Genomic DNA, 115,343 nt, shown 5'->3' on the forward strand with positions numbered 1-115,343 from the left:
CCGCCGTGGGCGCAGGCCCCGCCGCGGGCGCAAGCGCAGCCGCAGGCCCCGCCGCGGGCGCTCCCGCCGACGCAGCGGACGCTGAAATGCCGCGTCCGCTGCCGCATGCCAGCAGCTTCCCGCCCGGACAGGATCGGCCGGCGCCTCTGCAGCATATGCCTGCTGCGCTGGCCCATACCGAGGCCGCAGAACTGCAGGAGAGCATCAAAGGCCTGCTGCTTCAGCTTTCGACTGCTGACGAGCTGCCGTTATCCTTTCGGGACGCTGCACAGCAAGTGCTGCAGCATCTGACAGGCCAGCAGCTGCTGTTAAATACAGACCGGACCGCTCCGTTTGCACAGATCACCATGTTTATTCCCCTTCATGGACCGGATGGTGAGCAGACCGCCTCGGTTCAAATACAGTCCAAAAGAGGCCGCAAAGGTGAACTCGATCATACGAACTGCCGGCTGTGGTTTGATCTGGATATGAAGACTCTGGGTCATACCGTCATTGACGTACAGGTAGTAGACCGAATTGTCAGCATCCAAATGAAAAATGATCAGCCCTGGGCACAGGAGTTGTTTGCATCTCAAAGACAGACTCTTGCTGGAGCTGTGGAAGGTATCGGCTATCAGCTGCTGAGCATAAAAACGACCCCTTTTCCCGAACCTGAAGCAGAGCCTATCTCTTATGATGGGAATTCGGCTTTGGACTACATACCGGATGCCTACAAAGGGGTGGATTTGAAAATATGAGCGACCTCTCCAATGAATCTAAAGAGCCGACTAAAGCAATGAAAAAAGCAGTGGCTTTGAAATACAGCCCCGGAGAAAGTGAGGCACCGATCGTAACTGCCAAAGGCCAAGGCAGGCTGGCTGAAACAATTCTGGAGCGGGCTAAGGCAAATGGGGTCCCTGTACAGGAGGATGCGGCACTGGTAGAGGTGCTGTCGAAGCTGGATTTGGATCAGCAGATCCCGCCTGAGTTATATCAGCTGGTGGCAGAAGTGCTTACTTACGTGTACCAGACTGAGAATCGCGCAAAAAAAGGGGAGAATCAGCTATGAATCGGGAAACAGGCCGCAGGAAAATAACCAAGCAGCAAAAAGGGGCGGCCGCCGAAGAAGCAGCTGTTCGCTTTTTAATGTTAAAAGGATTACAGATTCTGGACCGCAACTGGCGGTGCCGTTTCGGTGAGCTGGATATTGTGGCATTGGACCGAGATCAACTTGTTTTTGTTGAAGTGAGGAGCCGCAGCGCGACAGGGTTCTTCGGGACACCGGGAGAATCCGTAGATTTTCGTAAAATTCAACAGGTGCGCGGTACAGCCCGTCAGTATATTCATATGAATCATTATGACCACATGCAGATCCGCTTTGATGTGGTGGCCGTCATATTATCCGCTGAGTTAGAGGAAGAGTCACTTGATCATATTCCTAATGCATTTTAGAGATCCCAACATTTAAAGACTGAAATAAAGAACTAGAATATTGATAGCATCACAGGCATCCTTGTTTATAAAAAGCGAGCGCACCGGTTAGTTAACGGCGCGCTCGCTTTTTTTGGCTTTAATCATCCATAATTTCATCTTGATAAACCTGTTTGGCATCCAGCTGGCGATACTGAATTCCTTCCGCGATATGATCGGCATTGATGTTAGATGATCCCTCGAGATCTGCAATCGTCCTCGATATTTTCAAAATTCGGTCATACGCTCTCATGCTGAGGCCAAGGGATTCTAATGCAGCATGCAGCAGTTTGCCTGCCGATTCATCCAGATGTGCAAACCGCCTGAGTGTGCTTCCATGCAATTCGCTGTTCCAGCTGATCGGAAACTGATGATATCGCTTCAGCTGAATGGCTCGTGCACGGAGCACTTCTTCACGCATCTCGGCAGATGAGAGAGGCTGAGAAGTGCCGGGACGTTCACGAGGTCTGGGAACATCGACTTGAATGTCAATCCGGTCCAGAAGCGGGCCGGAGATTTTGGAACGGTAGCCTGCAATTCTGGGGAGGCTGCAGGTGCAGCGATGCAGTGGAGTGTCTGCCCCGTAATATCCGCAAGGACAAGGATTCATGGAACAGGCCAGCATAAAGCGGGATGGATACGTAAAGACAGCCCGGGCCCGGCTGATGGTAACTTCATGATCTTCCAGCGGTTGACGAAGCACTTCCAGCACATGGCGTGAGAATTCCGGGAGCTCGTCCAGAAACAGAATGCCGCGATGGGCGAGGCTGACTTCTCCCGGTTTGGGAATGCTGCCTCCGCCGATGAGACCGCCCTGCGAAATGGTGTGATGTGGTGAACGAAAAGGGCGTTTACGAAGCAGTCCGTCCTCTTGTTTGAGTTTTCCGGCTGCGCTGAAAATTTTGGTCGTCTCCAGAGACTCCTTCTCGCTGAGATCCGGCATGATCGAAGGCAGGCGTTTGATCAGCATGGTTTTTCCGGTACCTGGAGGTCCGATTAACAGAATATTGTGCATGCCGGCAGCAGCAATTGTCAAAGCTCGTTTGATGTGCAGCTGCCCGTACACATCACTGTAATCTTCATCCGAAGCATAAGATCCGCTGTGAGACAGATCGCGACCTTTTGGAGCTGGAGTAAATCTAAGCTTCTCCAAGTTAACGGCTGCTGCTTCTTGTTGTCCCTGTGAGCTTTTCGATTTTTCTCCTGACCCGGCCGGGTATTCTGTCAATTCATTCAGATGACAAAGTCCGTAAATCTGCAGACCTTGAATCAGCGCGGCTTCCGGTGCATTGGCTAAAGGAAGCAGCAGTCCATCATAACCTTCCCGTTTGGCCCGCTCTGCGATGGACAGTGTACCGGTAACCGGGCGCAGACTTCCGTCCAGAGCCAGCTCACCCAGGATCAGGAGACGATCCTGGGATGGGAGTGTCAGCTGACTGCTGGTGATCAGAATGCCTAATGCTACAGCCAGATCGAAGGCTGAGCCTTCTTTTCGCAAGTCTGCCGGGGCCAGATTAATCGTGATGCGCTGAAGAGGGTAGGTATAACCACAATTTTTAATCGCAGCTCGAACGCGTTCTACCGATTCCCGGATCGAGGAGTCAGGTAATCCGATAATGGAGGTTTGGGGCAGACCATTGGCCAAATCAACTTCCACTTGAATCATTACACCATCAATGCCATACAGGCAGGCGCTGTGCAATTTTCCATACATAAATAAAAAGCACCTCTCTTCAAATTACTCGAAAAGGGTGCTTCCTCATTTTCGCGAATCGTATAGTCCGTATTGTAGAAGCTTGTCCGGCATCTGTCAATCGCAATCCTTTTCCCAAGTCTGCAAAAGTAGAGAAATCCTTTAGCAGCAAGGGATTTAAGCAATAAATATACCTTATTTCAGATCATTAACACTTCTTCTGAATCGTAGCAGCAGAGGATTACGGGAAGGAATGTGAATGGTCATTTATGGAATGGTCAAGTAGAATCAATTCCGTAAGCGGCAATCGGATCGATACAGTTGACCGCTTTATCATTAAAGAAATGAAGGGGACGATGACATGAGCATTTGGAATCGAAAGCTGGGAAAGGCAGCGCTTGCTGCTTTACTGACAGGATCATTATTAAGCGGATGCGCAAAAGACGGCGCTGGTGAGGGAGGTTCTGAAAGCGTTGACTTGGGGACAAAAGAAGTCACATTAGAAATGATGACCTTCTCCCATACGAACTGGCCTTATAAAGAAAACTGGCCAATCTATAAATTCCTTAAAGAAGAAACAGGCGTATCCTTCAAGGTGCAGCCGGTGATGAGTGATTATACAACCACGATGAACCTGGCTATATCTTCAGGGGAAATGCCGGATTTAATGATGGTTAACAGCTTGAATGCCGCCAATACCCATGGCAGCAGCGGTGCATTCGTCGACTTTTTCGAGCATTTGGATAAAATGCCAAACTACAAAAAATTTCTGGACGATCATTCCGATGTAAAGGGCGCGATTCTCTCTCCTGAAGGCAAGAACTACTTTCTGCCTCTGTATGGACTTGAACAGCAGTCCAGACGATCCTGGCTTTACCGTGATGACATCTTTAAAAAGCATGATCTGACGCCTCCAACAACCTATGATGAGCTGTACACTACTGCGAAAAAGCTGAAGGAATTATATCCGGACAGCTTCCCGATTGCTGTCTTCAACGGTTTAAGCCCATTGATTAATATGTCACCGGGATTTAACACGCACAGCAGTTATTATTTTGATTATGACACAGAGGAATGGCGTTACGGTCCGACAGAGGACAACTACAAAGTAATGGTCGAATATATGAATAAATTTTATACAGAGGGGTTAGTTGCACCGGATTTTATGGCCCATAAACGGAAGCAGTTTAACGATTTGCTTCTTCAGAATAAAGCGTTTATTGCCAGTGACTATATCGGGATTATGGATGAGCTTCCGCTTGTTCTGGGTGACAATGCCTCGGAGTTCAGCCTTGATTATATGGTTCCGCCAGTAGGGACACCGGATGGCAAGTCTCAGAATGTGTTCGCCGGTTTGCAGGGTGATGGTTTCGCAGTAGCATCGACTACCAAGGACCAGGAGACACTTCTTAAATATCTTGATTTCCTGTACTCCCCTGAAGGGATTGAGCTTGCAACGTGGGGGAAAGAAGGGGAAACCTTTACAACCGAGAACGGGGAGCGCAAGTTCAATGCTGAATATAAAGAGTTCGGAGATTTGAGAACAAAGACAGGGATTGCCACCATTGGTGCGCATACGGTATTGGATATGACAGCATTTGAATCGATGTATTCTCCGAAAATGCAGGAGGCGATGAAAATCGCACCAGATCATGAAACCAAAGCGCAGCCACGGCTGGCCTTCACCAATGAAGAAAATGAAGTTCTCGGCATGGTAGGAGAAACCGTTAAAAAATATCACGAAGAGCAGATCGCCAAGTTTATTTTGGGCCAGAAAAAAATGGATGAATGGGATGCTTACGTTAAAGAAGTAAATAAACTTGGTGTCCAGCAGGTGCTGGATGTCTATAAAGCCGCTTATGAGCGTAACCAATCCTTCCTGAACGAAGGGAAATAAGTAAATAGTAAGAGTGTACAGGGTTCTCTTTACAGACAGGCTCTGCGATTCTCAGCGGAGTCCGTCTGTAATAAGAGGATGATCGTAATGAACTCATTCCAGCATCTAAGGAGGATACGTTGTTGCAGGCACCTAAAGAAATGAGTTTTATGGGAAGAGTAAAGCGAGACAGGTATCTTCTGATCCTGCTGCTGCCGTGTGCGTTGTATTATTTGATTTTTAAGTATGTTCCTATATTTGGTATTTCCATTGCTTTCATGGACTACAATTTGTTCAAAGGAATTACGGAAAGTGATTGGGTGGGATTTAAGTACTTTAACATGTTTTTTAATACGCCAGACTTCTGGCCAGTCCTTCGAAATACATTCCTGCTTGGATTATATAAACTGATATTTGGTTTTCCCGCGCCGATTATACTCGCTCTGCTCATAAATGAAGTGAGTAAATCTTTTCTGAAACGGTTTGTCCAGACGGTGAGCTACCTCCCGCATTTTATTTCCAATGTCGTCGTAGCCGGGATTGCGGTCATGTTTTTGTCTCCTACAGGAGGATTGATTAACCAAATGATCAGTGCAGTGGGACTTGACAAGATCAATTTTCTAGTCGAATCCTCTTGGTTCAGAACGATATATATCAGCTCAGACATTTGGCAGCATATCGGCTGGGGAACGATTATATTCCTGGCTGCTCTGACAGCCATTGATCCGCAGCTGTACGAAGCGGCACGGATGGATGGAGCTAACCGCTGGAAGCAGACGCTGAATATCACACTTCCAGGGATCGCACCGGCCATCGTCATTATTCTGATCCTCGATATCGGAAAAATACTGGAGATCGGGTTCGAGAAAGTATACCTTCTTGCAACACCGGCGACCTATGAGACAGCAGATATTATATCGACTTATGTCTATCGGGTCGGTTTGACTCAGGGCAATTACAGCTATGCTACGGCGATTGATCTGTTTACCGGTATTATCAGCTTTATCTTTATTATTGGAGCAAATTACATCAGCCGCCGTGTCAGCGGAAGCAGTATTTGGTAGAGGAGGAACAACATGAAATCGAAATGGAAGTGGAGCTGGTTCGACGTCTTAAATGCCTTCCTGCTGTCAGGCGTAGTTTTTGCTTGCTTGTACCCGTTTGTCTATATGATGGCGGTTTCTCTCAGTGATTCCGCTGCGATTGCCTCAGGTGAGGTATGGTTATGGCCAAAGGGATTTAACCTGGACATGTATCAATATGTGTTTGAGGATGGAAGAGTATTGACAGGGTATAAAAACACGTTAATTTATGTGATTCTCGGAACAGCAATTTCTTTATTAGTTACCGCCTTAGGAGCATATTCATTATCTAAAACCAAGATGGTCATGTGCAAACCCATTCTGCTTCTGATTGTTTTTACGATGTTTTTTGGTGGAGGCATGATTCCTACCTTTCTGGTTGTCAAGGAACTCGGACTGGTCAACACAGTCTGGGGTATGGTATTGCCTGGCGCTGTGAGCACCTGGAACCTGTTGATTATGCGCACCTTTTTCCTGGGACTGCCTCAGGAGCTGGAAGAGTCCGGTAAAATAGACGGACTGTCGGAGATCGGCATATTTTTCAGGATTGTGCTTCCGTTGTCCAAGCCGGTTTTTGCAACCATCGGGTTATACTACGCAGTCGGTATGTGGAATAACTTCATGGGGCCGCTGTTATACTTGCGGGATGCCGATTTGCAGCCGCTGCAAGTCATTCTCAGAAATATCGTACTGTCCGGTCAATTTACAGGAACCGACGGTCCGATCGTCGGAGATATTGTTATTGTAGAAGATGGATTGAAATTTGCGACCATTATGGTGTCTACGTTACCGATCCTTTGTGTGTATCCATTTATCCAGAAATACTTTGTTAAGGGAGCACTGATCGGCTCCGTAAAAGGATAAGCGCACCGGCCGCTCACCAAGCAGTTATCGGACCCAGTGGGTTTTCCGGTAATCACCTGGTGTTTGGCCGGTTATTTTTTTGAACATGCGGATAAAAGAAGTGACATTGCGGTAAGCGATGTGCTGTCCTACTTCTTGGATCGGCATATTTGTCGTTTTCAGAAGCTCTTTCGCCTTTGCGATTCGAATGCCATTCAGCTGGTCGCTGAAGTTGCTGCCTGTTTTCTCTTTGATATATCCCGAAAGGTACGTAGGCGACATGTTCAGTTTTGATGCAAGCTGCTCCAGCGAGATATCCTCCGTATAATGAGATTCCAAATAGTGTATGACATACTGAATAATATCGTAATGCTCTTCCCTCTTCAGAGAGATCGCCCTTGTGGCATGAGCGACTTCATCCAGAAGAATCTCCCGATATTGCTCAGGCGTGACACAGTATGCGAGCTTTTCCTTATAATCCGGCAGCACATCGTCACTGATCTTCAAAAGGTCTAAAGTCTTTCTCATCCGACCCGATACCGATGCCGCAAAATGACTCAACTGCTCCGCAGTGGCCTGCTGGCGGTGCATTCTTGCCAGTGCGCGTTCGAGAAGCTGCTGGCTGCTGCTCTCGTTCCCTGCCTGAACATTAACGAAAAATTCATGCTCCTGCTCTGGAGAGAATCCTGTTATATCTGCCTGGGGCTCGATCTCCCAAATGATCTGGGTTTCCTCCAAAGGCATGGCCTGGCGCAGAAGAGAGATGGCTTCAGCATAGGCCTGATCGAATTCTGAAGTATCCTGAAAAACGGATGAAACGCCAATATTCACAAGGTATGTACGATGATCATGGTCGAAAATCGTCTTGAGACGGTGCAGACACTCCTGCAGGTGCTTCGATTTTTCCTGGGTATACACAATGGATATGATTTGACTGCCTTCCATTTGCAGGGTATGAGACAAAGGAAAAGCCTGATTCACCTGAAGGGTAATCACATCCTTGATCTTTCCTGTCGCTTTCGTCATCAAGGCATGCAGCGGAGCAGAAGAAAGATGTCTGCAGCGCAGCTGATAGACAATGACCATAAAGGCTCCTTCGCCAACCCAAAGCTCTTTTGAAGCATCGGTATCAATTTCAATGTTTTTAAATTTGGCCAGGTAGTTGTAGCTGGTGAGCAGCGGTTTTGTATTGTCCATCCATTCCTTGATCGAATTGCGTTCATGCTGCAGTCCATGAAGATGATTTGAAATTGCAGTAAATTCAGAAATGGTGCCTTGATACAAATCCATCTTCTCCTGCCCGAGTCCAGTAATCATTTTTCTTAAAGGACGGTTGATATTGCGGGAGAAGAACCATGAAGCCAAGGTTCCGATGAACAGTGTTGAAGCAAACAGCACCACAGCGATCCAGTTCATGCGGCTGATGCTCTGATTGAGCTGATTATGCGGAATGACAGAAATGTAGGTCAGGCCGGAATGTGCCCCTTTTTCAAAAAAATAGTAGGTTCCGTTCTCCATCATCCATTCACTTTTGCCATCCCATTCCGGCAATGGATGAGGCTCTGTGTCTGGAGCAGATTGGAAGAGTGTGGTCCCTTCTTGATTCACCAGCAGAAAGTTGGAACCAGCCATCCCTTTATAAGACTCATACCAGCTGTTCAGATTTACAAAGGCAATGATTTTCCATGGACTGTTTTGTGTATTCGTCAAGATCGGCAGCAGCTGCAGCTCATTGTTTTGTGTACTGACGGAAAAGGAGCTGGCGGGCAGAAAATGCATAAATCCGGGGCTGCTGTCTTCACTTTTCCAGAACTCATAGGGGTATGAGCTGCTTTTATAATAATGGTCAAACATCCGGTCATCGTTAACAATGCCGTCCCGCTCAATGAGGAATGAATGCTTGGGGTAGTAAACCATGACATTGTTCAAATGATAATAGGGCTGGGTAACCTGTGTACGGATTTGATCCATAACGATATCCACCTGCAGATAATCAATGCCTCTTTTTCCTCCGCCATCTGCCTGTCTGCTGATATTGGCCACAAACTCATCATGCTGTAGATTGAGGAACAGATTCTTCCAGGTGGTATACTGCTTTTCAAAATTGTCGACTGTATTTCCGATCAGGTTCAGGTTATATTTGACGATCTCGTTATTTACATTTCGGGAATAATAGGTCATGGACCATAAATTATAGGAAGATAGCAGAGTGATCACAATGAGAAAATAGATCAGCATTTTGTAAAACAGGGAATGGAGCGAAAAAAAAGATTTCAACCAATTCATCAGGATCCTCCTTCTGAAGGCGCTTACGCTAATCTTAACGCAAATCTTCATATGCCAGATTAAATTCCGAAAATATCCACATCCATCTTCCCAAACCCCATGCTATTTTACAAGCAAAAATACAAATTGAACTTGATCAAATAGAAGATGGGTTAACATAATTTCCCAAGCATTCTCTTGAAGGAATCATACTCATATCAAAATACTGTGGATGACCTATCATATTTTTAAGGTAAGCGTTTTAAAAACGTGATACAATAGCTTGGGTTTATATACAGGTGAGAATGGCCTTTTTCCAGTCAGTTTGATAGGAGGATTCCAGAATGAATATCCATGAATATCAAGGAAAACAAGTACTGAAGCAATATGGAGTGATTGTTCCGAACGGCAAGGTGGCCTTTACGGTGGAAGAAGCTGTGGAAGCAGCTCAATCGCTGGGCAGTCCTGTAACGGTTGTCAAGGCTCAAATCCATGCAGGTGGACGCGGTAAAGCAGGCGGTGTTAAAGTCGCCAAAGGACTGGATGAAGTACGGGCTTATGCTGAAGAAATTTTAGGCAAAGTGCTTGTTACACATCAGACAGGACCAGAAGGCAAGGAAGTTAAGCGTTTGCTTATCGAAGAAGGCTGTGACATCCGCAAGGAATATTATGTCGGCGTTGTTGTTGACAGAACCACCGGCCGTGTTGTCATGATGGCTTCCGAAGAAGGCGGAACGGAAATCGAAGAAGTTGCTGCTGCAACGCCTGAGAAAATCTTCAAAGAAGTTATTGATCCTGCGGTAGGCATGCAAATGTTCCAGGCTCGTAAACTGGCCTATGCCATCAACATACCAAAAGAACTGGTGAATAAAGCATCCCAATTTATGATTGCGCTTTATACAGCTTTTGTGGAAAAGGATTGCTCGATCGCCGAGATTAATCCGCTTGTCGTTACCGGAGACGGAAACGTAATGGCATTGGATGCGAAGCTGAACTTTGATTCCAACGCACTATTCCGCCACAAGGATATCCAGGAGCTTCGTGATCTGGATGAAGAAGACGAGAAGGAAATCGAAGCGTCCAAGTACGATCTGAGTTACATAGCACTGGACGGAAACATCGGCTGCATGGTTAATGGAGCTGGACTTGCGATGGCTACCATGGATATTATCAAATACTATGGCGGCGACCCGGCCAACTTCCTTGATGTAGGGGGCGGTGCAACGACAGAAAAGGTTACCGAAGCGTTTAAAATCATTCTGTCTGACCCGCAGGTAAAAGGGATCTTCGTCAACATCTTCGGCGGCATTATGCGTTGTGACGTTATTGCCAGCGGTGTTGTGGAAGCCGCAAGACAGCTGGGCCTTACGCGTCCGCTCGTAGTTCGTCTTGAGGGTACGAATGTAGATCTGGGTAAGAAAATCTTGGCGGAGTCCGGATTGAACATTGTTCCGGCCGATTCCATGGCTGACGGAGCACAGAAAATCGTTTCTCTCGTTCAGTAATATTCATTCCTTCAGGAGCATGGCACGAAGGATCCCGTGATCCCGCCGTGCGGTTGCTTTCATTTTCAAAAAACAGTTAGGGGATGTGAATCAATCGTGAGTATTTTGGTCGATAAGCATACAAAAGTGATCACCCAGGGGATCACTGGCAAAACCGCTCTTTTCCATGCAAAAGGTGCGTTGGATTATGGAACGCAGATGGTCGGAGGAACTTCTCCCGGCAAGGGCGGAACACAGGTTGAAATAGCGCTGGAAAACGGTGAAAACGTAACGCTTCCGGTATTTAATACTGTTGAAGAAGCAAAAGCCGCAACTGGTGCTACTGCTAGTGTTATTTATGTACCACCGGCTTTTGCAGCCGATTCTATTCTTGAAGCGATCGATGCCGAAATGGAACTGGTTATTTGTATTACAGAAGGCATACCAGTTCTCGATATGGTGAAGGTAGCTCGTTATATGGAAGGCAAAAAAACGACGCTGATCGGTCCGAACTGCCCTGGTGTTATTACGCCGGGTGAATGTAAGATCGGTATCATGCCGGGATATATTCATATGCCTGGCCATGTGGGTGTGGTGTCTCGAAGCGGTACCCTTACTTATGAAGCGGTACATCAGCTGACAGCGCGCGGCATAGGTCAATCCTCTGCAGTAGGAATCGGCGGTGACCCGGTAAAAGGTTCTGAATTCATCGACATTCTGAAGCTTTTCAATGAAGATCCGCAGACTCACGCGGTCATCATGATCGGGGAGATTGGCGGAACTGCAGAAGAAGAAGCAGCCGAGTGGATCAAAGAAAACATGACCAAACCGGTTGTGGGCTTTATCGGTGGTGCAACTGCGCCTCCAGGAAAACGTATGGGTCACGCCGGAGCGATTATTTCAGGCGGAAAAGGAACGGCGAGTGAGAAAATTTCCGTACTGGAAGCATGCGGTATTAAAGTATCGCCAACGCCTTCGGAGATGGGATCTACACTTGTTAGTGTCTTGGAGGAAAAAGGGATTTTGAATCTCTGCACAACACACTAATATATCTTTACCTCATAGTTAGATAAACAGGTAAGCAACCTTTTATTTCCTTGCAGGAAATAAAAGGTTGCTTTTTGTGTTTTTAATCAATTCATGATTAAGGAGAGGGTAACGTGGACTACAGCAGCATTCAAGCGATTTTGATCGCATTGCATGAGACGGAGGGAATTGGCTGGAAGACACTGGATAAGATTTATCAACACGGTTTAAGCCCAGAGATGGTAACTTATCGCGATAAGGAATGGAAGGAAATCGGTCTTTCTGTCGAAATAGCTCAGAAGCTCTCTTGTGAGTTGGCGGAGTCTGTCGACAAGGTATGCCGAAAGCTGTCAGTATGGAAAGATGGCAGGATGGGAGTGATCACTATTTTTGATGCAGGTTATCCTGACATGTTAAAGTCTTCTCCCCAGGCTCCGTGGGTATTATATACGTTTGGAGATCAAGAACTTCTGGATACACCGAGCATCGCTATGGTGGGAACCCGGGTACCGACGGCATATGGCCGGAAAGTGGCCTCACTCTTAACAGAAGATCTCATTGGATTAGGAATATGTGTTGTCAGCGGGATGGCACGGGGAATCGACAGTGTTATTCATGAGACGGCCTTACGCTGCAAGGGACATACGATTGCTGTGCTCGGCGCGGGAATTGATGTCATCTATCCGCCGGAAAACCGCTCATTATATGAAGAAATTTCCCGCGAGGGCCTCATTGTATCTGAATATCCGCCAGGCACAAAAGCTCATCCCGGATTTTTTCCGCAGCGCAACCGAATCATTGCCGGTCTCACTTGGGGAACTCTAGTGGTCGAAGCCGATGCTCGAAGCGGTTCACTCATCACGGCCGATGCAGCACTTGAAGCCGGAAGAGATGTTTACGCAGTTCCCGGACCGATCACCTCTCCCAAGAGCAGAGGCACATTGGATCTGATCAAACAAGGAGCCAAACTTGTTACGGCTGGTAAGGATATTGCCGAAGAGTATGGATGGCAGGTTAAATGCCACCATAGAGATGAAGAAGTTCATCCTGATGGTGTAGGTGCAGGGAGTGGGAAGGATAACCTCGGGTTGACAAATGATGAAAGCGAGCTTTACCATATGTTGCAGCAGGGACCGCGTACCCTGGATGAGTTGTTGGGAGAGTCTAGATGGAATTTTGGACTTTTGCATTCAGTTCTGTTATCTTTAATCATAAAAAAACAGATAACCCAACTACCCGGCGCTATATATAAGATTATATAAAATAGGAAAGTTATTTTTGGAGGAGGATGAACCTGTGGCGGATTCACTCGTCATCGTAGAATCGCCGGCTAAGGCGAAAACGATTGGCAAATATCTCGGCAGCAAATACATCGTAAAGGCCTCAATGGGCCATGTTCGTGATCTGCCGAAAAGCCAAATCGGAGTTGAGGTCGAAAACGATTTCAATCCGAAATATATTACGATCCGCGGAAAAGGTTCTGTTCTTAAAGAACTTAAAGATGCCAGCAAGAAAGTGAAAAAAGTGTATCTCGCAGCTGACCCCGATCGTGAGGGAGAAGCGATTGCCTGGCACTTGGCGCATGCGCTCGATCTGGATGAAACGCAAAGTCTGAGGGTCGTATTTAATGAAATTACGAAAACAGCCGTTAAGGATGCTTTTAAAACGCCGCGCAAAATTAATATGGATCTAGTAAATGCGCAGCAGGCACGTCGTATTTTAGATCGCCTGGTAGGATATAAAATCAGTCCGCTGCTGTGGAAAAAAGTGAAAAAAGGTCTTTCGGCCGGCCGTGTACAGTCTGTTGCGGTCAAGATCATTCTGGACCGTGAGAACGAAATCAGTGCTTTTGTACCGGAAGAATATTGGACGATTACAGCAAAGCTTGCCATTAAAGGCAGTGCATTTGATGCGAAATTTCATAAGCTAGATGGCAATAAAAAAGAGCTTGGCAGCGAGCAGGATGTGAATGAGATCCTCTCTGTGATTCAGGGCAGGGCTTTTGAAGTTGCTGAAGTGAAAGAAAGAGAACGGCAGCGTCACCCGTCTCCGCCTTTCACAACGTCTTCACTGCAGCAGGAAGCTGCCAGGAAACTGGGATTCCGTGCCGCAAAGACCATGTCAGTTGCACAGCAGCTGTATGAAGGGGTGGAACTTGGGAAGGAAGGTACTGTAGGTTTGATCACCTATATGCGTACAGATTCCAATCGTGTCTCGGAAACGGCCCAAGGTGAAGCCAAGGAATTTATAGCAGAGAAATATGGCGATGATTTCGTTCCAGAAAGCCCGCGTCAGTACTCTAAAAAGTCCGCGAACGCGCAGGACGCTCATGAAGCGATCAGACCAACTTCGATTCTTCGTGATCCGGATAGTGTGAAGTCATATATGAGCCGTGATCAGATTCGTTTGTACAAGCTGATCTGGGAACGTTTTGTTGCCAGTCAAATGGCCTCTGCTGTTCTGGATACCATGTCAGTTGACATTAGCGCAGGGCCGGCCACTTTCCGTGCCACAGGATCCAAGGTGCGTTTCCCTGGTTTTATGAAAGTGTATGTGGAAGGCAACGACGACGGCACAACCGAAGAGGAAAAGTTTCTTCCTGAACTCAAATCCGGAGATCAACCGGATACCGAGGGGATCGAGCCGAAGCAGCATTTTACGCAGCCGCCTCCTCGTTACAGTGAAGCCAGGTTAGTACGGACACTGGAAGAGCTCGGAATCGGAAGACCAAGTACGTATGCACCGACACTGGAGACGATTCAGAAGCGGGGCTACGTAGCTATTGAAGAGAAAAAGTTTATGCCAACAGAATTAGGAGAACTGGTCATCGAACAGATGGAGCAGTTTTTCCCGGAAATTCTGAATGTGGAATTCACAGCTAATATGGAAGGGAATTTGGACCATGTCGAAGAAGGATCCGAGGACTGGGTCAAGGTTCTCGCAGAGTTTTATCAATCCTTTGAGAAGCGTCTTACCTTTGCTGAAGAAGAAATGAAGGAAATTGAGATTGAAGATGAGGTTTCAGATGAAATATGTGAGAAATGCGGAAAGCATCTCGTATACAAGCTGGGCCGATTCGGAAAATTTCTTGCCTGCTCAGGCTTTCCAGAGTGCCGGAACACTAAACCGATTATTAAAGATATCGGTGTTACATGTCCTACCTGTAAAGAAGGTCATGTTGTCGAACGAAGAAGCAAAAAAGGCCGTATTTTTTATGGCTGTGACAAGTATCCGGAATGTGATTACGTTTCATGGGATAAACCGTCGACCAAGCCTTGCCCAAGCTGCGGCAGCTTGATGACCGAGAAGAAAAGCAAGCAGGGAATCAAATTGCAGTGTACTGCTTGCGACCATACAGAAATGGTAGAAGAGCCGGAAGACGGTTCGGATTTGTAAGGAAAACAGGGGGTTAATGTAAGTGAATGATACACAGAGAGTAACAGTAATTGGAGCAGGACTTGCTGGAAGTGAGGCTGCATGGCAGCTGGCAAGCCGCGGTATTCCGGTTACCTTGTATGAAATGCGGCCTGTTGTTAAGACGCCGGCTCATCACACAAATCAGTTTGCTGAACTCGTGTGCAGCAACTCGCTCCGTGCGAATGGTATGACTAATGCAGTTGGTGTCTTAAAAGAAGAGATGCGAATGCTAAATTCCCTGGTCATTGGTTCGGCCGACCGGAATGCAGTTCCGGCTGGCGGAGCGCTCGCGGTAGACAGAGATGGTTTTTCAGGTGAAATTACGGAAACTCTTCATCAGCATCCTCTGGTTCAGGTTGTAAACGAAGAAATTCAGCATATACCTGATGAAGGGATCGTTGTGATCGCAACAGGTCCGCTTACATCACCTGCGCTGTCGGAACAAATCCGAAAACTGATGGGTGAAGACTATTTTTACTTTTATGATGCAGCAGCACCGATCATTGAAAAAGATTCCATTGATATGAGCAAGGTCTATCTCGCATCGCGATACGATAAGGGTGAAGCTGCATATTTAAACTGTCCCATGACAGAAGAAGAGTTCAATGCATTTTACGATGCTTTAATCAGTGCTGAAGTTGCCGAACTGAAGGAATTCGAAAAAGAAATTTATTTCGAAGGCTGTATGCCTATTGAAGTAATGATGAAACGCGGCAAGCAAACCGCATTGTTCGGACCGATGAAACCAGTCGGACTTGTGAACCCGCATACCGGCAAACTGCCATACGCAGTTGTTCAGCTTCGTCAGGACAACGCAGCAGGCACACTTTACAATTTGGTAGGCTTCCAGACACATCTAAAGTGGGGAGAGCAGAAGCGTGTGTTCTCCATGATTCCGGGTCTTGAGAACGCTGAGATAGTACGATATGGTGTTATGCATCGCAATACGTTCGTCAATTCACCAAAGCTGCTGGAACCTACTTATCAGGTTAAAGGTCGGCCTGGACTGTACCTGGCAGGGCAGATGACGGGTGTGGAAGGATATGTAGAATCCGCGGCTTCCGGCTTGATTGCAGGGATTAATGCTGCTAGAGCTGCAACGGGGCAGGAAGGCATAGTATTTCCAGAGGAAGCTGCCATAGGGAGTATGTCCCACTATATAACCAATGCGGACCCTAAACATTTTCAGCCGATGAATGCCAACTTTGGTCTGCTGCCAGCCCTCCCCAACCGAATTCGCAACAAAAAAGAGAAGAATGAGGCGCTCGCTAACCGAGCACTTGAGAAGCTGGGCGAATTCATTCACACACATGAGCTTCGTAATTATTAATAATTAGAACTAGATAGACTGAATATAAAATTAACATGTTAACGTAGAGTGAGAATCAATCTGGAGAAGCGAAGTGGACCTGTGTATAAATTATAAACTTCATTCTATATGGATCAAAAAGAAATCTAATACAATTCGTATGAGGAGGTTTGCCATTATGGAGATGACTTTTCACGCGACGACGATCTGTGCCGTCCGGCATCAAGGTAAAGCTGCTATTGCAGGTGATGGACAGGTTACGTTCGGGCAAAACGTCGTGATGAAGCAAACCGCCAAAAAAGTACGGCGCCTATACCGGGGACAAGTTGTCGCCGGTTTTGCCGGTTCTGTGGCGGATGCAATCACATTATTCGAGAAATTTGAAGGTAAACTGGAAGAGCATCATGGCAATCTGCAGCGAGCAGCTGTTGAACTCGCAAAAGATTGGCGTCAGGACCGTATATTACGTAAGCTTGAAGCCTTGATGATCGTTATGGATAAAACCGGTATGCTTCTGATCTCCGGCGGCGGAGAGATTATAGAACCCGATGATGATGTGCTGGCGATCGGCTCAGGGGGCAATTTTGCTCTGTCAGCCGGCCGGGCGCTGAAGCGTCATGCAGGTCACCTTGACGCGTCTGAAATCGCAAGGGAAGCCCTTCAGATCGCTTCTGAGGTCTGTGTATATACGAACAGTAATATTATTGTAGAGGAACTTTCTTAGGACGGAGGAATGAGATGAAGAACGAGTCGATGACCCCAAGGCAAATTGTAGCCGAACTTGATAAGTATATTGTTGGACAGAAAGAGGCTAAGAAGTCAGTAGCCGTAGCTTTACGCAACCGCTATCGGCGAAGTCTTCTCAGCGAAGAAGACCGGGATGAAATCGTACCGAAAAATATTCTCATGATGGGGCCTACAGGTGTCGGGAAAACCGAGATTGCCCGGCGTCTGGCAAAGCTCGTTCGTGCACCTTTTGTCAAAATAGAAGCCACCAAATTTACTGAAGTCGGTTACGTGGGCCGTGATGTTGAATCCATGGTGCGGGATTTGGTGGAAACAGCGATCCGAATGGTCAAGCTGGAACGGACCGAAGAGGTAAAAGACAAAGCGGAAGAAATGGCCAATGAGCGTATTGTTCAGATTCTGGCGCCTTCTAAGAAGGGGCAGAAGAATCAGCGCAATCCGTTTGAAATGCTGTTTGGCGGAAGCAATGGACAAAATCAAGAAGCACAAGAAGAGACGCCTGAGAATGACAGCTCTGTCAATGAAAAGCGCCGGCAGGTTCGGTTTAATCTTTTATCCGGCAAGCTCGAGGACGATCTGATTGAAATTGATGTGGAAGACAGTGCGCCTAACATGTTTGATATGTTTGCCGGGCAAGGCAACGATCAGATGGGTATGAATATGCAGGAAATGTTCGGAAACTTGATGCCAAAACGCACCAAGAAGCGTAAACTGACGGTCAAGGAAGCGCGCAAGGTGCTTATCCAGGAAGAAGCAGCCAAGCTGATCGATATGGATGAGGTTACTCAGGAATCCGTGCGCAGGGCTGAGCAGTCCGGCATTATTTTTATCGATGAAATTGACAAGGTAGCAAGCCAAGGCAGGGGTTCAGGCCCAGACGTGTCCAGGGAAGGCGTCCAGCGAGATATACTTCCAATCGTCGAAGGATCCACGATTATGACCAAATATGGTCCTGTTAAAACAGACTATATTCTGTTTATTGCCGCCGGGGCATTCCATATTGCCAAACCTTCTGATTTGATCCCGGAGCTGCAGGGGCGTTTCCCGATTCGAGTGGAATTGAAAAGTTTGTCCTTAGACGATTTTGTGTCGATTTTGACAGAGCCCAAGAATGCACTTACAAAACAATACGTTCACCTGCTGCAAACCGAAGATATCGAGGTGGAGTTTTCTCCGGAAGCCATCCGGGAGATCGCACAAATCGCCGCTTCTGTGAATCAGAATACTGAGAATATAGGTGCGAGAAGACTTCATACGATACTGGAGAAGCTTTTGGAGGATCTTTCTTTCGAGGCGCCTGAACTAACCCTGGACCGCATGGTAATTACCCCGCAGTATGTCCGGGAGAAGCTGGGTGAAATTGCTCAGGATCGGGACTTAAGCCAGTATATATTATAGATTAAAAATGAAATGAGTTAGAAATTAATTTTCATAATCCTGAAAAAACATGGGACCATGTTACCGAGCGAGTTAGGTCCTAGATCGTGCTGTCATTTAGGAACACAATCAACAAATGGATAATAACGACAATAATTTCCCACAGTTTCTCACATTAAATAGAATATTTTAGGTGAATTACGTGTAAAAATGAATCCTAAGCCCTTCTTTTTGGTAAAAGATAGGGCTTTTTTCTTATTGTAAAAAGTACCAATCTCTAAGAAACTTAGTTTATGTGACAGCATGTTGTCTTTTTCTACTTAAGTCCCATGATAGTGCATATGAATTATTTTTATTTTGTCGAAAAAGAGGATTTAGTCGAAAAGTGTGGAAATGGTTGGACAGCGATTTAGAGAGAAAGGGTGGGTCTGGTGAACTTATTAGGCGGCAGCAGCTTTCAGTACCTGCAAGCAGGTTTGGATGCGGCAAATGCTCGTAATGTGGTGATTTCGAATAATATCGCCAATGTGGATACCCCTCATTACAAGAGGTCGGAGGTAGCTTTCGAGAGTATGTTGAAAACGGAAATGAACAGCTTGAAGATGACAATTTCCGGCAAACGAACAGATCCAAGGCATTTTGTGATTGGTCCAACACAAGGAATTCCTCAATCTTCTTTGCAGACCGACCATTCAAGCGCTATGAACAATAACGGCAATAATGTTGATATCGATCGCGAGATGTCGTTGTTAGCTGAAAATCAGCTTCGATATAATTCATACATTCAGGCAGTGAATGAACATATTCGTTTGATGCGTTCCGCAGTGGAAGGGAGATAATGTTACATGAACTTAACAGGGAGTTTTAATGTCAGTGCTTCAGCACTGACTGCACAACGGTTCAGAATGGATGTTATATCTTCTAATATTGCTAACGCCGAAACAACAAGAGCAAAAGTAGAGAACGGTGTGTCGGTACCTTATCGCCGCAAGATGGTCGTGATGGAGCCGATGCAGGACAGTTTCCAGAAAATGCTTCAATCCCAAATGGAAAACAAGGGAAGTGGCAGTGCTGGTCAAGGCGTCAAGGTTAGTGCGATTCGGGAAGATAAATCACCTTTGAAGCCAGTTTATAATCCTGGGCATCCTGACGCGAATGCAGAAGGATATGTATTTATGCCCAATGTGGATATAACAAAAGAAATGGTGGATTTGATCTCGGCCAGCCGGTCCTACGAAGCAAATGTCACAGCATTAAATGCTTCCAAAGCCATGGTCATGAAAGCATTGGAGATTGGCAGATAATGAAGGTCTTACATATAGACTGAACAGGAGGAAACATTTTTGATCCAGAATACCTTGTTAACCACCGGCTCCCTTCAGATGCAGCCTCAAATAACGGCAAAGCCGGCTGCAACACCTTCCGATTCGATGCGTCAATTCGGTTCTTACCTTGAGGAAGCTATCCAATCCGTAGCATCCCAGGAGAAAAATGCTCACATGATGAGTAACAAACTGTTGACAGGTGAAGTCAGTGTAGATCAAACAATGATCTCCGCCCAACAGGCTTTGCTGAGCGTACAGCTCACCACACAGGTCCGAAACAAAGTAGTTGAGGCCTACCAAGAGATCATGCGTACGCAAATGTAATCTTTCCAGCAAAGACTGTGATGGGGTGACAATGTGAATGAAAGAATCGCCCAGTACACGGAGAAGGCATCCGGGTATTGGAATCAATTTAGCAGCAAGCAGAAAATTATGCTTGTTTCAACAATACTTTTTGTGATCATAGCGATCGTCGTTATGACGATGCAGTTTTCAAAAACGGAATATGAAGTAGCTTTCCGAGAGCTGGATTCCAGTGATGCAGCCGGAATTATCAGCCATCTGGAATCACAAAACATTCCATACTGGCTTGGTCCGGATGGGACAAGCATCTCAGTTCCCGGCAAAGACGTCACCAGGGTGCAAATTGATGTCGGTTCACAGGGGATGGTGCAGAACGGCACAATCGGCCTGGAAACATTTGAACAAAACTCATCAGCCATCGGAATGACAGATAATGAGTTCGAGGTAAAGTATGTAAATGCCTTGAACGGCGAAGTTGAACGTATGCTCGAAAAAATGAGCGGCGTACATGATGCAACAGTGCTGTTGAATCTGCCAAAGGAAAGCCTCTTTGCTTCTCAGGCTGACCGTGAAAAGGCTAGCGCATCTGTTGTCCTGAAGTTCAAACCGGGATACCGACCGAATCAGGAAATGGTAGACAGCTATTATAATCTTGTGAAAACCTCGGTGCCGAATCTCCCTGTTGAGAACATCACGATTACGAATGATGAAGTAGAGCTGCTGGCTACGGCTAAAGGCGGTCAAGGTGGTTTGATCGGCAAGGTTGAAGAAAACTTTGCACTGCAAAACCAGTTTGAAAGCAATGTGAGAAAAAATGTACAGCAGTTTCTTTCCCAATACATGGGTCCTAATAAAGTAAACGTACTTGTCACGTCAAAATTAAATTTCGATCAAGTCCAGAGCAAAGAAAATATTGTAACTCCTGTCGATGAAGAAGAAATGAAAGGGATTGAAATCAGCGTACAGGAAATACAAAAAAATTACTCAGGAACAAGTAGTCCTACAGGCGGAGTTGCAGGAACGGGAGAGGAAGAAATTTCAGGATATCCCAGTGATTCTTCTAATGGCGAGTCTAACTCGGAGGAAAGCTCAAGCACTATTAACTACGAAGTTAACCGCATAACCCGCGATGTTATCTCCAGTCCTTACTCTGTAAAAGACTTAACCATAAATGTATCTGTTGAACCACCAAATGGTCAGGAAAATTTGGATGAAGCCACACGAGGAGCCATTGAAAACATCCTCATCAATACGGTTAGAGCTTCTCTGTCGGATTCAGGTGTCACTTATACAGACGCTGATCTAAGTAAAAAAGTTTCGGTCGTTTCCCAGTTCATGGACTCCGGCCTAGACGAAGAAAATACACCGCTCCTATCTAACCCAATGATGTGGGGGATCGGTCTTGCAGCACTTGCTCTTATTGCTGGGGGAATATTCTTTATAGCCCGCAGACGCAGACAGCAGGAAGAGGAAGAAGAAAATATCAGTCTGCCTCCGATAACTGAGTTCCCTTCCATTAATCTGGAGAGTGTGACGAACGAGAGCCAGGTTCGCAAACAACTGGAGACACTGGCAAAGAAAAAACCGGATGAATTCGTTAATTTACTTCGTACGTGGCTTACTGAGGAATAGGAGTGGAAGCATTGGCGAGAGGGACGAACCAAATGTTAACCGGAAGGCAGAAAGCCGCGATATTATTAATTACTCTTGGACCCGAGGTATCAGCACAAATCTTCAAGCATTTGAGGGACGAGGAGATAGAGCAGCTGACCCTTGAGATCGCTAATGTCCGCAAGGTCGACGGCGGCGAGAAAGAAATTATTATGTCCGAGTTCCATCAAATATGTCTGGCGCAGGAATATATTTCTCAGGGCGGTATTACCTATGCTAAAGAAATTTTAGAAAAGGCATTGGGACAGCAAAAAGCTTTGGAAGTGATCAACAGGCTGACAGCTACACTGCAAGTACGACCGTTTGATTTTGCCAGAAAAGCAGATCCAAGCCAGATACTGAATTTTATTCAGAATGAAAATGCCCAAACCATTGCGCTGGTACTCTCATACCTGCAATTCGAGCAGGCAGCCAGTATCCTTTCTTCTCTTCCCCAAGAGAAGCAGGCTGAGGTTGCACGCAGAGTTGCCGTAATGGACAGTACTTCCCCTGAAGTCATTTCCCAGGTGGAACGAGTCCTTGAACAAAAGCTTTCCTCAACGGTGACGCAAGATTATACAAGTGCCGGCGGCATTGAATCGATTGTTCAAATCTTGAATGGCGTTGACCGGGGGACTGAACGTACCATTCTGGATGCTCTGGAAATCCAGGATCCGGAATTGGCAGAAGAGATCAAAAAGCGGATGTTTGTGTTCGAAGACATTGTCAATGTGGACAACCGGTCAATCCAGCGTATTATCCGGGATATCGAAAATGCGGATCTTCAGCTTGCTCTCAAGGTGGCGAGCGAAGAAGTGCGTGATGTCATTTTCCGCAATATGTCGAAACGGATGGCTGAAACCTTTAAGGAAGAAATGGAGTTTATGGGTCCTGTACGGCTTCGTGATGTGGAAGAGGCACAGACTCGTATTGTAAGTACGATCCGCAGACTTGAAGAGGCTGGCGAAATTATCATAGCCCGCGGCGGAGGAGATGACATTATTGTCTAATTTGATCAAACCTTCTCAATATATGCCTTTGGATGTGCTGAAAGAACTTGATCTTGCCCAAAGATACCGATTTCCGGAAACAGAAGAAGACCAAGAGCAAGCTCCCCAACCCGTGCAGCCTGAAGTGCATTATACATTGGAATCCGCCGAGCAGTTGAAGCAGGAAATACTCAGAGATGCCAAAGAATTTGCGGAACGACAAATTCGTGAAGCATCCGAGGCGGCGGAGAAGATCATGTCAGACGCGCGTGCCGAAATTTCTTCCTGGTGGGACGAAAGACGGAGTCAGGATGAGGATATCGCTGAAGCCTCCAAGGCCGAAGGTTACCGGGCAGGTTATGAGGAAGGTGCCGATAAGGCCAGGGTGGAAATGCAGGAACTTCTGGATTCAGCCACTCAGGATGCCCAGAAACTGTTGAGTCAGGCTTATGAAGCTAAGGAAGAGCTGATTCAAGAAGCGGAACCATTTCTGGTTGACCTCAGCTGTGCAATAGCTGAGAAAATTATTGAACGGCAGCTGACGATTGAGCCGGAATATGTACTTGATCTCATCACTAAATATCTGGCTCGCAAAAAGGAAAAAGGCATCATCTCGCTTTGTGTCGCACCAACACACTTCGCATTTGTGCATGCGGCCAGGGAAGAGCTTGCATTAAACGTGGACTCTCAGGCCGAACTGCAGATTTTACCGGATTCGACGGTTACGGACCGAGGCTGTGTAATTCGTTCTTCATTAGGAAGTGTAGATGCACGAATTGATACTCAACTCTCTGAGATTAAAAAAGAATTGATCCGTATCTCTATGGATGGAGAAGAACGGAGAAATCCAGATGAATAGATTTAACAGTACTCGATATAAAGATCATTTGCAGCATATTGATCCCGTGCGTATTAACGGCAAAGTGACCCAAGTCATCGGATTGATGGTGGAATCTGAGGGGCCCGATGCCAGCATCGGTGATGTATGTTACATCTATCCAACGAAGAAGGCCAAACCACTTCAAGCGGAAGTTGTAGGTTTTCGGGATAACAAAGTTCTGCTGATGCCGCTGGGTGAGCTGCACTCCATTGGACCTGGATGTGATGTAGTTGGAACCGGCAAGCCGCTGAGTATTCAGGTGGGCTCGGAACTGCTCGGCAAAGTGCTCGATGGTTTGGGACAGCCGCTGGACGGTTCCGTTTTGCCCTCCAGAATGGCTTTCAGTTCTACCAACAGCATCCCCCAAAATCCTTTAAATCGACCACGTGTTAAGGAACCGATCAGTATCGGTGTACGAGCGATCGACGGTTTGCTCACTGTTGGCAAAGGGCAGCGGGTCGGTATTTTTGCCGGGTCAGGAGTCGGGAAGAGTACTTTGATGGGGATGATCGCCCGCAACACGGCAGCCGATGTGAATGTTATTGCATTAGTAGGAGAACGGGGCAGAGAAGTCCTGGACTTTATTGAACGGGATTTGGGACCTGAAGGTCTGAAAAGATCAGTGGTGATTGTAGCGACCTCCGACCAGCCAGCCCTGATTCGCATCAAAGGAGCATTGATCGCAACAACGGTGGCTGAATATTTTCGGGACCGTGGATTAAATGTCATGCTGATGATGGACTCTGTCACCCGCTACGCCATGGCCCAGCGCGAAGTTGGACTTGCTGTAGGCGAACCACCGGCTATGAGAGGATATACGCCCTCAGTGTTTGCAAGTCTTCCCAAGCTGCTGGAACGTGCAGGGACCGGACCTGCGGGGTCCATTACAGCATTCTATACAGTCCTTGTGGATGGCGATGATATGAACGAACCCATTGCTGATGCGGTGCGAGGCATTTTGGATGGTCATATTGTGCTTAACCGAAGTATAGCAAACAAGGGTCATTTTCCTGCCATTGATGTGCTGGCCAGCATAAGCCGGGTGATGAAGGATATTGCTGACGAAGATCAGATTGAGGCTTCAGAGAATATGAAAAGACTCATGGCTGTTTACAAAAATTCAGAGGATCTTATCAATATTGGTGCTTATCAGAAGGGCTCGAATCCGGAGATTGACGAAGCCATGGAGTTCATAGGACAGATTTGGGATTTCACAAAACAGAAGGTCAACGAAAAAGTAACACTCGGTGAAGTGCAGGAACGATTGATTGCTGAATTTTCAAGGAGATGACGAAGGTAAATGAAATTTAATTACGCTTTCCAGAAAATTGTCGATCTCAAAGGCAATGAAAAAGCACAAGCCGAATGGATGCTGTCAGCGGCACTTGGAGAACTTCAATCCGAAGAAAAGAGTCTCCACGAGCTGCTCTTCAAACGTGAAGAGATAGGCAGCGCACTCCAGCGGGCAGCACAGCAGTCTGCACCCATTTCTGAAATCCGAAGCCTGCAGTCTTATGTGGAATATCTGGATGTCTGCATCACGAAGAAAGAAAACGATATTCAAAGTGCACACCGAAATGTTCATCATAAGCAGGAACGGCTGCAGGAGACGATGCTTGACGAAAAAGTCTGGCTGAAAGCAAAAGAGAAAAGCAGTGAGAAGTTCCGGCAAGAAAGTCTCCTACGGGAACAAAACGAGCTGGATGAGATGGCGACCGTCCGTTACGCAGTCCAAGCCCGCTAAACCTGAAGTTCCGGGGTAATCCCCGTGCCCGCAGAGGAGGAAACGTATTATGGCTCGAAAAGATATGCCGCTGGATCAGGAAGAATCAAGCGGAGGGATTGAAAAGGTTATGCTTTTTCTAATTCCTATTATATTTACAATCGTTCTGGTAGGGGTGCTCCTAACCTTGTTCAATATCAATTTCCGCAGCGGAGTTATGGAGTTTGCCAATAAAATCCCGATCGTGAAGGATTGGGTGCCTGACCCGGTTTTGACAGCGGAAGAGAAAAAGGAGAAGGAAGAGAAGGAGAAAGAAAATAACTCCGAAGCAGCTATTGAGAAACTGCAGCAGCAGCTTTCTGAACAAGAAAAAGCCCTGAATGAATTGACTGAGCAAAAAGAAGCACAGGAAAACAAAGCTGCTGAGCTGCAGGCCCAGCTGGATGAAATGCAGAATCAGGCAGCGGCGGGCGAGGTAACGGAAGCGGATCTGTACCTTAAACAGATAACTGATCTGGCTAAAATGTATGCTTCCATGAACCCTAGTAAAGCAGCTCCGATCATTGAAAGCCTGACTAATGAAGAAATGGTTTTGATATTGGGGGAAATGAAGAGCAGCCCGCGTGCGGCCATTCTGGAAAAAATGAATCCTCAAAAGGCGGCAGATGCAACCATGCTGCTTAAGGATGCCAAGCCTGCACAAGACAAAGCAATTGCAGCCCTTCAATCCCGCTTGAAGAGGGAAGAAGAAAGTGCAGTGGAAACATCAAGTCAAAATCTTGATAAAAATGAGCTGGGTCAGACGTTCTCCCGAATGACGCCAAAGAACGCATCGAATCTGCTCATTCAAACCTACAAAATCACACCGGAGAAGGCAATCACCATTCTCGATTCTGTAGATGATACAACACGTGCCAGAATCCTGGATGAAATGTCAAAGGTTGAACCTGAAATGACGGCCAGAGTGTTAAATCGACTCATGGGTGCACGCTAGGATTACGTTCCCCGGAAATCTTCCTGGGAAGGAGGTGAAATTATCAATGTCAATGATCTTTCAAAATCTTAAAGCATCCATAGCAAGTGCTTCACCAGCGGGGGGGAAATTGTCTCAGAATGCAGCAGCAGCTCAAGGTGAGGGGGTGTTTGGAGAGGCCTTGGTGTATCAAATGTCTCTCGCAGGTGACAAAATACCATCTCCTTTGACCGGTCTGACTGCGCTTCCTGGCATATCCTTGAACTCGTTGATCTTCGAAGGGAAAGGCATTGAAGAGGGGAGTCAGAAAACAGAAGCCGCTGCCGGATTTCTCGGAGAACCAAAGGCAGTGACTGAGCCGGAATCAGAGTTGAAGCCAGATGGAGATGAGGACACAGTGTCAGCACTGCTGATGCTCTTAGATCAAATGCCTCAACTGGAGCGCATTCTTGAGGTGGATCCGTCACTTCTGGAGAAGCTTCAGCAATGGCTGTCTCAAGCCCAGTCCTTGCTGACGAAGCCGCCGGTCTTAGAACAAACTTTGGAAGCAGCGGAAGAATCAGCAGGTTCTTCAGTGGATGATGCAGCACAGCAGCCGCTGCCCCCTCTGGCTCTGCATAAAGAAACGATTCGTTTTGCGGTGCAGGATGCCCTGGTTCAGATGACAGGCCTTGCTAAAGATCTGCAGGGTGCTGGAGTGCTGAAGCAGCAGCTTCATACTCTGACTCAATCTTTAGAGGTCATGACTGGATTAGCGGATGACGGACCGGCAGCGCGTGTAACGTCTGAACCCGGAAAGGCTCAGGTTTTGTCAGGTGCAGTGTTTAACCAGTCGATGAAGCAGGAGCTCCAGGGAAGTCAATCTGCTATGAAACCAACGGCTGAAGTTTCGACACAGCAAACATCAAGAATACCTGCTACTTCAGCGGTTGTATCTCAAGTAACAGAGGCCCATTCCAATGATGAAGCCGCTGCAGTAAAAGGCAGTGTGCCGGAAGAAGAAACGACGTTAACGGCTGGACAGCTTGCCCTGCGGACTGCTGGAAGTGCACCGGTTAAAGCTGCTGCCGAAGCCGTGCCCGTGGGTCAATTTGCCCGTGAAATGACGCAATTTACGGTCGGGAAACTGGAATTCATCAAGCATCAAGGTTTTTCGGAAGCCAGGATTTCTCTTTATCCTGAACATCTGGGACAGGTAGATATCAAAATCAGTATGCAGAACGGACAGATTGTGGCTCAGTTTATGACACATAATGCAGAAGCCCGTGAATTGCTGGAACAGCAGATGACTCAGCTAAGATCAGCACTCCAAGGACAAGGACTTCAGGTTGAGAAGCTGGAGGTCACACAGAACAGTCAATCCCCTTCTTCCGCGTTCAATCCTCAGGATGGAAAGCAATCAGGATCTGGACAGCAGCAGCCGGGCAAACGTTCAAGAGAAAAAGATACCGCTTCGGATGATGCTGTGATATCCGCTGAATTGTCTGAAGAATGGAAAGAATGGAATGCCGAAATAAAAGGTGTTGAATCCATGGATTCGCAAGGAAGCTTCACTGCTAAAGCCTAAAACATGGAGGTGATTCAAAAATGGCTTCAAATTACGTGACCAATACGGCCTGGCCCAATTATTCGCCTTCGAACATCAAAAAGGCAGGCTCGTCGGACGGACAGGTACTTGGCAAAGACCAGTTTCTCAGTATTTTGATTACCCAGCTTCGGTACCAGGATCCGATGCAGCCTATGCAGGACAAAGAGTTTATCGCTCAGATGGCTCAGTTCACCTCTCTGGAGCAGCTGATGAATATTTCAACTCAGCTGACAGAAATGCGGCAGTCTCTCGGAGCGGCATCCAGTCTGATTGGTCAAAAAGTCAGCTGGATTCAATCTGATAGCAGTGGAAATTCTTCTGTGAAATCTGGTGTAGTGGACTCGATCCTGATTCGAGAGGGAATGCATTATGCCAGGATCGGCGCAGCTGAAGTTGCCCTGGATCAAATTGTCCAGATTGAGAAAGTTCCGGATCCAGTTTCCGAACCAGGCCTTAATGATGGAAGCGAGGGATTGCAGCTCACTGACCAGAAAGTGAATGAACCGCTGTCAGAACAGAACGAAGTCGATAATACTTCGGGTACAGACAGCGAAGGGTCAGAGATATGAGTGATCGTCTAACCATAGGTCAGCTCTACCCGGGAAGTATTCATCCTGCATCACTGAAGAAAGATCGGGCTGGATCTTCTGGGAGCACCGATGTTCCGACAGGCAAGTTCAAAGAAATGCTGGATTATAATCTGCTCAAATTCAGCAATCACGCAGCGAAGCGTTTAGAGCAGCGGGGGATTGAGCTTCACCGTGATCAGCTAGTAAAAATTAATTCAGCCGTTGACCAGGCTGCAGCAAAAGGAAGCAAAGAATCGTTGATTCTGCTTAAAGATATGGCACTCATCGTAAATATTCAGAACCGGACGGTCGTCACGGCAATGGATGGTAAAACAATGAAGGACAATGTGTTCACCCAAATCGACAGCGCAGTAATTATTTCATAAGAATGAAGCGGCTGGCCCGTAAGGAAGCCGATGACCGCTGATCGACAGAAGCGGTTCACTAAGGAGGATAATAATTATGTTGAGATCCATGTATTCGGGCGTTTCCGGTATGAGAGGCTTTCAGACCAAACTGGACGTGATTGGTAATAACATTGCTAATGTCAATACGGTTGGATTCAAAGCAGGACGCGTAATGTTCAAAGATATTTTGAGCCAAACGGTATCGGGCGTTACAGCACCGGTAGAGGGTGAGCAAGGCGGTGTAAACGCAAAACAGGTTGGCTTGGGATCGACTATTGGATCCATTGACACGGTTCACACGCCGGGAAGTGCTCAGACGACCTACAAACCGACAGATCTTCGCATCGATGGTGACGGATTTTTTATGGTCAAGATGACAGAAGATCAGGAAGTTCCTTTTCTGACTCGTGCAGGTGATTTCCATGTTGACGGCAACCGGCAGCTCGTTACTTCTGATGGCATGTTCGTTTGTGATGTTGGCGGTGCACCTATCGTTATTCCTGCAGAAGCAACAGGATTCTCCATCGGGCTTGACGGTTCTATCTTGATTCAAGGCGGAGACGGAGACGTCGTTCAAATCGGGATCGCAAAAGTCGTTAATCCGGAAGGTCTGGAAAAAATCGGCGGAAACCTGTACCGTGTGACTCCGAATGCTCTGGGTGCTGATGTTGAACTTGAAGGACTGGCAGCCAATGATGCTGAAGCTGGCACAGGAGCGATTGTAGCCGGGCAGCTGGAAATGTCAAACGTAGATCTTACCGCTGAATTTACAGAGATGATTGTTGCTCAGCGTGGATTCCAGGCGAATTCCCGTATCATTACAACTTCTGATGAGGTGCTTCAGGAAGTCGTGAATCTGAAACGTTAACGTTAAAGAGTGACTTGGGGGGGCAGGTCCCCCCTCTCATAGAAGGAGGCTTTCCATGATCCCGGTTACAAGATTAAACGGTTCACAGATGTGGCTGAATGCTCTTCTGATCGAAATGGTTGAAGAGACGCCGGACACCTATATAACTTTGACTACCGGCAAAAGATTGATCGTACTGGAAAAGGCAGCGGATGTTGTTCAATCTATCCGTTCTTACCATCACGAGGTAGGTATACATCAAGCAACTATTAAAGTGCAGCAGCAGACGGAGGAACCTTCATGAAAAAGATGCTTCCCTGGCTCATAACGATTTTGTTATCGATCACGATGATCGTAGTGGCCGTTTTTCTGCTCTCCGACAAACTGCTGGGCAGTGATGATAAGAATGTGGTTTCAGCGAAGCAAGAGGAGCCCGTTAAGTCCGCAGATGAAATTGTCGAAGTGACTTCAGAAATATTAGATATCACGACCAATATGTCTGATCCTGAATACATTGTGAAAATCAGCTTTGCCTTTCAGCTGAACGACAAGAAGGCTAAAGAAGATTTTGACAAGATCAAAGAAATAAAGATTAAACCGATTATTATCAAGACCCTTATGGATACAAAGCCGGACAGCCTGAAAGATTCCAAAGGTGTTGAACAGCTATCCAATCAGCTTATGGAGCAAATCAATAAAAGTATCAACCATGGAACTGTGACACAGGTGGGTGTCACGAACAAATTGGTTACCGGCATCTAAACCAATGTATAGGCTGCAGGATAAGGGGGTGAGATAATTGGTAGATGTATTATCGCAAAATGAGATTGATGCGCTCCTGGCTGCTCTCTCCTCTGGGGAAATGGATGCGGATGAATTGAAAAAGGAAGACACGCAGAAAAAAGTCCGGTCCTACGATTTCAAAAGAGCTGTACGTTTTTCTAAAGATCATATTCGGAGCCTTACGCGGATTCATGAGAATTTTGCAAGATACCTGACAACCTATTTCTCAGCACAGCTAAGAACTTTCGTTCAAATAAGTGTCGTTCAGGTAGAGCAGCTGCCTTATGATGAATTCATTCGTTCGATTCCGAAGATGACCGTATTGAATATTTTTGAAGCGGAGCCGCTGGTGGGGCGAATGGTGCTGGAAGTTCATCCGAATATTGCGTATGCGATGCTGGATCGTCTCTTAGGAGGTACGGGAAGCACGCCATCCAAAATCGTCTCCATGACTGAAATTGAAACCATTATTATGGAGCGTATATTTAGCAGGGCATTTGAAAGCCTTCAGGAAGCGTGGAAAACGGTCATGGATATTTCTCCTAGACTGGAAGCGCTGGAAACCAATCCACAGTTTATGCAGATCGTTTCTCCGAATGAAACAATTGCTCTGATTTCGTTAAGCACCAAAATCGGAGATACCACGGGAATGATCAACCTCTGTATTCCTCATGTGGTTCTGGAGCCGATCATGTCGAAGCTATCTGTTCATCAATGGTTCACTTCAGAGAAAAAGGCTAGAGACCCGGAAGAAATGGATGCACTGAAAGCACGAGTCAGCAAAGCTAAGCTGCCGATTATCGCTGAACTGGGTGAGTCCCAGATCACCATTTCTGAATTTCTGGGATTAAGTACGGGCGATGTCATCACACTTAATAAACCCGTCCACGACGGCCTTTCCATTAAAGTGGGGGACAAGCTGAAGTTTGTCGGCAGTCCAGGGACGTTAAAGGACCGGATCGCAGTGCAGATCGATGAAATCGTCAGTGAAGGAGATGAAGATATTGACGAGTAAAGATTATTTATCTCAAGAAGAGATTGACGCCCTGCTTCAACAGTCCGGTATGGCGTCATCCTCCTCATCCTCGTCCCCGCAAAGTGTGGATGACGTATTAACTCCGCTGGAGCAGGATGCGCTTGGTGAGATTGGAAATATAACATTTGGCAGTGCGGCTACAGCACTTTCCACGCTTCTTGGTAAAAAAGTGGATATTACAACACCTCAGGTGTCCATCATCAGCAGGGAGCAGTTTGAGGAAGAGTTCCCGAAACCCCATGTAGCGGTTCACGTTACGTATGTAGATGGTTTTGAAGGAATTAATTCACTTGTGATCAAAACGCGTGATGCACAAATCATTGCAGATCTCATGCTTGGGGGTGAGGGGGCACCTAAGGATGAAGAGTTAAATGAAATCCACATTAGTGCGGTTCAAGAAGCAATGAATCAAATGATGGGCTCTTCAGCGACAAGTATGTCTACTATATTCAATCGTTTTGTCAATATATCTCCTCCAGGCATTGATATTCTGAATATGTCAAGCGGAGATGGGATCAGCAAGCTTCCTGAAGATGAAATCATGATTAAAATCTCATTTCGCCTGATTATTGGGGATTTGATTGATTCATCCATCATGCAGCTGCTGCCCATTGAGTTTGCCAAGGATATGGTTCACACCTTGATTAATGGGACTGAAGAGGAACCCGCTCCGGCAGTTGAAGCTCCACAAGCATCCACTCCTCCGGCACAGCAGCCTGTTTCCCAGCCGCAGACACCTCCAGCGCAGCCCCAGATGCCGCCACAAGGGTCTCCAGCGGACACGGGTTATGGTTATCAAGGAGGAGTGACGGGTGGGGAGATGCCTGGTCAGATGCCTTACGGGCAGCCGCAAATGCCATATCCACAAGGGCCGCAGCACTACGGCGGAATGCCAAATCGGAATGTGAATGTACAACCTGTGCAGTTTGCAAACTTGCAAAATGCTCCATACAACCAGGTAGATGAAAACAATCTGAACTTACTGATGGACATTCCTCTTAAAGTCACCGTAGAATTAGGTAGGACCCAGAAGCAAATTAAGGATATCCTGGAAATGTCCCAAGGCTCGATTATTGAATTGGACAAGCTTGCCGGCGAGCCAGTAGACATCCTGGTGAATCATAAGCTGATCGCCAAGGGCGAGGTTGTCGTGATCGATGAGAACTTTGGCGTTCGGGTAACGGATATCGTAAGTCAATGGGACCGAATACAAAAATTACAATAGCACACATTTAGGGAGGATTTTTAATTAATGGCTAACCGAATTCTGATTGTTGACGACGCTGCATTTATGAGAATGATGATCCGTGATATTTTGACCAAGAACGGATTTGAGGTTGTAGGAGAGGCGCAGGACGGCGCACAGGCGATCGAGAAATTCAAGGAACTTCGTCCGGATTTGATCACGATGGATATTACAATGCCTGAAATGGATGGTATTGCTGCACTGAAAGAGATCAAGAAAAGCGATCCGAATGCAAAAGTAATTATGTGTTCCGCTATGGGCCAGCAGGCCATGGTTATCGATGCGATCCAAGCTGGTGCTAAAGATTTTATCGTAAAACCGTTCCAGTCTGACCGTGTTATTGAAGCGATCAATAAGACTCTTGGCGTGTAAGGCAGTATAAGACATGCTTGCAGCATCCGAAGTAACCCGGCCGGATACATCAGGCTTTTATTTACAGTTGTTTTATGTGTTTGTTGTTCTGGCGATCATCGTTTCTGTCATTATTTTGTTAATTCGTTTTCTGGGCCGGAAGAATCAGAGCTGGATGCGAGGCCGTTCCATCCGCACATTGGGCGCCTTGGGTGTGGGACCGAACAAATCGGTCCAGCTCATTGAAGTAGGAGACAATATCTATCTGATCGGAGTCGGTGAAGATCTCTCACTGCTGGACAAAATCACCGACCCCGATGAGGTGATTCGATTGAAAGCAGCCATACAACAAGAGCAGAATCCGACGGGGACGCTGCCGCCGTTTATCAGTAATCTTACGGCTAAATTTCGCAAGAATCAGCCCCCGGAGGATATTGAACTTGAAGATACTTCTTCTTTCCATGAAGTATTTGAATCCAAGCTGCGCAGCGTACCGAACCGAAAACAAAAGGTAGAAGAATTGCTGCGGGAGGATCAAAAGGATTCATGACTAAAAGACTAGCTTTGTTGATTACACTGATCTTGCTGGCCGGAGCGGCTTGGACCTCACCGATCTCGGCAGATCCTATACCGAACATTGACATTCAGATCGGGAATAACGGGGAGGAACCGGGGACGAGTGCAATATCCCTGATTCTGCTGATTACTATTCTTAGTGTGGCGCCTGCCATTCTTGTTCTGATGACAAGCTTTACCCGGATCGTCATCGTCCTCGGTTTCGTCAGAACATCACTGGGGACTCAGATGACACCGCCCAACCAGGTGTTGATTGGATTGGCATTATTCTTGACCCTGTTCGTAATGGCTCCCACACTCTCGACAATGAATGAGGAGGCACTCCAGCCCTATCTTCAAGGCGAAATTACGCAGAGTGAGGCGCTGGAAAAAGCACAGGATCCAATCAAGCAGTTTATGTTTTCACATACCCGGGAAAAAGATCTGCTGCTGTTTATGAAATATACGGGCCAAGAGAAGCCTGAAACCTTTGAGGATATACCGCTTACCGTTCTGGTGCCGGCATTTGCGATCAGCGAACTGAAGACCGGATTTCAGATGGGATTTATGATTTTCATCCCGTTTCTCGTTATTGATATTGTCGTAGCAAGTGTGTTGATGGCCATGGGAATGATGATGCTTCCGCCGGTCATGATCTCGCTGCCGTTCAAAATATTGCTGTTTGTACTGGTTGACGGGTGGTACTTGGTCGTGAAGTCCTTGTTGATGAGCTTCAACCCTTAGCGACAGGAATATAATCAGGAGGACTGCTCGTGAGTGCAGAGTTTATAATCGGTTTGGCCGGTCAGGCTGTATATATTGTTCTGAAGGTTAGTGCTCCCATGCTGGTCTTGGCTTTGGCAGCTGGTTTGGCAATCAGTATTTTCCAAGCGACTACTCAGATTCAGGAGCAGACCTTGGCTTTTGTTCCAAAAATCATTGTTGTCTTGCTGGCACTTCTGCTGTTTGGTCCCTGGATATTGACCACACTGGTCGACTTTACATTTGGGATACTGGACAATCTCTACAAATATATCGGATAGGCTGAATGTCCATGGAATGGTTGGAGCAAAGTGTTCCTGTCTTTATGCTTATGTTTTGTCGAATTACATCATTTTTTGTGGTAGCGCCCATCTATTCATCAAGGACGGTGCCGCTGACGTATAAGGTCGGTTTGTCTTTTATTATTACGCTTTTGGTTTATCTAACTTTCGGTCTAACAACAGCAATCAATGACAATATGTTTTACATTCTCCTGGTCGTACAGGAAGTATTAATTGGCTTGCTTTTGGGATTTACGGCTTATCTGATGCTGGCTGCAGTGCAAACGGCCGGTGCATTGATTGATATACAGATCGGCTTCGCCATGGCCAATGTGATTGACCCATTTTCAGGTGTCTCATCTCCTTTGATCGGCAACTTTAAATACATGGCTGCCCTGCTAGTCTTTTTAAGCATGAACGGTCACCATTACCTGCTGGATGCCATCATGTACAGCTATGAATGGGTACCGGTAACGGGGAATGTGTTCACTAGATTTGAAGATGGCAGCACATCCGACTTTTTAATTACAACGTTTGCGTATTCGTTTGTTCTGGCTCTGCAGATGGCAGCCCCTATCGTGGTAGCTTTGTTCTTAACCGATATCGGTTTAGGATTTCTTGCCAGAACCGCTCCGCAGTTTAACGTGTTTGTCATCGGGATTATTATGAAGATTCTGGTTGGTCTAGCGATGCTGATTCTATTGATGCCTGGACTGGTGACGCTGTTTGATCATCTGTTTGACAAGCTGTTCAGGGCACTGCAGGAACTGCTGGGAGTACTGGGTCAAAGACCAGCGTAACGTACATGGGGAGTGAGAACTTGCGATTAAGGTATGGCATTGATCTGCAGATGTTTGCTGGGGAGAAGACAGAGAAGGCAACGCCTAAGAAACGTCAGGAAACCCGTAAAAAAGGGCAGGTTGCCAAGAGTATGGAAATTTCCGGGGCATCCATCCTGCTTGCCGCATTTCTTTGCCTGATCTTTTTCGGCAGCTACATCCGGGATCACCTGGTCCGGCTGTTCACCGATGTGTTTATCAACAGGCTCAGCATGGATGTTACATCAGATAATGTGGTTATGCTGCTTGGAGAATACGGAATTCAAATCCTTATATTAATCGCACCGCTCTTTATCAGCGTGTTTGTAATTGCAGTCGTGGTCAATTATATGCAGGTCGGTTTCCTCTTATCCGGCGAGTCCTTGAAGATGAAGTTCAGCAAGCTGGATCCCATTAAAGGTTTTAAAAATATCTTTTCGCTGCGTTCTCTTGTGGAGTTCTCGAAATCGATACTCAAGCTGAGCATTATTGGTTATCTCGTTTATACCTCTTTGTGGGGTGCGCGGGAAGGTCTTTCCAGGCTGGCTGCCACAAGTCCGGACACGATCTTGCATTTTACAGCAGATGTAACGCTCTGGCTGGGCATTAAAATCGGTGTTGGACTGTTGATATTAGCTGTATTCGACTATATATATCAAAAGTATGATTATGAGAAAAACATTCGGATGTCCAAACAGGATATCAAAGATGAATATAAAAAAATGGAAGGCGATCCTTTGATTAAAGGGAAAATCAGGGAGCGTCAGCGCCGGATGGCTATGCAGCGGATGATGCAGGAAGTGCCAAAGGCGGATGTCATTATTACGAATCCGACGCATTTTGCGGTGGCGATCAAATATGACAGTTCTTCAATGGAAGCTCCTCAAGTACTGGCTAAGGGCCAAGACTATATGGCACTGAAAATCAAGGAGATCGCCAAGAAAAACGGCGTGATGACCATGGAAAATAAACCGCTTGCCCGTGCTTTGTTCCAGCGTACGGAAATTGGTGACGCTATTCCCGGTGACATGTTTCAAGCTGTTGCCGAGGTACTGGCTTATGTATACAAACTAAAAGGCAAGGCGAATTAATGTAGGGATCGGAGGCCGACTGCAGTGAAAATGAAAGATTTATCGGTTTTAGCGGGTGTCATTGGAATCGTCCTTATGATGATACTTCCGATCCCGGCCTGGCTTTTGGATGTGCTGCTTGTTATCAACATCTCGCTGGCACTGATCATTTTGCTGGTTGCCATGAATACGAAGGAAGCGCTGGAATTTTCCATCTTTCCATCACTGCTTCTGATTACAACTCTTTTCCGTTTGTCACTTAACGTTTCAACAACGAAATTGATATTGTCAGAGGGAGAAGCCGGCGATGTTGTCGCGACCTTCGGCAGCTGGATTGCCGGCGGACAGATTGCGATCGGATTTGTCGTATTCCTTATTCTGGTGGTAGTTCAATTTATCGTTATCACGAAGGGTTCAGAAAGGGTTGCTGAGGTAGCTGCCCGCTTCACCCTGGATGCGATGCCAGGTAAACAGATGAGTATTGATGCGGATCTGAATGCTGGGATGATTAATGAAACCCAGGCAAGGGAGCGCCGCCAAAAAGTGGAGCGCGAAGCGGATTTCTACGGAGCGATGGACGGTGCCAGCAAATTTGTAAAAGGGGATGCCATCGCCTCGATCATTATTCTGCTGATCAACCTGATCGGCGGTTTTATCATCGGGATGTCCATTCACGGTATGAGCTTTGGCGAAGCGATGAGCACCTTCTCCATTCTGACCATCGGTGACGGCCTGGTCAGCCAGATCCCAGCGCTGCTGATTTCTACCGCTGCCGGACTGATTGTGACGCGCGCTGCTTCTGACGGTAACCTTTCAGACGACCTGTCGAGTCAACTATTATCGTACCCTAAGCTCCTCTATATTGTTGCTGCTACGGTTACGATGCTGGGCCTCCTGACGCCGATTCATGTTATGACCACATTCCCGATAGCCATTGCGTTGTTCATTGCCGCGAGGAAGATGCAGAGCAGCCTGGATCGGAAGCAGGTGGAGGTCGAGCAGCTGGAAGAAGAACAGCAGATTGAAGAAGTGCGGAGTCCGGAAAGTGTCATTAATTTACTGCAGGTCGATCCCATCGAATTTGAGTTTGGCTACGGATTGATTCCACTGGCAGATACTCAGCAGGGCGGAGATTTACTGGACCGGATTATCATGATTCGCAGACAATGTGCCCTTGAAATGGGGCTGGTCGTACCGGTGATTCGGATCCGCGATAATATTCAGCTGAAACCTAATGAATACGTAATTAAGATCAAAGGGAACACAGTTGGCGGAGGCGAGCTCCTTCTTAATCACTATCTTGCCATGAGTCCGGGGTATGAAGATGATCTTATTACTGGTATTGAAACGACAGAACCGGCATTCGGCCTTCCGGCGCTGTGGATTGATGAGGCGGCCAAAGAACGTGCCGAGCTCGCCGGTTATACTGTTGTAGATCCTCCATCCGTTGTAGCTACCCACCTGACGGAGCTGATTAAACGTCATGCGCACGAATTAATCGGACGTCAGGAAACGAAGGCGCTTATCGATAATATCCGTGAGAGTTACCCGGTTCTGGTCGATGACCTGATTCCATCTATTCTCTCCGTTGGAGATGTTCAAAAAGTGCTCGCCAAGCTGTTGAAGGAAAAGATATCCATTCGCGATCTCGTTACTATTTTTGAAACGCTGGCAGACTCAGGACAATATTCTAAAGATCCTGATGTTCTTACGGAATATGTAAGACAATCCCTGTCGCGACAAATTACACAGCAATATGTTCAGGAAGGCGAAGCAATGCGGGTAATTACGGTAGGGCCAGCGCTGGAAAAGAAAATTGCAGAAAGTGTGCAGCAGACGGAACAGGGAAGTTATATTGCGATGGATCCGGTTTCAACTCAAAGTATTTTCCAAAAGCTGAGCGAGCAGGTGAACCGCCTGATCCAGATGGGACAGCAGCCGGTACTTCTCACCTCGCCGGCCATTCGGATGTATTTGCGGCAGGTTATCGAACGGAGCATGCAGGATATTCCGGTATTGTCCTATAGTGAGCTTGAGCCGAATGTTGAAATTCAGAGTGTCGGGGTGGTGAACTTATGAGAGTGAGAAGGTATGTCGTAGATACGATGCCGGAGGCAATGCTGAGTATCCGTAAGGATTTGGGGGGCGAGGCGGTGATCCTCAGCTCCAAGGAGATCAAGGTAGGCGGATTTCTCGGGATGTTTGCGACTCGAAAGATTGAAGTGATTGCCGCTATCGAAAAAGAAGATGCCCCTAAGCCAAAGCCTGAAGGATCGATAAAGCAGCCTCAGCCCCAAGTTCCGCGTAATGCGCTTTCGAAGGCATATAAAAAGTCAGAGGCTCCTTCAAAGCCAACTCAGGCAGATCAAGCTGGTGAAAGCTTTGCTCAAGATTTTATAGCAGCGGCGGCTGCCGAACCAAATCCAATACAAGCCGAACGCTTAGACTTAACCCAGACCGATGAAAAGAGACTCGCATCAGAACAGCATCTGCTTCATGAGATTCGGGAAGTCAAGGATTGGATCGCCAAACTATCTCGTCAGAGCAGCGCTCAGGAGGATTGGCCGGAGGGCGTCATTACGATCCGTGACCACCTAAATGCACAAGGGCTGTCATCATCGCTTGTGGAGACGTGGATTCAGGAAGTTTTACAGGAGTGGAAAGCTTCCGGAGGAAGTATGTCAGAGCAAGCGTTGAATGACTCATTCTTGCGGCAGGCCGAGCGTTTCCTGGAAGGGAGGTTTGGCGGGGGGATTCGGCAAGATACTCGGATGGTTTATATTGCTGGTCCTACCGGTGTAGGAAAAACCACAACGATTGCCAAACTGGCGGCTGAGCAGCTTTTTAAATATCAGCGTAAAGTCGGCTTCATTACTTCTGATACGTACAGAATATCAGCTGTTGAACAGCTTAAAACGTATGCTTCCATACTGAATGTACCTATAGAAGTGGTTCAATCACCAGGCGATATGCAGAGAGCAATGCAGCGCCTGGAATCATGCGATTTAATTCTAATGGACACAGCGGGCAGAAATTATCGTAATGAGATGTTCGTATCTGAACTGCAAAGCCTGCTGCCTGGAAGTCCGAATAGTGAGACATATCTGGTGCTCAGCTTGACGTCCAAAAGCAGTGATATGTTAGAAATCACAGGTCATTTCAGCAAATTCGTGCTGGATAAGGTGATTTTTACGAAATTGGACGAGACCGGAAGCTGTGGTGCATTGTTCAATCTTCTAGCCGAACATTCATTACAGCTGTCTTACATGACCAACGGGCAGAACGTCCCGGACGATCTGCTTATGCCGGATATGGCGATGCTGACATCTCTGCTTTTCGGGAGAGATTTACATGAATGATCAGGCAGAAACATTAAGACAATTGGTCTCTACACACCATCACACTTCAAATCCGGCTGTGGAAAGAACTGCACAGATCATTACCATTTGCAGCGGAAAGGGTGGTGTCGGAAAATCGAATTTCACACTGAACTTTGCGCTTTCGCTGCAATCGCTGGGTAAAAAAGTGATCATCTTTGATGCAGATATTGGAATGGCGAATATTGACGTGTTAATGGGCGTTTCATCCAGATATAACCTTTATCACCTGCTGCGGCGAGAAAAGCGACTGGATGAAGTGATCCATCGCGGGCCTGAAGGTCTTCCTTACATTGCTGGAGGTTCGGGTATTTCTGATATGTTTTCCCTTACAGAGGGAGATTTGAATTATTTCGTTTCTCAAATGGAAACGATGGCACAGGAAATGGATTACATCATTTTCGATACAGGAGCCGGATTGTCCAAGGAGAACCTGAAATTTATCACTTCAGCTGATCAGTGTCTGGTTGTCACTACTCCGGAACCCACCTCCATTACAGATGCATACGCTTTGATCAAGGTCGTTCACGGGTCGCATCCCGAGGTTCCGTTCTCCCTTGTGATCAACAGGGCTTCAGATGAAATTGAGGCCAGGGAAACCTCAGACAAGATCATATTAACCGCCAGACGTTTTCTCGAACTTGATATCCGGATGTTGGGTTATGTGCGTGAGGATCAGGCTGTCGTAAAGTCGGTAAAGAGGCAGTATCCTTTTTTACTGGGCTTTCCGCGAAGTCATGCGGCTCACGATATTCAGCGGCTTGCAGCGTTATATGCGGCTGTGACGGTATCCGGAGAACATTCGGTTCGAAACGGAATAAAAGGATTTATGCAGCGTTGGCTTAAACGTAAATAGCCGTTCCTGATGGAACGAAAAGCAGAGGTGTAGACATCTATGAAGCCTTTTCGTGTGCTGGTGGTTGACGATTCCAAATTTATGAGAAAAATCATATCGGATCTGATCGAGAAGGATTCCCGGTTTATGGTGGCAGGAACAGCCCGGAATGGCAGGGAGGCTTTAGAACAGGTAAAAAGTCTTGAGCCGGATCTGATTACGATGGATGTTGAAATGCCGGAAATGAACGGATTGGAAGCCTTACAGAGTATTATGCAGGATCAACCGACACCAGTGATTATGCTTTCCGGCATCAATGAGCAGGGGATGAAGGAAACCATCATTGCCTTGGAATATGGAGCGTTTGATTTTATACGCAAACCTTCCATCACCAATGCACAGGATATCGATTCTGTCGGAAGGGAGCTGATTAAGCAGCTCAGCGCTGCAATACAAGCCAAGGAACGGCGTGCTCTTTGGGAGGAAGAAGAACAACGGAAACAGTTAGAGCGACTCATACCCGATCCTTCTTTCACGTCAAGGAGAGAAAGAACCGAACTCAGCAAACCAGCTGCAAATTTGATGGATTACAAATCCGAATCTCTCACACAACGACCAGTTCCCAGTCAGGCATCAAAGCTTGAAACTGACAAGAGTTTATCTAAGGAAAGCCGGGACTCAATCACATTACCGAAGCCGTCAGGCGGAAAGCAGAAGAGGCACACACACAGGAGTGACGGCCCGCAAATTTCAGAGACAAAATCTCTAAACGGGATGACTACTAAGTCAACTGTGATGAGTCAACTGGTGGCTGTCGGGTGCTCAACGGGAGGACCACGTGCATTACGGACGCTGCTGGAGAATCTCCCGGAAAATTTTCCTGCACCCGTGGTGATTGTACAGCATATGCCTCCAAATTTCACCAAATCACTTGCTGCACGCCTAAATTCATTCAGTCAACTGGAAGTGATGGAAGCTGCACACGGCATGGTACTGCGAAAGGGATGCGCCTACATTGCCCCTGGGGGACGTCATATTTCTCTAGACCGGTCTCAAAACGGAGATATTGTCATTCTGGTTACACAGGAAGAGCCTCGGAATGGTCATCGTCCTTCAGTCGAAGTACTGTTCGAATCGCTTCTTCCTTTTGAACATATAAAGCGTCATCTCATATTGATGACCGGCATGGGCAGCGATGGGGCTAGAGCTATGAAAAAGCTCTATGACGCAGGTGTAACTTCCACATTCGCAGAAAGTGAAGAAACTTGTGTTGTGTACGGCATGCCGCGTTCAGCCGTTGAGCTTGGTTGTGTAAGCTATATACTTCCGCTCCAGGAGATTTCAGCCAAGCTCGTTCAGTCTGTAATTAATGAAAAGTGAACTCATGAAGGAGGTGTCTCGCAATGGACATGAATCAGTACCTAAGCATGTTTATTGATGAGTCCAATGATCATCTGCAGTCATTAAATGAAAACATGCTTCAACTGGAAAGCAGCCCGGATGATCTGGGAATTGTGCAGGTCATTTTCCGCTCTGCCCATACTTTAAAAGGTATGGCGGCTACGATGGGATTCGAGGATTTGGCTTCCCTCACCCATCAGATGGAGAATGTACTGGATCTCGTTAGAAACGAAAAGCTCACCATGCAGGATTATATATTTGACACTCTGTTTAAAAGCCTGGATGCACTTGAATCCATGGTGCAGGATATTGTTCAGGGCGGGGAAGGCAAAGCAGATGTCTCGTCCATTGTAGCTTCATTGCAAGCTATTGAGCGTGGTGAAGGAGCAGCTGCGGCTTCATCAGGCAGTACTCCTGTGCAGGAGACTTCCACTCCTGCGGCTGAAGGCATTGAACTGGATGAATTTCAATTCTCGGTGCTGAACCAATCGATCGCGGAAGGACATCAGGTAGTATACATACAGGTCAGACTCCGAGATGACTGCCAGCTTAAAGCCGTTCGCGCTTACATGGTATTTGAACTGCTGGAGAGAGCCGGCGAAATCGTCAAGACCTTCCCGGATGTTCAGGAAATCGAACAGGGCGAGTTTGAACAAGGGTTTTCACTCTATTTCATTACTCAAAAAGATGCCGGGGATCTTCAAAGCCAAATTCTTAACATTTCTGAAGTCGATACGGCGCAGGTCATCACATTGGATCATGAATCACTGGAGCAAATGGCGATGCGCAGCACAGCAGCAGCAGAAACAGCGGCTGGACTGGCGGCAGCCCCTGAATCGCCTGCTGTGTCTTTGCAGCCAGTGAAAGCCAGCGAATCTGTCACACCGGCTCCAAAACCTCAGGCCAAAGCTTCAGGAACCCCTGCTCCATCACGTACCATTCGTGTGGATATTGAGCGTTTGGATGTATTGATGAATCTTTTTAGTGAACTTCTCATTGATCGCTCCCGTCTAGAGCAGCTGGCGCATGACGCCAAGAATCAAGAGCTTACCGATACCGTAGAGCATATGAGCCGGGTCAGCAGTGACCTGCAGAACATTGTGCTGAAGCTGCGGATGGTACCGGTAGATACTGTGTTTAACCGTTTCCCGAGAATGGTAAGAGATCTGGCAAAGTCGCTGGATAAGAAAATTGACCTGGTCATTACAGGTGCAGAAACTGAATTGGACCGTACAGTCATTGATGAAATCGGCGATCCGCTTGTTCACCTGCTGCGAAACTCTGTGGATCATGGCATTGAGCCTACTGCTGACCGAATTGCAGCTGGCAAGGACGAGACTGGTACAGTAAATCTCCGTGCATTTCATAGCGGCAATCACGTATTCATTGAGATCGAGGATGACGGACGGGGTATTATTCGTGAAAATATTATCCGCAGTGCCATCAGTAAAGGTGTGGTTACAGAAGACCAGGCTGCAGCAATGTCAGATTCCGAAGCGCATCAGCTGTTGTTTGCACCGGGATTCAGTACGGCTGAAAAAATATCCGATGTGTCCGGCCGTGGTGTCGGGCTGGATGTGGTGAAATCCAAAATTAATGCACTGGGCGGCAACGTAACCATTTATTCTACGCCAGGTAAAGGTACGAACTTTTCTGTACAGCTTCCGCTGACACTATCTATCATTGCCGCTATGCTGATCAAAATGGGCTCAGAGAAGTTCGCGATTCCATTAAGTTCGATCGTTGAGACAGGCATTGTGAAGCAGGGTCAAATCCGTACCGTGCATGGCATACGAATGATTCCATTTCGAGATTCCCATATTCCAATCATTTCGCTCAGTAAAGTGTTTAATATTTCGGATTTTGATGAGACAGAAGAAATCGAAACCGAGATTGTGGTTATTCGCAAAGGGGAGCGACTGGCAGCTCTCGCCATTGATGATTTCATCGGACAAAGTGAAATTGTGCTGAAAAGCTTGGGCAAATATCTGCCAGCAGTTCAGGGAGTCTCGGGAGCCACAATTCTTGGTGATGGACAAGTTGCACTTATACTGGATCCGAATGCTTTCATTAAATAAGAATCAATCTGTGACGGCGGTAATCAAGGTTATCACTTAGGGAGGGTTTCACATGGGAGAAGAAATTAAGGTAATCGTATTTAAGCTAGGCACGGAGGAGTATGGAATCGAGGTCGAGAAAGTTCAGACGATTGAACGGTTGATGCCTATTACTCGTGTTCCCAAAACATACGCTTTTGTAAAAGGTGTTATCAATCTTCGTGGTGTAGTTATCCCGGTTATTGACCTTAGAGGCCGCTTTAACCTGCCTGAGGTAGAGCCTACAGAGCAGACCCGGATTATTATTGTAGCCGTCAATGAGATGCAGGTCGGCTTTATCGTAGATTCAGCCAGTGATGTGGTTGATTTGAACAGCGACAGCATTGATTTGCCGCCTGAAGTGGTTGGGGGAATAAAGGCTAAATATCTTCGCGGTGTAGCTAAGCTTAGCGAAGATCGCCTGCTTGTTATGCTGAACCTTGCGGAGGTTTTGAATAAAAGCGAGATTGTCCAGCTTGAAGGGCTGGAGGAGTAGCTGTGGAACTTTTTAAACACGGTAAAGATTTTAAAATGGATGTTCTCAAGGAGGTCGGGAATATCGGTGCAGGTAACGCAGCCACCGCACTTTCCCAGCTTCTGAATAAACCGATCGATATGGCCGTGCCTCAAGTACAGCTGATTCCGTTTGAGCAGATCGCTGAAAACGTCGGTGGTCCCGAGAAGATCGTTCTTGCCGTATTTCTAAGGGTAGAAGGAGAGGCGCCGGGTAATTTATTTTTCATTATGACACCGGAGGCTGGAAAGAAACTTCTGCATACACTCGCAGGCATTGAAGTATCTCAGGATGGCGTATTCACCGAAATGGAACAGTCAGCCATCAGCGAAATTGGCAACATTTTGGCAGGTTCCTATTTGTCCTCTCTGGCAGATTTCACCAAGCTGTCGATGATGCCGACTGTACCTGGACTGGCGATGGATATGGCTGGCGCAGTGCTGAGCTACGGCCTGCTGCAGTTCGGAGAAATGGGGGATGATGCCCTGCTGATCAACACTACCTTTCTTGAGGGCGAATATGAGGTTGAGGGACAGTTTTTCCTGATTCCGGATCCTGAAACCTTCGCTCAAATTTTTGAAGCGCTGGGAGTGCCTTTGGAGCATGATTGAAGAGAAGAGCATTGTCAAAGTCGCCATGGCAGATTTAAATGTATGTGACTCACAGGGGATATTAAGAACAACTGGTCTGGGCTCTTGTGTGGGTCTGACTTTATATGATCCGCTGCTCAAAATTGGCGGAATGGCTCATGTTATGCTTCCGTCTTCATCTATAGCACGTGAAGGTCAGCTCAATCTCGCCAAATATGCGGACACGGCTCTGCCTGTGCTGTACAACAAACTGCTCACTCTCGGTGCATCTCCAGGCCGGCTAGTGGCAAAAATGGCAGGCGGTGCCCAAATGTTTGCTTTCTCCGGGGCGGGCGACAGTATGCGGATCGGTCCTCGAAATGTTGATTCCTGTAAAGAGGGCCTGGAACAGATGCATATTCCGCTGATTGGTGAAGATACCGGAGGAAATTATGGAAGAACTGTGGAATTAGACTGCTCAACGGGTAAATTTACCATAAGAAGTGTACAAAGAGATATAAAGGAATTGTAGCCATGAATGGGAAAATTAAATACTACTTGCTAGCAGGGGCTGCCGGTTTTGTGTTTACGTACCTGTTCAGCAGTGCCAACAATGTCTGGTCAACCGCGTTATATCGTGCCGGTATCGCTTTTGTCGTGTGGTTTCTGCTGGCATTGATTCTGGAAAGAGTGATTTCGGTAGTGTTCAGTCCGGTCAGCCCGAAAAACGATAATAAGCAGCAGGATCCGCGGGGTTCACAACTTGATCTGGCAACCCCTGCGGAAGATGACGAAGAGCTAATGCGCATCATGAAAAATGAACCGGCTGACAAGGCAGAAGAGGATGGGTTCACACCACTCTCTCCGCCAAAGCTGGTTACGACTAAAAATCCTGAAGAACTGGCCAAGGCCGTTCGTCACCTGACGGAAAAATAAGGAGGGTGAAGGCAATTGGACACACAAAAAGCTTCGACATTAAACTATGCTGATTTGTGGTCAGCATGGAAGGAAGACGGTGATCTTGAAGCTAAAAAAAAGCTGATCGAGAATCACCTGCACATCGTTGACTATGTTTCTGGACGTTTGGCTATTGGCTTACCCCGAAACGTTTCCAAAGGGGATTTAGCAAGCAATGGCGTGATGGGCCTGATTGACGCCATCGATAAATTTGATTATAAACGGGGCCTTCAATTTGAAACCTATGCCTCTTGGCGGGTAAGGGGAGCTATTCTTGATTCTCTCCGGCAGGGGGATTGGGTGCCTCGCTCGGTACGAGAAAAAGCAAAAAAAATAGAATCGGCCTACCAGCAGCTGGAACAGAAGTATTTGCGGAATGTCAGCGATACAGAAATGAGCCAATTCCTTCAGGTTTCTGAAAAAGAATTCAGACACATGCTGCAGGAAGTTGCGGTGATGACATTGAACTCCCTCGAAGATCCAATCCGAGAGGAAGAGTCGGAAACGCGGATGACACTTTTAGTCGATGAGAAGGCAAAAAATCCAGATTATAAAGTCCATGAGTTTTATCTGAAGGAAGCATTGGTCAAGGGAATCGGCAAGCTGACCGAAAAGGAGAAGACAGTGGTGTCACTGTTGTATTTTGAGGATCTGTCTCTCAGTGAAATTGCCGAAGTGATGTCCCTGTCCCCATCACGAATATCACAGCTTCACTCGAAGGCGATTCTGCGTTTGAGAGGAGCTTTAGAAAAGGATAAAGAGCTTTTGATGCAAAATGATTGATGCTTGCCATGGAGAGAGGGGGTCTTGAAATGTCTGTAGATTTTGCATTGGATAATTACTTTCAGATCACGATGTCAGATGATAAAGCCGTAGCTTATATTCAGCTTGTGAATTGGGAAGAAGGTTTCTCCTGCAATGCAGCAGCATTAGAGCAGTTTTTGGCAGACCAGCAGATACGATACGGGGTCCAGAAGGATGTCGTCGATCGGATTGTAACCCATACAGCGGAATATCAGCAGAGCAGAACGCCGATTGCCTACGCCACTCCACCAGTTCATGGGGAGAACGGAACCGTGGTTCTGGTGATGGATATGGCAAAAGCAGAAGACCATCGGCCGAAGGAAGTTGGTGACGGCAAGGTTGACCATAAGGAAATTACACAGCTTAGCAATGTAAAAAAAGGACAGCTGATTGCTTCTAAAATTCCTCCAAAGCCGGGAATTCCGGGAACAACGGTAACTGGAGAAGAAATCGCTTTCAAGCTTGGGAAAGAAGCACGTTTCAAAGTTGGCAAGAACGTTGTAGTTAGTCCGGACCAAAGTGCGATGTATGCCGCTATCGATGGACTTCTGACCAAAACGGAAAAAGGAAAAATCAATGTGTTTCCCGTATATGAAATCCATGGGGACGTAGATTACAGTGTCGGAAATATTGATTTTGTAGGTACTGTTGTGATCCGGGGGAATGTGCTGTCAGGTTTCAAGGTGAAGGCTGCAGGTGATATTCGGGTAACCGGATTCGTTGAAGGCGCTGAACTGGAGGCGGATGGTTCAATCGATATTTCCGGTGGTATCATCGGATATCACAAAGGCTGTATTAAAGCAGGCCAGCATGTGAAAAGCGCTTTTGTCCAAGATGGAAATGTGATATCGGGGGGAGATGTCACCGTATCACAGAGTATTATGCATTCCAATGTTAGAGCCGCTCAAAATGTTATATGCACTGGAGCCAAAGGATTGATTGTCGGAGGTGTTGTTCAAGCGGGCGAGAAAGTATCGACGCGGACAATCGGCAACAGTATGTCGACAGCGACGATAATTGAAGTTGGTGTGCTGCCTGAGCTTCGAAATGAACTCACAGACTTGAGAGGAAGGCTAAAACAGCAGCTGGATCAAATCGGCAAGACAGAAAAAGCACTGCATCTGCTCAATCAACTGGCCGCTGCCGGACAGCTCACACCTGAAAAGCTGGCTATGCGGATTAAATTGAATGCTACACATAAATCCAGTTTGTCTGATCAATCTCAAACGAAAGAACGTATCCTAGAAATCGAGCATATGCTTGAGGATACAGGCAAAGCCAGAGTTGAAGTAGCCCAAACCATTTATGGAGGCTCTAAAATTGTTATCGGCCGCTTTACGCGTTTTGTGAAGGATCCGGCACAACGGGTAACTTTTTATTACACAGAGGGCGACATCACGATGATCCCTCTGTTATAAGAACTTTTGGTTTTATAAGGCGGTTACTCATGACAAAGATGAGGTGATGCAGCTTGAGTTTGAAATCCGTAGAATTGCAGATTGCCGTACACCGTACTAATGAAGCAGGAAGGATGCAGCAGGAATACCATCAGCGTCCTTCCCAGGATCAAGCTTTTTTGTCTGCTGAAGAAAACAAACAGAGCCGTGAAGCTTCTCAAAGAAGCGCAGAAGTGGATGAAACTGCAGAGTCTGCTGTGCGGGATGACGGAAGCAGCCGTTCACACCACCAGCTGGAGCAGGAGAAAAACCGTACTGGAGAACAGGAAACCTCACAGCCTGCAGATCATCCCTATAAAGGTCATCATCTCGATATATCGCTGTAAGACATTTTTTCTACTGTAAAGGAGTTAACAGATTTGGGTTCTTGGATTTATGTTGCGTTAATGGGTGTTGCAGCGCTGCTCTATGCGTGGATGCTGCCTAGGAATCAAGAGACACTGAAGTCATCAGAGCAGCTCGTCAAGGAAGTGGAAATAACCCTGGAGCAGTACATTGGCGAGATTCAATTGGAGAATGAACAGCTTGTGGAGCTGGTAGCCAAGATGAAACAAGAATTTATGGATAAACAAGCGGTTCACCACCATGAACTGCGTGAGTATCAAGAACGGCTCTTGAAGCTGGAGCAGCAGCTGGGCAATACAGAATCCCGCTTATCAGCTGCTGAAACAGATATCAATGATGCCCAGATGAAGCTGGCTGCAGTTCTCACACCGGATATAACTGAACAAGCTGAGCGCTTACCGACGATCAAAGACCGGTATGGTCCCTTGTTTGAAATGCATCAGGAGGGAAAATCCATCGACATGATTGCCAAGTCGACCGGGATGCAGAGGGGCGAGGTGCAGCTGATCATTCAGCTGGCCAAGCAGGAGGAGTCCATATGATCAAAAACCGAATCTTTTGGAATGGTCTCGGCTTGGGTCTCATACTGGGAGCCGTACTGCTTCAGTTTATGATCTTGGGAGAACGCGGCATACAGCCTCAGGAGCCGGCAGCAGAAGAATGGAGCAGGGAAGAGCTTGAGCGGGCTGCAGAAACTCTTAATCTTCAGGTTAACGAGGTTTCGGAGGAGCTGCTGACAGAGGAGCAGTGGGCAGAGAAACAGGAGTCGTCGCAGCAGGCTGAAGAGCCGCAGACACCGGACAAGCCCAAGGCACCGGAAGCCGGCACGGCACCAAAAGCCAGCACGGCACCGAAAGCGACGGTACCTCCAAAGAACAGCGAGGCGGCAGTTCCTAAAGCTCCCACTCAACCTAAAGAAGCCAATATTCAATACAATATTCGTAATGGAAGCCATCTGAAAGACGTTGCTGCAGGTTTAAAGGAAGCCGGAGTCATTGATGATGAACAGGCATTCATTGCCGCTGCCACAAAGAAGAAAATCAACCTGTCAATCCAGCAGGGCATGTTCACCTTTAAACAGGGAGAGAGCTTTGACTCGATTATATCGAAAATCTCGAATAAAGCAGGCCAGTGAACGTCCATGCAGCCATCAACTGCCGGGCGTTTTTATTTTAGGCAATATAAATAAATTGCATCATTATCATGGATATGATATATTAATTGACGGTGTTAAAAACACACGCTGAGGAATCTCGTTAAGGGTGCTTTCAAAAGAAAGTTTTAACGGGAGATGAACTTAGCGGAGGGCACACAAAAAAACCAAACTTAGGAGGTGTGTGAAGATGGCAGTTATCTCCATGAAACAGCTCTTGGAAGCTGGGGTACACTTCGGTCACCAGACTCGTCGTTGGAACCCGAAAATGGACAGATATATCTTCACTGAAAGAAACGGAATTTACATCATCGACCTGCAAAAAACGGTCAAGAAAGTGGAAGAAGCTTTTAACTTTGTAAAAGGCCTTTCCGCTGACAATGGAACGATCCTGTTCGTAGGTACAAAAAAACAGGCTCAAGATTCTGTGAAAGAAGAAGCAGAACGCTGCGGAATGTACTACATTAACCAGCGTTGGTTGGGCGGAACCCTGACAAACTTCGAAACCATTCAAAAGCGTATTAACCGTCTGAAAGAACTTGAAAGATGGGAAGAAGACGGTACATTTGAAGTACTGCCTAAGAAAGAAGTAATCCTTCTCCGCAAAGAGAAAGATCGTCTTGAAAAATTCCTGGGCGGAATCAAGAACATGAAGGGCCTGCCTAGCGCACTGTTCATCATCGATCCTCGTAAAGAGCGTATCGCTGTTGCAGAAGCGCGCAAACTGGGTATCCCAATCGTAGGTATCGTTGATACCAACTGTGATCCTGACGAAATCGACTATGTAATTCCGGGCAATGACGACGCGATTCGTGCCGTTAAGCTGCTGACTGGTAAAATGGCCGATGCTGTTGTGGAAGCACATCAAGGTGAAGAAGGAACTGCCTAATTAAGGCGCGCGTATATAGAATGAATTAAATGAAAAGGGTGGTTGGCAGGTGGATAACCTCTCACTGCCCTTTTTTTAAGGTGTAATAGGTTCACATATACTTAACGACTTACAATTGAAAGTCAATTTAACCACTGGAGGGATTTCTAATGGCAGTATCAGCTAGTGCGGTAAAAGAACTTCGTGAAAGAACTGGAGCAGGTATGCTCGATTGCAAAAAAGCGCTTGACGAAACAAATGGCGACATCGACAAAGCGATTGCTTTGCTTCGTGAGAAAGGTTTGTCTGCAGCAGCAAGCAAGGCAGGCCGTGTTGCAACGGAAGGTGTAGTGGAATCTTACATTCACGGCGGTGGCCGTATTGGTGTTCTGGTTGAAATCAACTGCGAAACCGACTTTGTAGGCAAAACAGACCAGTTCAAAGAGTTTGCTCGTGACATCGCTATGCACATTGCAGCGGCAAATCCGAAATATGTGCGTCGTGAAGAAGTTTCAACAGAAGAGCTTGAGAAAGAAAAAGAAATTTTGAAAGCTCAGGCACTGAACGAAGGCAAGCCTGAAAAAATCGTTGAGAAAATGGTTGAAGGCCGCATCAACAAGTACTATGAAGAGTACTGTCTCATGGAGCAATACTTCGTTAAGGATCCAGACAAAACGATCAGCACACTGTTGAACGAAAAAATCAGCACAATCGGTGAGAACATTTCTATCCGTCGTTTTGTACGTTTCGAACTGGGTGAAGGTCTGGAAAAGAAACAAGATAATTTCGTAGAAGAAGTTATGGCTCAGGTGAATAAATAAGCTGCAAATAGCTGACATAGAATAAAAGAGGCGGAACACTTTGTGTTCCTTCTTTTATAAAGTGGATCTGAGACTGCCTCTTACAAGGGAGCTGTCTTTAAGTGGAGGGTATACATTTGGAACAGCCTGTATTTAAACGTGTTGTATTGAAAGTCAGCGGAGAATCCCTGTCAGGCCAAAACGGTTACGGTATTGATGCCGAAACGATTGTTTCGATTGCTGAGCAGGTTCGCGACGTGATAGAGCTTGGCGTGGAAGTGGCCATAGTATGTGGTGGAGGAAATATTTGGAGAGGCATTGCAGGCAGTGCGAACGGAATCGACCGGGCCACCGCAGATTATATGGGCATGCTTGCAACGGTGATGAACTCATTGGCTCTGCAGGATGCGCTGGAGCAGATTGGTGTTCCAACCCGAGTTCAGACGTCCATCTCCATGCAGCAAATTGCTGAGCCTTATATCCGCCGCAGAGCGATCCGCCATCTGGAAAAAGGACGTGTCGTCATTTTTGCAGCAGGTACAGGTAATCCTTATTTCTCAACCGATACCACCGCTGCGTTAAGAGCGGCTGAGATCGAAGCTGAAGTCATTCTGATGGCGAAGAACAAGGTTGACGGCGTTTATTCTGCTGATCCGTTCAAAGATAGCACAGCTGAGAAATATGAGCAGCTTACGTACCTTGAAGTTCTGAACAAAAACCTGGGAGTCATGGACTCTACCGCCTCATCCCTGTGCATGGATAACAATATCCCATTGATTGTATTCGCAATCACGGAGCAAGGGAATATCAAGCGTGTTGTTTTGGGAGAAAAAATAGGAACCATCGTAAAAGGGAGTGTAGATTAATGCCGCAAACGGTCAAGAAGAGTGCTGAAGAACGTATGGAAAAAGCAATTCTTTCTTTGAAACGAGACCTCGCTACCCTGCGTGCCGGAAGAGCCAGTACCGCCCTTCTGGATCGGATTCAGGTGGAGTATTACGGAGCGCCGACGCCTGTCAGTCAGCTTGCCAACATTACAACTCCAGACCCGAGAACGCTGATGATTCAGCCTTGGGACAAAACTTCTCTTGGAGATATCGAGAAGGCAATTATGAAATCGGATCTTGGTCTTACACCAGCTAATGATGGTAACCAAATCCGCTTGTCGATTCCTCCACTGACAGAAGAGCGGAGAGCCGAGCTCGTGAAAATGACGAAGAAATTCGGTGAAGAAGCGAAAGTGGCCATCCGCAATATTCGCCGGGATGCGAACGATGACATCAAGAAAATGGAGAAAACGGACATTTCCGAGGACGAGTCCCGGAGACATCAGGACGATATCCAAAAGACGACGGATAAGTTTATCGCAGAAGTCGACAAAGTGCTCGTTGCCAAAGAAAAAGAGATTATGGAAGTATAGAGACATTTGGCCCCTCCGTCAGCGGTGGGGTTTTGGTCTCTTTCAAGCAGAGTGATGCTGGAGGAAATAGAATGATCAAACGAGTTCGTTCGTGGTTAAATCGTGAGGACAGTCAGCCTGTGCGCGAGCTCTCATCGGATAACATTCCTGAGCATGTCGCCATCATCATGGATGGCAATGGACGATGGGCCAAGAGACGCGGGCTTCCGCGAATACTGGGACATCAAAACGGGATGAAAGCGGTAAAGAGAGCAGCAATTGCAGCAGATGATTTAGGGATCAAGATATTAACAATGTATGCTTTTTCAACGGAAAACTGGAAACGTCCCAAAGATGAGGTCGATTTCCTGATGAAGCTTCCGCAAGAGTTTTTAGCCATTGAATTGGAAGAGCTTATCGAGAAAAATGTACGGGTTACCATGATGGGCCATCCGGAAGATCTTCCACCCCATACGCTGGAAGCGATGAAAGAGGCAGTAGCGAGAACGGCGAACAATGACGGGCTTGTTTTGAATTTTGCGTTGAATTATGGCAGCCGCAAAGAACTTACTCAATGTTTACAACGTATGGGGCAGGATATAAGCCAAGGGACACTTTCTCCAGAGGATATTACAGAGGAATATATCGGATCCAGACTGCTTTCCGGCAATCTCCCGGATCCGGATCTGCTGATCCGTACCAGCGGCGAGCTGCGTCTCAGCAATTTTATGCTGTGGCAGCTGGCATACAGTGAACTGTGGTTCACAGATATACTTTGGCCTGAATTTTCAAGAGAGCATTTGATAGAGGCTGTTGCAGAATATCAACACAGAACACGCCGATATGGCGGTTTGACCTAGTTATGGAGGTTGCAGTTTTATGAAACAGCGGTTGATTACCGGGATAATTGCGGGTGTGCTTTTTCTCGGACTATGCTTTGCTGGCGGTCTCTGGTATCATCTTTTGATTTTTGCCATGTCCCTGATCGGGTTTTATGAGTTTGCAAAGATGGTTAAGATATCTCCCTTTGGAGGAACGGCAATTCTTGGCTACCTGGGAGTAGCGTGGTTTGTTTTTCCTTGGAATCTTTCGGGGATAGCGATTCAGTTTACGTTTATTCAAGTGATATGGACGCTGTTGTTTCTCTTTCTGGTTGTTACCGTAATGAGTAAAAATAAAACCAACATTCAGCAGGTGTCTCTGCTGTTTCTGGGTACCGTCTATATCGGTGCAGGATTTGCTTACATTGCAGAATCTCGCAGCACGCCGGATGGACACGGCCTGTTTTGGACATTTCTTTTGTTTGCCAGCATTTGGGCCAGTGATGCGGGGGCATACTTTGTTGGTAAGAAGCTGGGGAAGATCAAGCTTTGGCCTGCAATCAGTCCTAACAAAACCGTTGAAGGGGCTCTCGGTGGTGTTGTAATTGCCGTGCTCGTATCAATCCTGTTCTCTCTTTTTTCAGACGGGATACTTCCGTTGGGAAATGCGGTGCTAATCGGGCTGGTCAGCGCGGTAATCGGACAACTGGGCGACTTGATTCAATCAGCGTATAAACGCGTGTACGGCATTAAGGATTCGGGGAGTATTCTCCCAGGCCATGGCGGGATTCTGGATCGGTGTGACAGCTGGATCATTGTATTTCCGTTCGTTCATATTTGGGGGCTGCTGCCTTATTGAAGAAAGGAACATGTTAAACGATGAAGAAAATCAGCGTACTCGGATCCACGGGTTCTATCGGGACTCAAACGCTGGACGTGATCTCCAGTCATCCGGAACAGTTTCAGATCGAAGGACTTGCGGCAGGTAGTAATTCAGAGCTGCTGATCCAGCAGGTACATACATTTAAACCGAAAATCGTGTCTGTTGGAACGAAGGAATTGGCTGAGCGTATCGCTCATGAAATGCCGGCGGGTACGAAGCTGTATTATGGCGATGAAGGCTTGATTGAGGCTGGTGCCGGCAGCGATGCCGAAATGGTTGTCACGGCGGTTGTAGGGAGTATGGGTCTGCCTTCAACGTTAGCTGCGATTGACGCCGGAAAAACGATCGGTCTGGCCAACAAGGAAACCTTGGTGACTGCCGGTCACCTCGTAACTGCCCTGGCTAAAGATAAAGGGGTACGTCTTCTACCCATTGACAGCGAACACTCTGCAATATTTCAATGTCTAAACGGAGAGCGTATGGATGATGTGGATATCATCACCTTGACCGCTTCAGGAGGATCTTTCCGTGATTTGGGACGAGATCAGTTAAAGGATGTCACTGTGGAAAATGCCTTGAAGCATCCGAACTGGTCCATGGGAGCCAAGATTACCATTGATTCAGCGACCATGGTCAATAAAGGATTAGAAGTCATTGAAGCCCATTGGCTGTTCGGCCTGCCATATGAACGTATTCACGTTCTTCTTCATCCTGAAAGTATTATTCACTCCTTTGTTCAGTTCAAGGATTCGAGCATTATTGCACAGCTGGGGAATCCGGATATGAGAGTGCCGATTCAATATGCGCTGACATACCCGGAACGCTGGAATGCCTCCTCACCCAAACTTTCTTTGGCTGAAGCAGGCAGACTGAATTTCAGGGAGATGGATTATGATCGTTTTCCTTGTTTAAGGCTTGCCTTTGAATGTGGTAAAATAGGAGGTACGGCACCTACGGTTTATAATGCGGCCAATGAGATTGCAGTCGCACGTTTTTTGAACCGCGAAATTTCATTTCTGGATATTGAACGGATCATTGAGGAAGCGCTGAATTCTCATAACCCGGTCTCAAATCCGCCACTGGAAATGATTCAGGAAAGTGATCTGCTGACACGTGAGATGGCAGGACGTCTGTAGGGTTTTACATGCGGCTGTTGTATTTTCCCCTGAAAAAGCTGACTTCATTGATTCTCTTGCGGCTAATCGGAGAATAATGATAATCTAGTGGGACTAACTGCGTTCTCAGATGAAAAAGGGGGATGTCAATATTGGAGATGGTGCAGGTCGTATTTTTGACGGTGCTGATGTTTTTCGTCATCGTCACGGTACATGAATGGGGTCATTATTACTTCGCCAAGCGCGCGGGTATTCTGGTTCGCGAATTTGCGATCGGTTTCGGTCCGAAACTGTTCTCGTATAAACGTAATGAAACTCAATTTACACTTCGTCTGCTGCCGTTCGGCGGATATGCCCGGATGGCCGGTGAGGATCCTGAGCTCGTTGAAATCCAGGCAGGTCAGACGATTGCCGTCAGGCTGGACAAGAACAATCAGGTGAAGCGGATTTATCTGGACCAGCTGGATAACCGGAAGCAGGTCATACGCGGTGAAGTTCAGTTCATCGACCTGGAAGAACGCCTTTCGCTCCGTCTGGATGTTGATGGAGAGTTTCAACAGTACGAGGTTCATCCTCAGGCTGTGCTGGTTGTGAAAGGAACAGAGACTCAGATCGCACCCAAAAACCGTCAGTTTGGCAGCAAGACGGTAGGACAGCGGGCATTAGCCATCTTTGCAGGTCCGCTTATGAATTTTATTTTGGCGTTTGTGCTGTTTGCTCTGCACCTTCAGATGGCTGGCATCCCAGTCGAGAATCCTACCTACGTGCAGATCGGTGAGGTTACCAAGGGTATGCCGGCAGATGAGGCAGATCTTCGTGAAGGCGACATCGTCGAAACGATTAATGGTACAGCCATCGGGGCTGATTACAGGAAGATGATTGAACTGATCGCTGTATCCAAGGATACGCCTATGGACTGGACGGTACGCCGCGGTGAGGAGACCTTTAATGTGACGCTGACTCCTCGTGCGATGGAAGGCCAGGAGGGTGGCAAGGTCGGAATTGTGCCAGAACTGCCAAGCCGTTCCGCTGGAATCGGTGAGACCATCACTGGAGCTGGAACTGCGATGGTGGACACGACAGGAATCATATTCCAAGGGTTCCGGCAGCTGATTCAGCAGTTTAATATGGACGATATTGGCGGTCCTGTACGTACCTTCGAGGTGACGGGTCAGATCGCCAAGCAGGGCATTGAACAGCTGACCTATTGGGCTGCGATTCTTAGTCTTTATCTCGGCATATTCAACCTTCTTCCGGTGCCTGCACTGGATGGAAGCAGACTCATCTTCCTCGGGGTTGAGGCGCTGCGCGGAAAACCGATCGACCCGAACCGGGAAGGTATGGTCCATTTCATCGGATTTGCGATGCTGTTTCTGCTGATGATCGCTGTAACCTATAATGATATACTGCGTTTAATTAACGGTTAACTGCTGCGGCTTGATGCGCAAGCCGCATTAGGCCGCACTTTTTTGTCTATTATTTGAGGATTCATATGGGAGGACAAGTATTCTTATGTCTAAGGATAAACAATTCGTGACTGAAATCACGCCACAGGAAGAAGATTTCTCTCGCTGGTATATTGATGTCATTAAAAAGGCTGATCTGATGGATTATTCGCCGGTACGGGGCTGTATTGTCTTTAAACCGGACGGGTATGAGATTTGGGAGCACATCAAGGATGAGCTGGATCGCCGCTTTAAAGAGACCGGACACCGCAACGCCTATTTTCCTATTTTTATACCGGAAAGCTTTTTCCAGAAAGAGAAAGAACATGTAGAGGGCTTTAACCCTGAACTGCCGTGGGTAACGGAAGCAGGAGGGGAGAAACTGGAGGAAAGACTGGCGATTCGTCCTACTTCTGAAACTATGATCGGTCATATGTATTCCAAATGGATACAGTCATACCGTGACCTGCCAGTGCTCATTAACCAGTGGGCCAACGTGGTTCGCTGGGAGAAGCGGACAATGCCGTTCCTGCGTACAAGTGAATTTTTGTGGCAGGAAGGTCATACCGCCCATGAAAACGAAGCTGAGGCTCGTGAAGAAACGATGCAGATGCTTGATATCTATGCTGATTTTGTGGAGAACTACCTCGCAATTCCGGTCATCAAAGGTCAGAAGACACCGTCCGAGAAATTTGCCGGTGCCATGGATACCTATTCCATCGAAGCGATGATGAAAGACGGCCGTGCCGTTCAAGCCGGTACATCTCATTATATGGGGACCAACTTCTCCAAAGCTTTTGAGATTCAGTACTTAAACCGAGACAATACGCTGGAATTTGCCCATACCACTTCATGGGGGGTCAGCACGCGTCTGATCGGTTCCCTAATTATGGTTCATGGTGACGATCGCGGTTTGGCACTGCCTCCGAAGGTGGCTCCTACCCAGGTTATTATGGTTCCGATTGGCCCTCCAAAAACATGGGATGCTGTGCTGGAGCGAACAGACGAGCTATTCAGCCAGCTGAAAGCAGCCGGTGTCCGGGTGCGTGTGGACGATAACAAAGATGCACGCCCAGGGTGGAAGTTCAATGAATATGAAATGCGCGGTGTACCTGTTCGTCTTGAAATTGGGCCGCGTGATATGGAGAATGGCGTCTGTGTGCTTGTGTCCCGCATTTCAGGCGAGAAGAAAGTCATCCAGCAATCGGAGCTTGTTCAGGAAGTACAAGCTATGCTGGAACAGGTTCATCTGGAAATGTTCAACAGAGCGAAGCAGTTCCGCGAGGATCATTTCTATGATGTCGATACGCTCGATGCAATGAAAGAAAGTATGGACGACAAGCGCGGCTTCACACTGGCAGGCTGGTGTGGTTCGGATGCTTGTGAGGAGACGGTTAAACAGGAAACAGGAGCTACGAGCCGGAACATTCCTTTTGACACGACTACGGAAAAGACTGTATGTCTGGTTTGCGGTGAGCAGGCAAAACATACCGTCCTGTTCGCAAAAGCTTATTAATGTGATAAAGTAAAATCAAACGCATATCTTCCGGAAAGCTTCTGGATGGCATAACACTCTGTAGGGTAGAGGAGTTTGATGTGCTGCCCGGAAGCTTTTCGTTTTTTTTCGTATAGGTTTACCGTCATGGTACAAGCAGGGAGGGGAACCATGGGCATAGAGGATGATAAAAGAAAAAGATTTGAACTGCTGATGAAGCAGGGGGAGGTTCCGGCCAATCTGGTCGATCCCTATTTTATGGATGGCATGATTGAACAGGTCGAGATCCGCCGCGAGAGCCGCGAATGGCATATTACTTTGCACAAAGACAGCCTGGTACCCTCAGAGGTATATCGTTCGTTCTGCCTCAGAATTCAGGAAAAGCTGAGCCATATCGCTAAAATCCGGTTTGTTTTTCTCTATCAGGAGAGTGTCTTGCCAGCGGATATCGTTGCAGAATACTGGTCTCTTTTTCTAGAGTGGGTTCAGCGGGAAGTACCCTCCGTCAACGGCTGGATGGCACGGGCCAAGCATGAGCTGAATGAGGATCAGCTGATCTTGAATATGCCTGACAACATGGCACAGGAACTGGCTCGCAAGAAGCAGATTGATGAAGCGATTATACGCTTCTTTCGTCAGTACTTCGGACTTCGTCTCCGTGTGAAGATTCAAGTAGGGGACAGCGATCAGGCAGCCTTTGAGGAATTTGAACAGAAGAAGCGTGAAGAAGAACGTGAAGTGATTGAGAAACTGATGTCCAGCCTGGAAGCTGAGAATCTTCCAGATGAGGAAGAAGGCGAGCTTAAGCTGCAGGTGGGGTACGATATTAAGGATCAGCCTGTTTCTATCCAGGACATTCAGGATGAAGAGAAGAAGATTACGATCCAGGGAACGGTATTTGGACTGGACCGCAAAGAACTGCGTAACGGAAGCACGTTGTTCATGTTCAGCCTGACGGATTTCAGTGATTCCCTGCAGATGAAGATGTTCGCTAAAACCAAAGATGATGTCAAGATACTGAATCTGCTGGCAGACGGTAAATGGGTGAAGGCCCGTGGGCGTGTTGAGTATGACCGGTTTATGCAGGTGCCAGAGCTGGTGATGATGCCTTCGGATCTGATCGAAGTGAAAGCACCGCCATCCCGCAAGGATAATGCGCCTGTCAAGCGGGTAGAGTTTCACCTCCATACGACGATGAGCACGATGGATGCAGTTACTCCAATTGACAAATATGTAAAAACAGCAGCTTCATGGGGGCATAAAGCGATTGCTGTGAGCGATCACGGCGGTGTGCAGTGTTATCCCGATGCGGACAAACATGCGAAGAAAAACGGTATTAAAATGCTGTATGGCATCGAAGCCAATGTAGTCAATGACGCCGTTAATGTCGTAGAGCAGGCCATTCCTATTGAGTTGAGCAAGGCCACGTACGTTGTGTTTGATATTGAGACCACAGGCCTGTCGATCACTCAAAATAAAATTACCGAATTGGCTGCTGTTAAAATGTTCGAGGGTAAGGAAATTGACCGCTATGCAACCTTCGTTAATCCACATGAGAAAATTCCTTATCATATTCAGCAGCTCACCAATATTACAGACGAAATGGTCAAGGATGCTCCTGATCTTGCGCCTGTACTGGCAGAGTTCGTCAAGTTTATCGGTGATGCCGTACTTGTTGCTCATAACGCCAGATTTGATATGGGTTTCATTCAAGCCTCACTTAAACAAGCAGGTATGCCCCTGCTGGACAATCCATATCTGGATACGCTCGAGCTGGCTCGAATGCTGCATCCAGGTATGAAAAACCATCGTTTGAACACATTGGCGGACAAGTATAAAGTGCTGCTGGAAAGCCATCACCGGGCCATCGATGATACCGTCGCACTGGCAGGAATCCTTAATGGTTTGCTGGCGGATGTAGACAAGATGAAAGGCATCAAGATGCTGGATCGACTGAACGATTATGTGGGTACCGATCTGAGCAATACAAGGCCTTTTCACTGCGGCATTTACGCACAAAATAGTACAGGCAAGAAAAACTTGTACAAGCTGGTTTCCATGTCACACACCGAACATTTTAAAAGGGTGCCTTGTATTCCAAAATCCAAGCTGGTGGAGATGCGTGACGGCTTAATCGTGTTGTCAGGCTGCGAAAAAGGCGAGTTTTTTGAAACGGTCCTGAATAAAACCGAAGAAGAAGCTGAAGAAGTCGCACAGTTCTATGATGTGCTGGAAGTTCAGCCCCTGACCATGTATATGCATCTGGTGGATAAAGGCTTCGTCGCGGGTCCTGACGTGCTGAAAACAGCAATCCGTAAAGTGATAGCGATCGGAGAGCGATTGAACAAGCCGGTCATCGCTACCGGAAATGTGCATTATCTGGAGCCCAGAGACAAGTTGTATCGGGATATTACAATCCACGGCATCACCGGCTTCAGCCCACTGAAAGACTTGCGTAAGCCGGACGCGCATTTCCGTACCACGGAGGAGATGTTAGAGGAGTTTGAATATCTGGGTGAAGACAAGGCTTTTGAGATTGTCGTCCAGAATACAAACGACCTGGCTGATCGGTTTGAAGAGCTGGAGTTATTTCCAAGCAAGCTGTTCACACCTATTCTGGAAGGCGCGGATGAAGAAATACGCAGCACCTGCTACGATACGGCCAAATCGATTTACGGTGAAGATCTGCCAGAAGTCGTTGTGGCACGGCTGGAAAAAGAATTGGAGCCGATCATTAAATACGGCTTCTCTGCCAACTATCTCATCTCAGAAAAGCTGGTGAAGAAGTCCAATCAGGACGGATATCTCGTCGGATCACGGGGATCTGTAGGTTCCTCCGTGGTCGCTACGTTTCTAGGAATATCAGAGGTAAATCCGCTGCCTGCCCATTATATATGCCGCAATGCCGCATGCAAGCACAGTGAATGGTTTCTTGACGGAAGTGTGCCGAGCGGCTTCGATCTGCCGGATAAAGTATGCCCGGACTGCGGGAGTCCGTTAAAAGGTGAGGGACAGGATATTCCGTTCGAAACGTTCCTTGGTTTCAAAGGCGACAAGGTTCCGGATATTGACTTGAACTTCTCTGGCGAATATCAGCCTGAAGCTCATAATTACACGAAGGTCATGTTTGGAGAAAAGAATGTATTCCGTGCAGGCACGATCGGTACAGTAGCTGAAAAGACGGCTTTCGGATTTGCCAAAAAATACGAGGAACAGCATCAGAAGCGCTGGCGCGGAGCAGAGCTCAGCAGACTGGCTGGCGGATGTACCGGCGTGAAAAGAAGCACCGGGCAGCATCCGGGTGGTATCGTCGTCGTCCCGGATTATATGGAAGTCGAGGATATTACGCCTGTTCAATTTCCGGCAGATGATGTTAAGGCAGAGTGGAAGACGACCCATTTTGACTATCATGCCTTTGATGCGAACCTGCTGAAGCTGGATATACTGGGACATGATGACCCTACCATGATGCGCATGCTGCAGGATCTGACCGGTGTGGATCCGACAACGATTCCGATGAATGATCCTAAAGTCATGAGTATGTTTAACTCGACGGAGGCGCTGGGTGTTACTCCGGAGCAGATCCGCTCGCCTGTAGCTACTTTCGGGGTGCCGGAGATGGGAACCAAATTCGTACGTCAGATGCTGATCGAATCCCAGCCGTCCAGCTTTGCAGATTTGCTGCAAATTTCCGGGCTGTCTCATGGAACCGGTGTTTGGCTGGGGAATGCACAGGAGCTGATCAAGAATGGCACCTGCAACATCAAGACCGTGATCGGCTGTCGTGATGATATTATGCTGTTTTTGATTTATAAAGCGGGTATGGATGCTGGTCTGGCCTTTAAAATTACGGAAAGTGTACGTAAAGGCAAGGGTCTGAGTCAGGACTGGATCGATGAGATGAAGCGCTGTAAAGTTCCGCAGTGGTACATTGACTCCTGTCTGAAGATCCAGTATATGTTTCCAAAAGCGCATGCTGCTGCCTATGTCATCTCAGCCGTAAGGACAGCCTATTTCAAGCTGTATTATCCGATTGAGTATTATGCAACATACTTCTCGGTGAGAGCGGAAGATTTCGATATCGAGTTATGCTGCCAGGGATATGACTCCATTCATCGGCGCATTGTGGAGATCGAACAGCTTGGGTTTCAGGCCAGTACCAAAGAGAAGAGCATGCTTTCCATTCTTGAGATGGCATTGGAGATGACCGCACGCGGATTTACATTCAAGAGCATCGATCTGTATCGTTCCGATGCCTTAAGATTTACAGTGGATGGCAATGCACTGATTCCGCCATTCTCGGCCCTGCAGGGCATTGGGGATAACGCAGCCCGAAATATCGCTGCTGCGAAGGAACAGGGAGAGTTCTTGTCCATTGAAGATTTCCAGCAGAAATCCAAGGCCAGCAAAACAGCAGTCGAGCTTCTTACACAGATGGGCTGCTTCAGAGGCCTGCCGGAAAGCAACCAGCTTTCTCTGTTTTGATCTAATTTATGGCGCAGATGTCCGATACGAATGCACGCTGCGGAGTTGCAGAGCGTGATGGCAGTCAAGGACTCATACTTGTCACTATTGGCAGACTATGTTATAATTTTTTTGGTAATCATGGAGATAAAACCGTTGTGTAAAGAGTGGGGCAACCCACTCTTTACTCTTTGGTATATAGGAAATGAAGTGTTGGAGGTTATGTTCTTTGAGCACATCGAAGATTAAAAGTACCGTAGAAGAGATGGTGCAGCCGTATTTGGAAGAACGCGGCTTTGAGCTGGTAGATGTGGAATACGTAAAAGAAGGAAGCAATTGGTTTTTACGTGTATTTGTAGACAAGGACGGCGGCATTGACATTGATGACTGCGGCTTGATCAGCGAATACCTGAGCCAGAAGCTGGATCAGAATGATCCGGTTCCGACCGCTTACTTTTTAGAAGTATCCTCTCCCGGTGCAGAGCGTCCGCTGAAGAAGCAGGAAGACGTGGCGAAAGCCGTTGGCAAGGATGTTTTTGTAACGGTATATGAAGCACTGGACGGAACGAAAGAATTTGAAGGTAAACTTCTTTCTTTTGACAATGAGGAACTTGTGATTCAGACCGGCAAGAAAACGCACGTCGTTCCATACGGTAGAGTTGCCAGTGCCAGACTGGCCATCATTTTTTAAACGGTATTTATGAAAGGGGGAACCGATTTTCAATGAGTATGGATTTTATTGAAGCAATGAACGAGTTGGAGAGAGATAAAGGGATCAGCAAGGATGTGCTGTTTGAAGCGATTGAGGCCGCGCTGATTTCGAGCTATAAGCGGAACTTCAACACCGCTCAAAATGTACGGGTCGATATGAACCGGAATACAGGTGTGATCAAGGTATATGCCCGTAAGCTCGTAGTAGAAGAGGTGTTGGATCCACGCACTGAAATTTCGATTCCGGCTGCCCGGGAAATCAACCCGCATTTTCAGGTTGAAGATGTAGCTGAAATTGAAGTGACACCTAGAGATTTCGGACGGATTGCAGCACAGACTGCCAAACAGGTCGTAACCCAACGTATCCGTGAAGCGGAGCGAGGTTTGATCTATAGTGCATTTATCGATAAAGAAGATGATATTGTAACCGGCACGCTGCAGCGTCAGGATATGCGTAACATCTATATCGACCTTGGCAAAATCGAAGCAGCCCTGCCGCTGACAGAACTGATGCCTAACGAGAAATTCAAGCACGGTGATCGGATCAAGGCTTACATCACAAAAGTCGAGAACACCACCAAAGGTCCTCAAATTATTCTCTCCCGTACACATCCAGGACTGTTGAAACGTTTGTTTGAACTGGAAGTTCCCGAGATATTTGACGGCGTCGTTGAAATTCGTTCGGTTGCACGTGAAGCAGGTTTCCGCTCGAAGATTGCGGTGTATTCACGCAATGAAGAGGTAGATCCGGTGGGATCATGTGTCGGTCCCAAAGGGATGCGCGTCCAAACTATCGTTAACGAGCTGCGCGGTGAGAAAATTGACATCGTCCGTTACTCGGAGCAGGTGGAGGAGTATGTTGCAAACGCACTGAGCCCTTCCAAGGTTCTGGAGGTACAGGTGTTTGAAGACGAGAAGATGGCCCGTGTCATTGTGCCTGATTATCAGCTTTCTTTGGCAATCGGGATCAAAGGTCAGAATGCCCGTCTTGCAGCCAAGCTGACAGGTTGGAAAATCGATATTAAGAGTGAAAGCCAGGCGGAACAGGAATACGGCAGACCCAAAACCCTGACAGGTGAAATGCATCAGGATTCCGTCTCCGTCGACTAAGTCAAACTGACGGGGGTGCTGGTAGTGAAACAAAGAAAAATACCGCTTCGAAAATGCGTGGCATGTCAGGAAATGATGTCCAAAAAGCAGCTTATCCGTGTTGTGAAAACACCCGAAGATACAGTGCTTATTGACCTGACAGGCAAGAAGTCAGGCAGGGGCGCTTATTTGTGTGGAAAGCTGTCTTGCTTCAAACTGGCACAGAAAAACAAAGCGCTGGACCGTGCATTGAAAGCTCCTGTCCATTCCGAAATCTATGGGCAGCTGGCTCAGGATTTTGTCCAGGTGGAAGAGGAATTTCTTGCGGCGAAGGATCGGGAATCGGATGAATAATAAGCTGCTTTCCAATTTAGGTCTTGCTATGCGCGCAGGCAAAGTGGTTACCGGCGATGAGATCGTACTCAAAGCCGTCCGGTCAACTGAAGCAAAAATGGTCATTCTGGCGGGTGACGCCTCAGATAATACAAAAAAGAAGTTCCGCGATAAATGCGGTTCTTACAAAATCCCTCTGGTAATCGGATTTGACCGGGAAAGACTGGGCACAAGCGTAGGTAAACCCGAGCGGGTTGTGCTGGCCATTACGGATCAAGGATTCGCAGAAATGATCTCTAAGAAATTGGAGACAATGTCGGAGGTGGAGTATATTGAGTAAACAGGAAAACAAGGACAATAAACTTCGTGTATATGAGTACGCCAAATCGCTCAATATGAGCAGTAAAGAGATTATAACCATTCTTAAGCGTTTGAACGTTCCGGTTAATAATCACATGAGTGTAATGGAGAACGACACCGTATCGAAAGTAGAGCAGTTTTTCAAAGATATTAAATCGAATGCTGCTTCAAAGAGAGACGGTTCCGAAACTTCCCGCGGTGAGCAGCGCAAGCCCGCATCTGTATCAGATAATGGTTCTGCACAGGCAGTGAAATCACAAGCGGAAGCATCAGGCAATACAAACGACGGCAGCCGGAATGGGCATGGCGGCAGCCGCAGTCAAGGTCAAAGAGATTCAGTTCAAACCCAGGAGCAGGGCCAGCCCAAAAAACAACAGGAAAAGCAGGTAGGTATGAATAGTAGAAATCAACAAACCCAAAACCAGACTTCCGGTTCCCAGCAGCGTTCAAGCGGCGGGCAGGATAACCGCAGAAGCAGTAATTCATCGACAACTCAGGGAAGCTCGAACAACAATCGAAACAGAACTCCTCAAAGCTCAGGTCAGCAGGGGGCCAGCCGTCCGCAGCAAAATTCCGGACAGCAATCGAACAACCGCGGTCCTCAGGGAGCAGGTACGCAAAGTGGTCGTTCCGACAGCCAGCAGCGTACCGGCGGCGGGTTCAACTCCGGCAGCAATAACAACAGCGGTGGACGCGGCGGAAATCGCAGTGGAGGCGGCGGCAACAACAATCGCCCGGGCTTCAAGAATTCTAACGACAATCGTCAGGGCGGGTACCGCAACAACCGCGGCGGAAAGAACAACCGCGGACGTAATCAGAACCAGCCTCCGCGCGAGAAAATCGACAACACGCCGAAGAAAATTATCGTCCGTGGTAATATGACGGTCGGTGAAACGGCAAAACTGCTCCATAAGGATGCTTCTGAAGTGATCAAGAAGCTGATTTTCCTCGGTGTGATGGCTACCATCAATCAGGAGCTTGATATCGACACCATCCTCCTTCTGTCCGGTGAATTCGGCGTTGAAGTTGAAGTGAAGATTCCGGTGGAGGAAGATCGCTTCGAAACATTGGAAGAAACGGATGAAGAGGCAGATTTGAAAGAACGTCCTCCTGTCGTAACTATTATGGGTCACGTTGACCATGGTAAAACGACGCTGCTTGATGCCATTCGTTCTACGAATGTAACTGGCGCTGAAGCAGGCGGCATTACACAGCATATCGGAGCGTACCAGGCAGAGATCAACAACAAAAAAATCACGTTCCTCGATACACCGGGTCACGAAGCCTTTACAGCTATGCGTGCACGTGGTGCGCAGGTAACAGATATGACGATTATCGTAGTCGCAGCGGATGACGGTGTTATGCCGCAGACCGTTGAGGCTATCAATCACGCCAAGGCAGCTGGCCTGCCAATCATCGTAGCTGTGAACAAGATCGACAAACCGGACGCGAATCCGGATAAAGTAAAGCAGGAATTGACCGAGTATGAGCTTGTTCCTGAGGAATGGGGCGGCGATACGATCTTTGTGAATGTTTCGGCGAAACAGCGCATGGGTCTTGAAGATCTGCTCGAAATGATCCTGCTTGTGGCTGAAGTGAATGAGTACAAGGCTAACCCGGATAAGCGGGCTCGCGGTACCGTAATTGAAGCCGAACTGGATAAAGGCAGAGGTCCTGTTGCCCGTATTCTGGTACAGCACGGAACACTGAAGGTTGGAGACGCATTTGTGGCAGGTAACTGCTTCGGACGTATCCGTGCCATGGTTAATGATAAAGGTCGCCGTTTAAAGGAAGCCGGTCCTTCTACACCTGTAGAAATCACAGGCTTGACCGAAGTTCCTGGTGCCGGCGATCCATTCCTGGTGTTTGAGGACGAGCGTAAAGCCCGCTCTATCGCTGACAGACGTGCGATTACACAGCGTCAGTCTGAGTTGAACTACGGAACTCGTGTCACCCTTGATGATCTGTTTCAACATATCAAAGACGGTGAAATGAAAGACCTGAATGTTATTATCAAAGGTGATGTGCAGGGCTCTGTCGAAGCACTTAAAGGCTCATTGAACAAGATTGAAGTGGAAGGCGTTCGCGTTAAGATTTTACACAGCGGTGCAGGAGCCATTACCGAGTCCGATATTATTTTGGCAGCGGCTTCCAATGCAATTGTGATTGGATTTAACGTTCGACCTGATACCCAGGCTAAACAAACGGCAGACCAGGAAAAAGTTGATATTCGTCTGCATCGTGTCATTTACAATGTAATTGAGGAAATTGAACAGGCTATGAAGGGGATGCTGGATCCTGAATATAAGGAAACCGTCATCGGTCATGCAGAAGTGCGTAATACGTTTAAAGTCAGCAAGGTCGGCACAATCGCAGGCTGTATGGTAACTTCAGGTAAAATTTCCCGAAATGCAGAAATGCGCCTGATTCGAGACGGCATTGTTGTTCATGAAGGCAAGATTGATTCCCTCAAACGTTTCAAGGATGATGCTAAAGATGTCGCACAGGGTTATGAATGCGGGATTACTTTGGCAAGCTATAGTGACGTCAAAGAAGGAGACGTTATCGAAGCCTTTATCATGGAAACAGTGGAGCGCTAAGGTAAAGAGGTGAATTAGACATGGCTAAAATTCGTACAGGACGGGTTGGAGAGCAGATCAAGAAAGAGCTGAGCCAGCTTATCCAGACCGAAATGAAAGACCCGAGAATCGGCTTCATTACCGTAACAGGTGTCGATGTAACCAGCGATTTGTCCCAGGCGAAAGTGTACCTCAGTGTGCTTGGTGACGATGAACAAAAAGCGGCTACCCTGAAAGGGCTGGAGAAAGCAAACGGTTTTCTCCGCTCGGAACTCGGGAAACGGGTCCGCCTCCGGCATGTGCCTGAGCTGTTGTTCAAGTTCGATGAATCCATCGAATACGGAAGCCGCATTGAGAAACTGCTGGGCGAAATCGGTGACCGGGAAGACAGTTAGATCAATTGTTTCATAAAGGAGAAGGCGAATGCTGACTTATGAACAGGAACTTCAGCAGGCAAAACAATTTTTGCTGGAGCATGATGATTATCTGATCGTGTCGCATGTTCAGCCCGATGGAGATGCAGTCAGTTCCACCCTCGCGGTGGGCTGGCTTCTCTCGCGTTTGGGCAAGAAATTCGTAATGATCAACGAAGGTGTGATCCCGAAACGGATGCAATTTCTTTGGCATGCAGACGAGCTGCTGGATATGTCGGTAAACCGGCCAAAACGTAAATTCGACAATATCATTTGTGTGGATTGCGCGGATTTTCAGCGTGTCGGCAGGACGCAGGAGCTGTTCTCGGAACAGTCACTCCTTTTGAATATCGACCATCATCCCACGAACGACCGGTATGGACATGTGAATGTTGTACTTCCGGAAGCAGCCGCTACCGCAGAAATTTTGTATGATCTGCTGAATTCGTTTGATGTCGAGTGGGACGCTGATATCGCTTCAGCTATTTATACAGGTCTGCTTACAGATACAGGCGGTTTCAGATATTCAAACACATCTTCGAAAGTTATGGGCATCGCTTCAGAGCTTCTATCACATGGAGTAAACGGACCTGACCTTGCCGAGTCGCTGCTAGAAGAAATGACCCTTCCTCAAATAAAGGTGCTCGTTCAGGCTTTAAACACGTTACAGATGACCGATGATGGCAGGATTGCCTGGGTCTTTGTTACTCCTGAACAAATGAGAGAAACGGGAGCCGTAAATGAAGATCTCGAAGGGATTGTAAATTATCCCCGTAATATTCAAGGTGTAGAAGTAGGTATTTTGTTTAAATCTCTGGAATCCGGGGCTGTCAAGGCAAGCTTTCGATCTGCAGGACATGTGGACGTGGCTGCCCTGGCCCAGTCATTTGGCGGCGGCGGACATGTCCGTGCGGCAGCGTGCCGAATCGAAGGGGATTTACAAAGTGTCATAACTCAGGTTGTAGAAGTGGTGAAAAAAGCATTATGACAGAATTTGATGGTATACTTCCAGTTGATAAACCAGCCGGATGGACCTCACACGATGTGGTGGCTAAAGTACGCGGTATATTAGGTATGAGACGAATTGGACACGCAGGTACGCTGGACCCTGAAGTCACAGGGGTACTTCCTCTTTGTCTGGGACGAGCGACGCGGGTTGTCGAATATATGCAGGAGCTTCCCAAAGAATATCATGCGGTGCTTCGTCTCGGATTCTCAAGCGACACAGAGGATATTACAGGGACAGTGACTGAGCGGGTGGATGAAGTCCATGTATCCCGTGAGGAAGCAGAAGAGGCACTGGTTTCTTTCCTAGGAGAGATTTCACAAGTCCCTCCGATGTATTCTGCTGTTAAAGTGGGAGGGAAGCGGCTTTATGAGCTTGCTCGCGAAGGAAAAACAGTGGAGCGCAAGAGCCGCAGTGTTACGATCTACGAGATCGAGATGACGGATTTTGTGCAGCGGGATCACGAGACGGACATTTCATTCCGGGTGCTGTGCTCCAAAGGAACCTATATACGCACTTTATGTGTCGATATCGGAAAAGCTCTGGGATATCCTGCAGTTATGGTGAAACTGGAGCGTACGCTTTCTGCAGGTATATCGGCATCACATTGTCTGAGTTTGGAACAGATATCCCGTCATATGGAGGATGGCACACTGGTTTCAGCGCTTGTCCCTCCAGATCAGGCGATTCAGCATCTTCCGTCACATACGGTGAGTGACGAGAAGAGAAGTGCGGCACTGCAGGGACAGCGGCTTTCATTCCGTGCTGTCCTGCCTCCGGTAGAACATCATGATGATCTAAGGCTGTACGATACAGAAAACCGGTTCCTTGGCATTTTTCGCAGGCAGGAAGAATCGGGCGCTATAATACCCGTCAAGGTGTTTAATTAGTGGCAGCCGATTTTATATAAGTGAATTGCAGGTGAAGAGCATATGGAAATCGTTTCGCTGTCTTTTCCTCTAACCGTAGAACAGATCTCCCGGCACGGACATGCGCAGACGGCAGCTATCGGTCAGTTTGACGGACTTCATCTGGGGCATGCCAGCGTGATTTCGACAGCTGTTGAAATATCGCGCAGGGAAGGCCATCCTGCTGCGGTCATGACGTTTTTTCCCCATCCTAAAGACGTGATGCGTAAGGGGAATTATGAAGGCTATCTGACTCCGCAGGAAGACAAGCAGAAACTGCTTGCTGATATGGGTGTCGATGTACTGTATGTAATGAATTTTAATGAGGAATTTTCCTTAGTCAGTCCGGAACAATTTATCTCCGAGGTACTGAAGCCCCTGCAGCTTCATACCATTGTGGTAGGATTTGATTTTCGCTTCGGACATAAAGGGGCTGGACATGCCGATATGCTGCATGAGATGAGTGGAGGTATGATGGAGGTGGTCATCGTTCCCCCTCTTCTCGTGGATGGTGAGAAGGTAGGGAGTTCCCCCATCCGTACTGCACTGCAGGCCGGCAGGATGGATGAAGTCAACCGCTCTTTAGGGCGTCATTACCGCATTTCTGGAACAGTCATCCATGGTGAAAAGCGCGGCCGGCAAATTGGCTTCCCTACAGCGAACCTGGAGCTTAAGGCACCTTATGTAACACCTGCTCAAGGGGTCTATGCTGTTAGAGCACACTGTTCCTCAGATGGCGTATGGCGTGAAGGTGTTATGAGTATCGGTCTCAAGCCTACTTTTCATGAAGGGATGGCCGAGCCGGTATACGAGGTGCATCTGCTTGATTTTGAAGGCGATCTGTATGGTCAGGTCATGACTGTAGATTTGATTGCTTTTATCCGAGGCCAGCTTAAATTCAATTCCATCAACGAATTGATTGATCGTATTTCTCAGGATGTGAATGAAACAAGGCAGCTATTTTTAGACTGAATTATTTTTTAATGATTTGTCCATGTTTCATTTTCTTTTTAAGGTAAACTATGCTATACTCTTTAAGGCTTCGGATTTCCGGACGCCTTTAACCTTGGCTTGGTTGCACGATCTCACCATCGGCAACGAGGCTAATGGCGATTATAATGAAGGAGGTGAACAGGATGGCATTAACTCAAGAACGTAAACAACAGCTGATTGACACGCACAAAACTCATGAGTCCGATACAGGATCACCAGAGGTGCAAATCGCTATCCTAACGGAGAATATTACGAGCCTGACTGACCACTTGCGTACGCACAAGAAAGATCATCATTCCCGTCGCGGATTGTTGAAAATGGTCGGCCAACGCCGTAAGTTGCTTGCATACCTGAAAAACAAGGATGTTAAACGTTACAGCGCTTTGATCGAGAAGCTTGGATTACGCCGCTAATAACGATAAGGTGTATCAAAAAAGCAGCCTGGTTGTCCACTGTCCTTCTTGGAACGACAGCGGCGCAGCCGGGCTCTTTTTTTAGAACATAAGTAATCAGGCAATACTGAAACATAGTGAATACCTGTTAAGTCAGGATAGCTCTTAGGAGGAGGGATTATATGGAACAACGTGTAGAAATGCAGCTGGGAGGAAGAACGCTCGTCCTGGAAACCGGCAGACTGGCCAAGCAGGCCAACGCAGCGGTCATGGTACGTTACGGTGAAACGGCAGTGCTATGTACCGTAACCGCGTCCAGTGCACCAAAGGATCTGGATTTTTTTCCATTGACCGTGAATTATGAAGAAAGACTATATGCGGTAGGGAAAATACCTGGAGGCTTCATTAAGCGGGAAGGACGTCCAAGTGAAAAGGCGATTCTGGCGAGCCGTCTGACAGACCGTCCGATTCGTCCTTTGTTTCCTGAAGGTTTCCGGAATGATGTGCAGGTGTTAAATCTGGTCATGAGTGTGGATCAGGACTGTGAGCCTGAGATTGCGGCAATGATCGGTACTTCAGCAGCACTCAGCATTTCGGATGTGCCGTTTAATGGACCTATCGGCGGTGTAGCTGTGGGACGGGTTAACGGAGAATTCGTCATAAACCCTACTATAGCTCAGCAGGAAGCCAGTGATCTTTATCTGGTCGTAGCAGGCACCAAAGATGCCATTATGATGGTAGAAGCTGAAGCGAACGAACTTCCGGAAGAGATCATGCTGGAAGCGATCATGTTCGGCCATGACGAGATCAAGAACATCGTCGCGACGATCCAAGAACTTACTGCTGCTGCAGGTAAAGAGAAGATGGCTGTTAAGCTTCATGCCGTCAACGAAACAGTAAACAGCGAAGTTCGCGAATTTGCTGCCCAGCGTCTGGTAGAAGCTGTCCGCATTGAAGAGAAGCATGCGCGCCAGGATGCCATCGATGCCATCAGTGACGAAGCATATACCGTGTTTGAAGAGAAATATATGGAAACACCGGAATTGCTGAAGGATGTCAAGGAAGTGCTGCATGATATCGTGAAAGAGGAAGTCAGACGCTTGATCACGCATGATAAAGTGCGTCCGGACGGCCGGGGACTCTCAGAAATCCGTCCAATCGAATGTGATACCAACCTGCTGCCTCGTACACATGGATCCGGTCTGTTTACACGTGGACAAACTCAGGCTCTCAGTGTTTGTACACTAGGCGCGCTGGGTGACGTTCAAATTCTGGATGGCATAAAGCTGGAAGAAACGAAGCGTTTCATGCATCATTACAATTTCCCTCCATTCAGTGTGGGTGAGGCTCGTCCTCTGCGCGCACCGGGACGCCGTGAAATAGGGCACGGGGCATTGGGTGAGCGTGCGTTGTCCAAGGTTATTCCCAATGAAGTAGAATTTCCATATACCATCCGACTGGTTTCCGAGGTTATCGAATCCAACGGATCGACATCTCAGGCGAGCATCTGTGCCAGTACACTGGCTATGATGGATGCGGGTGTACCAATTAAAGCACCTGTAGCTGGCGTGGCCATGGGTCTTATTAAAGATGGGGACCATGTTTCCATTTTGACGGATATCCAAGGCATGGAGGATCATCTTGGAGATATGGACTTCAAAGTTGCGGGAACACCTGACGGCGTTACAGCGATTCAGATGGACATCAAGATCGACGGGATCGACCGTGCGATTCTTCAGGAAGCTTTGGAGCAGGCGAAAGAAGGGCGGCTGCACATTCTTGGCAAGATGACAGAAGTCATCAAAACGCCGAGAGAAAACCTTTCCCAATACGCGCCGAAAATTATTACGATGCAGATCAATCCGGATAAAATTCGTGACGTTATCGGAGCCGGAGGCAAGATCATTAACAAAATCATCGAAGAAACCGGTGTGAAGATTGATATCGAGCAGGATGGACGCGTATTTGTTGCATCTACCAATGCCGAGATGAACAAGAAGGCACTGTCGATTATCGAAGGAATCGTACGTGAAGTAGCTGTAGGTGAAATTTATACCGGTACAGTAAAACGGATTGAAAAATTCGGTGCTTTCGTTGAAATTCTTCCGAATAAAGACGGTCTCGTTCATATTTCCCAACTCTCTACAGAACGTGTAGGCAAGGTGGAAGACGTGGTGGCTATTGGTGATGTGATTACGGTGAAAGTCACCGAAATCGATCAGCAGGGCCGGATTAACCTGTCACGCAAAGCAGTTTTGACCACGGAAAGCAAGTAATCCTCCTGACTGAGCATGACCCTGAAGTATGAAGGAAAGAGACAGATTCGTTCTGGCTCTTTTTTTTATACCTTTTAAGCTCGTCATCCATCTGCATGACTGTACATAATCGATGATCGTGTCTCATAAACTGGGACAAAGTGGATGGTAGAGTGGAGGGGGCGCGGCATGAAAGGCAGAAAAACGGCGCTGCTGTTAGCAGGAATCATGGCTGTATCAGGACTCGCAGCAGTTATGACAGGATCATGGGAATATGTAAGGCAGCTGCCTCACACTGGGTCATGGACTCATGCGGAACGGCAAACAGCTGCGGTCGATGTCCAGCTGCTGCAAGTGATCGAAGCAGAAGCTGAAAAGATGCGCATCGAACCTGTGGATGCAAGGGTCGATTCTGTATGGAAAGCGATCCCCGGATATAATGGCCGGGAAATACTCATCGAAGAAACATACAAGGTAGCATTGAAGAAGAAAGCGGGAGATCCGATCCCGTATGTTTATAAAGAAATTCCGGCGAAAATCACCCTGCAGGATTTGGGTTCTCACCCGATCTACCGGGGGAATCCGAACAAACCGATGGTGTCTTTGATGATCAATGTGGCTTGGGGCAACGAGTATATCAAGCCGATGCTGGATACGCTGGATGCGGAAAAGATCAAAACGACGTTTTTTCTGGATGGAAGCTGGCTGAGCAAAAACCGTGAACTTGCAATGGAAATCCTGAACAGAGGACATGAAGTGGAAAACCACGCTTATTCTCATCCCAATATGAGTCAATTAAGTGCAGCACGGGCAGAAGATGAGATTGCCAAAACTCAGAATCTGCTGAAGGAAAGTCTGGGAGTGAAGAACACCTGGTTTGCACCTCCCTCGGGGGACTTCAATCAGCGAACCGTTGACATTGCTTATGCACGGGGATTGAAGACAGTGCTGTGGACTCTGGACACGGTAGACTGGCGGCACCCTGCTCCAGAAGCGGTAGTACAGAAAATTACGTCTAAAGTGGAGCCTGGATTTTTGATTCTCATGCATCCTACGGATTCGTCCTCCAAAGCGTTGAAGGGGATGATTGACGGAATTCGAGCCAAAGGCCTGGAAATTGGAACGGTCAGCCAAACGCTGTCTCCTGAAAGGAAGCTGCCGACAGGAAGTTGAGCATCATAAGCAAGTTTGTTAAAATGAATGGATGGCAAAAACATTGTTATCGCAAAAATAGTGTGCAGGAGGGCCTAACGTGAAAAAAATTGAGCTGTCGAACGGCCTGAGAATCGTTATGGAACAAATCCCCACATGCCGCTCGGTTTCCTTCGGTATATGGGTCAAAACCGGCTCTCGGAACGAAACGCCGGATATAAACGGTATTACGCATTTTATTGAACATATGATGTTTAAGGGGACGTACCGCTTTGACGCGCGTGCCATTGCTGAGCAATTTGACGCTATAGGCGGCAATGTCAATGCCTTTACGTCCAAGGAATATACGTGCTATTACGCGAAGGTGCTGGACGAGCATCTGCCCATCGCTGTTGATGTACTGTCCGACATGTTCTTCAACTCCCGTCTGGATGCAGAAGAACTGGCGAAAGAGAAAAACGTGATTCTGGAAGAAATATCCATGTATGAAGACACACCGGATGACCTCGTTCATGACTTGATGTCACTGTCTGCGTACGGAGATCATCCTTTGGCCTACCCGATTTTAGGGAGCAAAGAGCGCCTGGAATCGATGGATCCCGAGACGCTGCGGACTTATATGAATCGCCATTACACTATTGACAATACGGTTATCGCGCTCGCGGGTAATATCGATGACAGTGTCATCGAGCTGCTGGAGCGTCATTTTGGCGCATTCCGCAACAGAGGTACCAGCGACACTCTGAGTGTGCCGTCTTTTCAGGACGGGTTGGTGTACCGAAAGAAAAAAACAGAGCAGAACCATATATGTCTGTCCTTTCCCGGCAGTTCCATTCACGATGAGCTGCAGTATGCGATGGTGCTGCTGAACAATGCAATAGGCGGCGGTATGAGCTCAAGGCTGTTTCAGGAAATCCGTGAAAAAAGAGGTCTGGCCTATTCGGTATATTCTTATCATAGTTCCCATGCCGACAGCGGAATGTTTACCATCTATGCAGGAACCGCACCCAAGCAGACGAAAGATGTATTGGAATTGACGAAAGAAATGATGGCAGATCTCGCGGTTAAAGGCATGACAGAAGAAGAGCTGTCCAAGGGCAAGGAGCAGTTAAAAGGCAGTCTGATTTTAAGTCTGGAGAGCACAGGAAGCCGGATGAACCGGCTGGGTAAGAATGAATTGATGCTGGGACGGCATTACAGTCTGGATGATATGATCCGCCGGATTGAGGGTGTCACGATGCATGATGTGAACCAGGTGCTGGACCGCATGTTTGTCGAGCCGTTCGCGCTTGCAATGGTAGGCTCAACAGACAAAGCACTAAACGGTATGAGGAGGGATGAGTTTGTTGCACTACGTTCAAATGAAACGGCTTCCCGGTAATGAAGACATTCAACTGCCGGTCAAAATGACGGAGCTTGCAGCAGGCTTTGATCTGCATGCCGCTGTAGAGGAGCCTGTGGTGCTGCAGCCGGGAGAACGAAGACTTATACCTGCGGGGTTTGCTATGGCTATGCCAGGCGGCTTGGAGGCCCAAATCCGGCCGCGCAGCGGACTGGCTTTCAAACACGGGATTACCTGTCTGAATACACCCGGCACGATCGATGCAGATTACCGCGGAGAGGTGAAAGTGCTGCTTGTCAATTTGGGACAGGAGCCGTTCAGCATTGAGCGGCATGAACGCATCGCCCAGATGGTATTTCAAACCGTTCCGCAGGTGGAGATTCAACAGGTGCAGGAGCTTTCCGATACAGTCAGAGGAGCCGGCGGTTTCGGACATACTGGCAAGTAGAATTGACTCAATCTAACAGCATATGCGTATTTAATAAGCAGCCGTTCCCGTATCCATACGAGGAACGGTTTTTTGCGTTTTGTGTTTCCGGGATACACCACTGATTGGGCCTCCGCATAAGATGCATATATAACTGCAATAGGAAAGGGGCGAGGCCTTGCATGCTGACAGGAGTCCGGACCGTCTTGATTGGCGGTGACGCGCGGCAGATCGAGGTGATCCGTAAGTTCGCCGAAATGGATGCCGCCGTTTTCATAGCGGGATTTGACAAACTGCAGGAGTCCTTTCAGGGAGTAACCCGGGAAACGCTGTCCACCGAGCTGCTGTCTGGGGCGGATGCCCTGATTTTGCCTGTGATCGGCTGCGATGAGGAAGGCCGGATCGGTGCCTTGTTCGCAGACGGTTCATTAAAGCTTGAGGAAGAGCATATTCAAGCGATGCCCAAGCATGGTGTGGTGTACACGGGGATGGCTAAAAGTTATCTCAAATCGTTATGCGCTAAATATGGCATCAAGCTGGTGGAGCTGCTGGAGAGGGACGATGTGGCGATCTACAATTCGATCCCAACGGCTGAAGGTGCTTTAATGATGGCGATACAGAATACCGATTTTACGATACACGGATCTACTTGTATGGTACTGGGTATGGGACGGACCGGTTTTACCATGGCCAGAAGTCTTCAGGGACTCGGCGCCCATATCAAAATGGGCGTTCGAAAAAGCGACCATTATGCACGGGCGGAAGAAATGGGCTGGACACCTTTTTTCATTAAGGATCTGGAAGCAGAAGTGTACGACATTCATCTGCTGTTCAATACCGTTCCATCTATGATTGTAACGGCACAGATTTTGTCCAAGATACCGCGGGAAGCGGTTATTATCGATTTGGCCTCAGCTCCGGGAGGCTGTGATTTTCGTTATGCGGAAAAAAGGGGGATTAAAGCGATGCTGGCACCTGGACTCCCGGGAATCGTTGCTCCAAAAACGGCAGGAATCATTATGGCCAATATGCTGGTGGAGCTGATATCAGAGGAAACCAAAAGTCGGGAGGATGCTTGAATGGACTGGAATGGAAAAACGGTCGGCTATGCCTTAACGGGTTCGCACTGCACACTGGAAGAAATCATGCCTCAGATTCAGCGCTTCAAAGATGGAGGGGCGAGCGTGGTTCCGATCGTGTCGAACACCATAATGACAACGGATACCAGGTTCGGTTCATCGGAAAATTGGCAGAAACAGTTGAAAGAAATAACGGGGAATGATATTATTTCTACAATTGTTGAGGCAGAACCACTGGGCCCTTCCAAGCTTCTGGATGTATTGGTTATTGCACCTTGTACTGGCAATTCCATCAGCAGACTTGCCAATGCCATGACAGACAGTCCGGTATTAATGGCAGCCAAAGCGCAGATGAGAAATGGCCGTCCGCTCGTGCTTGCCATCTCGACCAATGACGGTTTGGGATTAAATGCAGCCAATATCGCCAGATTGCTGATCACCAAAAATATTTACTTTGTACCTTTTGGACAGGATAACCCCCAGCAGAAACCGAATTCCCTCGTGGCCCGGATGGATCTGGTTCCGGAAACCTGCTATGCAGCGCTTGAAGGCCAGCAGATGCAGCCCATGATTATCGAACGGTTTCATTCAGCATAAAACATTGAATTAGATCACAAGTACGTTAAACCAAGAAGGGGAGACATATCAGATGAGCGAGCAAAAATTTAATGTGGCTGTTGTAGGAGCTACAGGAGCGGTAGGAGAACAAATTTTAAATCTGCTGGAGCAGCGGGATTTTCCCGTGGCAGAATTGAAACTCCTTTCTTCCGCACGTTCTGCCGGTAAAGTTCTTACATTTAAAGGCCAGGATGTCACAGTAGAAGAAGCAACCCCTGACAGCTTTGCAGGTGTGGATATTGCGCTGTTCAGCGCCGGCGGCGATGTGAGCAAGGAACTGGCACCGCATGCGGTTCGCCATGGTGCAGTTTGCATTGATAACACTAATGCTTTCCGCATGGATCCGGATAAGGTGCTGGTTGTTCCTGAAGTCAATGCTGAAAAGATTGACGAACATAACGGCATTATTGCCAATCCAAACTGTTCGACCATTCAAATGGTTGCTGCCTTGAAGCCGCTTTATGATGCATTCGGTATTTCCCGGATTATTGTTTCCACATACCAAGCGGTATCTGGTGCTGGGCATAAGGCCATTGAAGAAATGCTTCGCCAAAGCCGTGAGGTTCTGAACGGAAATGATGTTCAGCCTGATATTCTGCCGGTCGGCTCGCTGCCGGTAAAACATCAGATTGCATTCAATGCAATTCCCCAAATCGATAAATTTACGGAAAACGGATATACATTGGAAGAAATGAAAATGGTCCGTGAGACTAAAAAAATCATGGGCGACGAATCTATCGAAGTGTCAGCAACCTGTGTTCGCATCCCTGTCGTACATGGTCATTCCGAATCCGTCTATGTGGAATTCAAGAATGACTACGAGCTGGAAGAAGTTAAATCTCTTCTTGAGCAGGCACCAGGAATCACGCTGGTGGATGATCCTGCATCACAATCCTATCCGCTGGCCACGGATGCTGCCGGTAAACCGGATGTATTCGTTGGACGTTTGCGCCGCGACCTTACACACAACCGTGGCTTAAACTTGTGGATTGTATCGGATAATCTGATGAAGGGTGCGGCATGGAATGCTGTACAAATTGCAGAGATCATCGTTTCCAAAAAGAGCGGCCGGGTATAAACTCCGGCCGTTTCAGCCGCTCGGCGCCTAGTTTGAGTCTTTCGGTCCCTCATACGGAGGAGATCGCATGCGCATCTTGGTTCAAAAATTCGGAGGGACTTCGCTCTCGACACCTGACTCAAAATCTAGAGTGATTCGGCATATCCGCCGGGAACTGCAGCAGCAGTTTCGACTTGTCGTCGTCGTGTCTGCTATGGGACGGCACGGTGATCCTTATGCGACGGATACGCTGCTGGATCTGGCACTGCAGTATGGAGCTGCACTGCCTGCAAGGGAGAAAGATCTGCTCTTATGCTGCGGTGAAATCATTTCGGCTGCTGTGCTGTGCAGTTATTTATGCGCTGAAGGCATTGCTGCGACTGTGCTTACCGGGCCTCAGGCCGGTTTCATTACGGACAGCCATTACGGCAATGCCAGAATCCTGACCGTAAAGGCCGAACGCATCCGTAAAGAGCTCGAAAGCTCAGAGGTTGTTATTGTGACCGGATTCCAGGGTCAGACAGAATCAGGTGAATTTACTACACTGGGGCGTGGCGGCAGCGATACATCAGCTACAGCACTTGGCGCAGCGCTCCGGGCAGAGATGGTGGATATCTATACAGATGTAAACGGGATATTAACAGCAGATCCCCGGATCGTCGAGGATGCGAGACCGTTAAGTTATGTAAGTTATCATGAGATTTGTAATATGGCACAGCAGGGCGCCAAGGTGATTCATCCCAGAGCGGTTGAAATTGCGATGCAGTCCCAGATCCCGCTTCGTGTCCGCTCCACATTTACGGATGGAGAAGGGACGCTGGTGACGCAGCCGGACACGTTCAAAGATGCACCAGCAGGGATTGTAGACCGTTACGTCACCGGTGTGACTTATATGGATCAAATCACTCAAATCGCGGTAGCGTGTAACGCTCAGGATGGCATACAGCTGAAAGTATTTAAAAGCATGGCTGATCATGATATCAGCGTCGATTTTATCAGTGTAACTCCTGGAAGAGTGCTCTATACGGTGTTTGATCAGGATTCTGAAAAAGCTGTCAAGGCTTTGGAGAGCCTTGGGCTGACACCGCAAATGACTAAAGGATGTGCAAAGGTTTCAATTATTGGAGGAGGCATAAACGGCGTCCCAGGTATTATGTCGAAGATTGTAGAAGCTTTGAGTCAACACGAGATTCCGATTTTGCAATCCGCCGATTCCAATACAACGATCTGGCTGCTGGTCAGAAATGAGGATATGGCTCAAGCTCTTCGTTCACTGCACAGCAAATTTGAGCTTCACCGGTAATCGTGTCATAACGTTTTGCCGGAAACAAGCAAGGAGGAAACATAGTGGATTTCGGAAGATTAATAACCGCCATGGTCACACCGTTTGATACAGAAGGAAACATCCATTGGGATGAGACCGCTAGACTGATTGACCATCTGATTGAAGATCAGCTGTCCGACAGCCTTGTTATTGCCGGGACAACGGGAGAATCCCCCACGTTAACGGAAGAGGAGAAGCTGGAACTGTTCGCTTTCTCAGTGAAACAGGCTGCCGGCCGCTGCAAAATTATTGCAGGAACCGGAAGCAACAACACACGTCACTCTGTCGAACTGACTCAAAAAGCGCAGCAAGCTGGCGTTGATGGTATTTTGCTTGTCGCTCCGTACTATAACAAACCGAGCCAGGAAGGCTTGTATCAGCATTTCAAGCAGATCGCTGAAAGCACCACGCTGCCTGTGATGCTTTATAACGTCCCAGGACGGACAGGAATCAGCATCAGCGCTGCAACCACACTCCGCCTGGCAGAGCTGCGTAATGTAACTGCGACGAAAGAATGTGCGTCGATAGACCAGGTAACTGCTATTGCAGCAGCTGCGCCTTCAGATTTTGTCGTATACTCTGGTGATGATTCTGCAGCCCTGCCGGCGCTTGCCGTCGGTGCTTACGGGATTGTCAGTGTAGCCAGCCATATCATCGGCAAAGACATGAAAGACATGATTGAAGCATATCTGGAAGGACGAGTAGCAGAGGCTGCATCATTGCATCAAAAATGCTATCCAATTTTCAAAGGACTGTTCGAATGTCCTGAACCGCTGCCTAATCCTTCGGCTGTAAAATTCGCTTTGGAAGAAAAAGGGTTTAAATTGGGTTCTGTGCGGCTTCCACTGCTTTCTCCAAACGAAAAAGAGGTCCAATTTATCCGTCAGATGCTGAGCGCTCATGAATAAAATTGAAAGCTGATCATGGTCACCAGACCGTCACTCTGAAATTATCAGAATGGCGGTTTTTTTAGGTTCAAAAAGGATCCGTTGAATTGATATAAGAAGTGAAGAGCGGGGTATCCTAAGCATCAGAGAGCGGATGACTTGTGTTTCACGTTTTTTTTCATGTATAATGGGTTCAAGTGACTGGGTGCGGTATATTTTAGAAAATTAATATAACATTGGTCGACGTCCAAAACCATAGGAGGGTTAGATTCATTTGTCAAAAAAAACTAGCAGTGATAAACTATCGATTTTTGCCCTGGGCGGCGTCGGTGAAATAGGGAAAAATATGTATGTCGTTCAATATGGCAGCGACATCGTGGTCGTTGATGCGGGATTGAAATTCCCCGAAGAGGACATGCTCGGTATTGATATTGTAATTCCTGATATTTCCTATTTAACAGAGAATCGTGACAAGGTGAGAGGCATCGTGCTGACTCACGGTCATGAGGATCACATCGGCGGCCTGCCATACGTGTTGAAACATTTGAATGTGCCAGTGTACGGAACCAAGCTGACATTGGGTCTTGTGGAGAACAAGCTCAAGGAAGCGAATCTGCTCGGTGAGACAAAACGAATTCTTATTCATGCAGATTCGGAGATCAAGCTGGGCGAAACACTGTCGGCCACATTCTTCAGAACAAACCACAGCATACCCGATTCGGTCGGTGTCTGCATCGAAACACCGGAAGGCAGTGTCGTGCATACCGGTGACTTTAAATTTGACCATACTCCGGTCAACGATCAGTATGCGGATTTGCAGCGTATGGCTGAAATCGGAAGCAAGGGCGTTCTGGCTCTGCTTTCCGACAGTACGAATGCGGAGAAACCAGGTTTTACTCCTTCGGAAAAGAATGTCGGAGTGGTTCTTGAAGATATTTTCCGTAAAGCAGAACAGCGTGTTGTTGTCGCTACTTTCGCTTCCAACGTGCACCGGATCCAGCAAGTGTTGAATGCGGCGGAATCTACAGGCCGTAAAGTGACCGTTATCGGACGAAGTATGGTCAATGTTGTAGCCATCGCCTCTGAGCTGGGATATCTTCATGTACCGGACGGCATGCTGATCGAACCGGAAGAAGTGAACCGTATGTCTGCGGATCGTGTTGTCGTGTTATGCACAGGAAGTCAGGGCGAACCGATGTCTGCCTTGACTCGTATGGCGCGTTCGACGCACCGTAAAGTGGACATCCTTCCAGGTGATACGGTCATCATCGCCGCTACGCCGGTTCCCGGTAATGAGAAATACATTGGCCGAACGATTGATGAGCTTTTCCGCTTGGGAGCAGATGTCATTTACAGCGGCTCGAATTCCGGTGTTCATGTATCCGGTCACGGCAGTCAGGAAGAATTAAAACTGATGCTGAACTTGATGAAACCTCAGTTCTTCCTCCCGATTCACGGTGAATACCGGATGCAGCGCAGACATGCACTTCTTGCTGAATCGGTGGGCGTAGAGCCTGATAATATTTTCATTACAGATCTTGGAGAAGTGGTGGAAATTCAAGGCGGCTCTGCACGGAAGGCTGGCAAAGTAACAGCTGGCAACGTCCTGATCGATGGACTTGGTGTAGGCGATGTCGGAAATATTGTTCTGAGAGACCGCAAGCTGTTGTCTCAGGACGGAATCCTGGTCGTTGTGGTTACTCTGAGCAAACAGAACGGTTCGATTGTATCGGGACCTGATATTATTTCCAGAGGTTTTGTCTATGTACGTGAATCTGAAGGACTGCTTGAAGAGAGCAACCGGATTGTATCCAGTACACTGCAGAAGCTGATGAGCGAGAATGTGAATGAGTGGGCATCCCTGAAAACCAGTGTTAAAGATGCATTGGGACGCTTCCTGTATGAACAGACACGCCGCAGACCGATGATTCTTCCAATTATTATGGAAGTTTAAGATCGTTATCAATAGAACAGAATAAGAAATAAGGCACACAGTCGCCCTTTTTCGCCTGGAACGTTGGACGGTTCTTGCGAAAAAGGGCTTTTTTGTATGCTTTTTAACCTTCGTTTGTGGACTTCGGATGATCTATGGCCTGATTTGCCATACTAGCAATAGCAAGCATACGACAGAGGAAGGCTGGTCATCAAATATGAGAATGAATCATGAACATAATCCGGACGAAGAACTTAGAAAACCATCGACGCTTGAAGCCGTCCAGCAGCTGGGTCAAACGGGTGTAGCTTCCGGGGGAGAGTCTGATATTTTTTGCATGACTATTATCGGACAAATCGAAGGGCACACTGTACTGCCGCCGCAGAACAAAACGACCAAGTACGAGCATATGATTCCTCAGCTCGTGGCGGCCGAGCAGAATCCGAAAATTCAAGGGCTGCTGATTATATTGAATACGGTAGGCGGGGATGTGGAGGCAGGGCTGGCGATTGCAGAAATGATTGCTTCTCTGACCAAACCGACGGTTACGGTGGTCATTGGCGGCGGACACAGCATTGGTGTACCGATCGCTGTTGCTGCGAATTATTCATTCATCGCAAGCAGTGCGACCATGACGATCCATCCGATCCGCATGAGCGGTTTGGTCATCGGTGTGCCGCAGACGTTTGAGTATATGGAGAAAATGCAGGAACGTGTCGTTCGTTTTGTAACCGATCATTCCAGAATCTCGGATCAGCAGTTTAAAGATCTGATGTTTAAAACCGGGGAGCTAAACCGGGACATCGGTACATCCGTTTCCGGAGCAGACGCGGTCAAGTACGGTCTAATGGACGAAGTTGGGGGAATTGGCCAGGCACTTGCACGTCTGAACGGGATGATCGGAGACCGGAAAAGCCTGGATGCAGGAGGACTGACTCAATGACACTGTATACGATAATGCCGTATGAAGATATTTTTCCGGGTGAAGGAAACATACAGCAAATCCCTCAAATCGCAGAAGTGACAATTAACGGGATTCTCATGGAAGTGGAGTTACTGAGCGAACATCAGGCCCGGATTCACCGGTTACTTACCTGTAATCTGGAGGACTACCTTAACCCGGCTTATATGCCTGGCAGCCTGGTTTCTTTTGTCCCGGTTATTTTACAAAATTAAGGCTGAAGTCCCCGAAACAGAACATAGGTACGCTACCGTATTGTGTGCTATAATATGGCTTCGGGGGTGACATTTTTGGCTAAACGCAAAAAAAAGAAAAGGGCCGTATTTGCCTCGGTCCTTAAATATGAAATTTATGGAATTATATTGATGACACTCTCGGTAATTGCCTTGTCCGGCGAGGCTCCGGTGGGGCGTTCCCTGTCCAAAATGTCGGGATACGTCCTGGGCAAATATTATTTTGTCATTCCCTTGATAGGTATCTACTACGGATTGATGGTCATGATACACCGAAAGTGGCCGAAGGTATGGAACAGCCGGCGTACCGGTGTATTGTTATTGGTTCTGGCATTGACCCTAATGAGCACCATCAGCGGAATGGAGCCCAAGCTGGCACCGATCGGCCAATTAAATTCAAGTAATGTTCTGACCCAGATACATAGTGATTTGCAAGGTGAACTTTTGCACGGAGAAGTGGATGATACACACCCGGTCATGGGCAAGGACATAAGCGGAGGATATACAGGGGCGCTTCAGCTATCTCTGCTGCTCTTGTTTTTTGGAAGTGTCGGGGCACGTCTTATTATGATTGTTATGCTGATTATCAGTTTTATGCTCATAACCAACCTGTCTTACGTGGATCTGATGCGCATGCTGCGTACCCGTGTCGTTAAAGCAGGAGGACAGCTGCAGAAGAAAATGCAGACCCGTCAGTCCGTCAAGGCTTCTTCACTACGGAAGAAAACGTCAAGATTACCGGAATATGAAGATGAAGATGATGATCTTGAAGATGCAGAGCAGACGCCTGCTTCGTCCAAAACGGTCTTTTTTCAGCTGTTTGGAGGCAAGTCAAGCCAGAATAAGAAGAATAGTATCCCTGAAGATCCTGGTTATGATGATGAAACACCCGTATTGTACGGAGATATCCAGGAAGTGCTGGATCAGCGATATGAAGCTGGAGAAGAAACGGTTCCTGCTCAGGAGCCGAATGTTCCAGCTCCGATTATCCGTGATTTTTTTGAACAGGTGAAGTATGAGGAGTCGATTGAAGAAGAGGGGGGATTTGCCAAGGAGGATGGTGAGTATCCTTTAGATAACGATAATCACACTTCAGAGGAACCCCTCTCGGCACTGTCTGATACTCCGGGAACACCGGAAGATAACCTGAATGCAGTCCCTCTTGGAGCAGAAGATGATCTGGAGGCGGCAGCGCAAAGTAGTGGGAAAGAAGACGAACAGCTGCAGAATGAAGCTACGCCAGCAGCACCGCCTGCTCCACCGCCTAAGCCGTATAAGCTGCCTCCGTTCCGTTTGCTGTCTAAACCGGTAAACAGCGGCAAACCTGGAGACCAGAACGATTACAAGCAGACGGCGCGTAAGCTTGAAGCAACGATGGAGAGCTTCGGAGTCCGGGCCAAGGTACTTGAAGTGGTAAGAGGACCGTCTGTAACCCGGTATGAGATTCAGCCCGATATCGGTGTCAAGGTCAGTCGTATCGTCGGTCTTACCGATGATATTGCGCTGGCTCTTGCCGCCAAGGATATCCGGATGGAAGCTCCGATTCCTGGAAAATCTGCAATTGGCATTGAGGTGCCTAACCATGAGGTATCCATTGTAACAATGCGGGAGGTTATGGAAACCTCAATGTTTCAGGATGCACAGTCCAAGCTGTCCATCGCTTTCGGACGAGATATATCCGGTCAGAGTATCGTAGGTAATCTGGCCAGAATGCCCCATCTGCTTGTGGCTGGTGCCACCGGTTCAGGTAAATCGGTCTGCATCAATGGCATCATCACGAGTATTTTGTACAAAGCGAAACCGGATGAAGTCAAGTTTTTGATGGTTGACCCTAAAATGGTCGAGCTCAATGTATATAACGGGATCCCTCATTTGATGGCTCCTGTCGTTACAGATCCGAAACGAGCATCGCTCGCCTTGAAAAAAATCGTGGTCGAGATGGAAAAACGCTATGAGCTATTCTCCAAGTCGGGCACACGCAACATTGAGGGCTACAACACGCTTATGCAGGAAAATCCGGCTGCTGTACTGCCGTACATCGTCGTCATTGTGGATGAGCTTGCCGATCTGATGATGGTTGCCGCTAATGATGTGGAGGAAGCCATTACCCGGCTTGCCCAGATGGCACGTGCCGCGGGCATTCATCTGATCATTGCAACCCAGCGTCCTTCCGTGGATGTCATTACAGGGGTAATTAAAGCTAATATTCCATCCCGGATTGCGTTTGGCGTATCTTCCCAGGTCGATTCTCGAACCATTCTGGATATGGCAGGTGCCGAGAAGCTGCTGGGCCGGGGAGATATGCTGTTTATGCCGATGGGTGCTTCAAAACCGATCCGTGTCCAAGGTGCTTTTATGAGCGACCAGGAAGTTGAGAACATTGTCGGTTTCGTCCGAGACCAGGGGCAGGCAGAGTATGACGAATCCCTGGTTCCCGAGGTGGAGGAATCAGCGGGTGGTGATGACGAGATGCTGGATGAGTTGTATGACCAGGCCGTCACCATCATTCTGGAAGCCAAGCAGGCTTCTGTCTCTTTGCTTCAGCGGAGAATGCGTGTCGGATATACACGTGCAGCCAGATTGATTGATTCCATGGAGGCTAGAGGGGTTATTGGCCCTTACGAGGGCAGCAAGCCCCGTGAGGTACTGATGTCCATGGAACAGTACCAGCAGGGCAAGATCAGCTCATAAGGAATACACATTAAATAGAGACATGATGGTACCGGGGGTTATCCCGTGACATCCATGTCTCTATTTTGTTTCAGGCCACTGGTACAGTTTCCGGTACCTGCTTGCTGTCATATTCAGCGTCTTTTTAAACGTGCGGTCAAAGTGGGTCAAGCTTTCGAACCCCGTGACTGCCGCGATATCAATGATTTTCATCCTGGTTTCTGTAAGCAGGCGCTGCGCTTCACGGATCCGGGTCAGATTTACATAGGAGATGATCGTAAATCCCGTAATTTCTTTAAATATATGACTTAAATAATACGGACTGATATAAAAATGTTGAGATAGAAGATCCAGCGTTATTTTTTCCGAATAGTGCTGGTGAATGTATTTGACAATATCAGTTACTTTGTGATGCAGTGGATTATCCGGATATGCCATTTGTGACTGAGAATGCTGTTTGAAACGTCGCGTAAGCAGCAGCAGTTCGCTAAGTAGGAGCTGTATGTAAGATTCAAATTCTTCTTTTTGTGCTGTGATCTCCTGGGACATCTTGCTTAAAATTTGCATAACTTGTGCCTGCTCCGCGGGCTGCAGCGGGATAATCGGTTGTCCATCTCCAAACATGCCTTGAATAAGATGGCTGGAATGAGGTCCGGGAAAAGCATCGCTGAAATTAATTACGACTCGTTCATGTTCAGAACTTCCGCTGATAATGCTTTTATGAATGTCCAGTTTATTGATAAGAACCAGATTGCCCGGAGATATCAAATACAGTTTTTCTTTAATGAAATAATGCCTTTCACCGGAAATCAGGTAATAAATTTCGTAGGTGCTGTGGTAATGGTTGTTTCGTTCAAAAGGTTCGACACGGTGAATATGATCGAAATAAAATGCGGATTCTTCCTCGCCATAAGTGACGAAAGGCGTATCGGATTTGGCAGGCATAGTATCCCTCATTTCTTATGAACTAAGAGCAAGATATGTACTATTATACAGAAAATGAGCAATAAAAGGAAAGATATTCGACGAATGATGCTTTATGATGAAACAAATGACAGAATGGCGGTGAAGATATGAAACCTTTTATGGATGATGATTTTTTATTGAACAGCGAAACTGCAAAAACCTTATATCATGAACATGCCGAGACGATGCCGATTATCGATTACCATTGTCACCTGAGTCCGGAGATGATCCGGAAAGATCACCGGTTTCAAAATCTGACGGAAGCCTGGATTAATGGCGATCATTATAAATGGCGCGCTATGCGTGCTAACGGAATAGATGAATCATACATTACAGGCGGCGAAGGTGTCAGTGATTATGATCGTTTTCTGGCCTGGGCACGGACCGTACCGATGACAGTTGGTAATCCGCTGTACCATTGGTCTCATTTGGAACTGCGGCGCCTGTTCGGTATTAACGACATTATCAATGAACAGAATGCGGATAAGATCTGGCATGCTGCGAACGAAAGGCTGAAAGAAAAAGACTTTACGACTCGTGGCTTGATCCGGTCCAGCCATGTGAAAGTCGTTTGCACCACAGATGACCCTGCGGATTCTTTGGAAGACCACATTGCGCTGGCACAAGAAGACGGCGTCGGTTTTCAAATGCTGCCTTCCTTCCGTCCGGATAAGGCGCTGGAAATCAACCGTAGTACATTTCTGCCTTGGATTGAACGGATGGGCAAAGTGATTGGCTCAGGTATTAGCAGCTACGATGATCTGCTTCAAGCCCTGCAGCAGCGAGTAGAGTTTTTTCACTCCGTCGGCGGCAGAGTATCCGACCATGCGCTGGACTATGTTCCTTATCATAAAGCGACCAAAGAAGAAGCAGGCGAAATATTCCTGAAAGCGCTTCAGGGCAGATCCGTTTCTTTTGAGGAAGAACAGCAGTACAAAACGTACACCCTGCTTTACCTGGGACGCTTATATGCTGAAAAAGGCTGGGCGATGCAGTTCCATATGAATGCAAGCCGAAATAATAACTCACTGATGATGAACAGGCTTGGACCGGATACAGGGTTTGACAGCATTGGCGACAACCCGGTTGCTGCTCCGCTGGTATCTTTGCTCGATGAACTGGACCAGCATCAGGCACTTCCCAAAACCATTCTCTACTCTCTGAATCCGAATGATAACGATATTCTGGCTGCGATGATCGGCAGTTTTCAGGGCGGGGGAATCCCGGGGAAAATTCAGTTCGGATCTGCATGGTGGTTCAATGACACAAAAGACGGCATGATCGCGCAGATGAGCCGGCTTGGCAACATGGGGCTGCTTAGCCGTTTTGTAGGTATGCTGACCGACTCCCGAAGCTTCCTGTCCTACACGCGGCATGAATACTTCCGCAGAATTCTTTGTAACATGCTCGGAGAATGGGTAGAGCAGGGGGAAGCACCGTCCGATATGGAATGGCTGGGCGGCATTGTAAAGGATATTTGTTACGGAAACGCGGAGCGGTACTTTGAGTTCGGTGTGCGTAAGGAGAAGGCTGCCCATGGTCAATAAGCAGGAAAACAACACGCTGTCCATCGGAATGCTGGATAGCAAGCAAACAGCAGAAACCGAGAAAATTAGACAACGTCCGATAAAGATTCTTCAGTTTGGAGAAGGGAATTTCTTGCGGGGCTTCGTGGACTGGATGATCCAGAAATCTGCGGATCAGGGTTTATATGACGGTACAGTCGTAGTTACTCAACCGAGGCCCTCCGGCCGCAAAAAGCTGGAACAGCTTGCGCAGCAGGACGGTTTATATACGCTATTAACACGCGGAATTCATGGCGGCTCAACCGTGGAAGATCAGGAATTGATTTCTGTTATTAGCAGAACTATTGATCCTTATGAAGAGTGGGAGAGCTATTTGTCCCTGGCTGATGAACCTCAACTGGACGTCATTTTGTCCAATACAACAGAAGCGGGACTGAGCTATACATTTACCGAATATCAACCAGATCAGCCGATGCTTTCTTATCCTGCCAAGCTGACACTGCTGCTGTACCGCAGATTCAAGACATTTAACGGAGCGGCTGACAAAGGTTTAATGCTGCTTCCTTGCGAACTGCTCGAGCGTAACGGAGATTCGCTGAGAGACATTGTTCTTACCCATGCCAAGGACTGGAAACTGGAAGAAAGCTTTTCGGAATGGCTTCAGCACCACAATCTCTTTTTAAATTCGCTGGTTGACCGGATTGTAACCGGTTATCCTTCAGATGCAGAAGAATGGGCTCAAAAACTCGGATATAAAGACAGTATGCTGAACACAGCAGAGCCTTATCACTTGTGGGTGATTGAAGGCAGTCCGGAACTGGATCAACGGCTTCCGCTTCAAAGCGCCGGCCTGAATGTTCATTGGGTGGATGACTTGAAACCTTATCAGCTTCGCAAGGTACGCATTTTGAATGGAACTCATACCTTGATGGCTTCTATTGGCCTGGTACATGGCTCCCGGTTCGTGAGAGAAACAGCAGAACATCCTGAATTAGGACAGAAAGCTCGTTTAGCGATGCGGAAGGAGCTTGTACCCTCGGTACCGCTTCCGCTGGATGAAATGAATACGTATGCCGATGAAGTGTGGGAAAGGTTTCTGAATCCGTTCGTTGAACATCGGTTAGGGGATATTTGCCTCAACAGCATATCCAAGTTCAAAGTGAGACTTCTGCCATCTTTGAAATCTTATGTAGAAATTTTCGGCAAGCTGCCTGCTGTACTGACTGAATCACTGGCCTGTCTTATCTATCTCTACGATACTTCGGAGCAGAACGGCGAATGGATCGGAAGAACGCTTCAAAGTTCACAGGTGGTTATCCGTGATGAAGCAGCAGCGGTCAATTATATCAATGACACCTGGCTGAGATTGAAGAACGGCAGTATAAACAGAATGGAATTTACGGAAAGCATCTTAAGTAATGAAGCACTATGGGGCGAAAATCTTAATAACATAGCGGGATTATGTGAGGCAGTATGCACACATCTGGAAGAATTGGAGTTGAAGGCATTATGAACGAAACCATCATCCTTCACCCTGGTGACAGCGTCGCTGTCGCCCTGCATCCTATGGCTGCCGGCAGTTCTGCTGAATATATGGTGAATGGAAAAAATCATGCACTGGAAGTATTAGATGAAACACCTAAAGGTCATAAAATTGCGATCAGGTTCATTGCATCCGGTGAGCCGGTGATGAAGTTTGGTTATCCGATTGGGGTAGCCACCTGCGACATCCCTGCAGGGACGTGGGTGCACTCCCATAATCTAAAAACCGGTTTGGGCGAAGTGCTTGAATACGAATATCAACCGGTGGAGGTACAGCAGGTGCCCGCTCCTACTCAAGGAGTGGAGTCCTTATACTTTGAAGGTTATCAGCGTGAAAATGGCGAGGTCGGCATCCGGAATGAAATCTGGATTTTGAACACAGTAGGCTGTATTAACAAGTCCTGTGAGCTTCTGGCCAAATTGGCCCATGAACAGTTTAGCGGAAGCGGGATTGACGGCGTGTATCATTTTGCCCATCCGTATGGATGTTCCCAACTCGGCGATGATCTGGTCTTCACACAGAAGCTGCTGGCTTCTCTGGCCCATCACGGCAATGCGGCAGGCATTCTTGTCGTGGGTCTGGGATGTGAGAATAACCAAATCGAGTCTTTCCGTGAGCTTCTCGGAGATTTGGATCCTGAGCGGGTTCGGTATCTGAAATCCCAGGATGTTGAGAATGAAATTGATGAAGGTATGGAGCTGATTGCTGAGCTTGCAGCATATGGTTCAAGGTACCAGAGAGAAAAGATTCCTTTCTCAAAGCTCAAAATCGGATTGAAATGCGGCGGTTCGGATGGATTGTCAGGCATTACTGCAAACCCGCTGGCAGGCCGCATCGCGGATACGATTACCGGACAAGGCGGCACTGCTCTCATGACGGAAGTTCCCGAAATGTTCGGAGCAGAGACGATCTTTATGAATCGGGCAGTGAACGAAACACTGTTTCATCAGGTCTGTGATCTCGTGAATGATTTTAAACAGTATTTTGTGAACCATGGCCAGCCTATTTATGAGAACCCTTCACCGGGCAATAAAGATGGTGGAATCACGACACTGGAAGAGAAATCATTAGGCTGTACACAAAAGGGAGGACAGGCAGCGGTTACCGGTGTGCTTCAATATGGTCAGCGCTCTACCGTGCAGGGACTGAATCTGATTCAGGGTCCCGGCAATGATCTGGTCTCCGTCACGGCTTTGGCTGCATCCGGTGCCCATCTGGTGCTGTTTACTACCGGCCGTGGAACTCCTTTTGGAGGTCCAGTCCCTACCGTTAAAATCTCGACCAATTCGGAGCTGGCACGCCGCAAAAAACATTGGATTGATTTTAATGCAGGGGCTCTTCTGGAGGGAAACAGCATGGATGATCTGCACCAGGAGCTGGTGAATTATATCATTGATTTGTCTTCGGGAACACGAAAAACAGCGAATGAACGTAACGGATTCCGGGAAATCGCCATCTTTAAAGACGGGGTTACGCTGTAAAACGCTGAACTCCAATAATTATAGGAAAAGAGGTATTTTCATGGCACATGTAAAAGGTTCTCCTCCTTCAGCATCGCTGCAGACACCATTGCAATATGCGGCAGAGGCATGCCGGTGCATCATGAATGATTTTACACCAGCGGAGCTGCCTCCGGCAGGCAGATGGCATTATCATCAAGGCGTTTTTTTATGCGGTATGCTTCAGCTGTGGGAGGAGACAAAAGAACAGGATTATTTCGACTATATCCAGGGCTACGCTGATCACATCATAGACAGGCACGGCAATTTGCTGTGTGAGCGCGGTGAGCTGGATTCTGTTCAGGCGGGCTTGATCCTGTTTACGCTTCACAAGGAAACCGGAGATGAACGTTACAAGACGGCAGCTGAACGATTGTTGAAGGTCATGAACGCGCTGAACCTCACTTCGGAAGGCGGGTATTGGCATAAGGACCGTTATCCCAATCAGATGTGGCTTGATGGCCTGTATATGGGCGGAGCCTTTAAAATGAAATACGGTCAAATGTATGGTATACCGCAGTTGTATGATGAAGTGCTGCTGCAGGAGCGTCTCATGCGGAGTCATATGAAGGATGAACAAACCGGACTGTATTATCATGCATGGGATGAGAGCCGGGAAACTGCCTGGAGTGATGATCAGAGCGGCTGTTCTCCTGAGTTTTGGGGAAGGGCATTAGGGTGGTATGCTTTATCCCTGGTTGAGTTCCTCGATGTCCTGCCTGAAAATCATTCCGGACGCGAAGATCTTGTTCAATCCCTTCAAGAGCTTGCAAAAGCGCTGGTTTCGGTACAGGAGCCAAAGAGCGGTTTATGGTATCAGGTGCTGGACAAGGGAGACCTTGAAGATAACTGGCTTGAAACCTCGTGCTCCAGTCTGTTCGTGTATACTTTATCAAAGGGCGTACGGCTCGGTGTACTGGATCCATCGTTTATCGATGCAGCGAGGTCCGGTTATAATGGTCTGCTCTCAACATTATATTACAGTGAGTCCGGCAAGCTGGTTATGCCTGAAATCTGTATCGGAACGGGTGTCGGAGATTATAAGCACTACGTGGAGCGGCCGCGCTGCGAGAATGACCTCCATGGTGTAGGTGCCCTGGTCATGGCTTTTACTGAAATGCAGCGGCATCAAAATTAAAAGATATAAAATGAGTCAGCGGGCAGATGCCTGGCTGACTCATTTTTTATGAGATCTGCTGTTGAACTCTGCAGGCTACGGTGTATAGGAAACAGGAACGCTTGTCATAATAAGGTCAGCGATCTTTGTTAAACCACCATAGAAAGGTAGAGGGCAGAATGAAAAATTCAAAGCTATGGCTGCTGATTGGTATGGCCGTTTTGATATCGGCGGCTGTATTCCGTCAAGAAGCGGCAGAGAAACCTTCAGTTACACCACAGTCCCAAACGCAGGAGGCTCTGCCGACGTTCAGTCAGGCAATTTTGAAATATGGTTCTACAGGTGAGGATGTTTATGAGCTGCAGGGCAGGTTAAAGCACCTCGGTTTTTACACTGGGAAGATTGACAGCGTATTTGGAAGCAACACTCGAAAATCTGTAAGGTGGTTCCAATCCGAGTTTGGAATGAAAGTAGACGGCATCGTTGGACCGAAAGTGAAGCTCCGGCTGTACAATGCAACCAAGAATTGGCGCCCTACAGAACCGAAGCTGCATGAACAAGGTAAAGGCAGCACAGCCGGTAAACAAAATACCGGAGCGAATCTTTCATCCGCTAACCCGATGGGGTTGTCTGATAATGATCTGAAGATTATGGCGAATGCCGTTTACGGCGAAGCACGCGGGGAGCCGTTTGAGGGCCAGGTAGCCGTTGCAGCTGTCATTCTGAACCGTGTAAAATCACCAAGCTTTCCGAATACGCCGTCCGGTGTAATTTTTGAACCTCGAGCTTTCACAGCCGTGGCTGACGGCCAAATCTGGCTGGAGCCTAACGAACAAGCTAAAAAAGCTGTTATTCAGGCACTCAATGGCTGGGATCCTTCAGGCGGCTGCCTGTATTATTTCAACCCTAAAACGGCGACTTCGGATTGGATATGGACCCGTCCTCAAGTGAAAACGATCGGTCAGCATATATTCTGTATGTAATGCCTGCCACAATCGCAGCCGGAGCTTGTCTTCGGTTGCTTCTTCACTTTCAGGTGGGTTAGAATGGAAGTTAATCACGCTTTGTGCAGTATCAATTTAACGTGGTAAGGGAGTTTTGGACCTTGACGACAAAAATGGGATTTGAACATGGTCAGGCCGGAGGGATCCGGATCCATGTGCTTCCGACCCGGCGCTTCAAGACATTTGCCATCTCACTGTATGCCGGTTCTCCACTGGCGGAGGATACGGTTACATCTACGGCATTGACTCCATTTGTACTGCGCCGAGGCACGGCAAGCTATCCGGAAACAAGAGCATTCCGGGAACGACTTGAACAACTATACGGAGCAGGTTTCGGATTTGATGTGTATAAACGCGGCGATCACCAGATCGTCCATTTCCGGATGGATACGATTAATGATTCCTTTGTACAGAGTGAAGAGAGCCTTCTGGATTCTTCCTTCGCATTTCTGGGTGAGGCACTCTCTTCCCCGGTACTTGAGAACGGTGCATTCCGCAGTTCTTATGTAAAAACTGAACGGGATACGGTACGTAAAAAGCTGGAAGCGATTGTGAATGACAAGATCCGTTATGCGGCAGAACGCTGCATTGAGGTAATGTGCAGCCACGAGCCTTATCGGCTTCATCCGCTGGGACAGCGCAGCGACCTGGACAGCATCACACCGGAAAGTTTATATCAGTCCTACCGTACCTGGCTGAATGAAGCGGTATTTGATCTCTATGTAGTGGGAGATACAACCCTGGAAGAAGTGCAGAATCTGGTACAGCAGCATTTCAAAATGGACCGCGCCCAGGTTTCGGACTATACCTCTTCCGTTGTAGCATCTGCAGCTCGGGAACCTCAGACGGTCATTGAAAAACTGGATATTAACCAGGGTAAGCTGAACTTGGGCCTTAGAAGCCAAATCACCTACCGTGATGATAATTATGCAGCTGCGTTGATGTACAACGGGATCCTAGGCGGATACCCGCATTCCAAGCTGTTCATCAATGTACGGGAAAAGGCCAGTCTGGCTTATTATGCATCATCCCGCTATGACGGACACAAAGGAATCGCAACGATTCAATCCGGTATTGAGATTCCGAATTATGATAAAGCGGTAGACATTATTAAAAAGCAGCTTGAGGATATGGCAAACGGTGTCATCACAGATATGGAAATGTCCCAGACGAAAGCCATGATTCGAAATGTGGTCAAGGAAATGCAGGACTCTGCTTTTGAATTGATTGCCTATGATTTTAACCGGGTGATCTCAGGGAAAGAGCGTCCGGCAGAAGAGCTGCTCCAGCAGATTGAAGGAATCAGCACCGAGGATGTGCAGCATGCTGCAGCTTCATTTTCGCTGGATACGATCTATTTCTTGAAAGGCCAAAAGGAGGAATAGCCGGTGGAACGCATTCAATACGACAACCTGCAGGAGACGCTTTATTACGAAGTGCTCGATAACGGATTGCATGTTTACGTGCTGCCGAAGCCGGGATTTCAGAAAACATATGCAACATTTGCAACCAAGTACGGTTCAGTAGACAACCATTTTCAGGTGCAGAATGAAGAAGAAGTAAAGGTACCGGACGGTATTGCCCATTTTCTTGAACATAAAATGTTTGAAGAACCTGAAGGCGGTGATGTGTTTGCCAAATTCGCTTCCAAGGGTGCTTCCGCTAATGCTTTTACAAGCTTCGACCAGACGGTCTACCTGTTCTCCGCAACAGAGCATGTTCTGGACAATTTGGAAACCTTAATCGATTTCGTCCAGACTCCTTACTTTACCGATCAAAATGTGGATAAAGAGAAGGGGATCATTGGCCAGGAAATTAATATGTACAAGGACAATCCGGACTGGAGACTGTATTTTGGCCTGATTGAGGCCATGTATAAAGTTCACCCTGTTCATATTGATATTGCAGGGACTGTGGAGTCGATCGGAACCATTACCAAAGAAGACTTGTACACCTGCTACAATGCATTTTATCATCCTAGCAATATGCTTCTCTTTGTTGTCGGCGGTGTGGATGCGGAGCAGACCATCAAGATGGTCAGAGAGAATCAGGCTCGCAAAACCTATGAACCTCAAGGAGCGATCCAGCGTATTTTTGATCAGGAACCGCAGGAAGTTGCAGAGCAGCGCAGAGTGAACCGTCTTGCCGTGTCTCTTCCAAAGTGCCTTTTTGGTTTCAAAGAAAAAGAAACCGGGCTTGCCGGTGAAGATCAGCTCCGCCGTGACCTGACAACCAAGCTTATGCTGGACCTCCTGTATGGTTCAAGCACGGAACTGTACCAAAAATTGTACGATGAAGATTTGATCACGGATAATTTCTCCCATGAATACAGCAGCGCACCGCAGTATGCTTTTTCCGCAGCAGGCGGCGATACCAGGGATCCTGACCAGCTGTTAAGCCGGATTCGTGAAGAAGTCGACCGGCTGAAGGAAAGCGGATTTGACGCTTCTGATTTTGAGCGGGCGAAAAAGAAAAAAATGGGCGGTTATCTGCGCATGCTGAATTCCCCTGAAAATATTGCGCATGAGTTCACGCGGTATCAGTTTAGAGGCAGCAACCTCTTTACTGTACTTCCTGTATATGAGTCCATCCTACTTGAAGATGTGAACCGCAGGCTTCAAGAGCATGTAGACTGGGATCAGCTGTCTGTATCTCTGGTGCTTAGTCCGGAATGAAGCCTATGGGAGAGGCTATGAAACCTTTTGGGGAAATGACCGTTCTTGTTACGGGTGCGAGCCGGGGGATCGGAGCGTCCATTGCCGAGCGGTTCGCTTCAGTAGGCATAAACATCGTTATTCATTATATGAATTCGCATGAAGCGGCCAATGAGGTGGCACGCAGATGTATGGCCAGCGGCGCAAAGGTGCTGACCGTATCAGCGGATCTCAAGGACAAGGAACAGATTTTACGGATGAAGGAAAAGCTTCAGGCTCATGGTATGGAACCGGACATTCTGGTTAACAATGCGGGGATTTCTCATTACGGCCTGCTCTCCGATATTTCGGAAGAGGAGTGGGACGAATTGATGTCTGTCAATTTGAAAGGACTGTTTCTATGCTGTCAGGCTTTTATGGGCCGGATGGTATCGGAACGGTTCGGGCGCATTATTAATGTGTCTTCGGTGTGGGGATTGTCCGGTGCTTCCTGTGAGGTGCTGTACTCCACAAGCAAAGGTGGTGTGAATGCATTTACCAAAGCACTGGCCAAAGAACTGGCTCCTTCAGGGGTGACCGTGAATGCGGTTGCTCCAGGTGCGGTGGATACCTCGATGCTGAATCACCTGAACTCGGAAGATATCCGTCTTCTTGAAGAGGAAATTCCAGCCGGACGTCTTGCTCATCCGGATGAGATTTCATCACTGGTGTACTTCTTGGCCCTGCCGGAATCCGGTTACATTACGGGTCAAATCATCAGTCCCAACGGCGGTTGGATTACGTAGGCTCTGGATCATTTAACCACACATACGAGTGAGACTGCGGGGACATATTAGTATTGTTCATCCTTACATCACAATGCCAACATCAGAGGAGGATTCAATCATGTCATCCGTACTCAAAAACTTCGATTCCTGGAAGAAATTCCTTGGAGAGCGTGTGGTTCAAGCGGAAAAAGCCGGAATGGATGAGAATACCATTTCCCAGCTTGCTTACGAAATCGGTGATTTCCTGGACACCAAGATTGATCCGGGCAACCATTCCAACCGTGCCCTGAAAGAACTGTGGGACGTGGGTAATGAAGAAGAGCGCCACACCATTGCCAGACTGATGGTAAAGCTCGCTAAAAACAACGCATAATATAAGCGTGACGATGCAAGCTGCAGAAAGCCCCCTTTAAGCAGGGGGTTTTTTCTTCAATGGTTACAGAGTTGTCCTTGCCTTTCATTTTCATTTTATATATCATTAACATGACCGTGCCTGTCGGCGTTTTCCTACATTATTTTCTGAATGAGATCATAATTTGTCGATAAATGAGCGGTACAGATGTACAATGAGGTGTAATTGTGGAACCCAAACAGTGGTATATGGAATATAAGATACATAAAAATCGCCCTGGACTTCTCGGGGATATTGCTTCCATGCTCGGGATGATGGAGGTTAATATCATTACGATCAATGGTGTTGAAGGACAGACGCGAGGCATGCTGCTGGAAACGAGCGATGAGGAAAAAATTACGTTAATGGGCCAAATGCTGAATAAGGTCGGCAATATTACCGTGACAGCACTGAGACCTCCGAAGCTTGTGGACATTCTGGCGGTCCGTCATGGCCGTTATATCGATCGGGATTCGGATGACCGGAAAACGTTTCGGTTTACACGCGATGAGCTGGGGCTGTTGGTTGATTTTTTAGGAGAACTGTTTAAGAGAGAAGGCAATCAGGTGATTGGACTTCGGGGAATGCCGCGTGTAGGCAAAACGGAATCCATTATCGCTGGCAGCGTATGTGCTATGAAGAGATGGACGTTTGTTTCATCCACACTGCTGCGTCAGACGATCCGCAGTCAGCTGTCTGAGGACGAGATGAACCCGGCCAATGTATTTATCATTGACGGCATTGTCAGTACGATCCGCTCTAACGAGAAACATTATCAGCTGCTGCAGGATATCATGTCCATGGAGAGTACCAAAGTGATTGAGCACCCGGATATTTTTGTGCGTGAATCAGAATACAGCTATGATCATTTTGATATTATTATTGAACTTCGAAACAATCCGGGTGAAGAAATCGTTTACGATACATTCACCGGTTCTTACAGTGACGATCTGTAATACTTCGATTTAAGGTACCGCAAATCCAAGAGGAGGTGATGGCATGTCCGAGTTGGGACAACAATTGAGAGAAGCACGTCTGCAAAAAGGGATGAGCCTGGATGACGTGCAGGAAATGACAAAAATTCGCAAACGCTACCTGGAAGCCATCGAGGCGGGCGACTACAAGGTTCTCCCGGGCAGTTTTTATGTACGGGCATTCATTAAAACCTATGCGGAAGCGGTAGGTTTAAATCCCGATGAACTGCTGGAAGGACACAAACAGGATGTACCGAAGCCGGTCACCGAGTCTACGATGGAGCCTGTGATCCAAAAGAGAGCATCGAGATCGTCTTCAGAGCGAAATACCAGCTGGCTGCCCACAGCATTAATGTGGATTTTTCCTATTTTAATTATTGCTGTCATTTATTATTATGCGGTCATGTTTAACAACAATGATCCTAATGAAGGAATTGCCGATCCCCCTGCTTCGCAGGAACAGCCAGTCGGCCAAAGCCCTGGTGAAAATGAGGGTGAAGGTGAAGGCGGCGGACAGCAGCCAGCAGAGGACCCGGCTGAGGGTGAGGAGCCAGCTGGAACTGAGGATCCCGGCAGTGATGAACCGGTATCGAATCCTGAGGACAATCCGGGAGAGGGTACAGGGCAGGATGGAGAGAACGGTGAAGACGGTGGAGATGAACCGCCTGCTGAACAGCCAGCGGCTGTAACGGTCTCCCAGGACCGGACGGAAGGTAGATATACGATATTTAAAGTGGCATCAACTCCGGGTGATCCTGTGAAAGTCGAAATTACGGCTTCAGGACAGAGCTGGGTTGAAATCTACCGCGGCTACAATTCTCAAGGTGAGAACTTATATTATGGTAACATGAACGCAGGCGATACATTCAGCGGAGAGATGGATGCACAAGGACTGTATATCAAATCTGCTTATTCTCCTGCTACCGAGATTAAAATTGGTGGACAGTCCGTTAGTGATGGCAAAACAACGTCTCGTATGTTCTTTGAGCCGTCAGAAAGTGCCCCAGCTGGTTCTGAGGACACTTCTGAAGAATAAAAGCTCCGTCAGCCGGAGAAATTAAACAGCGTGATGCCGCCTTTGGCACACGCCTGTTTTTTTATTCTCTGACGAGGGGAGATAAGACTTATATGACGGTTAGCTGGATCGTCGCCGGATTGGGTCTCATTGTCAGCCTGTTGGGGTATTACCTCATCCCTTCCAGTTGGGGATACGTCATTCTCGGTTTTGGGCTGGCTCATATTGTACTGGGCGTTCTGGACATGTTCCGCAGCACAGGACACAGCGGCAGTAAAGCATAGAAAGCCCCGGACAGAGCCCCGTCACCCTTCACTCAGGAGCGGGGCTTTTATCTACAAATGTGTCAGCATAGTTAAAGCCGGCTATCTCTTTTTCGATGATCATTAGACTTTCAATGCTTTAATCTTCTATAATAGATGGATACAACACTGCTGAAAGGAATGAGTGTGAGATATGGCTTCAGAAAATTCGTTTGACATCGTATCCAAAATGGACATGCAGGAGCTCAATAACGCCATTACACAAACAGAGCGGGAGATTGAGACACGCTTTGATTTTAAGGGCAGCAAGAGCAGCCTGAAGCTGGATAAGGACCAGCTTGTGATTCTTTCGGATGATGAGTATAAATTGAATGCGGTCATCGACATTTTGCAGACCAAAATGATCAAACGCGGGTTGTCGCTTAAAAATGTTGATTACGGGAAAATTGAACCGGCTTCCATGGGGACGGTCAGACAGCGCCTCTCGCTGAAGCAGGGAATTGATCAGGATAATTCCAAGAAAATCAACATTCTGATTCGGGATTCCAAGCTGAAGGTAAAGAGCCAGATTCAAGGTGATCAGATCCGGGTAACCGGCAAGAGTAAAGATGATCTGCAAAACATCATGCAGCTTCTTCGTAAAGCTGATCTTCCGCTGGATCTTCAGTTTACGAATATGAAATAGAAGACTGGACTGCGGGTCTTTCTTTGACATGGTGATGGCCTTGATATTATACTGATATTCGATATATTGAGGCTGAAGCACATTTCATGAGTGATGTAATTGTTATACATACAAAAGCGGAATTTTGGCCGGTGATTCCGGCAGCTGCCGGCTGAGTCCGTCACGAGAACCCCATTTTAGGGAGGCTGTTTCATGAATTTACCGAATCGCATAACGCTGGCACGGATCTGCCTGATTCCCGTTATGATGATTTTCCTGCTGGTGGATTTTCAATTTTATCCAGAACCTATAGTATGGGAGGGCTTTATCCTTCCATATAACCAGCTCATTGCCGCCCTGATTTTTATTTTGGCAGCAAGTACGGATGGCATCGACGGTTATTTAGCCCGTAAACACAATATGGTAACCAATCTCGGCAAGCTGCTGGATCCATTGGCTGATAAGCTGCTGGTGACCGCTGTACTGATTTCATTGGTGGAGATGGGCAAGGTGGAGTCCTGGATCGTCGTAGTCATCATCAGCCGGGAATTCGCAGTGACTGGACTGAGACAGATTGCGCTTCTGGACGGGTCGGTTGTAGCGGCTGGGAACTCCGGCAAGCTGAAGACTGTAATACAGATCGTAGCCATTGTTGCACTGCTGATCAATAACTTCCCGTTTGTGTTTCTGGGAGTGCCGTTTGACCAGCTTGCCATTTGGGCCGCTGCCCTGATCACCATTTACTCCGGTGCAGAATATTTTGTGAAAAATAAACACCTTTTGCGCGGAGCAGGGGCATCATAGCAATAGGAGAAATCCTATTGCTTTTTTCTGCCCTTTTGCGGTATCCATGTTTAAATATGGCATTACATGTCCAAACGATAGAGAGAATGGTTACGGAGGTTGTGTATATGAAAGCAGAAATTATTGCGGTAGGCACCGAGCTGCTGCTCGGGCAAATTGTGAATACGAATGCCCAGTACCTGTCCAGAGAATTGGCCGGCATGGGCATTGATGTATATTACCAGACCGTGGTTGGTGATAACTTGGGCCGTCTGAAGGAAGCGCTGCGGCTGTCCAGCCAGAGAGCGGATATTGTCATTTTGTCAGGGGGTCTTGGTCCTACACAAGATGACTTGACAAAAGATGCCGTGGCTGAATATATCGGAACTGAACTGCATTATGACCGCATGGCGATGGATAAGCTGGAACGGTTTTTCCAGGACCGCGGCACACCGATGACGGAGAATAACAAACGTCAGGCCCTTGCCATCGGAGGCGGCACACCGCTTTCGAATGAAACCGGGTTAGCCGTAGGTAATGCCGTTTCACATGAAGGCACGCATTTCATACTTCTTCCGGGGCCGCCCAAGGAACTGAAGCCGATGTTTGAGAATGAAGCCAAGCCGTGGCTTCTGCAGCATGTGCTCACAGATGAAGTCCCGATCTATTCCAAGATGCTGAAATTTGCGGGCATCGGCGAATCAGCCCTCGATGACCGGCTTTCGGATTTGATTACTGCTCAAATTGATCCTACAATCGCTTTGTATGCTAAGGACGGTGAAGTGACTGTCCGAATTTCCACCAAAGCATCTAGTGAAACGAAGGCGATGGAAAAACTGGATCAGCTGCAGGCAGTTATTCAGTCGATGGTACCTGAACATATGTATGCAGACAGAGACGTACCGATTGAACAGGTAATCGTAGATATGATGGCTGACCGGAGCTGGACCGTGAGTGCTGCAGAAAGCTGTACAGGCGGTCTGGTTATGGAAACTTTAACTTCGATTCCGGGCAGTGCGAGCATGCTCCTCGGCGGTGTCGTATGCTATACGAACGAGATTAAACAGAAGCTGGTGCATGTGCCGAATTCTTTGCTGGAAGGCTCTGAAGCCCCAGGTGCGGTATCGGCAGAGGTGGCACAAGTGCTGTGTGAACAGATCCGGATGGTGGCGGACAGTGATTTCGGATTGTCCGTTACGGGTGTGGCCGGACCCGGCTATGCTGAGCGTAAACCTGTAGGACTGGTCTACGTGGGAATCGCAGAGCGAGGAAAGAGCACCGAAGTGCATGAGTTGAACATAAAAGGAAATCGGGAAACGATCCGCATCCGTGCAACAAAGGCGCTGCTGTACAGGTTGTGGAGAAGGCTGTCGGATGCTGAGTCTGATTAAAGAAGTAAATTTTTAACAATAAGCTTGCCGCTTCAGCTGACAGAGAGTATAATTGGAAATACGGAAGAACCGTGGCGCTTCAGAGATGAAAGCCGCGGTTTTTGCTGTTTAGCGCAATGCCGCCGCTGGATACACGGGAGGGATGCGCGAAACAAAAAAACGAATGTATGTTCGAAAAAAGTCTTGGCAAACGTGCCCAAACAAGGTATGATTATATTATCAACATTCGAAGGGTTGTGGATGAATTGTCAGATCGTCGTGCTGCGCTGGAAATGGCGCTTCGCCAGATAGAGAAACAGTTCGGTAAAGGCTCCGTCATGAAACTTGGTGAGTCGACTCATATGCAAGTAGAAATCGTGCCAAGCGGCTCCTTGGCATTGGATATAGCTTTAGGCACAGGCGGTCTCCCGAGAGGCCGAATCGTAGAGGTATACGGTCCGGAATCATCCGGTAAAACGACGGTTGCCCTGCATGCTATTGCAGAGGTGCAGAAAACTGGCGGACAAGCTGCTTTCATCGATGCAGAGCACGCTTTGGATCCATCTTATGCCAGCAAACTGGGCGTTAATATTGATGAACTTCTCTTGTCTCAGCCGGATACGGGTGAACAGGCTCTGGAAATTGCAGAAGCACTGGTTCGCAGCGGCGCTGTAGACATTATCGTTATCGACTCTGTTGCTGCTCTTGTGCCAAAAGCCGAGATCGAAGGCGACATGGGGGATTCACATGTGGGTCTGCAGGCACGTTTGATGTCACAGGCTCTCCGTAAGCTCTCTGGAGCGATCAGTAAATCGAAGACGATTGCGATCTTTATTAACCAGCTTCGTGAAAAGGTCGGCGTTATGTTCGGTAACCCGGAAACTACGCCGGGTGGACGTGCTCTGAAGTTCTATTCCACAGTACGTCTGGATGTTCGCCGGATCGAAAGTATTAAGATGGGTAACGATGTTGTAGGTAACCGTACCCGTGTTAAAGTAGTTAAGAACAAGGTAGCTCCTCCGTTCAAGCAGGCAGAGGTTGATATTATGTACGGTGAGGGCATCTCCAAAGAAGGAAGTCTGATTGATATCGGTACAGAACTGGACATCGTTGACAAGAGCGGTGCCTGGTATTCCTTCTCGGGCGACCGTTTGGGTCAAGGCCGGGAAAATGCGAAGATGTTCCTGAAAGAACATCCTGAAATTGCTGATATCATTGAGGCTAAGGTCCGTGAAGCCAGCAATCTGTCCACCAATGTTCCTGTTCCTGACGAAAGCGAAAAGGAAAAGGAAGCCATGGAAGAACAGGAACTGTTCAAAGCTGAATAACATACCGCTGCATTTGCGGTGTCTAAGTGGCCGCGCCGTGTTATTTCAACACAGCGCGGTCTTTTATTTTTTGAAAGGGTGGGTGCATGTGAATCATTCAATGGACTATTCCAAAGAATCCCATGAGTCGGGCGGCGATTATGATATCTCCCATTTTCCCGAAGGAGAGGATCTGGTGGTCACTGCCGTAGAGGCTCTCCGAAAACCCAAGTACCGGTACAGCATATCCTTCGGGCCGTACAACATGACTGTACATGAAGATGTCATGATTAAATTCCGCATGACCAAAGGATCGGTATTCCGAAAGGAAGAATTGCAGGAAATCATTACAGCTGATGAACAGCAGCGGGCTTATGTGGAGGCATTAAGATATTTAGAACGGAAGCCAAGGACCGCTAAGGAGATACAAACTCGCCTTCATCAGAAAGGGATGATGGGGGAAGCCGTGAATAAGGCGCTTCATCGTCTGAGTGAAGAAGGATTGGTAAACGATGACTGGTATGCCCGTCAATGGGCACAGCAGCGGATTACCGGTCAGAAGAAAGGGAAGATGTGGATCCGGCAGGAGCTGCGTCAGAAAGGCATTGACAGCGAAATTATCGCTGAGGCTTTACAAGAGGTCGATGAGGAAGATGAATTGGCGAGCTGTTACTCCATCGGCCGTAAAAAATGGCTTCAAGGTAAGGGCGATGCGGCGGAGCGCAAGCGGAAAACTGGTGCATTTCTGATGAGAAGAGGGTTTCGAGGTGAACAGGTCAGAAAGGTAATTAACCGCCTTATTCAAGAAACCGAACAGGATGAGTCCTTTCAAGAAGATGAACCTTTTATGTGATATTTAGGGTGAACAACGTGAGTACTGGCAGGGCAAGGTTTCAAAACCATGCTCTCCGGCAATAACCCAGTGCTTTCCCTTGACAATGTCTTTTCTTAAATACTAAAATAAATAGTGAATCATTCTCATTCATAGATGCCTTTTTCCTTCCCAAAAAGCTGCTTTTATGAAAGATTCACATTCACCAATTCATAGTGAAATGCAATTCGCTCTTTTTTTAGCGAATTTGTACACGACAGACCGTGTACAACGTGGACGGCAGGCATGTCTGCCGCAGATTTTATGTATGAATGATTGATGTGTAAGGTGACATGACAACTGTACATTCCCAAGGAATGCCTTGGAGGAACCAACGAGGAGGTGAAACAGATGCCGGATATCTTGATCTGGGTCATAATCGTTCTCGTTGTAGCCGCTATATTCTTTGGGTTCGGTTATTTTATTCGCAAAAACCTTGCTGAAGCTAAAATTTCCAGTGCGGAACACGCCGCCGTTCAAATCGTAGAAAGTGCGAAGAAAGACGCGGAAGCACTGAAAAAAGAAACGGTTCTCGAAGCAAAAGACGAAGTTCACAGAATTCGAGCCGAGGCTGAAAAAGACACCCGTGAGCGCCGCAATGAAATTCAACGGCAGGAACGGAGATTGTTGCAAAAGGAAGAATCGCTGGATAAAAAATTAGAATCTTTGGAACGTAAAGAAGAACAAGTGGCTAACAAAGAGAAACGCATTGAAGAAACCCAACAGCAGATCGACGTGATCTACAAAAACCAGGTTACGGAATTGGAGCGAATCTCCAATCTGTCTATGGAAGATGCAAGAAGTATTATTTTGAGCAATGTGGAACAGGAAGTACGCCATGAAACTGCACAGATGATTAAAGAAATCGAGCAGCAGGCAAAGGAAGAGGCCGACAAGAAATCGCGTGAAATTATTACGCTGGCCATCCAGCGCTGTGCCGCTGATCATGTTGCAGAAACGACGGTATCTGTTGTAACTCTGCCGAATGAAGAAATGAAAGGCCGGATAATCGGACGTGAAGGCCGTAACATCCGTGCTCTTGAAACCCTTACAGGTATTGATCTCATCATTGACGATACACCTGAAGCGGTTATACTGTCGGGATTTGATCCGATACGCCGTGAAATTGCCCGTACTGCACTGGAGAAACTGGTGGCAGACGGACGAATTCATCCGGCTCGGATTGAAGAGATGGTGGAAAAATCTCGTAAGGAAGTGGACGAACGGATCCGTGAATACGGGGAACAAGCCACATTTGAGGTTGGAGTTCACGGATTGCATCCTGATCTGATCAAAATTCTGGGCCGTTTGAAGTTCCGTACCAGCTATGGCCAGAACGTACTGAAGCATTCCATGGAAGTCGCTTATCTGACCGGTCTGATGGCCGGAGAGTTGGGTGAAGACATCACCCTGGCGAAACGTGCAGGTCTGCTGCATGACATCGGTAAAGCGCTGGATCATGAAGTGGAAGGCTCCCATGTTGAAATCGGCGTGGAGCTGGCGAAGAAGTACAAGGAACATCCGGTCGTTATTAACAGTATTGCATCCCATCACGGCGACTGTGAAGCTACTTCAGTCATCGCTATGCTTGTCGGTGCTGCAGACGCACTGTCGGCTGCGAGACCGGGCGCAAGAAGAGAGACGCTGGAAACCTATATCAAGCGTCTTGAGAAGCTGGAAGGCATCACGGAATCGTTTGAGGGTGTAGAGAAGTCGTATGCCATTCAAGCGGGTCGTGAAGTCCGGGTTATGGTACAGCCAGAGAAGATCGATGATGCAGAGGCATTCCGCCTGGCACGTGATATCACGAAGAAGATCGAGAATGAACTGGATTATCCAGGTCACATCAAGGTCACCGTTATTCGTGAGACACGCGCAGTGGATTACGCCAAATAAAGAGATGTTCTCTAAAGTGGCCGAGGAATCGGCCACTTTTTTAAATTTAAATCAGGTCATGTGACCGAAAAGCCGCTGCAAGGGCTCATCAAGATGAAGGAGTGGATTGGAATCAATATTATATTTATTGGCGATATTGTCGGCAGTACAGGACGGAAAGCGCTGCGGGCGGTGCTGCCTGCCCTGAAAAGTAAGTATAACCCGCACATCATTATTGCTAATGGAGAAAATGCCGCCTCGGGCAGAGGGATTACATCAGCCATTGCGAACGAATTTTTCAACTGGGGTGTGCATGGCATCACAATGGGCAATCACACATGGGACAATCGTGAAATCTTTGAATTCATTGATGACGAGCCGCGTATGATTCGTCCCGCCAATTTTCCGCCAGGAACACCGGGACGCGGACACACCGTCATCAAGGCCAATGGGAAAGAGCTGGCAATCGTCAACCTCCAGGGCCGGACTTTCCTGCCAGCCATTGATTGTCCGTTTCGCGCTGCCGATGAAATTGTAGATGGACTGCGAAAGAAGCACAAGCATATCCTGGTTGATTTTCATGCTGAAGCTACATCCGAGAAAATCGCAATGGGGTGGCATATGGATGGACGAGCTTCCATCGTTGTAGGGACCCATACCCATGTGCAGAGCAATGATGATACCATTTTGCCGGAAGGAACCGCTTATCTTACAGATACCGGCATGGTTGGTTCCAAGGAAGGCATTCTTGGCATGCAGCGGGACAGCGTGCTCTATAAATTTAAAACTCAGCTCCCCGCCAGGTTTCAGGTCGATGAAGGAAAATGGCATTTCCATGCTGTATTTGTCCAGCTGGACGATGATACCGGCATAGCGAAAAAAATTGAAAAAATTCGCAGATACGAAGATGAGTGGCAGATGGATTAAAAGTTCCCAAAGCGGTTAAAGAGTATTTAAGGACACCAGCTGTTAAAAAGAAGGAATCTTTTCCCCACACACGAATAACATCTAGTAAATGAAGGCAAAGCATCACTCAACATTCCCAGGGGAGGTACTTACCATGGAAGTATTAAAAGTTTCAGCAAAATCCAATCCAAACTCAGTTGCAGGTGCACTCGCCGGCGTTCTCCGTGAACGCGGAGGAGCCGAACTTCAAGCGATTGGAGCAGGAGCACTGAATCAAGCGATTAAAGCGGTAGCCATCGCCCGGGGATTTGTAGCACCCAGCGGGGTTGACTTGATATGCATCCCTGCTTTTACGGATATTGTGATTGATGGAGAAGACCGGACAGCGATTAAGTTGATCGTCGAACCTAGATAATGTTGGAATGTTGAGAGGATGAGCCTGTTTACGATACACCAGTAAACAGGCTTTTTGCTGTGAACAGGAGAGGGGCTGTAAGGATGAAGGTTGTTGATTTCCACTGTGATGCTCTGAGCAAGCTGGTAGAGAAACCAGCTGCCCTTTTTGAGGATGGATCCGGTGCGCAGCTGGACGTGACACTGCAATCCATGAACCAGGGGAATATTGCGCTGCAGGTGTTCGCTGTGTTTTTATCCGAGAACAAGGGAAAACCTCAGTTTGAGAGAGTGATGGCCCAATTGGATGTATTCCGAAAACGTCTGGTGGGGTCTGGAGATATAGCGTGGCTGAAATGGCGTGATCAGGTTGAGCAGATTACAAGTGGCGGCAAACGATGGGGCATGTTATCGCTGGAAGGACTGGACGGGCTGGAAGGTAATCTGTTTTATGTTCAGTTGTGCTATGATCTGGGCGTGCGTTTTATGGGTTTGACCTGGAACCATGCAAATTGGGCGGCTGATGGTGTTATGGAAAAGCGCGGAGCTGGTCTTACAGACAAGGGCAGGCAGTTTGTGGAGCTCAGCCAGCGGCTGGGGATCATTCTCGATGTATCCCATCTGTCGCCCTCCGGTTTCTGGGAACTGGCGGAGATTACTGAGCGGCCGTTTATAGCATCTCACTCTAATGCTTATTCGGTCTGTCCGCACCCAAGGAACTTGTCTGATGAGCAGATCCGGGCTATTGCTGCCTTGGACGGTTTAATCGGCTTAACGTTTGTCCCCTGGTTCATTCGTCAAAATACCAGACCGGTTAAGCCGGAAGATCTGCTGCCTCATATTGAAAAAATCTGTTCCCTTGGCGGCGAACATCATTTGATGTTTGGTTCTGACTTCGACGGAATTGATCAATGGGTAGAGGGTCTGGAAAGTCCGGGCTGCTATCCCAGGCTGATTGAGCTTCTCCTTAAGCATTATCCGGAATACCTGGTTCGCGGCTGGACGTCGGGCAACGCGCTGGCTTTTTTGGAAAAACATCTCCCCCAGAGACCCTCCTCTGAGGATATGTAAGCACATATAATAATCCCAAGCATTTTGGGGACAACAGCGGTCGTAAGAACACTTGCCATCGCAGCCATACAGAATGGTAACTTTTAATTTCATTATAATCAGAAAATATTTCTTGCCATTTCACTATTAAACCGATAAACTTTATCGTAATTAAAAAAATCATGGTCGTTTGACGTTTCTGAACTTATAATGTAACAAGATTAACTATTACTGCCGGCTAGTAAGGATGCATGAAGTGAAAAAGGAGTGGAGTTTTTTGATCAACCAGTTATCGTGGAAAATCGGGGGCCAGCAGGGTGAGGGTGTGGAAAGTACAGACCGTATTTTTTCAACAGCTCTTAACCGTCTGGGTTACTATCTTTACGGGTATCGTCATTTTTCTTCAAGAATAAAAGGCGGACATACCAACAACAAAATCAGAATCAGTATTGATCCGATCCGTTCCATTTCGGATGATTTAGATATTCTGGTCGCTTTTGACCAGGAAAGTATCGACTTGAATGCACATGAACTGCGTCCTGGCGGCGTCGTTGTTGCCGATACGAAGTTCACTCCTACAGTCCCTGAAGATTGTGATATTCGCTTGTTCTCTGTGCCGATTACAGCCATTGCCGAGGAATTGGGCACATCGCTGATGAAGAATATGGTGGCTTCGGGAGCCTCCTGGGCGCTGCTCGGACTTCCACTGGATGTATTTAATCGTGCTGTGGAAGAGGAATTCGGGCGCAAAGGGCCTGCTGTCGTAGAGAAGAACGTGGAAGCGGTAAAACGGGGTGCAGACTATGTGCTGGAGCTTGCAGGCGGTCCGCTGGACGACTTCAAGCTTCTCCCGGCAGATGGCAAACAAAAGCTGTTTATGATCGGAAACGACGCTATAGGTCTCGGTGCTGTGGCTGCAGGATGCCGTCTGATGAGTGCGTATCCAATAACGCCGGCATCTGAAATTATGGAATACTTGATCAAGCAGCTTCCTAAATTCGGAGGCACTGTGGTTCAGACCGAAGATGAAATTGCAGCAGTTACAATGGCTATCGGATCCAACTATGCGGGTGTTCGTACGATGACAGCATCTGCTGGGCCAGGACTTTCATTGATGATGGAAGGGATTGGACTGGCAGGTATGACGGAGACGCCTGTGGTGATCGTGGATACACAGCGCGGCGGACCAAGTACAGGCTTGCCTACCAAGCAGGAGCAGAGTGATATTAATGCCATGATTCACGGAACTCATGGTGAAATACCGAAGATCATTCTTGCACCAAGTTCCATTGAGGAATGTTTCTATGATACGATCGAAGCTTTTAACTTGTCAGAGAAATATCAAGTGCCTGTTATACTGGTGACGGACCTGCAGCTTTCACTGGGCAAGCAGTCCTGTGAGCCGCTGGATTTCAACCGGATCGTCATTGACCGGGGAAGTCTCGTGCAGGAAGCTCCGGAACGTGAAGATAAAGCGCTGTTTCCGCGTTATGCATTTACTGAGAACGGTGTATCACCACGCGTTCTGCCAGGTCAAAAGAACGGCATTCATCACGTGACCGGCGTAGAGCATGATGAAACTGGCCGTCCGTCTGAATCTGCTGAAAACCGCAAGAAGATGATGGATAAGCGGCTCGGTAAACTGGACTCATTGGTTGTAAGAGATCCGATCCTGGCCCAAGCCCTCTACGAAACACCTGATGTGCTGATTATCGGTATGGGATCAACAGGTGGAACGATTGATCAAGCCCGTGAACTGCTGGAGAATGATGGACTAACAACTAATCATTTGACCATTCGTTTGCTGCATCCGTTTCCTGCGGATGAGGTACGTCCATATGTTGAAAAAGCGCGGCATGTTATCGTGGTTGAGAACAATGCCACAGCCCAATTGGCAGGCCTGCTTAAACTGCATGTCGGTCATGCTGAGAAGATTAGCAGTGTCTTGAAATATGACGGGAATCCGTTCCTGCCTTCCATCATTTACAACGAGTGCAAGCATATTTGCACCTTAAGCAAGGAGCTGGTTTAATCATGGCAACATTTAAAGATTTCCGTAACAACGTGAAGCCGAACTGGTGCCCGGGCTGCGGGGATTTCTCGATCCAGGCAGCGATCCAGCGCGCTGCGGCCAACTGCGGACTGACTCCCGAGGAACTGGCTGTCATTTCGGGAATCGGCTGCTCTGGACGTATCTCCGGTTATATTCATGCATATGGCCTTCACGGCATTCATGGCCGGGCACTTCCGATCGCTCAGGGCGTCAAGCTGGCTAACCGGGATCTGACGGTCATTGCTTCGGGCGGCGACGGAGACGGTTTCGCCATCGGGATGGGTCATACCATTCACGCGATTCGCAGAAACATCAATATGACATATGTCGTGATGGACAACCAGATCTACGGTCTGACCAAGGGACAGACTTCACCAAGAAGTGCTGAGGGTTTTGTTACCAAAAGTACACCTAAAGGCTCGATCGAATCGACGCTCTCGCCGCTTGAGCTGGCACTGTCGGCAGGTGCGACATTTGTTGCCCAGTCTTTTTCCAGCGACATTAAGCAGTTAACAGCATTAATTGAAGAGGGCATCAAGCATGAAGGCTTCTCCATTATTAATGTATTCAGCCCCTGTGTTACCTTTAATAAAGTGAACACTTACGAATGGTTTAAGGAAAATATTGTGAACCTGGATACCTTCCCGGAATATGATCCTTCCAACCGTATTCACGCGATGACGAAGCTGATGGAAACCGGAGGACTTCTGACAGGCCTGATTTATCAGGACAAGAACCGCAGAAGCTATGAGAACCAGATTTCTGGATTCCGTGAAACACCGCTGGCGGAGCAGGATTTGGCTCTAAGTGAAGAGCAGTTTGATCAACTTCTTGCAGAATTTAAGTAGAGCATTTTTCAAAGGCAGGGCGGACATACCGCCCTGCCTTTTTATTTTTGGGTAAATAGAGAGTATAATAGGTGTTGGCATGTACAGCTTAAAGAGAAAACAAGGAGTGAGACAGATGAGTAAAACTGTACCTGTGGGTGTATCCGCCCGCCATATTCATGTAACCCAGGAGCATATTGAGGTGCTGTTTGGACCTGGTTATCAACTGACAGAGTTCAAGCCATTGTCCCAGCCAGGACAATTTGCTGCGAATGAAACAGTAGCAGTGATCGGAACCAAGGGTCAATTCGATAAAGTCAGAATTTTGGGACCTGCCCGCAAAGCTACACAGCTGGAAATTTCCCGTACCGATTCTTTTGCCATCGGCGTAAAAGCACCGGTTCGTGAGTCTGGTAATATTGAGGGGACCCCAGGCATTACCATCAAAGGACCGGCTGGTGAAGTTACGGTGGAAGAAGGAGTCATTGTCGCAGCACGGCACATTCACTTCCATACGTCAGATGCAGAGAAGTGGAATATTCAAGACAAAGACCTGCTGAAGGTCCGCCTTGGCGGAGAACGCGGTCTGGTATTGGAAAACGTCGTTGCACGTGTGTCCGATGACTTTGCGCTGGATATGCATATTGATACCGATGAGGCGAATGCAGCCGGTGCTAAAACCGGAGATACTGCAGAAATCATCGACTAGTAACCTCGAGATTCATGAACAACCAATAACCGTCTCGAATCAGGGAAGCTTGCTGCTTCCCTGGTGCCGGGCGGTTTTTTTGTATCCGGAAAAGGAATGGGCAGTAGCCTGAACAAGAAGATCATGATATAATCAGAGACAATGCCCTGAACAGGGATTTCATGATATATTCGTACTTTTAACGGACGTAAGGAGTGACCAATTTCAATGTCCAAAGATGCAAAGGATTACTCCAAGTACTTTGATTTTTCGGATGCCAAGCTGCTGTCAGAAGACGAGAATGGCAAAAGAATTCGCATACGCGGCCGTGAAATCAACATACTGTCGGAGCCTGATCATAGACAGGAAAAACAGCGCGGAAAAGAAGACGTTCAGGTTCTTTACGATACAATGGTATCGGAAGAGTTCATGACCCTGGGTAAAGATAAGCATTACCTGGTATATACCTTTGGTTGTCAGATGAACGAACATGATTCAGAAACCATCAAAGGTTTACTAGAACAAATGGGCTATACCCCTACAGAGGACCGCAAGTTAGCGGACATTATTCTGCTGAACACTTGTGCCATTCG

At 47.6% G+C, this 115,343-nt stretch carries 110 protein-coding genes and 1 pseudogene (1 of these 111 running past the window's edge); 108 read left to right on the forward strand and 3 right to left on the reverse strand.

The genetic code is table 11. The features are described from left to right. From HII30_RS10195 to HII30_RS10205, 3 genes and pseudogenes are all read left to right on the forward strand, one after another. A pseudogene (locus tag HII30_RS10195) lies at positions 1–737 on the forward strand (hypothetical protein); the annotation flags it as partial. After that, complete coding sequence (locus HII30_RS10200) at positions 734–1,048, forward strand: EscU/YscU/HrcU family type III secretion system export apparatus switch protein (RefSeq protein WP_169504926.1); 315 nt, start codon at positions 734–736, stop codon at positions 1,046–1,048. The pseudogene HII30_RS10195 and the gene HII30_RS10200, both read left to right, overlap by 4 nt. Continuing rightward, positions 1,045–1,431, forward strand: a complete 387-nt coding sequence (locus HII30_RS10205; RefSeq protein WP_169504927.1) for a YraN family protein — start codon at positions 1,045–1,047, stop codon at positions 1,429–1,431. Before HII30_RS10200 ends, HII30_RS10205 begins: the two co-directional genes overlap by 4 nt. Before the next feature lie 118 nt (positions 1,432–1,549). Here the strand turns inward: HII30_RS10205 and HII30_RS10210 are convergent, their stop codons facing one another. Beyond that, a complete protein-coding gene (locus HII30_RS10210; RefSeq protein ID WP_169504928.1) occupies positions 1,550–3,163 on the reverse strand; it encodes a YifB family Mg chelatase-like AAA ATPase in 1,614 nt (537 codons plus the stop codon). A gap of 340 nt (positions 3,164–3,503) precedes the next feature. On the opposite strand from HII30_RS10210, the gene HII30_RS10215 reads away from it, so the two are divergent. The 3 genes from HII30_RS10215 (at position 3,504) to HII30_RS10225 (ending at position 6,964) form a co-directional block, all read left to right on the forward strand. Further along, positions 3,504–5,039 (forward strand): ABC transporter substrate-binding protein, encoded by a 1,536-nt coding sequence (locus tag HII30_RS10215; RefSeq protein WP_169504929.1) that lies wholly within the window; start codon positions 3,504–3,506, stop codon positions 5,037–5,039. A gap of 140 nt (positions 5,040–5,179) precedes the next feature. Continuing rightward, positions 5,180–6,082: an ABC transporter permease gene (locus tag HII30_RS10220; RefSeq protein ID WP_169505088.1), complete on the forward strand. Its 903-nt coding sequence runs from the start codon at positions 5,180–5,182 to the stop codon at positions 6,080–6,082. Positions 6,083–6,094: 12 nt separating this feature from the next. Continuing rightward, positions 6,095–6,964 carry a carbohydrate ABC transporter permease gene (locus tag HII30_RS10225; RefSeq protein ID WP_169504930.1) on the forward strand — a complete coding sequence of 290 codons (870 nt, stop codon included), beginning with the start codon at positions 6,095–6,097 and terminating at the stop codon, positions 6,962–6,964. A gap of 24 nt (positions 6,965–6,988) precedes the next feature. On the opposite strand, the gene HII30_RS10230 is transcribed toward HII30_RS10225, so the two are convergent. After that, a complete protein-coding gene (locus tag HII30_RS10230) occupies positions 6,989–9,229 on the reverse strand; it encodes a helix-turn-helix domain-containing protein (RefSeq protein WP_169504931.1) in 2,241 nt (746 codons plus the stop codon). Between the two features lie 323 nt (positions 9,230–9,552). On the opposite strand from HII30_RS10230, the gene sucC reads away from it, so the two are divergent. The 77 genes from sucC (at position 9,553) to HII30_RS10615 (ending at position 88,265) form a co-directional block, all read left to right on the forward strand. After that, entirely contained in the window at positions 9,553–10,713 is a 1,161-nt protein-coding gene (sucC, locus tag HII30_RS10235; RefSeq protein WP_169504932.1) for an ADP-forming succinate--CoA ligase subunit beta, read from the forward strand. Between the two features lie 96 nt (positions 10,714–10,809). Next, the gene (gene sucD / locus HII30_RS10240; RefSeq protein ID WP_169504933.1) at positions 10,810–11,739 is read left to right on the forward strand and encodes a succinate--CoA ligase subunit alpha; all 930 of its coding nucleotides are present in this window, start codon (positions 10,810–10,812) and stop codon (positions 11,737–11,739) included. Positions 11,740–11,852: 113 nt separating this feature from the next. Continuing rightward, positions 11,853–12,980 carry a DNA-processing protein DprA gene (dprA, locus tag HII30_RS10245; RefSeq protein WP_343045092.1) on the forward strand — a complete coding sequence of 376 codons (1,128 nt, stop codon included), beginning with the start codon at positions 11,853–11,855 and terminating at the stop codon, positions 12,978–12,980. A 34-nt stretch (positions 12,981–13,014) separates the two neighbouring features. Then, a complete protein-coding gene (topA, locus tag HII30_RS10250; protein ID WP_169504934.1) occupies positions 13,015–15,114 on the forward strand; it encodes a type I DNA topoisomerase in 2,100 nt (699 codons plus the stop codon). 22 nt (positions 15,115–15,136) lie between these two features. Continuing rightward, the gene (gene trmFO / locus HII30_RS10255; RefSeq protein ID WP_169504935.1) at positions 15,137–16,465 is read left to right on the forward strand and encodes an FADH(2)-oxidizing methylenetetrahydrofolate--tRNA-(uracil(54)-C(5))-methyltransferase TrmFO; all 1,329 of its coding nucleotides are present in this window, start codon (positions 15,137–15,139) and stop codon (positions 16,463–16,465) included. Between the two features lie 157 nt (positions 16,466–16,622). Then, complete coding sequence (gene hslV / locus HII30_RS10260) at positions 16,623–17,168, forward strand: ATP-dependent protease subunit HslV (RefSeq protein WP_169504936.1); 546 nt, start codon at positions 16,623–16,625, stop codon at positions 17,166–17,168. Between the two features lie 14 nt (positions 17,169–17,182). Beyond that, positions 17,183–18,589 carry an ATP-dependent protease ATPase subunit HslU gene (gene hslU, locus HII30_RS10265; protein ID WP_169504937.1) on the forward strand — a complete coding sequence of 469 codons (1,407 nt, stop codon included), beginning with the start codon at positions 17,183–17,185 and terminating at the stop codon, positions 18,587–18,589. A gap of 410 nt (positions 18,590–18,999) precedes the next feature. After that, the gene (flgB, locus tag HII30_RS10270; protein WP_169505090.1) at positions 19,000–19,407 is read left to right on the forward strand and encodes a flagellar basal body rod protein FlgB; all 408 of its coding nucleotides are present in this window, start codon (positions 19,000–19,002) and stop codon (positions 19,405–19,407) included. A gap of 6 nt (positions 19,408–19,413) precedes the next feature. After that, positions 19,414–19,872 (forward strand): flagellar basal body rod protein FlgC, encoded by a 459-nt coding sequence (flgC, locus tag HII30_RS10275; RefSeq protein ID WP_169504938.1) that lies wholly within the window; start codon positions 19,414–19,416, stop codon positions 19,870–19,872. Between the two features lie 39 nt (positions 19,873–19,911). Beyond that, the gene (gene fliE / locus HII30_RS10280) at positions 19,912–20,217 is read left to right on the forward strand and encodes a flagellar hook-basal body complex protein FliE (protein ID WP_169504939.1); all 306 of its coding nucleotides are present in this window, start codon (positions 19,912–19,914) and stop codon (positions 20,215–20,217) included. A 33-nt stretch (positions 20,218–20,250) separates the two neighbouring features. Continuing rightward, positions 20,251–21,828, forward strand: a complete 1,578-nt coding sequence (fliF, locus tag HII30_RS10285) for a flagellar basal-body MS-ring/collar protein FliF (protein WP_169504940.1) — start codon at positions 20,251–20,253, stop codon at positions 21,826–21,828. 11 nt (positions 21,829–21,839) lie between these two features. Further along, entirely contained in the window at positions 21,840–22,856 is a 1,017-nt protein-coding gene (gene fliG / locus HII30_RS10290) for a flagellar motor switch protein FliG (protein WP_169504941.1), read from the forward strand. Next, the gene (locus HII30_RS10295) at positions 22,849–23,694 is read left to right on the forward strand and encodes a FliH/SctL family protein (protein ID WP_169504942.1); all 846 of its coding nucleotides are present in this window, start codon (positions 22,849–22,851) and stop codon (positions 23,692–23,694) included. Before fliG ends, HII30_RS10295 begins: the two co-directional genes overlap by 8 nt. Further along, entirely contained in the window at positions 23,687–25,006 is a 1,320-nt protein-coding gene (fliI, locus tag HII30_RS10300) for a flagellar protein export ATPase FliI (RefSeq protein ID WP_169504943.1), read from the forward strand. Before HII30_RS10295 ends, fliI begins: the two co-directional genes overlap by 8 nt. A 9-nt stretch (positions 25,007–25,015) precedes the next feature. Continuing rightward, positions 25,016–25,459 carry a flagellar export protein FliJ gene (gene fliJ, locus HII30_RS10305; protein ID WP_169504944.1) on the forward strand — a complete coding sequence of 148 codons (444 nt, stop codon included), beginning with the start codon at positions 25,016–25,018 and terminating at the stop codon, positions 25,457–25,459. Between the two features lie 49 nt (positions 25,460–25,508). After that, the gene (locus tag HII30_RS10310; RefSeq protein WP_169504945.1) at positions 25,509–26,432 is read left to right on the forward strand and encodes a MotE family protein; all 924 of its coding nucleotides are present in this window, start codon (positions 25,509–25,511) and stop codon (positions 26,430–26,432) included. Positions 26,433–26,478: 46 nt separating this feature from the next. Beyond that, complete coding sequence (locus HII30_RS10315) at positions 26,479–27,978, forward strand: flagellar hook-length control protein FliK (protein ID WP_169504946.1); 1,500 nt, start codon at positions 26,479–26,481, stop codon at positions 27,976–27,978. A 20-nt stretch (positions 27,979–27,998) separates the two neighbouring features. Next, on the forward strand, positions 27,999–28,568 hold the full coding sequence (locus tag HII30_RS10320; protein ID WP_169504947.1) for a flagellar hook capping FlgD N-terminal domain-containing protein: 570 nt from the start codon (positions 27,999–28,001) through the stop codon (positions 28,566–28,568). Next, positions 28,565–28,954, forward strand: coding sequence for a TIGR02530 family flagellar biosynthesis protein (locus HII30_RS10325; RefSeq protein WP_169504948.1), 390 nt, complete (start codon positions 28,565–28,567; stop codon positions 28,952–28,954). The genes HII30_RS10320 and HII30_RS10325 overlap by 4 nt, the downstream gene beginning before the upstream one ends. A 76-nt stretch (positions 28,955–29,030) precedes the next feature. Beyond that, positions 29,031–29,843 carry a flagellar basal body rod protein FlgG gene (flgG, locus tag HII30_RS10330; protein WP_169504949.1) on the forward strand — a complete coding sequence of 271 codons (813 nt, stop codon included), beginning with the start codon at positions 29,031–29,033 and terminating at the stop codon, positions 29,841–29,843. 55 nt (positions 29,844–29,898) lie between these two features. Beyond that, positions 29,899–30,126 (forward strand): flagellar FlbD family protein, encoded by a 228-nt coding sequence (locus tag HII30_RS10335; RefSeq protein ID WP_169504950.1) that lies wholly within the window; start codon positions 29,899–29,901, stop codon positions 30,124–30,126. Next, positions 30,123–30,584 (forward strand): flagellar basal body-associated FliL family protein, encoded by a 462-nt coding sequence (locus tag HII30_RS10340; protein WP_169504951.1) that lies wholly within the window; start codon positions 30,123–30,125, stop codon positions 30,582–30,584. Before HII30_RS10335 ends, HII30_RS10340 begins: the two co-directional genes overlap by 4 nt. Positions 30,585–30,621: 37 nt before the next feature. Next, positions 30,622–31,620 (forward strand): flagellar motor switch protein FliM, encoded by a 999-nt coding sequence (gene fliM / locus HII30_RS10345; RefSeq protein ID WP_169504952.1) that lies wholly within the window; start codon positions 30,622–30,624, stop codon positions 31,618–31,620. Then, complete coding sequence (fliY, locus tag HII30_RS10350) at positions 31,610–32,866, forward strand: flagellar motor switch phosphatase FliY (protein WP_169504953.1); 1,257 nt, start codon at positions 31,610–31,612, stop codon at positions 32,864–32,866. Before fliM ends, fliY begins: the two co-directional genes overlap by 11 nt. Positions 32,867–32,893: 27 nt before the next feature. Continuing rightward, positions 32,894–33,259 (forward strand): response regulator, encoded by a 366-nt coding sequence (locus tag HII30_RS10355; RefSeq protein ID WP_169504954.1) that lies wholly within the window; start codon positions 32,894–32,896, stop codon positions 33,257–33,259. A gap of 13 nt (positions 33,260–33,272) precedes the next feature. Continuing rightward, positions 33,273–33,788, forward strand: a complete 516-nt coding sequence (locus HII30_RS10360; protein WP_169504955.1) for a flagellar biosynthetic protein FliO — start codon at positions 33,273–33,275, stop codon at positions 33,786–33,788. Then, a complete protein-coding gene (fliP, locus tag HII30_RS10365) occupies positions 33,785–34,537 on the forward strand; it encodes a flagellar type III secretion system pore protein FliP (RefSeq protein WP_169504956.1) in 753 nt (250 codons plus the stop codon). The genes HII30_RS10360 and fliP overlap by 4 nt, the downstream gene beginning before the upstream one ends. A 29-nt stretch (positions 34,538–34,566) precedes the next feature. Continuing rightward, complete coding sequence (gene fliQ / locus HII30_RS10370; protein ID WP_169504957.1) at positions 34,567–34,836, forward strand: flagellar biosynthesis protein FliQ; 270 nt, start codon at positions 34,567–34,569, stop codon at positions 34,834–34,836. An 11-nt stretch (positions 34,837–34,847) separates the two neighbouring features. Next, positions 34,848–35,636 carry a flagellar biosynthetic protein FliR gene (gene fliR, locus HII30_RS10375; protein WP_169504958.1) on the forward strand — a complete coding sequence of 263 codons (789 nt, stop codon included), beginning with the start codon at positions 34,848–34,850 and terminating at the stop codon, positions 35,634–35,636. Between the two features lie 5 nt (positions 35,637–35,641). After that, positions 35,642–36,745, forward strand: coding sequence for a flagellar biosynthesis protein FlhB (flhB, locus tag HII30_RS10380; RefSeq protein ID WP_169504959.1), 1,104 nt, complete (start codon positions 35,642–35,644; stop codon positions 36,743–36,745). Between the two features lie 30 nt (positions 36,746–36,775). Next, positions 36,776–38,803: a flagellar biosynthesis protein FlhA gene (gene flhA, locus HII30_RS10385; RefSeq protein ID WP_211184539.1), complete on the forward strand. Its 2,028-nt coding sequence runs from the start codon at positions 36,776–36,778 to the stop codon at positions 38,801–38,803. Then, entirely contained in the window at positions 38,800–40,083 is a 1,284-nt protein-coding gene (flhF, locus tag HII30_RS10390) for a flagellar biosynthesis GTPase FlhF (protein ID WP_169504961.1), read from the forward strand. Before flhA ends, flhF begins: the two co-directional genes overlap by 4 nt. After that, on the forward strand, positions 40,076–40,957 hold the full coding sequence (locus tag HII30_RS10395; protein ID WP_169504962.1) for a MinD/ParA family protein: 882 nt from the start codon (positions 40,076–40,078) through the stop codon (positions 40,955–40,957). Before flhF ends, HII30_RS10395 begins: the two co-directional genes overlap by 8 nt. A gap of 39 nt (positions 40,958–40,996) precedes the next feature. Further along, positions 40,997–42,316 carry a protein-glutamate methylesterase/protein-glutamine glutaminase gene (locus HII30_RS10400; protein ID WP_169504963.1) on the forward strand — a complete coding sequence of 440 codons (1,320 nt, stop codon included), beginning with the start codon at positions 40,997–40,999 and terminating at the stop codon, positions 42,314–42,316. 23 nt (positions 42,317–42,339) lie between these two features. Then, entirely contained in the window at positions 42,340–44,415 is a 2,076-nt protein-coding gene (locus HII30_RS10405; RefSeq protein WP_169504964.1) for a chemotaxis protein CheA, read from the forward strand. A gap of 52 nt (positions 44,416–44,467) precedes the next feature. Next, entirely contained in the window at positions 44,468–44,929 is a 462-nt protein-coding gene (locus tag HII30_RS10410) for a chemotaxis protein CheW (protein WP_169504965.1), read from the forward strand. Positions 44,930–44,964: 35 nt separating this feature from the next. Then, positions 44,965–45,558 carry a chemotaxis protein CheC gene (locus HII30_RS10415; protein ID WP_211184540.1) on the forward strand — a complete coding sequence of 198 codons (594 nt, stop codon included), beginning with the start codon at positions 44,965–44,967 and terminating at the stop codon, positions 45,556–45,558. After that, positions 45,551–46,048, forward strand: a complete 498-nt coding sequence (locus HII30_RS10420) for a chemotaxis protein CheD (RefSeq protein WP_169504967.1) — start codon at positions 45,551–45,553, stop codon at positions 46,046–46,048. Before HII30_RS10415 ends, HII30_RS10420 begins: the two co-directional genes overlap by 8 nt. 2 nt (positions 46,049–46,050) lie before the next feature. Beyond that, entirely contained in the window at positions 46,051–46,452 is a 402-nt protein-coding gene (locus HII30_RS10425) for a hypothetical protein (RefSeq protein WP_169504968.1), read from the forward strand. Positions 46,453–46,467: 15 nt separating this feature from the next. Further along, positions 46,468–47,256: a FliA/WhiG family RNA polymerase sigma factor gene (locus HII30_RS10430; protein WP_169504969.1), complete on the forward strand. Its 789-nt coding sequence runs from the start codon at positions 46,468–46,470 to the stop codon at positions 47,254–47,256. A 29-nt stretch (positions 47,257–47,285) separates the two neighbouring features. Further along, on the forward strand, positions 47,286–48,695 hold the full coding sequence (locus tag HII30_RS10435) for a flagellar assembly protein A (protein ID WP_169504970.1): 1,410 nt from the start codon (positions 47,286–47,288) through the stop codon (positions 48,693–48,695). Positions 48,696–48,748: 53 nt separating this feature from the next. After that, the gene (locus tag HII30_RS10440; RefSeq protein WP_169504971.1) at positions 48,749–49,060 is read left to right on the forward strand and encodes a hypothetical protein; all 312 of its coding nucleotides are present in this window, start codon (positions 48,749–48,751) and stop codon (positions 49,058–49,060) included. A 33-nt stretch (positions 49,061–49,093) separates the two neighbouring features. After that, a complete protein-coding gene (locus HII30_RS10445; protein ID WP_169504972.1) occupies positions 49,094–49,621 on the forward strand; it encodes a hypothetical protein in 528 nt (175 codons plus the stop codon). After that, positions 49,618–50,214, forward strand: a complete 597-nt coding sequence (locus HII30_RS10450) for an endolytic transglycosylase MltG (RefSeq protein ID WP_169504973.1) — start codon at positions 49,618–49,620, stop codon at positions 50,212–50,214. The genes HII30_RS10445 and HII30_RS10450 overlap by 4 nt, the downstream gene beginning before the upstream one ends. A gap of 208 nt (positions 50,215–50,422) precedes the next feature. Continuing rightward, positions 50,423–51,121: a 30S ribosomal protein S2 gene (rpsB, locus tag HII30_RS10455; protein WP_169504974.1), complete on the forward strand. Its 699-nt coding sequence runs from the start codon at positions 50,423–50,425 to the stop codon at positions 51,119–51,121. A 149-nt stretch (positions 51,122–51,270) separates the two neighbouring features. After that, positions 51,271–51,921 (forward strand): translation elongation factor Ts, encoded by a 651-nt coding sequence (gene tsf, locus HII30_RS10460; protein WP_169504975.1) that lies wholly within the window; start codon positions 51,271–51,273, stop codon positions 51,919–51,921. 116 nt (positions 51,922–52,037) lie between these two features. Continuing rightward, on the forward strand, positions 52,038–52,766 hold the full coding sequence (gene pyrH, locus HII30_RS10465) for a UMP kinase (RefSeq protein ID WP_169504976.1): 729 nt from the start codon (positions 52,038–52,040) through the stop codon (positions 52,764–52,766). Beyond that, complete coding sequence (gene frr / locus HII30_RS10470; RefSeq protein ID WP_169504977.1) at positions 52,766–53,320, forward strand: ribosome recycling factor; 555 nt, start codon at positions 52,766–52,768, stop codon at positions 53,318–53,320. The genes pyrH and frr overlap by 1 nt, the downstream gene beginning before the upstream one ends. Positions 53,321–53,391: 71 nt before the next feature. Then, complete coding sequence (uppS, locus tag HII30_RS10475) at positions 53,392–54,159, forward strand: undecaprenyl pyrophosphate synthase (protein WP_169504978.1); 768 nt, start codon at positions 53,392–53,394, stop codon at positions 54,157–54,159. Positions 54,160–54,178: 19 nt separating this feature from the next. Beyond that, positions 54,179–54,979: a phosphatidate cytidylyltransferase gene (locus HII30_RS10480; protein ID WP_169504979.1), complete on the forward strand. Its 801-nt coding sequence runs from the start codon at positions 54,179–54,181 to the stop codon at positions 54,977–54,979. A gap of 20 nt (positions 54,980–54,999) precedes the next feature. After that, entirely contained in the window at positions 55,000–56,139 is a 1,140-nt protein-coding gene (locus HII30_RS10485) for a 1-deoxy-D-xylulose-5-phosphate reductoisomerase (protein ID WP_169504980.1), read from the forward strand. A 122-nt stretch (positions 56,140–56,261) separates the two neighbouring features. Beyond that, entirely contained in the window at positions 56,262–57,545 is a 1,284-nt protein-coding gene (gene rseP / locus HII30_RS10490) for an RIP metalloprotease RseP (protein WP_425495989.1), read from the forward strand. Positions 57,546–57,630: 85 nt separating this feature from the next. Next, positions 57,631–59,079: a proline--tRNA ligase gene (gene proS / locus HII30_RS10495; RefSeq protein WP_169504982.1), complete on the forward strand. Its 1,449-nt coding sequence runs from the start codon at positions 57,631–57,633 to the stop codon at positions 59,077–59,079. A gap of 150 nt (positions 59,080–59,229) precedes the next feature. Continuing rightward, complete coding sequence (locus tag HII30_RS10500) at positions 59,230–63,543, forward strand: PolC-type DNA polymerase III (RefSeq protein WP_169504983.1); 4,314 nt, start codon at positions 59,230–59,232, stop codon at positions 63,541–63,543. Between the two features lie 208 nt (positions 63,544–63,751). After that, a complete protein-coding gene (gene rimP, locus HII30_RS10505) occupies positions 63,752–64,213 on the forward strand; it encodes a ribosome maturation factor RimP (protein WP_169504984.1) in 462 nt (153 codons plus the stop codon). Between the two features lie 32 nt (positions 64,214–64,245). Continuing rightward, positions 64,246–65,343, forward strand: coding sequence for a transcription termination factor NusA (nusA, locus tag HII30_RS10510; RefSeq protein ID WP_169504985.1), 1,098 nt, complete (start codon positions 64,246–64,248; stop codon positions 65,341–65,343). A 24-nt stretch (positions 65,344–65,367) separates the two neighbouring features. Next, a complete protein-coding gene (gene rnpM, locus HII30_RS10515; protein WP_169504986.1) occupies positions 65,368–65,676 on the forward strand; it encodes an RNase P modulator RnpM in 309 nt (102 codons plus the stop codon). Next, positions 65,669–65,995, forward strand: coding sequence for a L7Ae/L30e/S12e/Gadd45 family ribosomal protein (locus HII30_RS10520; protein ID WP_211184532.1), 327 nt, complete (start codon positions 65,669–65,671; stop codon positions 65,993–65,995). The genes rnpM and HII30_RS10520 overlap by 8 nt, the downstream gene beginning before the upstream one ends. Then, positions 65,988–68,615: a translation initiation factor IF-2 gene (gene infB / locus HII30_RS10525; RefSeq protein ID WP_169504988.1), complete on the forward strand. Its 2,628-nt coding sequence runs from the start codon at positions 65,988–65,990 to the stop codon at positions 68,613–68,615. The genes HII30_RS10520 and infB overlap by 8 nt, the downstream gene beginning before the upstream one ends. Before the next feature lie 20 nt (positions 68,616–68,635). Then, positions 68,636–68,989, forward strand: a complete 354-nt coding sequence (rbfA, locus tag HII30_RS10530) for a 30S ribosome-binding factor RbfA (RefSeq protein WP_169504989.1) — start codon at positions 68,636–68,638, stop codon at positions 68,987–68,989. Between the two features lie 28 nt (positions 68,990–69,017). Continuing rightward, positions 69,018–69,995 (forward strand): DHH family phosphoesterase, encoded by a 978-nt coding sequence (locus HII30_RS10535; protein ID WP_169504990.1) that lies wholly within the window; start codon positions 69,018–69,020, stop codon positions 69,993–69,995. Further along, on the forward strand, positions 69,992–70,903 hold the full coding sequence (truB, locus tag HII30_RS10540; protein WP_169504991.1) for a tRNA pseudouridine(55) synthase TruB: 912 nt from the start codon (positions 69,992–69,994) through the stop codon (positions 70,901–70,903). The genes HII30_RS10535 and truB overlap by 4 nt, the downstream gene beginning before the upstream one ends. A gap of 42 nt (positions 70,904–70,945) precedes the next feature. Beyond that, a complete protein-coding gene (locus tag HII30_RS10545; protein ID WP_169504992.1) occupies positions 70,946–71,893 on the forward strand; it encodes a bifunctional riboflavin kinase/FAD synthetase in 948 nt (315 codons plus the stop codon). A 164-nt stretch (positions 71,894–72,057) separates the two neighbouring features. Continuing rightward, positions 72,058–72,327, forward strand: coding sequence for a 30S ribosomal protein S15 (gene rpsO / locus HII30_RS10550; RefSeq protein WP_169504993.1), 270 nt, complete (start codon positions 72,058–72,060; stop codon positions 72,325–72,327). 161 nt (positions 72,328–72,488) lie between these two features. Then, a complete protein-coding gene (gene pnp / locus HII30_RS10555; protein WP_169504994.1) occupies positions 72,489–74,582 on the forward strand; it encodes a polyribonucleotide nucleotidyltransferase in 2,094 nt (697 codons plus the stop codon). Between the two features lie 168 nt (positions 74,583–74,750). Beyond that, positions 74,751–75,734 carry a polysaccharide deacetylase family protein gene (locus tag HII30_RS10560; protein WP_169504995.1) on the forward strand — a complete coding sequence of 328 codons (984 nt, stop codon included), beginning with the start codon at positions 74,751–74,753 and terminating at the stop codon, positions 75,732–75,734. 79 nt (positions 75,735–75,813) lie between these two features. Further along, positions 75,814–77,094, forward strand: coding sequence for an insulinase family protein (locus HII30_RS10565; protein WP_169504996.1), 1,281 nt, complete (start codon positions 75,814–75,816; stop codon positions 77,092–77,094). Continuing rightward, positions 77,057–77,503: a dUTP diphosphatase gene (gene dut, locus HII30_RS10570; protein ID WP_211184533.1), complete on the forward strand. Its 447-nt coding sequence runs from the start codon at positions 77,057–77,059 to the stop codon at positions 77,501–77,503. Before HII30_RS10565 ends, dut begins: the two co-directional genes overlap by 38 nt. 161 nt (positions 77,504–77,664) lie before the next feature. Next, the gene (dpsA, locus tag HII30_RS10575; protein WP_169504998.1) at positions 77,665–78,561 is read left to right on the forward strand and encodes a dipicolinate synthase subunit DpsA; all 897 of its coding nucleotides are present in this window, start codon (positions 77,665–77,667) and stop codon (positions 78,559–78,561) included. Then, entirely contained in the window at positions 78,562–79,158 is a 597-nt protein-coding gene (locus HII30_RS10580; protein ID WP_169504999.1) for a dipicolinate synthase subunit B, read from the forward strand. Between the two features lie 52 nt (positions 79,159–79,210). Then, positions 79,211–80,257 (forward strand): aspartate-semialdehyde dehydrogenase, encoded by a 1,047-nt coding sequence (locus HII30_RS10585; protein WP_169505000.1) that lies wholly within the window; start codon positions 79,211–79,213, stop codon positions 80,255–80,257. A gap of 67 nt (positions 80,258–80,324) precedes the next feature. Beyond that, positions 80,325–81,539 (forward strand): aspartate kinase, encoded by a 1,215-nt coding sequence (gene dapG / locus HII30_RS10590; protein WP_169505001.1) that lies wholly within the window; start codon positions 80,325–80,327, stop codon positions 81,537–81,539. A 44-nt stretch (positions 81,540–81,583) separates the two neighbouring features. Then, positions 81,584–82,468, forward strand: coding sequence for a 4-hydroxy-tetrahydrodipicolinate synthase (gene dapA / locus HII30_RS10595; RefSeq protein WP_169505002.1), 885 nt, complete (start codon positions 81,584–81,586; stop codon positions 82,466–82,468). A 253-nt stretch (positions 82,469–82,721) separates the two neighbouring features. Continuing rightward, entirely contained in the window at positions 82,722–84,401 is a 1,680-nt protein-coding gene (locus HII30_RS10600; RefSeq protein ID WP_169505003.1) for a ribonuclease J, read from the forward strand. Between the two features lie 127 nt (positions 84,402–84,528). Next, the gene (locus tag HII30_RS10605; protein ID WP_425495990.1) at positions 84,529–85,323 is read left to right on the forward strand and encodes a ClpP family protease; all 795 of its coding nucleotides are present in this window, start codon (positions 84,529–84,531) and stop codon (positions 85,321–85,323) included. After that, complete coding sequence (locus HII30_RS10610; RefSeq protein WP_169505005.1) at positions 85,320–85,556, forward strand: YlzJ-like family protein; 237 nt, start codon at positions 85,320–85,322, stop codon at positions 85,554–85,556. Before HII30_RS10605 ends, HII30_RS10610 begins: the two co-directional genes overlap by 4 nt. 54 nt (positions 85,557–85,610) lie before the next feature. Further along, complete coding sequence (locus HII30_RS10615) at positions 85,611–88,265, forward strand: FtsK/SpoIIIE family DNA translocase (protein ID WP_169505006.1); 2,655 nt, start codon at positions 85,611–85,613, stop codon at positions 88,263–88,265. A gap of 60 nt (positions 88,266–88,325) precedes the next feature. Here the strand turns inward: HII30_RS10615 and HII30_RS10620 are convergent, their stop codons facing one another. Then, the gene (locus tag HII30_RS10620; RefSeq protein ID WP_169505007.1) at positions 88,326–89,189 is read right to left on the reverse strand and encodes a helix-turn-helix transcriptional regulator; all 864 of its coding nucleotides are present in this window, start codon (positions 89,187–89,189) and stop codon (positions 88,326–88,328) included. 128 nt (positions 89,190–89,317) lie between these two features. On the opposite strand from HII30_RS10620, the gene uxaC reads away from it, so the two are divergent. The 25 genes from uxaC to miaB all read left to right on the forward strand — a co-directional run. Then, positions 89,318–90,757, forward strand: coding sequence for a glucuronate isomerase (uxaC, locus tag HII30_RS10625; RefSeq protein ID WP_169505008.1), 1,440 nt, complete (start codon positions 89,318–89,320; stop codon positions 90,755–90,757). Beyond that, a complete protein-coding gene (locus HII30_RS10630; RefSeq protein WP_169505009.1) occupies positions 90,747–92,249 on the forward strand; it encodes a tagaturonate reductase in 1,503 nt (500 codons plus the stop codon). The genes uxaC and HII30_RS10630 overlap by 11 nt, the downstream gene beginning before the upstream one ends. Continuing rightward, positions 92,246–93,760: a UxaA family hydrolase gene (locus HII30_RS10635; RefSeq protein WP_169505010.1), complete on the forward strand. Its 1,515-nt coding sequence runs from the start codon at positions 92,246–92,248 to the stop codon at positions 93,758–93,760. Before HII30_RS10630 ends, HII30_RS10635 begins: the two co-directional genes overlap by 4 nt. A gap of 40 nt (positions 93,761–93,800) precedes the next feature. Continuing rightward, positions 93,801–94,916, forward strand: a complete 1,116-nt coding sequence (locus HII30_RS10640; protein ID WP_169505011.1) for a glycoside hydrolase family 88/105 protein — start codon at positions 93,801–93,803, stop codon at positions 94,914–94,916. 158 nt (positions 94,917–95,074) lie between these two features. Next, positions 95,075–95,878, forward strand: coding sequence for a spore cortex-lytic enzyme (sleB, locus tag HII30_RS10645; RefSeq protein WP_169505012.1), 804 nt, complete (start codon positions 95,075–95,077; stop codon positions 95,876–95,878). A 134-nt stretch (positions 95,879–96,012) separates the two neighbouring features. Next, positions 96,013–97,284 carry an EF-P 5-aminopentanol modification-associated protein YfmF gene (yfmF, locus tag HII30_RS10650; protein WP_169505091.1) on the forward strand — a complete coding sequence of 424 codons (1,272 nt, stop codon included), beginning with the start codon at positions 96,013–96,015 and terminating at the stop codon, positions 97,282–97,284. A 3-nt stretch (positions 97,285–97,287) separates the two neighbouring features. After that, a complete protein-coding gene (gene yfmH, locus HII30_RS10655; RefSeq protein ID WP_169505013.1) occupies positions 97,288–98,574 on the forward strand; it encodes an EF-P 5-aminopentanol modification-associated protein YfmH in 1,287 nt (428 codons plus the stop codon). Then, positions 98,571–99,338 carry an elongation factor P 5-aminopentanone reductase gene (ymfI, locus tag HII30_RS10660; protein ID WP_169505014.1) on the forward strand — a complete coding sequence of 256 codons (768 nt, stop codon included), beginning with the start codon at positions 98,571–98,573 and terminating at the stop codon, positions 99,336–99,338. The genes yfmH and ymfI overlap by 4 nt, the downstream gene beginning before the upstream one ends. A gap of 100 nt (positions 99,339–99,438) precedes the next feature. Further along, entirely contained in the window at positions 99,439–99,693 is a 255-nt protein-coding gene (locus HII30_RS10665) for a DUF3243 domain-containing protein (RefSeq protein ID WP_169505015.1), read from the forward strand. A 206-nt stretch (positions 99,694–99,899) separates the two neighbouring features. Beyond that, the gene (locus HII30_RS10670; protein WP_169505016.1) at positions 99,900–100,667 is read left to right on the forward strand and encodes a DUF3388 domain-containing protein; all 768 of its coding nucleotides are present in this window, start codon (positions 99,900–99,902) and stop codon (positions 100,665–100,667) included. 43 nt (positions 100,668–100,710) lie between these two features. Next, complete coding sequence (locus HII30_RS10675) at positions 100,711–101,721, forward strand: helix-turn-helix domain-containing protein (RefSeq protein ID WP_169505017.1); 1,011 nt, start codon at positions 100,711–100,713, stop codon at positions 101,719–101,721. Between the two features lie 92 nt (positions 101,722–101,813). Continuing rightward, on the forward strand, positions 101,814–101,984 hold the full coding sequence (locus tag HII30_RS10680; RefSeq protein WP_169505018.1) for a hypothetical protein: 171 nt from the start codon (positions 101,814–101,816) through the stop codon (positions 101,982–101,984). Positions 101,985–102,156: 172 nt separating this feature from the next. Further along, on the forward strand, positions 102,157–102,648 hold the full coding sequence (locus HII30_RS10685; protein WP_169505019.1) for a YajQ family cyclic di-GMP-binding protein: 492 nt from the start codon (positions 102,157–102,159) through the stop codon (positions 102,646–102,648). A gap of 192 nt (positions 102,649–102,840) precedes the next feature. Next, entirely contained in the window at positions 102,841–103,431 is a 591-nt protein-coding gene (gene pgsA / locus HII30_RS10690) for a CDP-diacylglycerol--glycerol-3-phosphate 3-phosphatidyltransferase (RefSeq protein ID WP_169505020.1), read from the forward strand. Between the two features lie 107 nt (positions 103,432–103,538). After that, complete coding sequence (locus HII30_RS10695) at positions 103,539–104,801, forward strand: competence/damage-inducible protein A (RefSeq protein WP_169505021.1); 1,263 nt, start codon at positions 103,539–103,541, stop codon at positions 104,799–104,801. A gap of 245 nt (positions 104,802–105,046) precedes the next feature. Then, positions 105,047–106,108, forward strand: coding sequence for a recombinase RecA (gene recA, locus HII30_RS10700; protein ID WP_169505092.1), 1,062 nt, complete (start codon positions 105,047–105,049; stop codon positions 106,106–106,108). Between the two features lie 88 nt (positions 106,109–106,196). After that, the gene (locus HII30_RS10705; protein WP_425495991.1) at positions 106,197–106,940 is read left to right on the forward strand and encodes a regulatory protein RecX; all 744 of its coding nucleotides are present in this window, start codon (positions 106,197–106,199) and stop codon (positions 106,938–106,940) included. A gap of 369 nt (positions 106,941–107,309) precedes the next feature. Beyond that, positions 107,310–108,854 (forward strand): ribonuclease Y, encoded by a 1,545-nt coding sequence (gene rny, locus HII30_RS10710; RefSeq protein ID WP_169505022.1) that lies wholly within the window; start codon positions 107,310–107,312, stop codon positions 108,852–108,854. A gap of 93 nt (positions 108,855–108,947) precedes the next feature. After that, positions 108,948–109,760, forward strand: coding sequence for a TIGR00282 family metallophosphoesterase (locus HII30_RS10715; RefSeq protein WP_169505023.1), 813 nt, complete (start codon positions 108,948–108,950; stop codon positions 109,758–109,760). 133 nt (positions 109,761–109,893) lie between these two features. Further along, on the forward strand, positions 109,894–110,154 hold the full coding sequence (locus HII30_RS10720; RefSeq protein ID WP_006211249.1) for a stage V sporulation protein S: 261 nt from the start codon (positions 109,894–109,896) through the stop codon (positions 110,152–110,154). Positions 110,155–110,237: 83 nt separating this feature from the next. After that, on the forward strand, positions 110,238–111,203 hold the full coding sequence (locus tag HII30_RS10725; RefSeq protein WP_211184534.1) for a dipeptidase: 966 nt from the start codon (positions 110,238–110,240) through the stop codon (positions 111,201–111,203). A gap of 256 nt (positions 111,204–111,459) precedes the next feature. After that, entirely contained in the window at positions 111,460–113,214 is a 1,755-nt protein-coding gene (locus HII30_RS10730) for a 2-oxoacid:acceptor oxidoreductase subunit alpha (RefSeq protein ID WP_169505025.1), read from the forward strand. A gap of 2 nt (positions 113,215–113,216) precedes the next feature. Beyond that, positions 113,217–114,083, forward strand: a complete 867-nt coding sequence (locus HII30_RS10735; RefSeq protein ID WP_169505026.1) for a 2-oxoacid:ferredoxin oxidoreductase subunit beta — start codon at positions 113,217–113,219, stop codon at positions 114,081–114,083. Positions 114,084–114,198: 115 nt separating this feature from the next. After that, positions 114,199–114,771, forward strand: a complete 573-nt coding sequence (gene pduL / locus HII30_RS10740; RefSeq protein WP_169505027.1) for a phosphate propanoyltransferase — start codon at positions 114,199–114,201, stop codon at positions 114,769–114,771. A 207-nt stretch (positions 114,772–114,978) separates the two neighbouring features. Then, a protein-coding gene (miaB, locus tag HII30_RS10745; RefSeq protein WP_169505028.1) for a tRNA (N6-isopentenyl adenosine(37)-C2)-methylthiotransferase MiaB crosses the window boundary here: on the forward strand, positions 114,979–115,343 show its 5' end (the start). 1,195 nt of this gene lie beyond the right edge of the window; only the first 365 of its 1,560 coding nucleotides appear in the window; the start codon lies at positions 114,979–114,981; its stop codon lies off the right edge, out of view.

This window comes from Paenibacillus lemnae, assembly GCF_012933385.1.
Lineage (GTDB): Bacteria > Bacillota > Bacilli > Paenibacillales > Paenibacillaceae > Paenibacillus_AQ > Paenibacillus_AQ lemnae.

What these genes read in the sequence shown, in the direction of transcription:
- HII30_RS10720 (WP_006211249.1), top strand. Translation starts at nt 109,894, where the DNA reads ATGGAAGTATTAAAAGTTTCAGCAAAATCCAATCCAAACTCAGTTGCA.
- proS (WP_169504982.1), top strand. Translation starts at nt 57,631, where the DNA reads ATGTCTAAGGATAAACAATTCGTGACTGAAATCACGCCACAGGAAGAA.
- sucC (WP_169504932.1), top strand. Translation starts at nt 9,553, where the DNA reads ATGAATATCCATGAATATCAAGGAAAACAAGTACTGAAGCAATATGGA.
- sleB (WP_169505012.1), top strand. Translation starts at nt 95,075, where the DNA reads ATGAAAAATTCAAAGCTATGGCTGCTGATTGGTATGGCCGTTTTGATA.
- hslV (WP_169504936.1), top strand. Translation starts at nt 16,623, where the DNA reads ATGGAGATGACTTTTCACGCGACGACGATCTGTGCCGTCCGGCATCAA.
- HII30_RS10205 (WP_169504927.1), top strand. Translation starts at nt 1,045, where the DNA reads ATGAATCGGGAAACAGGCCGCAGGAAAATAACCAAGCAGCAAAAAGGG.
- pgsA (WP_169505020.1), top strand. Translation starts at nt 102,841, where the DNA reads ATGAATTTACCGAATCGCATAACGCTGGCACGGATCTGCCTGATTCCC.
- HII30_RS10405 (WP_169504964.1), top strand. Translation starts at nt 42,340, where the DNA reads ATGGACATGAATCAGTACCTAAGCATGTTTATTGATGAGTCCAATGAT.
- HII30_RS10610 (WP_169505005.1), top strand. Translation starts at nt 85,320, where the DNA reads ATGACACTGTATACGATAATGCCGTATGAAGATATTTTTCCGGGTGAA.
- HII30_RS10450 (WP_169504973.1), top strand. Translation starts at nt 49,618, where the DNA reads ATGATCAAAAACCGAATCTTTTGGAATGGTCTCGGCTTGGGTCTCATA.
- HII30_RS10585 (WP_169505000.1), top strand. Translation starts at nt 79,211, where the DNA reads ATGAGCGAGCAAAAATTTAATGTGGCTGTTGTAGGAGCTACAGGAGCG.
- HII30_RS10340 (WP_169504951.1), top strand. Translation starts at nt 30,123, where the DNA reads ATGAAAAAGATGCTTCCCTGGCTCATAACGATTTTGTTATCGATCACG.
- HII30_RS10735 (WP_169505026.1), top strand. Translation starts at nt 113,217, where the DNA reads ATGGCAACATTTAAAGATTTCCGTAACAACGTGAAGCCGAACTGGTGC.
- HII30_RS10325 (WP_169504948.1), top strand. Translation starts at nt 28,565, where the DNA reads ATGAGTGATCGTCTAACCATAGGTCAGCTCTACCCGGGAAGTATTCAT.
- HII30_RS10685 (WP_169505019.1), top strand. Translation starts at nt 102,157, where the DNA reads ATGGCTTCAGAAAATTCGTTTGACATCGTATCCAAAATGGACATGCAG.
- tsf (WP_169504975.1), top strand. Translation starts at nt 51,271, where the DNA reads ATGGCAGTATCAGCTAGTGCGGTAAAAGAACTTCGTGAAAGAACTGGA.
- HII30_RS10230 (WP_169504931.1), bottom strand. Translation starts at nt 9,229, where the DNA reads ATGAATTGGTTGAAATCTTTTTTTTCGCTCCATTCCCTGTTTTACAAA.
- rpsO (WP_169504993.1), top strand. Translation starts at nt 72,058, where the DNA reads ATGGCATTAACTCAAGAACGTAAACAACAGCTGATTGACACGCACAAA.
- HII30_RS10520 (WP_211184532.1), top strand. Translation starts at nt 65,669, where the DNA reads ATGAATAATAAGCTGCTTTCCAATTTAGGTCTTGCTATGCGCGCAGGC.
- flhA (WP_211184539.1), top strand. Translation starts at nt 36,776, where the DNA reads ATGAAAGATTTATCGGTTTTAGCGGGTGTCATTGGAATCGTCCTTATG.
- HII30_RS10315 (WP_169504946.1), top strand. Translation starts at nt 26,479, where the DNA reads ATGTCAATGATCTTTCAAAATCTTAAAGCATCCATAGCAAGTGCTTCA.
- HII30_RS10605 (WP_425495990.1), top strand. Translation starts at nt 84,529, where the DNA reads ATGATCTATGGCCTGATTTGCCATACTAGCAATAGCAAGCATACGACA.
- HII30_RS10410 (WP_169504965.1), top strand. Translation starts at nt 44,468, where the DNA reads ATGGGAGAAGAAATTAAGGTAATCGTATTTAAGCTAGGCACGGAGGAG.
- HII30_RS10640 (WP_169505011.1), top strand. Translation starts at nt 93,801, where the DNA reads ATGGCACATGTAAAAGGTTCTCCTCCTTCAGCATCGCTGCAGACACCA.
- HII30_RS10680 (WP_169505018.1), top strand. Translation starts at nt 101,814, where the DNA reads ATGACGGTTAGCTGGATCGTCGCCGGATTGGGTCTCATTGTCAGCCTG.
- HII30_RS10335 (WP_169504950.1), top strand. Translation starts at nt 29,899, where the DNA reads ATGATCCCGGTTACAAGATTAAACGGTTCACAGATGTGGCTGAATGCT.
- HII30_RS10500 (WP_169504983.1), top strand. Translation starts at nt 59,230, where the DNA reads ATGGGCATAGAGGATGATAAAAGAAAAAGATTTGAACTGCTGATGAAG.
- HII30_RS10220 (WP_169505088.1), top strand. Translation starts at nt 5,180, where the DNA reads ATGAGTTTTATGGGAAGAGTAAAGCGAGACAGGTATCTTCTGATCCTG.
- HII30_RS10210 (WP_169504928.1), bottom strand. Translation starts at nt 3,163, where the DNA reads ATGTATGGAAAATTGCACAGCGCCTGCCTGTATGGCATTGATGGTGTA.
- HII30_RS10420 (WP_169504967.1), top strand. Translation starts at nt 45,551, where the DNA reads ATGATTGAAGAGAAGAGCATTGTCAAAGTCGCCATGGCAGATTTAAAT.
- HII30_RS10225 (WP_169504930.1), top strand. Translation starts at nt 6,095, where the DNA reads ATGAAATCGAAATGGAAGTGGAGCTGGTTCGACGTCTTAAATGCCTTC.
- hslU (WP_169504937.1), top strand. Translation starts at nt 17,183, where the DNA reads ATGAAGAACGAGTCGATGACCCCAAGGCAAATTGTAGCCGAACTTGAT.
- truB (WP_169504991.1), top strand. Translation starts at nt 69,992, where the DNA reads ATGACAGAATTTGATGGTATACTTCCAGTTGATAAACCAGCCGGATGG.
- frr (WP_169504977.1), top strand. Translation starts at nt 52,766, where the DNA reads ATGCCGCAAACGGTCAAGAAGAGTGCTGAAGAACGTATGGAAAAAGCA.
- HII30_RS10545 (WP_169504992.1), top strand. Translation starts at nt 70,946, where the DNA reads ATGGAAATCGTTTCGCTGTCTTTTCCTCTAACCGTAGAACAGATCTCC.
- rseP (WP_425495989.1), top strand. Translation starts at nt 56,262, where the DNA reads ATGTCAATATTGGAGATGGTGCAGGTCGTATTTTTGACGGTGCTGATG.
- HII30_RS10580 (WP_169504999.1), top strand. Translation starts at nt 78,562, where the DNA reads ATGGACTGGAATGGAAAAACGGTCGGCTATGCCTTAACGGGTTCGCAC.
- HII30_RS10415 (WP_211184540.1), top strand. Translation starts at nt 44,965, where the DNA reads ATGGATGTTCTCAAGGAGGTCGGGAATATCGGTGCAGGTAACGCAGCC.
- HII30_RS10435 (WP_169504970.1), top strand. Translation starts at nt 47,286, where the DNA reads ATGTCTGTAGATTTTGCATTGGATAATTACTTTCAGATCACGATGTCA.
- dpsA (WP_169504998.1), top strand. Translation starts at nt 77,665, where the DNA reads ATGCTGACAGGAGTCCGGACCGTCTTGATTGGCGGTGACGCGCGGCAG.
- pnp (WP_169504994.1), top strand. Translation starts at nt 72,489, where the DNA reads ATGGAACAACGTGTAGAAATGCAGCTGGGAGGAAGAACGCTCGTCCTG.
- dapG (WP_169505001.1), top strand. Translation starts at nt 80,325, where the DNA reads ATGCGCATCTTGGTTCAAAAATTCGGAGGGACTTCGCTCTCGACACCT.
- fliP (WP_169504956.1), top strand. Translation starts at nt 33,785, where the DNA reads ATGACTAAAAGACTAGCTTTGTTGATTACACTGATCTTGCTGGCCGGA.
- uxaC (WP_169505008.1), top strand. Translation starts at nt 89,318, where the DNA reads ATGAAACCTTTTATGGATGATGATTTTTTATTGAACAGCGAAACTGCA.
- fliR (WP_169504958.1), top strand. Translation starts at nt 34,848, where the DNA reads ATGGAATGGTTGGAGCAAAGTGTTCCTGTCTTTATGCTTATGTTTTGT.
- rpsB (WP_169504974.1), top strand. Translation starts at nt 50,423, where the DNA reads ATGGCAGTTATCTCCATGAAACAGCTCTTGGAAGCTGGGGTACACTTC.
- HII30_RS10615 (WP_169505006.1), top strand. Translation starts at nt 85,611, where the DNA reads ATGGCTTCGGGGGTGACATTTTTGGCTAAACGCAAAAAAAAGAAAAGG.
- HII30_RS10715 (WP_169505023.1), top strand. Translation starts at nt 108,948, where the DNA reads ATGAAGGAGTGGATTGGAATCAATATTATATTTATTGGCGATATTGTC.
- HII30_RS10665 (WP_169505015.1), top strand. Translation starts at nt 99,439, where the DNA reads ATGTCATCCGTACTCAAAAACTTCGATTCCTGGAAGAAATTCCTTGGA.
- yfmF (WP_169505091.1), top strand. Translation starts at nt 96,013, where the DNA reads ATGGGATTTGAACATGGTCAGGCCGGAGGGATCCGGATCCATGTGCTT.
- rny (WP_169505022.1), top strand. Translation starts at nt 107,310, where the DNA reads ATGCCGGATATCTTGATCTGGGTCATAATCGTTCTCGTTGTAGCCGCT.
- fliI (WP_169504943.1), top strand. Translation starts at nt 23,687, where the DNA reads ATGAATAGATTTAACAGTACTCGATATAAAGATCATTTGCAGCATATT.
- nusA (WP_169504985.1), top strand. Translation starts at nt 64,246, where the DNA reads ATGAGTATGGATTTTATTGAAGCAATGAACGAGTTGGAGAGAGATAAA.
- HII30_RS10395 (WP_169504962.1), top strand. Translation starts at nt 40,076, where the DNA reads ATGAATGATCAGGCAGAAACATTAAGACAATTGGTCTCTACACACCAT.
- HII30_RS10725 (WP_211184534.1), top strand. Translation starts at nt 110,238, where the DNA reads ATGAAGGTTGTTGATTTCCACTGTGATGCTCTGAGCAAGCTGGTAGAG.
- fliJ (WP_169504944.1), top strand. Translation starts at nt 25,016, where the DNA reads ATGAAATTTAATTACGCTTTCCAGAAAATTGTCGATCTCAAAGGCAAT.
- flhF (WP_169504961.1), top strand. Translation starts at nt 38,800, where the DNA reads ATGAGAGTGAGAAGGTATGTCGTAGATACGATGCCGGAGGCAATGCTG.
- uppS (WP_169504978.1), top strand. Translation starts at nt 53,392, where the DNA reads ATGATCAAACGAGTTCGTTCGTGGTTAAATCGTGAGGACAGTCAGCCT.
- HII30_RS10485 (WP_169504980.1), top strand. Translation starts at nt 55,000, where the DNA reads ATGAAGAAAATCAGCGTACTCGGATCCACGGGTTCTATCGGGACTCAA.
- HII30_RS10675 (WP_169505017.1), top strand. Translation starts at nt 100,711, where the DNA reads ATGTCCGAGTTGGGACAACAATTGAGAGAAGCACGTCTGCAAAAAGGG.
- HII30_RS10320 (WP_169504947.1), top strand. Translation starts at nt 27,999, where the DNA reads ATGGCTTCAAATTACGTGACCAATACGGCCTGGCCCAATTATTCGCCT.
- HII30_RS10620 (WP_169505007.1), bottom strand. Translation starts at nt 89,189, where the DNA reads ATGCCTGCCAAATCCGATACGCCTTTCGTCACTTATGGCGAGGAAGAA.
- rbfA (WP_169504989.1), top strand. Translation starts at nt 68,636, where the DNA reads ATGGCTAAAATTCGTACAGGACGGGTTGGAGAGCAGATCAAGAAAGAG.
- HII30_RS10630 (WP_169505009.1), top strand. Translation starts at nt 90,747, where the DNA reads ATGGTCAATAAGCAGGAAAACAACACGCTGTCCATCGGAATGCTGGAT.
- flhB (WP_169504959.1), top strand. Translation starts at nt 35,642, where the DNA reads ATGGGGAGTGAGAACTTGCGATTAAGGTATGGCATTGATCTGCAGATG.
- HII30_RS10425 (WP_169504968.1), top strand. Translation starts at nt 46,051, where the DNA reads ATGAATGGGAAAATTAAATACTACTTGCTAGCAGGGGCTGCCGGTTTT.
- HII30_RS10635 (WP_169505010.1), top strand. Translation starts at nt 92,246, where the DNA reads ATGAACGAAACCATCATCCTTCACCCTGGTGACAGCGTCGCTGTCGCC.
- HII30_RS10560 (WP_169504995.1), top strand. Translation starts at nt 74,751, where the DNA reads ATGAAAGGCAGAAAAACGGCGCTGCTGTTAGCAGGAATCATGGCTGTA.
- HII30_RS10360 (WP_169504955.1), top strand. Translation starts at nt 33,273, where the DNA reads ATGCTTGCAGCATCCGAAGTAACCCGGCCGGATACATCAGGCTTTTAT.
- HII30_RS10695 (WP_169505021.1), top strand. Translation starts at nt 103,539, where the DNA reads ATGAAAGCAGAAATTATTGCGGTAGGCACCGAGCTGCTGCTCGGGCAA.
- ymfI (WP_169505014.1), top strand. Translation starts at nt 98,571, where the DNA reads ATGAAGCCTATGGGAGAGGCTATGAAACCTTTTGGGGAAATGACCGTT.
- HII30_RS10480 (WP_169504979.1), top strand. Translation starts at nt 54,179, where the DNA reads ATGAAACAGCGGTTGATTACCGGGATAATTGCGGGTGTGCTTTTTCTC.
- flgG (WP_169504949.1), top strand. Translation starts at nt 29,031, where the DNA reads ATGTTGAGATCCATGTATTCGGGCGTTTCCGGTATGAGAGGCTTTCAG.
- pduL (WP_169505027.1), top strand. Translation starts at nt 114,199, where the DNA reads ATGAGTAAAACTGTACCTGTGGGTGTATCCGCCCGCCATATTCATGTA.
- flgC (WP_169504938.1), top strand. Translation starts at nt 19,414, where the DNA reads ATGAACTTAACAGGGAGTTTTAATGTCAGTGCTTCAGCACTGACTGCA.
- HII30_RS10310 (WP_169504945.1), top strand. Translation starts at nt 25,509, where the DNA reads ATGGCTCGAAAAGATATGCCGCTGGATCAGGAAGAATCAAGCGGAGGG.
- HII30_RS10400 (WP_169504963.1), top strand. Translation starts at nt 40,997, where the DNA reads ATGAAGCCTTTTCGTGTGCTGGTGGTTGACGATTCCAAATTTATGAGA.
- HII30_RS10215 (WP_169504929.1), top strand. Translation starts at nt 3,504, where the DNA reads ATGAGCATTTGGAATCGAAAGCTGGGAAAGGCAGCGCTTGCTGCTTTA.
- HII30_RS10535 (WP_169504990.1), top strand. Translation starts at nt 69,018, where the DNA reads ATGCTGACTTATGAACAGGAACTTCAGCAGGCAAAACAATTTTTGCTG.
- HII30_RS10355 (WP_169504954.1), top strand. Translation starts at nt 32,894, where the DNA reads ATGGCTAACCGAATTCTGATTGTTGACGACGCTGCATTTATGAGAATG.
- HII30_RS10200 (WP_169504926.1), top strand. Translation starts at nt 734, where the DNA reads ATGAGCGACCTCTCCAATGAATCTAAAGAGCCGACTAAAGCAATGAAA.